Origin of the sequence: Streptomyces yerevanensis (genome assembly GCF_000716805.1) — a bacterium.
Lineage (GTDB): Bacteria > Actinomycetota > Actinomycetes > Streptomycetales > Streptomycetaceae > Streptomyces > Streptomyces flaveus.
The window spans coordinates 113,420-228,762 of the sequence record NZ_JNWJ01000004.1; the positions used below are offsets into that span (position 1 = coordinate 113,420).

General features: G+C 69.7%; 99 protein-coding genes, 4 pseudogenes and 1 riboswitch (2 of these 104 running past the window's edge). Of the genes and pseudogenes, 41 read left to right on the plus strand and 62 right to left on the minus strand.

Features of this window, described 5'->3' with window-relative positions:
- Together OP79_RS05495 and OP79_RS05500 are read right to left on the minus strand one after the other, a co-directional pair.
- Positions 1–285: the beginning of a class I SAM-dependent RNA methyltransferase gene (locus tag OP79_RS05495; RefSeq protein ID WP_033318824.1), read on the minus strand. Its footprint begins 1,056 nt before the window's first position; the window shows 285 of its 1,341 coding nt (coding positions 1–285); its start codon is at positions 283–285; its stop codon lies off the left edge, out of view.
- Between the two features lie 92 nt (positions 286–377).
- The gene (locus OP79_RS05500; protein ID WP_033318825.1) at positions 378–2,429 is read right to left on the minus strand and encodes an APC family permease; all 2,052 of its coding nucleotides are present in this window, start codon (positions 2,427–2,429) and stop codon (positions 378–380) included.
- A gap of 412 nt (positions 2,430–2,841) precedes the next feature.
- Here OP79_RS05500 and OP79_RS05505 point away from each other — a divergent pair, with 412 nt between their 5' ends.
- Positions 2,842–3,513 carry a potassium channel family protein gene (locus tag OP79_RS05505; protein ID WP_033318826.1) on the plus strand — a complete coding sequence of 224 codons (672 nt, stop codon included), beginning with the start codon at positions 2,842–2,844 and terminating at the stop codon, positions 3,511–3,513.
- A complete protein-coding gene (locus tag OP79_RS05510; RefSeq protein WP_033318827.1) occupies positions 3,513–4,190 on the plus strand; it encodes a potassium channel family protein in 678 nt (225 codons plus the stop codon). The genes OP79_RS05505 and OP79_RS05510 overlap by 1 nt, the downstream gene beginning before the upstream one ends.
- Before the next feature lie 143 nt (positions 4,191–4,333).
- On the opposite strand, the gene OP79_RS05515 is transcribed toward OP79_RS05510, so the two are convergent.
- The 7 genes from OP79_RS05515 to OP79_RS05545 form a co-directional block, all read right to left on the minus strand.
- Positions 4,334–5,053: a DUF3159 domain-containing protein gene (locus OP79_RS05515; protein WP_033318828.1), complete on the minus strand. Its 720-nt coding sequence runs from the start codon at positions 5,051–5,053 to the stop codon at positions 4,334–4,336.
- 3 nt (positions 5,054–5,056) lie between these two features.
- The gene (locus tag OP79_RS05520) at positions 5,057–5,455 is read right to left on the minus strand and encodes an OB-fold nucleic acid binding domain-containing protein (RefSeq protein WP_078491623.1); all 399 of its coding nucleotides are present in this window, start codon (positions 5,453–5,455) and stop codon (positions 5,057–5,059) included.
- A 168-nt stretch (positions 5,456–5,623) separates the two neighbouring features.
- On the minus strand, positions 5,624–6,307 hold the full coding sequence (locus tag OP79_RS05525; RefSeq protein ID WP_033318830.1) for a response regulator: 684 nt from the start codon (positions 6,305–6,307) through the stop codon (positions 5,624–5,626).
- Positions 6,304–8,853 (minus strand): sensor histidine kinase, encoded by a 2,550-nt coding sequence (locus OP79_RS05530; RefSeq protein ID WP_033318831.1) that lies wholly within the window; start codon positions 8,851–8,853, stop codon positions 6,304–6,306. The genes OP79_RS05525 and OP79_RS05530 overlap by 4 nt, the downstream gene beginning before the upstream one ends.
- A 247-nt stretch (positions 8,854–9,100) precedes the next feature.
- A complete protein-coding gene (locus OP79_RS05535; protein WP_033318832.1) occupies positions 9,101–9,871 on the minus strand; it encodes a DUF3710 domain-containing protein in 771 nt (256 codons plus the stop codon).
- 1 nt (position 9,872) lies between these two features.
- Complete coding sequence (gene dut / locus OP79_RS05540; RefSeq protein WP_033318833.1) at positions 9,873–10,367, minus strand: dUTP diphosphatase; 495 nt, start codon at positions 10,365–10,367, stop codon at positions 9,873–9,875.
- A gap of 29 nt (positions 10,368–10,396) precedes the next feature.
- The gene (locus tag OP79_RS05545) at positions 10,397–10,981 is read right to left on the minus strand and encodes a PaaI family thioesterase (RefSeq protein ID WP_033318834.1); all 585 of its coding nucleotides are present in this window, start codon (positions 10,979–10,981) and stop codon (positions 10,397–10,399) included.
- Between the two features lie 58 nt (positions 10,982–11,039).
- Between OP79_RS05545 and OP79_RS05550 the strand changes: the two genes are divergently transcribed.
- Entirely contained in the window at positions 11,040–11,498 is a 459-nt protein-coding gene (locus OP79_RS05550) for a DUF3093 domain-containing protein (protein WP_033318835.1), read from the plus strand.
- A gap of 54 nt (positions 11,499–11,552) precedes the next feature.
- Here OP79_RS05550 and OP79_RS05555 read toward each other — a convergent pair whose 3' ends face one another.
- The 4 genes from OP79_RS05555 to OP79_RS05570 form a co-directional block, all read right to left on the minus strand.
- Positions 11,553–12,449 (minus strand): hypothetical protein, encoded by an 897-nt coding sequence (locus OP79_RS05555; protein ID WP_033318836.1) that lies wholly within the window; start codon positions 12,447–12,449, stop codon positions 11,553–11,555.
- Positions 12,450–12,462: 13 nt separating this feature from the next.
- Complete coding sequence (locus OP79_RS05560) at positions 12,463–12,759, minus strand: DUF4193 domain-containing protein (protein ID WP_005481602.1); 297 nt, start codon at positions 12,757–12,759, stop codon at positions 12,463–12,465.
- Between the two features lie 391 nt (positions 12,760–13,150).
- Positions 13,151–14,395 carry a sensor histidine kinase gene (locus OP79_RS05565; RefSeq protein WP_106972302.1) on the minus strand — a complete coding sequence of 415 codons (1,245 nt, stop codon included), beginning with the start codon at positions 14,393–14,395 and terminating at the stop codon, positions 13,151–13,153.
- Between the two features lie 6 nt (positions 14,396–14,401).
- Positions 14,402–15,055 carry a response regulator transcription factor gene (locus OP79_RS05570; RefSeq protein ID WP_010983842.1) on the minus strand — a complete coding sequence of 218 codons (654 nt, stop codon included), beginning with the start codon at positions 15,053–15,055 and terminating at the stop codon, positions 14,402–14,404.
- A gap of 403 nt (positions 15,056–15,458) precedes the next feature.
- On the opposite strand from OP79_RS05570, the gene OP79_RS55910 reads away from it, so the two are divergent.
- Positions 15,459–15,629: a hypothetical protein gene (locus OP79_RS55910; RefSeq protein ID WP_169786180.1), complete on the plus strand. Its 171-nt coding sequence runs from the start codon at positions 15,459–15,461 to the stop codon at positions 15,627–15,629.
- A 236-nt stretch (positions 15,630–15,865) separates the two neighbouring features.
- Here the strand turns inward: OP79_RS55910 and OP79_RS05575 are convergent, their stop codons facing one another.
- A complete protein-coding gene (locus OP79_RS05575; protein WP_033318950.1) occupies positions 15,866–16,678 on the minus strand; it encodes an inositol monophosphatase family protein in 813 nt (270 codons plus the stop codon).
- Positions 16,679–16,686: 8 nt separating this feature from the next.
- Complete coding sequence (locus tag OP79_RS05580) at positions 16,687–17,814, minus strand: ferrochelatase (RefSeq protein ID WP_033318838.1); 1,128 nt, start codon at positions 17,812–17,814, stop codon at positions 16,687–16,689.
- A gap of 137 nt (positions 17,815–17,951) precedes the next feature.
- Between OP79_RS05580 and OP79_RS05585 the strand changes: the two genes are divergently transcribed.
- From OP79_RS05585 to sepH, 3 genes are all read left to right on the plus strand, one after another.
- The gene (locus OP79_RS05585; protein WP_033318839.1) at positions 17,952–19,190 is read left to right on the plus strand and encodes an MFS transporter; all 1,239 of its coding nucleotides are present in this window, start codon (positions 17,952–17,954) and stop codon (positions 19,188–19,190) included.
- Positions 19,150–20,469: a D-arabinono-1,4-lactone oxidase gene (locus OP79_RS05590; protein WP_033318840.1), complete on the plus strand. Its 1,320-nt coding sequence runs from the start codon at positions 19,150–19,152 to the stop codon at positions 20,467–20,469. Before OP79_RS05585 ends, OP79_RS05590 begins: the two co-directional genes overlap by 41 nt.
- A 483-nt stretch (positions 20,470–20,952) precedes the next feature.
- Positions 20,953–22,017, plus strand: a complete 1,065-nt coding sequence (gene sepH, locus OP79_RS05595) for a septation protein SepH (RefSeq protein ID WP_033318841.1) — start codon at positions 20,953–20,955, stop codon at positions 22,015–22,017.
- A gap of 88 nt (positions 22,018–22,105) precedes the next feature.
- Here sepH and OP79_RS05600 read toward each other — a convergent pair whose 3' ends face one another.
- The gene (locus OP79_RS05600) at positions 22,106–22,933 is read right to left on the minus strand and encodes a sulfurtransferase (RefSeq protein ID WP_033318842.1); all 828 of its coding nucleotides are present in this window, start codon (positions 22,931–22,933) and stop codon (positions 22,106–22,108) included.
- 315 nt (positions 22,934–23,248) lie between these two features.
- On the opposite strand from OP79_RS05600, the gene OP79_RS05605 reads away from it, so the two are divergent.
- The gene (locus tag OP79_RS05605) at positions 23,249–24,043 is read left to right on the plus strand and encodes a VOC family protein (protein ID WP_033318843.1); all 795 of its coding nucleotides are present in this window, start codon (positions 23,249–23,251) and stop codon (positions 24,041–24,043) included.
- 69 nt (positions 24,044–24,112) lie between these two features.
- Here the strand turns inward: OP79_RS05605 and OP79_RS05610 are convergent, their stop codons facing one another.
- Together OP79_RS05610 and OP79_RS05615 are read right to left on the minus strand one after the other, a co-directional pair.
- Positions 24,113–24,772: an NAD(P)H-binding protein gene (locus OP79_RS05610; RefSeq protein WP_033318844.1), complete on the minus strand. Its 660-nt coding sequence runs from the start codon at positions 24,770–24,772 to the stop codon at positions 24,113–24,115.
- A 52-nt stretch (positions 24,773–24,824) separates the two neighbouring features.
- Complete coding sequence (locus OP79_RS05615; protein ID WP_033318845.1) at positions 24,825–25,256, minus strand: VOC family protein; 432 nt, start codon at positions 25,254–25,256, stop codon at positions 24,825–24,827.
- Positions 25,257–25,378: 122 nt separating this feature from the next.
- On the opposite strand from OP79_RS05615, the gene OP79_RS05620 reads away from it, so the two are divergent.
- Positions 25,379–26,047: a GntR family transcriptional regulator gene (locus OP79_RS05620; protein ID WP_033318846.1), complete on the plus strand. Its 669-nt coding sequence runs from the start codon at positions 25,379–25,381 to the stop codon at positions 26,045–26,047.
- A 161-nt stretch (positions 26,048–26,208) separates the two neighbouring features.
- Here the strand turns inward: OP79_RS05620 and OP79_RS05625 are convergent, their stop codons facing one another.
- From OP79_RS05625 to OP79_RS05640, 4 genes are all read right to left on the minus strand, one after another.
- Positions 26,209–26,859 (minus strand): thymidine kinase, encoded by a 651-nt coding sequence (locus OP79_RS05625; protein ID WP_033318847.1) that lies wholly within the window; start codon positions 26,857–26,859, stop codon positions 26,209–26,211.
- Positions 26,860–26,930: 71 nt separating this feature from the next.
- Positions 26,931–28,124 carry an alkaline phosphatase family protein gene (locus OP79_RS05630; protein ID WP_033318848.1) on the minus strand — a complete coding sequence of 398 codons (1,194 nt, stop codon included), beginning with the start codon at positions 28,122–28,124 and terminating at the stop codon, positions 26,931–26,933.
- Positions 28,124–28,720, minus strand: coding sequence for a DUF5998 family protein (locus OP79_RS05635; RefSeq protein WP_033318849.1), 597 nt, complete (start codon positions 28,718–28,720; stop codon positions 28,124–28,126). Before OP79_RS05635 ends, OP79_RS05630 begins: the two co-directional genes overlap by 1 nt.
- 32 nt (positions 28,721–28,752) lie before the next feature.
- Positions 28,753–31,557, minus strand: coding sequence for a bifunctional acetate--CoA ligase family protein/GNAT family N-acetyltransferase (locus tag OP79_RS05640; RefSeq protein ID WP_033318850.1), 2,805 nt, complete (start codon positions 31,555–31,557; stop codon positions 28,753–28,755).
- A 171-nt stretch (positions 31,558–31,728) separates the two neighbouring features.
- Here OP79_RS05640 and OP79_RS05645 point away from each other — a divergent pair, with 171 nt between their 5' ends.
- Positions 31,729–32,010 carry an HPr family phosphocarrier protein gene (locus tag OP79_RS05645; RefSeq protein ID WP_033318851.1) on the plus strand — a complete coding sequence of 94 codons (282 nt, stop codon included), beginning with the start codon at positions 31,729–31,731 and terminating at the stop codon, positions 32,008–32,010.
- 213 nt (positions 32,011–32,223) lie between these two features.
- Here OP79_RS05645 and OP79_RS05650 read toward each other — a convergent pair whose 3' ends face one another.
- From OP79_RS05650 to OP79_RS05665, 4 genes are all read right to left on the minus strand, one after another.
- Positions 32,224–32,919, minus strand: a complete 696-nt coding sequence (locus OP79_RS05650) for a GntR family transcriptional regulator (protein WP_033318852.1) — start codon at positions 32,917–32,919, stop codon at positions 32,224–32,226.
- Between the two features lie 234 nt (positions 32,920–33,153).
- Complete coding sequence (locus tag OP79_RS05655; RefSeq protein ID WP_033318853.1) at positions 33,154–33,945, minus strand: M23 family metallopeptidase; 792 nt, start codon at positions 33,943–33,945, stop codon at positions 33,154–33,156.
- 13 nt (positions 33,946–33,958) lie between these two features.
- Positions 33,959–34,116: riboswitch (cyclic di-AMP (ydaO/yuaA leader) on the minus strand.
- Positions 34,117–34,329: 213 nt separating this feature from the next.
- Positions 34,330–35,721, minus strand: a complete 1,392-nt coding sequence (locus OP79_RS05660) for a M16 family metallopeptidase (RefSeq protein ID WP_033318854.1) — start codon at positions 35,719–35,721, stop codon at positions 34,330–34,332.
- Positions 35,718–37,061, minus strand: a complete 1,344-nt coding sequence (locus OP79_RS05665; RefSeq protein WP_078491624.1) for a M16 family metallopeptidase — start codon at positions 37,059–37,061, stop codon at positions 35,718–35,720. The genes OP79_RS05660 and OP79_RS05665 overlap by 4 nt, the downstream gene beginning before the upstream one ends.
- Before the next feature lie 236 nt (positions 37,062–37,297).
- Here OP79_RS05665 and OP79_RS05670 point away from each other — a divergent pair, with 236 nt between their 5' ends.
- Positions 37,298–39,748, plus strand: coding sequence for a DNA gyrase/topoisomerase IV subunit A (locus tag OP79_RS05670; protein WP_033318855.1), 2,451 nt, complete (start codon positions 37,298–37,300; stop codon positions 39,746–39,748).
- On the opposite strand, the gene OP79_RS05675 is transcribed toward OP79_RS05670, so the two are convergent.
- On the minus strand, positions 39,749–40,888 hold the full coding sequence (locus OP79_RS05675; protein WP_033318856.1) for a CobW family GTP-binding protein: 1,140 nt from the start codon (positions 40,886–40,888) through the stop codon (positions 39,749–39,751). It lies immediately after the preceding gene.
- 324 nt (positions 40,889–41,212) lie between these two features.
- On the opposite strand from OP79_RS05675, the gene OP79_RS05680 reads away from it, so the two are divergent.
- Positions 41,213–41,716, plus strand: a complete 504-nt coding sequence (locus OP79_RS05680; protein ID WP_033318857.1) for a DUF6082 family protein — start codon at positions 41,213–41,215, stop codon at positions 41,714–41,716.
- 198 nt (positions 41,717–41,914) lie between these two features.
- Here the strand turns inward: OP79_RS05680 and OP79_RS56785 are convergent, their stop codons facing one another.
- Positions 41,915–42,151, minus strand: a complete 237-nt coding sequence (locus tag OP79_RS56785) for a hypothetical protein (protein WP_033318858.1) — start codon at positions 42,149–42,151, stop codon at positions 41,915–41,917.
- A gap of 529 nt (positions 42,152–42,680) precedes the next feature.
- Here OP79_RS56785 and OP79_RS05690 point away from each other — a divergent pair.
- The 4 genes from OP79_RS05690 (at position 42,681) to OP79_RS05705 (ending at position 47,079) form a co-directional block, all read left to right on the plus strand.
- On the plus strand, positions 42,681–43,631 hold the full coding sequence (locus OP79_RS05690; RefSeq protein ID WP_033318859.1) for a ferredoxin family protein: 951 nt from the start codon (positions 42,681–42,683) through the stop codon (positions 43,629–43,631).
- A 71-nt stretch (positions 43,632–43,702) separates the two neighbouring features.
- The gene (locus OP79_RS05695) at positions 43,703–45,427 is read left to right on the plus strand and encodes an ATP-binding protein (protein WP_051744427.1); all 1,725 of its coding nucleotides are present in this window, start codon (positions 43,703–43,705) and stop codon (positions 45,425–45,427) included.
- Entirely contained in the window at positions 45,424–46,104 is a 681-nt protein-coding gene (locus OP79_RS05700; RefSeq protein ID WP_033318860.1) for a response regulator, read from the plus strand. Before OP79_RS05695 ends, OP79_RS05700 begins: the two co-directional genes overlap by 4 nt.
- A 282-nt stretch (positions 46,105–46,386) precedes the next feature.
- Entirely contained in the window at positions 46,387–47,079 is a 693-nt protein-coding gene (locus tag OP79_RS05705) for a response regulator (protein WP_033318861.1), read from the plus strand.
- A 156-nt stretch (positions 47,080–47,235) separates the two neighbouring features.
- Here the strand turns inward: OP79_RS05705 and OP79_RS05710 are convergent, their stop codons facing one another.
- Positions 47,236–49,359: a DNA gyrase/topoisomerase IV subunit B gene (locus tag OP79_RS05710; protein WP_033318862.1), complete on the minus strand. Its 2,124-nt coding sequence runs from the start codon at positions 49,357–49,359 to the stop codon at positions 47,236–47,238.
- Between the two features lie 444 nt (positions 49,360–49,803).
- Here OP79_RS05710 and OP79_RS05715 point away from each other — a divergent pair, with 444 nt between their 5' ends.
- Positions 49,804–50,034: a DUF7455 domain-containing protein gene (locus OP79_RS05715; protein WP_033318863.1), complete on the plus strand. Its 231-nt coding sequence runs from the start codon at positions 49,804–49,806 to the stop codon at positions 50,032–50,034.
- Positions 50,035–50,198: 164 nt separating this feature from the next.
- Here OP79_RS05715 and OP79_RS05720 read toward each other — a convergent pair whose 3' ends face one another.
- The 6 genes from OP79_RS05720 to OP79_RS05745 form a co-directional block, all read right to left on the minus strand.
- Positions 50,199–51,017, minus strand: coding sequence for a serine protease (locus OP79_RS05720; RefSeq protein ID WP_033318864.1), 819 nt, complete (start codon positions 51,015–51,017; stop codon positions 50,199–50,201).
- A gap of 155 nt (positions 51,018–51,172) precedes the next feature.
- The gene (locus OP79_RS05725) at positions 51,173–52,714 is read right to left on the minus strand and encodes an RNA polymerase sigma factor (RefSeq protein ID WP_033318865.1); all 1,542 of its coding nucleotides are present in this window, start codon (positions 52,712–52,714) and stop codon (positions 51,173–51,175) included.
- Between the two features lie 401 nt (positions 52,715–53,115).
- Positions 53,116–53,997: a FadR/GntR family transcriptional regulator gene (locus OP79_RS05730; RefSeq protein WP_078491626.1), complete on the minus strand. Its 882-nt coding sequence runs from the start codon at positions 53,995–53,997 to the stop codon at positions 53,116–53,118.
- A gap of 163 nt (positions 53,998–54,160) precedes the next feature.
- Complete coding sequence (locus OP79_RS05735; RefSeq protein WP_033318867.1) at positions 54,161–55,924, minus strand: ABC transporter ATP-binding protein; 1,764 nt, start codon at positions 55,922–55,924, stop codon at positions 54,161–54,163.
- Positions 55,925–56,014: 90 nt separating this feature from the next.
- Positions 56,015–56,773, minus strand: coding sequence for an NUDIX hydrolase (locus tag OP79_RS05740; RefSeq protein WP_033318868.1), 759 nt, complete (start codon positions 56,771–56,773; stop codon positions 56,015–56,017).
- A 222-nt stretch (positions 56,774–56,995) separates the two neighbouring features.
- Positions 56,996–58,561, minus strand: coding sequence for a DUF4192 domain-containing protein (locus OP79_RS05745; RefSeq protein ID WP_033318869.1), 1,566 nt, complete (start codon positions 58,559–58,561; stop codon positions 56,996–56,998).
- A gap of 164 nt (positions 58,562–58,725) precedes the next feature.
- Here OP79_RS05745 and OP79_RS56790 point away from each other — a divergent pair.
- Together OP79_RS56790 and OP79_RS05750 are read left to right on the plus strand one after the other, a co-directional pair.
- A pseudogene (locus tag OP79_RS56790) lies at positions 58,726–59,118 on the plus strand (DEAD/DEAH box helicase); the annotation flags it as partial.
- Positions 59,118–59,345: pseudogene (locus OP79_RS05750) on the plus strand (fructosamine kinase family protein); the annotation flags it as partial. The pseudogenes OP79_RS56790 and OP79_RS05750, both read left to right, overlap by 1 nt.
- Before the next feature lie 309 nt (positions 59,346–59,654).
- On the opposite strand, the gene OP79_RS05755 reads toward OP79_RS05750, so the two are convergent.
- Positions 59,655–61,826, minus strand: coding sequence for a TerD family protein (locus OP79_RS05755; protein WP_033318870.1), 2,172 nt, complete (start codon positions 61,824–61,826; stop codon positions 59,655–59,657).
- A gap of 237 nt (positions 61,827–62,063) precedes the next feature.
- Here OP79_RS05755 and OP79_RS05760 point away from each other — a divergent pair, with 237 nt between their 5' ends.
- The 5 genes and pseudogenes from OP79_RS05760 (at position 62,064) to OP79_RS05775 (ending at position 64,010) form a co-directional block, all read left to right on the plus strand.
- Positions 62,064–62,261: a hypothetical protein gene (locus tag OP79_RS05760; RefSeq protein WP_033318871.1), complete on the plus strand. Its 198-nt coding sequence runs from the start codon at positions 62,064–62,066 to the stop codon at positions 62,259–62,261.
- A 19-nt stretch (positions 62,262–62,280) separates the two neighbouring features.
- Positions 62,281–62,591: pseudogene (locus tag OP79_RS49625) on the plus strand (GTP-binding protein); the annotation flags it as partial.
- Positions 62,588–63,007, plus strand: coding sequence for an urease accessory protein UreD (locus tag OP79_RS56795; protein WP_051744428.1), 420 nt, complete (start codon positions 62,588–62,590; stop codon positions 63,005–63,007). The pseudogene OP79_RS49625 and the gene OP79_RS56795, both read left to right, overlap by 4 nt.
- Positions 62,953–63,282 (plus strand): urease accessory protein UreD, encoded by a 330-nt coding sequence (locus OP79_RS56800; RefSeq protein ID WP_051744429.1) that lies wholly within the window; start codon positions 62,953–62,955, stop codon positions 63,280–63,282. The genes OP79_RS56795 and OP79_RS56800 overlap by 55 nt, the downstream gene beginning before the upstream one ends.
- A 197-nt stretch (positions 63,283–63,479) precedes the next feature.
- A complete protein-coding gene (locus OP79_RS05775) occupies positions 63,480–64,010 on the plus strand; it encodes a peptidoglycan-binding domain-containing protein (RefSeq protein WP_033318872.1) in 531 nt (176 codons plus the stop codon).
- A gap of 357 nt (positions 64,011–64,367) precedes the next feature.
- Here OP79_RS05775 and OP79_RS05785 read toward each other — a convergent pair whose 3' ends face one another.
- Positions 64,368–66,527: a RecQ family ATP-dependent DNA helicase gene (locus tag OP79_RS05785; RefSeq protein WP_033318874.1), complete on the minus strand. Its 2,160-nt coding sequence runs from the start codon at positions 66,525–66,527 to the stop codon at positions 64,368–64,370.
- Positions 66,528–67,005: 478 nt separating this feature from the next.
- Between OP79_RS05785 and OP79_RS05790 the strand changes: the two genes are divergently transcribed.
- Positions 67,006–67,632: a hypothetical protein gene (locus OP79_RS05790; protein ID WP_033318875.1), complete on the plus strand. Its 627-nt coding sequence runs from the start codon at positions 67,006–67,008 to the stop codon at positions 67,630–67,632.
- Between the two features lie 234 nt (positions 67,633–67,866).
- Here OP79_RS05790 and OP79_RS05795 read toward each other — a convergent pair whose 3' ends face one another.
- The 3 genes from OP79_RS05795 to OP79_RS05805 form a co-directional block, all read right to left on the minus strand.
- Positions 67,867–68,493: a hypothetical protein gene (locus OP79_RS05795; protein ID WP_078491627.1), complete on the minus strand. Its 627-nt coding sequence runs from the start codon at positions 68,491–68,493 to the stop codon at positions 67,867–67,869.
- Positions 68,494–68,561: 68 nt separating this feature from the next.
- The gene (locus OP79_RS05800) at positions 68,562–69,263 is read right to left on the minus strand and encodes a ribonuclease HII (protein ID WP_033318877.1); all 702 of its coding nucleotides are present in this window, start codon (positions 69,261–69,263) and stop codon (positions 68,562–68,564) included.
- A 105-nt stretch (positions 69,264–69,368) separates the two neighbouring features.
- Positions 69,369–69,992: a TetR/AcrR family transcriptional regulator gene (locus OP79_RS05805; protein ID WP_033318878.1), complete on the minus strand. Its 624-nt coding sequence runs from the start codon at positions 69,990–69,992 to the stop codon at positions 69,369–69,371.
- A 172-nt stretch (positions 69,993–70,164) separates the two neighbouring features.
- On the opposite strand from OP79_RS05805, the gene OP79_RS05810 reads away from it, so the two are divergent.
- Complete coding sequence (locus tag OP79_RS05810) at positions 70,165–71,712, plus strand: MFS transporter (protein WP_033318879.1); 1,548 nt, start codon at positions 70,165–70,167, stop codon at positions 71,710–71,712.
- A gap of 68 nt (positions 71,713–71,780) precedes the next feature.
- On the opposite strand, the gene OP79_RS05815 is transcribed toward OP79_RS05810, so the two are convergent.
- The 4 genes from OP79_RS05815 to OP79_RS05830 all read right to left on the minus strand — a co-directional run bounded on the left by OP79_RS05815 (position 71,781) and on the right by OP79_RS05830 (position 76,015).
- Positions 71,781–73,559, minus strand: a complete 1,779-nt coding sequence (locus OP79_RS05815) for a DUF4153 domain-containing protein (protein ID WP_033318880.1) — start codon at positions 73,557–73,559, stop codon at positions 71,781–71,783.
- A gap of 184 nt (positions 73,560–73,743) precedes the next feature.
- The gene (locus OP79_RS05820; RefSeq protein ID WP_033318881.1) at positions 73,744–74,655 is read right to left on the minus strand and encodes an ADP-ribosylglycohydrolase family protein; all 912 of its coding nucleotides are present in this window, start codon (positions 74,653–74,655) and stop codon (positions 73,744–73,746) included.
- A 13-nt stretch (positions 74,656–74,668) separates the two neighbouring features.
- Positions 74,669–75,328 (minus strand): histidine phosphatase family protein, encoded by a 660-nt coding sequence (locus tag OP79_RS05825; RefSeq protein ID WP_078491628.1) that lies wholly within the window; start codon positions 75,326–75,328, stop codon positions 74,669–74,671.
- An 81-nt stretch (positions 75,329–75,409) separates the two neighbouring features.
- On the minus strand, positions 75,410–76,015 hold the full coding sequence (locus OP79_RS05830) for a YdbC family protein (RefSeq protein WP_033318883.1): 606 nt from the start codon (positions 76,013–76,015) through the stop codon (positions 75,410–75,412).
- Positions 76,016–76,168: 153 nt separating this feature from the next.
- On the opposite strand from OP79_RS05830, the gene OP79_RS05835 reads away from it, so the two are divergent.
- Positions 76,169–76,702, plus strand: a complete 534-nt coding sequence (locus tag OP79_RS05835; protein ID WP_033318884.1) for a TerD family protein — start codon at positions 76,169–76,171, stop codon at positions 76,700–76,702.
- A 60-nt stretch (positions 76,703–76,762) separates the two neighbouring features.
- Here OP79_RS05835 and OP79_RS05840 read toward each other — a convergent pair whose 3' ends face one another.
- Complete coding sequence (locus tag OP79_RS05840) at positions 76,763–79,666, minus strand: vitamin B12-dependent ribonucleotide reductase (protein WP_033318885.1); 2,904 nt, start codon at positions 79,664–79,666, stop codon at positions 76,763–76,765.
- 150 nt (positions 79,667–79,816) lie between these two features.
- The gene (nrdR, locus tag OP79_RS05845; protein WP_033318886.1) at positions 79,817–80,368 is read right to left on the minus strand and encodes a transcriptional regulator NrdR; all 552 of its coding nucleotides are present in this window, start codon (positions 80,366–80,368) and stop codon (positions 79,817–79,819) included.
- Positions 80,369–80,899: 531 nt separating this feature from the next.
- Here nrdR and lexA point away from each other — a divergent pair.
- Complete coding sequence (gene lexA, locus OP79_RS05850) at positions 80,900–81,682, plus strand: transcriptional repressor LexA (RefSeq protein WP_033318887.1); 783 nt, start codon at positions 80,900–80,902, stop codon at positions 81,680–81,682.
- A gap of 110 nt (positions 81,683–81,792) precedes the next feature.
- On the opposite strand, the gene OP79_RS05855 is transcribed toward lexA, so the two are convergent.
- The 7 genes from OP79_RS05855 to OP79_RS55195 form a co-directional block, all read right to left on the minus strand.
- Positions 81,793–83,769 (minus strand): ATP-dependent DNA helicase, encoded by a 1,977-nt coding sequence (locus OP79_RS05855; protein ID WP_033318888.1) that lies wholly within the window; start codon positions 83,767–83,769, stop codon positions 81,793–81,795.
- Between the two features lie 138 nt (positions 83,770–83,907).
- A complete protein-coding gene (locus OP79_RS05860) occupies positions 83,908–84,708 on the minus strand; it encodes a GNAT family N-acetyltransferase (RefSeq protein WP_033318889.1) in 801 nt (266 codons plus the stop codon).
- A gap of 39 nt (positions 84,709–84,747) precedes the next feature.
- Positions 84,748–86,682 (minus strand): IucA/IucC family protein, encoded by a 1,935-nt coding sequence (locus OP79_RS05865; protein ID WP_033318890.1) that lies wholly within the window; start codon positions 86,680–86,682, stop codon positions 84,748–84,750.
- A 161-nt stretch (positions 86,683–86,843) separates the two neighbouring features.
- The gene (locus OP79_RS05870) at positions 86,844–88,319 is read right to left on the minus strand and encodes a diaminobutyrate--2-oxoglutarate transaminase family protein (RefSeq protein WP_078491635.1); all 1,476 of its coding nucleotides are present in this window, start codon (positions 88,317–88,319) and stop codon (positions 86,844–86,846) included.
- 336 nt (positions 88,320–88,655) lie between these two features.
- Entirely contained in the window at positions 88,656–90,338 is a 1,683-nt protein-coding gene (locus OP79_RS05875) for an NHL repeat protein (protein ID WP_033318891.1), read from the minus strand.
- A complete protein-coding gene (locus tag OP79_RS05880) occupies positions 90,335–92,167 on the minus strand; it encodes a flavin-containing monooxygenase (RefSeq protein WP_033318892.1) in 1,833 nt (610 codons plus the stop codon). The genes OP79_RS05875 and OP79_RS05880 overlap by 4 nt, the downstream gene beginning before the upstream one ends.
- 112 nt (positions 92,168–92,279) lie before the next feature.
- Positions 92,280–92,621, minus strand: a complete 342-nt coding sequence (locus OP79_RS55195) for a hypothetical protein (protein WP_157857283.1) — start codon at positions 92,619–92,621, stop codon at positions 92,280–92,282.
- 214 nt (positions 92,622–92,835) lie between these two features.
- Between OP79_RS55195 and OP79_RS05885 the strand changes: the two genes are divergently transcribed.
- The 10 genes and pseudogenes from OP79_RS05885 (at position 92,836) to OP79_RS05925 (ending at position 102,257) form a co-directional block, all read left to right on the plus strand.
- Positions 92,836–95,139, plus strand: coding sequence for an ATP-binding protein (locus OP79_RS05885; protein WP_051744430.1), 2,304 nt, complete (start codon positions 92,836–92,838; stop codon positions 95,137–95,139).
- 45 nt (positions 95,140–95,184) lie between these two features.
- On the plus strand, positions 95,185–95,379 hold the full coding sequence (locus OP79_RS05890) for a ferredoxin (protein WP_189324802.1): 195 nt from the start codon (positions 95,185–95,187) through the stop codon (positions 95,377–95,379).
- Positions 95,376–96,479: an NAD(P)/FAD-dependent oxidoreductase gene (locus OP79_RS05895; protein WP_033318893.1), complete on the plus strand. Its 1,104-nt coding sequence runs from the start codon at positions 95,376–95,378 to the stop codon at positions 96,477–96,479. Before OP79_RS05890 ends, OP79_RS05895 begins: the two co-directional genes overlap by 4 nt.
- Positions 96,480–96,524: 45 nt before the next feature.
- A complete protein-coding gene (locus tag OP79_RS05900) occupies positions 96,525–97,706 on the plus strand; it encodes a cytochrome P450 (RefSeq protein ID WP_033318894.1) in 1,182 nt (393 codons plus the stop codon).
- Between the two features lie 34 nt (positions 97,707–97,740).
- Positions 97,741–98,112, plus strand: a pseudogene (locus OP79_RS56805) (CocE/NonD family hydrolase C-terminal non-catalytic domain-containing protein); the annotation flags it as partial.
- Positions 98,016–98,459, plus strand: a complete 444-nt coding sequence (locus tag OP79_RS05905; RefSeq protein WP_245685230.1) for a MarR family winged helix-turn-helix transcriptional regulator — start codon at positions 98,016–98,018, stop codon at positions 98,457–98,459. The pseudogene OP79_RS56805 and the gene OP79_RS05905, both read left to right, overlap by 97 nt.
- A 175-nt stretch (positions 98,460–98,634) precedes the next feature.
- Entirely contained in the window at positions 98,635–99,258 is a 624-nt protein-coding gene (locus tag OP79_RS05910; RefSeq protein ID WP_033318896.1) for a DsbA family protein, read from the plus strand.
- A 57-nt stretch (positions 99,259–99,315) separates the two neighbouring features.
- Positions 99,316–100,122, plus strand: coding sequence for an MBL fold metallo-hydrolase (locus OP79_RS05915; RefSeq protein ID WP_033318897.1), 807 nt, complete (start codon positions 99,316–99,318; stop codon positions 100,120–100,122).
- 141 nt (positions 100,123–100,263) lie between these two features.
- On the plus strand, positions 100,264–100,683 hold the full coding sequence (locus OP79_RS05920; RefSeq protein ID WP_033318898.1) for a nuclear transport factor 2 family protein: 420 nt from the start codon (positions 100,264–100,266) through the stop codon (positions 100,681–100,683).
- A gap of 329 nt (positions 100,684–101,012) precedes the next feature.
- Positions 101,013–102,257: a trypsin-like serine peptidase gene (locus OP79_RS05925; RefSeq protein WP_106972297.1), complete on the plus strand. Its 1,245-nt coding sequence runs from the start codon at positions 101,013–101,015 to the stop codon at positions 102,255–102,257.
- A gap of 98 nt (positions 102,258–102,355) precedes the next feature.
- Here the strand turns inward: OP79_RS05925 and hflX are convergent, their stop codons facing one another.
- From hflX to miaA, 6 genes are all read right to left on the minus strand, one after another.
- Complete coding sequence (gene hflX, locus OP79_RS05930) at positions 102,356–103,849, minus strand: GTPase HflX (protein WP_033318899.1); 1,494 nt, start codon at positions 103,847–103,849, stop codon at positions 102,356–102,358.
- 223 nt (positions 103,850–104,072) lie between these two features.
- Positions 104,073–105,614, minus strand: coding sequence for a M1 family metallopeptidase (locus OP79_RS05935; protein WP_051744431.1), 1,542 nt, complete (start codon positions 105,612–105,614; stop codon positions 104,073–104,075).
- A gap of 102 nt (positions 105,615–105,716) precedes the next feature.
- On the minus strand, positions 105,717–107,873 hold the full coding sequence (locus tag OP79_RS05940) for a RelA/SpoT family protein (protein ID WP_033318900.1): 2,157 nt from the start codon (positions 107,871–107,873) through the stop codon (positions 105,717–105,719).
- Between the two features lie 168 nt (positions 107,874–108,041).
- Complete coding sequence (gene dapF / locus OP79_RS05945; RefSeq protein ID WP_033318901.1) at positions 108,042–108,911, minus strand: diaminopimelate epimerase; 870 nt, start codon at positions 108,909–108,911, stop codon at positions 108,042–108,044.
- Positions 108,912–108,963: 52 nt separating this feature from the next.
- Entirely contained in the window at positions 108,964–109,461 is a 498-nt protein-coding gene (locus tag OP79_RS05950; RefSeq protein WP_033318902.1) for a hypothetical protein, read from the minus strand.
- A 108-nt stretch (positions 109,462–109,569) separates the two neighbouring features.
- Positions 109,570–110,508, minus strand: a complete 939-nt coding sequence (miaA, locus tag OP79_RS05955) for a tRNA (adenosine(37)-N6)-dimethylallyltransferase MiaA (protein WP_033318903.1) — start codon at positions 110,506–110,508, stop codon at positions 109,570–109,572.
- A gap of 299 nt (positions 110,509–110,807) precedes the next feature.
- Between miaA and OP79_RS56810 the strand changes: the two genes are divergently transcribed.
- Both OP79_RS56810 and OP79_RS05965 read left to right on the plus strand, forming a co-directional pair.
- Positions 110,808–110,999, plus strand: coding sequence for a gliding motility protein (locus tag OP79_RS56810; RefSeq protein WP_157857284.1), 192 nt, complete (start codon positions 110,808–110,810; stop codon positions 110,997–110,999).
- A gap of 24 nt (positions 111,000–111,023) precedes the next feature.
- Positions 111,024–111,299 (plus strand): antitoxin, encoded by a 276-nt coding sequence (locus OP79_RS05965; protein WP_033318905.1) that lies wholly within the window; start codon positions 111,024–111,026, stop codon positions 111,297–111,299.
- Positions 111,300–111,602: 303 nt separating this feature from the next.
- Here the strand turns inward: OP79_RS05965 and OP79_RS05970 are convergent, their stop codons facing one another.
- Positions 111,603–112,346 carry a class III extradiol dioxygenase subunit B-like domain-containing protein gene (locus tag OP79_RS05970; RefSeq protein WP_033318906.1) on the minus strand — a complete coding sequence of 248 codons (744 nt, stop codon included), beginning with the start codon at positions 112,344–112,346 and terminating at the stop codon, positions 111,603–111,605.
- 218 nt (positions 112,347–112,564) lie between these two features.
- On the minus strand, positions 112,565–114,046 hold the full coding sequence (miaB, locus tag OP79_RS05975) for a tRNA (N6-isopentenyl adenosine(37)-C2)-methylthiotransferase MiaB (RefSeq protein WP_033318959.1): 1,482 nt from the start codon (positions 114,044–114,046) through the stop codon (positions 112,565–112,567).
- A gap of 136 nt (positions 114,047–114,182) precedes the next feature.
- Here miaB and OP79_RS05980 point away from each other — a divergent pair, with 136 nt between their 5' ends.
- Positions 114,183–115,181, plus strand: coding sequence for a TAXI family TRAP transporter solute-binding subunit (locus tag OP79_RS05980; RefSeq protein WP_033318907.1), 999 nt, complete (start codon positions 114,183–114,185; stop codon positions 115,179–115,181).
- 48 nt (positions 115,182–115,229) lie between these two features.
- On the opposite strand, the gene OP79_RS05985 is transcribed toward OP79_RS05980, so the two are convergent.
- Positions 115,230–115,343 carry the 3' end of a sensor histidine kinase gene (locus OP79_RS05985; RefSeq protein ID WP_033318908.1) on the minus strand. 1,299 nt of this gene lie beyond the right edge of the window, so the window shows 114 of its 1,413 coding nt (coding positions 1,300–1,413); its start codon lies off the right edge, out of view; the stop codon is at positions 115,230–115,232.

Consider the following 115,343-nt stretch of genomic DNA (forward strand, 5'->3'; position numbering starts at 1 on the left):
GCCGCCGCAGCGGCCGGGGCCCGCGTACGGGCAGGGCGCCTCGACTCGGTCCTTGGACGCGTCCAGGATGGTGACCGCGTCCGCGCGCAGGAACCGCGAGTCCTCCTCGCCCTCCGTCACGCGCGCGACGACCCGCTCACCGGGCAGCGCGTGCCGGACGAAGAGGACCTGCCCCTCGGCGGTACGGGCGACGCAGTGGCCCCCGTGGGCGACAGGCCCGATCTCGACCTCGTACTCCTGCCCCACGAGCGACCCCGCCGGCGATTTCTTCGGTTCTGCCTGCATGGCGGGGTGACTCCAGTTGCGAAAAGGGGGAACGGCCGGACAACAGCCCACCAGTCTACGTGGACGCCGCCCGGCCGTTCGACACGAGTCCGTCAGCCCTTGGGAGTGCTGGGCTCCTTGGGCCGCTCCTCCGCGGGACCGCGCCGCACGGCACCCGGCGCGTTCCACTCCTGCCGCTTGCGGGCCCGCTTCTTGGCCACCTCGGAGGACTCCAGCTGGTACGGCACTGACGTCACCATCACCCCCGGTGTGAACAGCAGCCGCCCCTTGAGCCTGAGCGCGCTCTGGTTGTGCAGCAGCTGCTCGTACCAGTGGCCGACCACGTACTCGGGGATGATCACGCTGACCGCGTCGCGCGGGGACTCCTTGCGCAGGTTCTTCACGTACTCGATGACCGGTCGCGTGATCTCGCGGTACGGGGAGTCGAGGACCTTCAGCGGTACGTCGATGCCGCGCCGCTCCCACTCCTCCCTCAGTGCCTTGGTCTCGGCCGGGTCGACATTGACGCTGAGCGCCTCCAGGGTGTGCGAGCGCATCAGCTTGGCGTAGGCGAGGGCGCGCAGCGTCGGCCGGTGGATCTTCGAGATCAGGACGACGGAGTGGACCCGCGAGGGGCGCACGACGTCGTCGCTCGGTCCTTCCGGCGCGGCGATCTCCTCGGAGACGCGGTCGTAGTGCCTACGGATCGCCGACATGATCGCGTAGAAGATCACCATGCCGAGCAGCGCGACCCAGGCCCCGTGCGTGAACTTGGTGACCAGGACCACGATCAGCACGAGCCCGGTGAAGAAGGCACCGAAGGTGTTGATCGCCCGGGAGCGGTACATGCGGCGGCGCGCGGCCTGGTCGCGCTCGGTGGCCAGGTGGCGGTTCCAGTGCCGGACCATGCCGGTCTGGCTGAGTGTGAAGGAGACGAAGACGCCGACGATGTAGAGCTGGATCAGCCGGGTCGAGTCGGCTCCGTAGATCCACACCAGCAGTCCGGCGGCGCCCGCGAGCAGCACAATGCCGTTCGAGAAGGCGAGGCGGTCGCCGCGGGTGTGCAGCTGACGCGGCAGATAGCGATCCTGCGCGAGGATCGAGCCGAGCAGCGGGAAGCCGTTGTACGCGGTGTTGGCCGCCAGGAAGAGGACCAGCGCGGTGGCCGCGGCGAGCAGCACGAACATGAAGCTGCCGTTCCCGAAGACGGCCTCGGCGACCTGCGAGATCACCGGGTTCTGGACGTAGTCGGCGCCGACCGCGACACCGTTCTCCAGCAGGTCGGTCGCCGGGTGCTCGGCCATGCGTACGTTCGTCGCCATGGCCAGGCCGATGATGCCGCAGAACATGGTGACCGCGAGCAGGCCCATCATCGCCAGCGTGGTCCCGGCGTTCTTGGACTTGGGCTTGCGGAAGGCCGGGACGCCGTTGCTGATCGCCTCGACACCGGTGAGTGCGGCACAGCCGGAGGAGAAGGCCCGCAGGAGAAGGAAGAGGAGCGCGAAGCCCGCGAGACCCTGCTGCTCGGCCTCGATGTGGAAGTCGGCGGTCGGCGCCTTCATCGTGTCGTCGAGGACCAGGCCGCGGAACGCACCCCAGGCGATCATCGCGAACACGCCCACCACGAAGACGTACGTCGGAATCGCGAAGAGTTTCCCGGACTCCCTGACCCCGCGCAGGTTCATCAGCGTGAGCAGCACGATGACGGCGATCGCGCACGGCACCTTGTTCTCGACCACGAAGGGGATCGCGGAGCCGAGGTTCTCGATGCCGGAGGAGATCGACACAGCGACGGTGAGGATGTAGTCGACGAGCAGCGCACTGGCGACGGTGAGGCCGGACTTGGGGCCGAGGTTGGTGTTGGCCACCTCGTAGTCGCCGCCGCCGCTCGGGTACGCGTGCACGTTCTGCCGGTACGAGGCCACCACCGTGAACATCAGCACCACGACCGCGACCGCGATCCAGGGGCTGAAGTGGTAGGCCGACACGCCCGCGATGGACAGGACCAGCAGCACCTCGCCCGGCGCGTACGCCACGGAGGACAGCGGGTCGGAGGCGAACACGGGTAGGGCGATGCGCTTCGGCAGGAGCGTTTCCCCCAGCCGGTCACTGCGCAGTGCGCGCCCGATGAGGATGCGTTTGGGCACGTCGGTCAGTTTGGACACGCTGAGGATCGTAAGCGGTCAGGGTATGGGGTGCCCACCCGCCACCCGACCTCTGCTCTACGAGTGAATTGAGCGACCGGTGATGCTGCGGGTTCCGGCACCGACAGCTTCCCCATGCCTATATGACAAAACCTCGCCTCCCACCCCTCCTGGAGACCTCATGACGCAAGCCGCCGCGGAACTCATCGGCGCCGCCGCCGCACTCATCGGGCTCGGTGTCCTGACCCTCGTCAGCGTCCGCAGCATCAGCCGCCGCTGATCGCGACAAGGAGAGTGGGCGAGCGTGCAAGGGGGTGCCCGCCGTGGACCGTGCGTGTGTAGCTTGGGCATCGGTCTGAGACCCTGTTCGAGACCTTGTTCAGCCTGAGCAGTAACTCCATGAGCAGTAAGAATTGATACCGGAAGGACGGTCGTGCACATCGTCATCATGGGCTGCGGGAGAGTGGGTTCCGCTCTCGCCCAGACCCTGGAGCAACAGGGGCACACGGTCGCCGTGGTCGACCAGGACCCCACCGCCTTCCGACGACTGGGCTCCGGGTTCGGCGGCCGTCGTGTCACCGGAGTCGGCTTCGACCAGGACACCCTGCGCGAGGCGGGCATCGAGGAGGCGGGCGCCTTCGCCGCCGTCTCCAGCGGCGACAACTCGAACATCATCGCCGCCCGGGTGGCCCGCGAGATGTTCGGCATCGAGAACGTCGCGGCGCGCATCTACGACCCGCGCCGCGCCGAGGTCTACCAGCGGCTCGGTATCCCGACCGTCGCCACCGTCCGCTGGACCGCCGACCAGATGCTGCGCCGGCTGCTCCCGTCGGGCTCCGAGCCGCTGTGGCGCGACCCCACGGGCGGGGTACAGCTCGCCGAGGTGCACGCGTCGACGGCGTGGGTGGGCCAGCGGATCAGCCGGCTCCAGGACGAGACCGGCGTACGCGTCGCTTTCGTCACCCGCCTTGGCGAGGCGATCCTGCCGAGCTCGCAGACGGTGCTGCAGGAGGGCGATCTGGTGCACGTGATGATGCGTACGGACGACGTGGACAAGGTCGAGGCGGCGTTCGCCAAGGGCCCTGACGAGGAGGGCGGTCACTGATGAGGGTCGCCATTGCCGGTGCCGGTGCGGTGGGCCGCTCGATCGCGGGCGAACTGCTGGAGAACGGGCACGAGATCCTGCTGATCGACAAGGCACCGACCGCGATCTCGGTCGAGCGCGTGCCGCAGGCGGAGTGGCTGCTGGCCGACGCCTGCGAGATCACTTCGCTGGACGAGGCGGCGCTGCAGCGCTGCAACGTGGTGATCGCCGCGACGGGCGACGACAAGGTCAACCTCGTCGTCTCGCTGCTCGCGAAGACGGAGTACGGCGTCCCGCGCGTCGTCGCCCGCGTCAACAACCCCAAGAACGAGTGGCTGTTCAACGAGTCCTGGGGCGTGGACGTCGCCGTCTCGACCCCCCGCCTGATGTCGGCCCTGGTCGAGGAGGCGGTGAGCGTCGGCGACCTGGTCCGCCTGCTCCGCTTCAGCCACGGCGATGCCAACCTCGTCGAGCTGACGCTCCCCCCGGAGTCGGCCCTGGCAGGCACCCGGGTCGGCGACGTGGAATGGCCCGAGGACACGTCCCTGGTCACCATCATCCGCGGCACCCGCGTCCTGACCCCCACCCGGGAGGACTCCCTGGAGGCGGGCGACGAGCTGCTGTTCGTTGCGGCTCAGGCTCGGGAGGAGCAGCTGGAGGATCTGTTGTCGGTGCGGCGGGAGGATGCGGTCGGCTGATTTCCGGCGATACGAGAATGGGGCCGCCCGGAAACTTCCGGGCGGCCCCATCCAGCCCGTCCGGCGTTTGAGGACGAGGCCGTTCAGGCCGATAAGCGGGGGCCTGGGGGCGCAGCCCCCAGGCCCACACCGCCACCGCGTACCTACTCGGCGGACCGAGCGGCAGCATGCCGCTCCTTCTCCGCACGCTCCTCCGCTTCCATCTCCGCGAACACGTCGATCGGCGCGGGCGCCTTCGCCAGGAACACCCAGGTCAGCCACACCGCAAGCAGGAACGGCGGAATCTTCAACGCGACCAGGACCCACCCGAGCTGCGTGGTGTCCGCCCACCAGTACAGCGGGAAAAGAATCGCGCACTTGGCGAGCAGGATCGCACCCCAGGCGTAACTGGCCTTCGCGTACGCCTTCTTGCGCCCCGGGTTACGCGTCCGCCAGGAGAGGTTCTCCTTGAAGACCGGGCCGAGGACCAGGCCGATCAGCGGGACGCCCGCGAGGGTCGTGATGATGTACGCGAGGCCCAGGCCCAGCGTGTAGAGCATGCCCGGCAGATAGAAGTCCTTGGCGTTCCCGGTCATCATCGCGAAGACCACGCCGAAGGCCACCCCGAAGACACCGCTGAAGGCGTGCTTGACGGTGTCCTTCATGACCAGGCGCACCACGACGAGCAGCACGGAGACAGCGAGGGCCGCGATGGCCGCGGAGTGCAGGTCCTTGTTGATCGTGTAGATCGTGACGAAGAGCAGGCCGGGCAGGACCGTTTCGATCATGCCTCGCAGACCGCCGAACGCCTCGAAGAGCGCGGCCTCCGTCACCGCCCGCGAATCATGGGCGTCGTCTTCGGTCGGCTTGTCGAGCGACGTCACCGGCTACTCCCGTCCGAGGGGTCTGAGTTCGTATTTCGGATTGAACAGCACCTTGCGGCCCCGGCTCATCGAGACCCGGCCCGATGCGATCAGCTTGCGCCCCGGTTCGATCCCGACGATGGAGCGCCTGCCGAGCCACACCACGTCCAGGGCGGCCGAACCGTCGAACAGTTCGGCCTCCAGGGCCGGGACACCGGCCCTCGGGCGCAGCGTGACCGTGCGCAAGGTACCAGTAACGGTCACTATCTGTCGGTCATGTGCGTCACCGATACGCGTACATCCGGTGGTCTCGGTGTCCTCGCGCAGCTCCTCCGACTCCAGGTCCTCCTGCGACGAAGAGAGCCGGTCGATCATCCGCCGGAACCGGCCCGGCGGCCTTTCGGAACGAGGAACAGCACTCATGTCTGAAGCCTACCGGGGGCCGCCGACAGCTTCGTACCCCTTGAACTTACCCATAGAACTAACGCTCGAATCGATAATCCATCCCGGGCTCCGTGATACTGCATCCCCCGGGGGCGCTGTGCCTGATTGCCGCTGCGCGGCGGGCCGGACCCCCGGCCGACACTCGGCTCACCTCTCGAACCGGTAGCCCATCCCCGGCTCCGTGATGAAGTGCCGCGGATGCGAAGGATCCCCCTCCAGTTTGCGCCGCAGCTGGGCCATGTAGACGCGCAGGTAGTTGGTCTCGGTGCCGTACGAGGGTCCCCAGACCTCCTGGAGCAGCTGCTTCTGGCTGACCAGGCGGCCTGTGTTGCGCACCAGCACCTCCAGGAGGTGCCACTCGGTGGGGGTCAGGCGTATGTCGCGCCCTGCCCGGTTGACCTTCTTGGCGGACAGGTCGACGGTGAAGTCCTCGGTCTCCACGATCACTTCGTCCTCGCCGCCCCCGTTGGGCTCCGCGCGGCGGACGGCGGCCCGCAGCCGGGCGAGCAGCTCGTCCATGCCGAAGGGCTTGGTGACGTAGTCGTCGGCGCCCGCGTCCAGGGCCTCGACCTTCTCGTCCGAGGAGTGCCGGGCGGACAGCACCAGGATCGGTACGCGGGTCCAGCCACGCAGTCCCTTGATCACCTCGACGCCGTCCATGTCGGGCAGGCCCAGGTCGAGCACGATCACGTCGGGGTGGCGGGCGGCCGCGAGCTGGAGCGCCGTGGCGCCGTCGGCAGCCGCGTCGACCTCGTACTTGCGTGCCTTGAGGTTGATCACGAGGGCTCGGGTGATCTGCGGCTCGTCGTCGACCACGAGGACGCGGGTCATGAAGCCTGCCTTTCCGGTTGTACGAGTTCTGCGAGTCGTCCGGCACGGGACGGGCCTGCCTGGACGGTGAGCACCATGGTGAGTCCGCCACCGGGAGTGTCCTCGGCGTCGAGGGTGCCGCCCATGGCCTCGGCGAAGCCGCGGGCGACCGCGAGCCCGAGGCCCACACCGGTGCCACGCGGGGCGTCCCCGTAGCGCTGGAAGGGCGCGAAGATACGGTCCTTGGCCTCGTCCGGGACGCCGGGCCCGCGGTCCACCACCCGCACCTCGACCCGGTCGCCGAGCGTGCTGGCGGCCACCAGCACCCGCTCCCCGTCGGGGCTGTACTTCACCGCGTTCTCGACGATGTTGGCGACCGAGCGCTCCAGCAGCCCCGGGTCGACGGCGACCATGGGCAGGGTCTCGGGGATGTCGAGGTCCACGCTGTCCTCGGGGACGCCGCCCAGCGCCATCGGGACCACCTCGTCCAGGTCGATCTCGCGGATCAGCGGGGTGACGGTGCCGGTCTGCAGCCGGGACATGTCCAGGAGATTGCCCACCAGGTGGTCGAGGCGGTCGGCGCCCGCCTCGATCCCCTCCAGGAGCTCGGCCTCGTCCTCCTGAGACCAGGCCACGTCGTCGGACCGCAGGGACGACACGGCGGCCTTGATCGCGGCCAGCGGGGTGCGCAGATCATGGCTCACGGCGGCCAGCAGCGCCGTACGGATGCTGTTGCCCTCGGCGAGGGTGCGGGCCTGCTCGGCCTCCTGCTGAAGGCGCTGGCGGTCCAGTACGACGACGGACTGGGCGGCGAAGGCGGCCAGTACCCGGCGGTCCTCCGCGGGCAGCACCCGGCCGGACAGCGCCAGCGCCATGTGGTCGCCGACCGGCATGTCCACGTCCGCGTCCTCCGGGAGGGCCGGCGGATCCGGGCCCACGCTGGCCGCGCAGGTCCACGGATCGACGTCGCTCGTACGCTCCAGCAGGGCGACCGACTCCATGCCGAAGGTCTCGCGGACCCGCTCCAGAAGGGCGTCCACACTGGTCTCGCCGCGCAGCACGCTGCCCGCCAGGAAGGAGAGGATCTCCGACTCGGCGCGCAGCCTGGCCGCCTGATGCGTACGCCGGGCCGCCAGGTCCACCACCGAAGCCACCGACACGGCCACGCCCACGAAGATCACCAGGGCGACGATGTTCTTGGGATCGGCGATCGTGAGCCGGTGCAGGGGCTGGGTGAAGAAGTAGTTCAGCAGCAGGGAGCCGAACGCCGCCGAGGCGAGGGCCGGGAGGAGTCCGCCGAGCAGTGCCGCCGCCACGGTCAGCGTCAGGAACAGCAGCATGTCGTTGGCGAGGCCGAGGTCCGCGTCGATGTGCGTCAGCAGCAGGGCCAGCAGCACAGGGCCCGCCACGCCCGTCAGCCAGCCCCAGATGATCCGGGACCGCCCGAGCCGCGCACCCCGGGCGACCGGAAGGCCGCGCCCCTTGCCGACCTCGTCGTGCGTGATGAGGTGGACGTCCAGGTCGGGCCCGGATTCCCGGGCCACCGTGGCGCCGACGCCGGGCCCGAAGACGTACTGCCATCCCTTGCGACGGGAGACGCCCAGCACGATCTGGGAAGCGTTGACCCCGCGCGCGAACTCCAGCAGCGCCGAGGGGATGTCGTCCCCGATGACGTGGTGGAAGGTGCCGCCGAGATCCTCGACGAGGGTGCGCTGGACGGCCAGTTCCTTGGGCGAGGCGGACGTCAGTCCGTCGCTGCGGGCGATGTAGACGGCGAGCACCTCGCCGCCCGCGCCCTTCTCGGCGAGCCGGGCGGCCCGGCGGATCAGCGTCCGCCCCTCCGGACCGCCGGTCAGCCCGACCACGATGCGTTCGCGGGCCTGCCAGGTGGAGCGGATGCCGTGCTCGCCCCGGTACTGCTGGAGGTACTCGTCGACGCGGTCGGCCACCCAGAGCAGGGCCAGCTCGCGCAACGCCGTGAGGTTGCCGGGGCGGAAGTAGTTGGAGAGGGCCGCGTCGACCTTGTCCGGCTTGTAGATGTTGCCGTGCGCCATCCGCCGCCGCAACGCCTGGGGCGACATGTCGACCAGCTCTATCTGGTCGGCCCGGCGCACCACCTCGTCGGGGACGGTCTCCTTCTGCCGTACGCCCGTTATCGACTCGACGACGTCACCGAGCGACTCCAGATGCTGGATGTTGACCGTCGAGACCACGTCGATACCGGCCGCGAGCAGCTCCTCGACGTCCTGCCACCGCTTGCCGTTGCGTGAGCCGGGTACGTTCGTGTGGGCCAGCTCGTCGACAAGGGCCACCCGGGGCCTGCGGGCCAGCACCGCGTCCACGTCCATCTCGGTGAACACTCCGCCGCGGTATGCCAGTTCAGTGCGCGGGATCTCCTCCAGGCCGTGCAGCATCACCTCGGTCCGCGGCCGGGCGTGATGCTCCACGAAGGCCACCACACAGTCCGTGCCCCGCTCGACGCGACGATGCGCCTCGGACAGCATCGCGTACGTCTTGCCGACGCCCGGCGCCGCGCCGAGATAGATCCGAAGCCTGCCGCGTCCCATGGTCCCATTGTCTTCCTGTAACAGCCGCACACGCTGCGTCGACCTTACGGCCAATCACCACTGCCCAGGGCGCTGAAGGCGGGCCCGGAGAGGTCTTTGACGCAACCCTGATGCGCGCTCGCGCGGATGGGCCCGGCAACGGTGCGGCCCGGCTCGCACGCCGGCCGCACCGACGGCCCGGAGGCCGCATACGACGACGGGCCGCACCCGGCGAAGGTGCGGCCCATGGTCGTGAATCGGTGTGTGCCTACCGGACCTCGGTGATCTCCGGCCCGCGCTGCAACTGCCCCATGCCTCCGGAGAAGCGGGAACCCTCCTGCTCCTCCTGCTGGACACCCTCGGCGACCATCTGCGCGTCGTCCGGCAGCTTCAGCACGATCGGGTCGCGCGGGGCCATCGGGCCCTCACCACGGACGACGACCGTGTCCCGGAAGATCTGCTCGAGCAGCCCGGCGGCCTGCGGCTGCACCGCGCCCTGCCCGGAGATCACGCCTCGCAGGAACCAGCGGGGACCGTCCACGCCGATGAACCGTACGACCTGGAAACCGCCGGTCCCGTCCGGCAGCTGCACCGGTACCTGGGCGCGCAGCTCCCAGCCCAGCGGGCCCTCGACCTCGTCGATGACACCGCCCTGCTGGGTGATGCCGGTGGCGATCTCCTCGCGCACCTCGCCCCAGATGCCCTCGCGCTTGGGGGCGGCGAAGGCCTGCAGCTGTACGGCGCTGTCCTTCAGCACCACGGTCGCCGCGACGATGGCGTCGCCCGCGACCTCCACGCGCAGTTCCATGCCGTCGACCCCGGGCACGAAGAGGCCGCCCAGATCGACCCGGCCCTCGGCCGGATCGCGGACCTCCGAACTGTCCCAGGGACCGTCGGGGCGCGGCTTGGGCTCGAGCCGTACGCGCTCCTGCTCTGCGTCGTCCGTCTCAGTGTCGACTTCCTCAACCACGCCGTCGACCTGCTCGGCCTCGCTCGCCGCGTCCTCGGCGGCACTGCCCTTCTTGCGACGTCCGAACACGTCACTGTCCTTCCCGGTCGGATACGACCGAAGCGTATCGATTCCCACCCGTTGTGCCGTCCACCGCGGCATGGCCGCCGGTGGACCCGAAGCCCCCTGCGGCCCGTGTCGAGTCGGGAAGCTCCGCAACCTCCTGGAAGCGCACCTTCTCGACCTGCTGGACGACCAGTTGGGCAATCCGGTCGAAGCGCTCGAACCGCACGGACTCGCGCGGGTCGAGATTCACCACGATCACCTTGATCTCCCCACGGTACCCGGCATCCACCGTCCCCGGGGCATTCACGAGGGCTACACCGCAGCGGGCGGCGAGCCCGGAACGCGGGTGCACGAAGGCCGCGTACCCCTCGGGCAGGGCGATGGACACCCCGGTCGGGAGAACGGCCCGTTCGCCGGGCGCGAGCTCATGGCTTTCGGTCGTCCGCAGATCCGCGCCGGCGTCGCCGGGATGCGCGTATTCCGGCAGCGGTACGTCCGGATCGACGCGCCTGATCAGCACATCAACGGGGCTCAGGGGCACAGCTCGGGTCACGGGTTCACCTCGAAGGCGCGGGCTCGCCGGACCTGGTCCGGATCGTTCATGGCCGCCTGGATCTCCTCCTGGCGGCCGTTGTCGACGAAGTGGTCGACCTTCACCTCGATGAACAGGGCGTCCGCGCGGACCGCGACCGGACCGTCGGGGCCGCCTATCCGACCGGTGGCCGTGGAGTAGATCTTCCGTCCGGCCACCGCAGTGACCTCGGCCTCCAGATGCAGCACCGTGTCCACGGGGACGGGCCGTACGAAGTCGGTCTCCAGGCGGCCGGTCACCGCGATCGTCCGCAGCAACCAGTTCAGCGAGCCGAGCGTCTCGTCGAGCGCGCTCGCGAGGACACCACCGTGGGCGAGGCCGGGCGCACCCTGGTGGGCGGTCTTGACGGTGAACTCGGCGGTGATCCTGACGCCTTCGCCCGCCCGGGCCGCGAGGTGCAGCCCGTGCTCCTGTCCGCCGCCACAGCCGAAGCACTGCTCGTAGTGCGCGCCGAGCAGTTCGCCGGGGGCGGGGGCGTCCGGGTGCCGCACCGGTGCCACGGCGTCGGCCGGGGGTCGCAGGGTCGAAGATGTACCACTCACAGGCGCAGACCTTACCTCCGCGTCAGCGGCCCGTAGGCACCGTGGCAGGCTTGGCTTCATGCAGCTCTCCGCCTCGCCCTACGAAGAACGTCTGACCGCGCCCCGCACCTGGTGGCTCGTCTGCTTTTTGGTCGGCGTCTCGATGGCGCTGATCCTGCTGCCGTTCGGCGTGCTGCCCCTGCTGGGCGGCCTGGCCGGCGGCACGGCGGTCGCGGCGGTGGTGACGAGTTCGTACGGCTCGGTCCGGATCCGTGTGGTGGGCGGCTCCCTGATCGCGGGCGACGCGAAGATCCCGGTGTCGGCCCTGGGCGAGGCCCATGTGCTCGACGCCGAGGAGGCGCGCGCCTGGCGCTCGGTCAAGGCGAACCCGCGCGCCTTCATGCTGCTGCGCGCCTATATCCCCACAGCCCTGCGGGTGGAGGTCACGGACCCCTCGGACCCGACGCCGTATCTGTACCTGTCGACGCGGGAGCCGGAGCGACTGGCGGCGGCACTGGACGCGGCGCGGGCGGCGTAGGTCCCTCGTCGAACTGCTTGCGGGGATCGGCTTCCGGCGGGCTGCCGTGCGGGCTCAGTACCCCAGCTCCTTGGGAGTGTTTCCCATGTCCAAGGGGTCGGCGGGCTTCTCCAGGGGCGGCAGCGCGGGCAGGGCGTCCCAGGGGACCTGCGTCTTGCGGAGGTCCGTTCGGACGCGGTCCGCGAGTCTTCTGGTCTCGCGGCGGTTCATCACCGCCCCGACGGCGGCGCCCACCAGGAACGGCGTCAGGGTCGGCATGTTCCTGATCATCCGCTTCATGATCCGCTGGCGCAGTTCGCGCCTCATCCGGCCCCCGAGGGCCGCGTTCAGCGTCGACGGCTTGGTCACGTCGATGCCTCGCTCCTCGGACCACGAGTTCAGATACGTGGTCGTGCGCTGTGTGAGATTGCCCGGCGGCCGCTGACCGTAGACCTCGTACAGCTCGGCGATCAGCTTCAGCTCGATGGTGGCAACGCCGGTGATCTCGGCGGCCAGCTCCGTGGGCATCGCCGGTGGCACGGGCATCATCGCGGCGGCGCCGACTCCCGCACCCACGGTCGCCGTCGCATTACACGCGCCCGCGACCAGCTTGTCCGCGAGCTGCTCGGGACCGAGGCCGGGGAACTGCCTCTGGAGCGTGGCGAGGTCCCGTACGGGGATCCGCGGGGCGTTCTCGATGATCCGGTCCGTGAGGTACGCCAAGCCCGCCCTGGCCCGGCCACTGCCCCAGCGAACGCTTTCTCTCACCCCATGTCCGACGGCGACCACCCGCCGCTTGGCGACAGGCGCCTTCTTGTCCGCCACCTCGAGGGCACCGGAGGCGCCTGTCACGTCCGCTGCTTCGAGCGAGGCCTCGCGGCCCCGCTCGTCGTCACGTACGCCGTCCGCAGACGGTCCGGCCGCTCCCTGGTCATGGGAACGGCGCTTCCAGGGCGGGGTCGAGCCATTCACGGCCGACCCTGCCTCAGTCGCAGTCGCGGCAGATCGGCTGGCCGTTCTTCTCGCGGGCCAACTGGCTGCGGTGGTGGACCAGGAAGCAGCTCATGCAGGTGAACTCGTCCTGCTGCTTCGGCAGGACCCGGACGGCCAGCTCTTCGTTCGAGAGGTCCGCACCGGGCAGTTCCAGGCCTTCCGCGGCCTCGAACTCGTCCACGTCTACGGCCGACGTCGACTTGTCGTTCCGGCGAGCCTTCAGTTCTTCAAGGCTGTCCGAGTCGACGTCGTCGTCGGTCTTGCGTGGGGTGTCGTAATCCGTTGCCATGTCGCTCTCCCCCTCTGGGTGTCTGTGGTGTCTCAGCGCACGTAACGCGTGAGAGGCCGGACTTGTGCCCGACCTGAGGCGGAGATTTTGCCTCACATCAAGGTCTGTTACTCAATCGACACCCAACCGAACTCAGCAGTAGTGATCGGCTTGGATGGCGAACGGGACCGTACACGGTCCCAACGCCGCACTTCAAAGGCGTCCCACCTGTACTTCCCGTGAATGAGACCATCGAAAACCCGGACTTTCCCGGCTTTCCGCCAGTCCCCTTGATCACGGAGAGTAGATGGCCAGAAATTCGTCTATGTGATCGATGACACATGAATCTCCTGGGCTGTTGCCCCGAAAATTCCGCGCAAAGCGAACATCGCCCTGTGTCGGCGACATGTTCTCAGATGGGCAGGGTTACTCGCATCACCAGCCCACCCCCTTCCCGCGGCTCGGCGGTGATGTGACCGCCGTGCGCACGGGCCACGGACCTGGCGATCGACAGGCCGAGACCCACACCCTTGTCACTGCCCGTCCGCTCGGTCCGCAGCCGCCGGAACGGCTCGAAGAGGTTGTCGATCTCGTACGCCGGCACCACGGGCCCCGTGTTGGACACCACGAAGATCGCCTGGCCGTGCTGGGCCTGTGTCGTCACCTCGACCCAGCCATCCTTCGGCACGTTGTACCGGACGGCGTTCTGGACGAGGTTCAGCGCGATCCGCTCCAGGAGTACGCCATTGCCCTGGACGACCACGGGAGCCCGCTCCCCGCGGATCTCCACGCCGTTCGTATCCGCCTCGGCGCGCACCTGGTCGACGGCCTGGGAGGCGACCTCGGCGAGATCGACCGCCTTGCGCTCGACGATCTGGTTGTCGCTGCGGGCGAGCAGCAAGAGGCCTTCGACGAGCTGCTCGCTGCGCTCATTGGTGGCGAGCAGGGTCTTGCCGAGCTGTTGCAGTTCCACGGGTGCCCCCGGATCGGAAAGGTGCACCTCCAGGAGCGTGCGGTTGATCGCCAGGGGCGTACGCAGCTCGTGCGAGGCGTTCCCGACGAAGCGCTGCTGGGCGGTGAACGCCCGCTGCAATCGCTCCAGCATGTCGTCGAAGGTGTCCGCCAGCTCCTTCAGCTCGTCGTCCGGACCGTCCAGCTCGATACGGCGCGAGAGGTCCGAGCCGGCCACCGCGCGCGCCGTGCGGGTGATCCGGCCGAGCGGCGCCAGGACCCGGCCCGCCATCGCGTAGCCGAAGGCGAAGGCGATCACGGCGAGGCCGAGGAGGGCCAGGAGCGAGCGGCTGAGGAGGTTGTCCAGGGCGACCCGGCGCTGGTGGTCGATGCAGGTGCTGATCGCCGCGTTGAACTCGTCGAGCGTCTGGTTGGCGTTGACCGCGGGACAGTTCTCGCTGGTGACCTTTATGTTGGTGCCGCCCGTGATCTTGAAGAGCGGATCACTGCCCGTGTTCAGCGCCTGCGCCGCCAGCAGATAGATGATCGACAGCAGCATGATGCCGGCGATCAGGAACATCCCGCCGTACAGCAGCGTGAGCCTTATCCGGATGGTCGGGCGCAGCCAAGGGAACGGGGGTTCCGGTCTCCGCGGGTCCCAGGAGGGCTTCGGAGGCGCTGTCGGAAGCGCGGGTTTCGTCACCACCATGGATCAGATCCGGTAACCCGAGCCCGGCACGGTCACGATGACCGGCGGCTCGCCGAGCTTGCGGCGCAAGGTCATCACCGTGACGCGCACAACATTCGTGAACGGGTCGGTGTTCTCGTCCCAGGCCTTCTCCAGGAGCTGCTCGGCGGAGACGACGGCGCCCTCGCTGCGCAGCAGCACCTCCAGGACGGCGAACTCCTTGGGGGCGAGCTGGACCTCCTTGCCGTCGCGGAAGACCTCGCGACGGTTGGGGTCCAGCTTTATCCCGGCACGCTCCAGGACGGGCGGCAGCGGCACGCTCGTACGCCGGCCGAGGGCACGCACGCGTGCCGTCAGTTCGCTGAACGCGAAGGGCTTGGGGAGATAGTCGTCGGCGCCGATCTCCAGGCCCTCGACACGGTCGCTGACGTCACCGGAGGCCGTGAGCATCAGCACGCGTGTGGGCATGCCGAGCTCGACGATCTTGCGGCAGACGTCGTCGCCGTGCACCAGTGGGAGGTCACGGTCGAGGACGACCACGTCGTAGTCGTTGACGCCGATGCGTTCCAGGGCGGCCGCACCGTCGTACACGACGTCGACGGCCATGGCCTCCCGGCGCAGTCCGGTGGCCACCGCATCGGCGAGCAGTTGCTCGTCCTCGACGACGAGTACGCGCACGTCGCTTGTCCTTCCTCTGTCCACCCGCGTAGCGCGCTTTCGGCGCACACGGGCAGGGTCTGTCGTGGGTGAGACCTCCATCCTGCCCTTTTCGGCCATAAGTCGGCTGTAAGACGGGTGAGAGGGGGGTGAGAGGCCCGGGAATGCGAGATTTTCTCTTCCGGTTGAGGTTTCCGCGGAAGGGAGTGCGGGGAGGACGGCTTTACACCCCGCGATCACGCTCTGCATGTGGCACACCACCATGTGGTACGCCACCGGCCGCTTCCGCAGAGCGGACGTGGGTGTCCGGCACCGTCGCCGCCCAGCACGGGCAGCGCTGGGCATCCACAGGAGACGTGATCGCCCCTTCCGAACGGCACACCCCCGTGCCACCGACCCACGACCCAGGACGAGGGGGCGCAGCATGGACGCATTCACCGCAGGACTTCTGCAGCGCATAAAGGCGACCGAGTCCGACCTGACGCGGGCTCGCGAGACCGGCGACGACTTCCTCGCGGAGGTCGAGGAGGCCGAGCTCGACGACCTCCGCCGCCTCGCCGCCGAGCACGGTGTGGAGGTCGGCTCACGCGTCTGATCAGCTCGTACGAGAGCGGGGCCCGGCAGATCCAGACCGGGCCCCACCTCTTTTTTTGGGCTCGGTTCGCCTCCGGGGCGCTACAGCCGGTGTCGAGAGTGCGACCGTGCTCGCCCCTCCTTCGTCGGGCACTCCGCGCGCTCACACTCTCGACACCGTCGCGCCCCTTCGGCTCACTCGCTGCCGCTGTTGTACGCGGTGTCAGTCGGCGGGAGCGGCGGCGGTGGTCCGTACCGTCAGTCGTGCCAGGCGCCCAGTTCCTCCAGGCGCCTCTGGAGCGGCTCGAAGAGGCCGGGCGGGGCCGCGACGGTCAGGTCGGGTGAGAGGGGCTCTCCGGGGCGGCCACCGGTGAGGGCGCCCGCTTCCCGGGCTATCAGGTCACCGGCCGCGTAGTCCCAGGGGTTCAGCCCGCGCTCGTAGTACGCGTCCAGGCGGCCCGTCGCCACATCGCACAGGTCGATCGCGGCCGAGCCGCCGCGGCGGATGTCCCGCACCTGTGGGATGAGCCGGCGGACCACCTCGGCCTGCCGGGACCGGCGCTCGGCGAGGTAGCCGAAGCCGGTGCCGACGAGGGCAAGGCCGAAGGCGGGGGCGGGCCGCACGCGCGCGGGGCGGTCGTTCACAAACGCGCCCTCGCCCAGGGCGGCCCGGTAGGTCTCGCCGCGCATCGGGGCGTGCACCACGCCGACGACCGTCTCGCCGTCCTTGCGGGCCGCGATCGAGACGGCCCAACTGGGCAGTCCGTACAGGTAGTTGACCGTTCCGTCGATGGGGTCGATGACCCACTGGATCCCGCTGCTGCCCTCGACGCTGGCGCCCTCCTCGCCGAGCACGCCGTCGTCCGGCCTGAGGTCGGCGAGCAGGCCGGTGATCAGCTTCTCGGAGGCGATGTCCATCTCGGTGACGACATCGGCGGCGCTGGACTTGGTCGCGGCCACGCCGAGATCGTCGGGGCGGCCGTCGCGCAGGAAGGCGCCCGCGTGGTGCGCCGCATCCAGCGCGATCTGCAGGAGTTCGGCCTTCAGGCGGTCGCTCGTTGTCGCGGTCACGGTGCTCCTCAGGCGTACGGGCTGTCGGCGCCCGCGGCGGCGGGCTTCGGGGCGCGGGCGGGGCAGCAGCCCACGGGGCACACGTCGTGGCTCGGCCCCAGGTCACCGAGGGCGCAGAGCTTCACGTCGCGGCCGCTCTCGGTGGCGGCCCGCTCCACGACGAGCTCGCGTATCGCGGCGGCGAACCGCGGGTCGGCGCCCACGGTGGCCGAGCGGCGCACCGGCAGCCCCAGCTCCTCGGCCTTGGCCTTCGCTTCCGTGTCGAGGTCGTACATGACCTCCATGTGGTCCGAGACGAACCCGATGGGCGCCATGACGACGGCCGGCACCCCGGCGCCGTGCAGCTCCTCCAGGTGATCGCAGATGTCCGGCTCCAGCCAGGGGATGTGCGGGGCACCGGAGCGGGACTGGTAGACGAGCTGCCAGGGGTGCTCGGTCCCGGTCTCCTCGCGCACCGCGTCGGCGATCAGCCGCGCGGCGTCCAGATGCTGCTTCACGTACGCACCCCCGTCGCCGTGGTCCTCGACGGGTCCGGAGGTGTCCGCGGAAGCGTTCGGGATCGAGTGGGTCGTGAAGGCCAGGTGCGCGCCCGCGCGGACGTCCTCGGGAAGGTCGGCGAGGGACTTCAGGACGCCGTCGATCATGGGCTGGATGAAGCCCGGGTGGTTGAAGTAGTGCCGCAGCTTGTCGACCCTCGGCAGCTCCAGCCCCTCGGCCTCAAGAGTGGCGAGCGATTCGGCGAGGTTCTCGCGGTACTGGCGGCAGCCCGAGTACGAGGCGTACGCGCTGGTGGCGAGGACCAGGATGCGTCGGCGGCCGTCGGCGACCATCTCGCGCAGGGTGTCCGTCAGATACGGCGCCCAGTTGCGGTTGCCCCAGTAGACCGGCAGGTCCAGGCCGTGTTCGGCGAAGTCCTTGCGGAGGGCGTCCAGCAGGGCGCGGTTCTGGTCGTTGATGGGGCTGACCCCGCCGAACAGGAAGTAGTGCTGCCCCACTTCCTTGAGGCGTTCCTTGGGGATGCCGCGTCCCCGCGTCACGTTCTCCAGGAACGGGACCACGTCGTCGGGGCCTTCGGGACCGCCGAACGAGAGCAGGAGCAGGGCGTCGTACGGATGGGCATCGAGCGCGTCGGGCATGTCTTTGATCCTGCCACTCGTCACTGACAGCCGGGAAACGGCGGTATGACGGGAGGGCGCCCGGCACACGCGGGGTTACCTGACCCGTAAGCTGTATCGGCTACATTCGCGCCTTACGGATCCTCACCGGAGACCCCGTGCCCAGCCCCTACCGCGCCCTGTTCGCCGCCCCAGGCTCCACAGGCTTCTCCGTCGCGGGTTTCCTCGGCCGGATGCCGCTGTCCATGATGGGCATCGGCGTGGTCACGATGATCTCCCAGCTCACCGGGCGGTACGGCCTCGCGGGCGCCCTCGCGGCGACCATCGCGCTGTCCGCGGCGGTGATCGGTCCGCAGATCTCGCGGCTTGTGGACCGGCACGGGCAGCGCCGGGTGCTGCGGCCCGCGACGCTGTTCGCCCTCGCCGCGGCGGCCGGGCTGCTGCTGGCCGCGCACTTCGACTGGCCGGACTGGATGCTGTTCCTGTGCTCGGCCGGCATCGGCTGCGTACCGAGCATCGGCGCGATGACCAGGGCACGCTGGGCCTACTTCTACCGGGACAAGCCCGAGTTGCACACCGCGTACGCCTTCGAGTCCGTCGTCGACGAGATCTGCTTCATCTTCGGCCCGATCATCTCCATCGGCCTGTCCACGGTGTGGTTCCCGGAGGCCGGGCCGCTCCTGGCGGGCTGTTTCCTGGCGACCGGTGTCTTCTGGCTGACGGCCCAGCGCGCCACCGAACCCCCGCCGCATCCCCGCGAGCACCACACCGGCGGCTCGGCCCTGCGCTCACCCGGGCTGCAGGTCCTGGTGGCCACCTTCGTGGCGACGGGAGCGATCTTCGGCGCGGTCGACGTGGTCACGGTCGCCTTCGCCGAGGAGCAGGGCCACAAGGCCGCCGCGAGCATCGTACTGGCCGTGTACGCGGCGGGCTCCTGCGCGGCCGGAGCCGTCTTCGGGCTGCTGCGCTTCGCGGGGGCGCCCGCCCGCAGGTGGGTGCTGGGCATCTGCACGATGGCCGTGAGTATGATCCCCCTCCTACTGGTCGGAAACTTGCCGTTCCTGGCCGTGGCGCTGTTTGTCGCGGGCCTGTCCATCGCGCCGACGATGATCACGACGATGGCCCTCGTCGAACGGCACGTACCTCGCGCGAAACTGACCGAGGGCATGACCTGGGTCAGCACCGGTCTTGCGGTCGGGGTCGCGCTCGGCTCCTCCGTCTCCGGCTGGGTGATCGACGCCGCCGGGGCGCGGGCCGGATACGGGGTTCCGGCGGTCGCCGGGGCCGTCGCGGTCGCGGTCGGTTTCCTGGGGTATCGCCGGCTCGGCAGGCCGGTTCCGCAGCGGGGAGGGACCCATGAGCAGCACAGCGAGCGGGAAGAGCGGCACGTGGCGTAACTGGGCGGGCAATGTCTCCGCCCGTCCCGTACGGGACGTCACGCCGGCTTCTGTCGAGGAGCTTTCCGCCGCCGTGCGCCAGGCCGCCGAGGACGGACTGAGGGTCAAGGCGGTCGGCGCCGGGCACTCCTTCACGGCCGTCGCCGCGACCGACGGTCTGCTGATACGGCCCGATCTGCTCACCGGCATCCGCAAGATCGACCGCGCGGCGGGCACCGTCACCGTGGAGGCGGGCACCACCTTGAAGCGGCTGAACGTGGCCCTGGCCCGCGAGGGCCTGTCGCTCACGAACATGGGCGACATCATGGAGCAGACGGTTTCCGGCGCGACCAGCACCGGCACTCACGGCACCGGCCGTGACTCGGCGTCGATCGCCGCCCAGATCACGGCACTTGAACTGGTCACCGCCGACGGCTCGGTTCTGGCCTGCTCCGAGAAGGAGAATCCGGATGTCTTCGCGGCCGCCCGCATCGGACTCGGCGCCCTGGGTGTCGTCACCGCGATCACCTTCTCCGTAGAGCCCCTTTTTCTGCTCACGGCACGCGAAGAGCCGATGACCTTCGACCAGGTCACCGCCACCTTCGACGAACTCCACGCGGAGAACGAACACTTCGAGTTCTACTGGTTCCCGCACACCGGCAACTGCAACACCAAGCGCAACAACCGCAGCGCGGGCCCGGAGAAGCCGGTCGGCAGGATCAGTGGCCTCTTCGAGGACGAGTTCCTCTCCAACGGCCTCTTCCAGGTGGCCAATTCGCTGGGTCGTGCCGTGCCCGCGACCATCCCGGCGATCGCGAAGATCTCCAGCCGGGCCCTTTCGGCCCGCACGTACACGGACATTCCCTACAAGGTCTTCACGTCCCCGCGCCGGGTGCGCTTCACAGAGATGGAGTACGCCGTCCCGCGCGCGGCCCTCGTCGAGACGCTGCGCGAACTGAAGGCCATGATCGACCGCTCTCCGCTGCGGATCAGCTTCCCCGTAGAGGTGCGCACCGCACCCGCGGACGACATCACGCTCTCCACGGCATCCGACCGGGACAGCGCGTACATCGCGGTCCACATGTACAAGGGCACCCCCCATCGGGCGTACTTCACGGCCGCCGAGCGGATCTTCCTCGCGCACGAAGGGCGCCCGCACTGGGGCAAGTTGCACACGCGCGAGGCGGAGTACTTCGCCGGGATCTATCCGCGCTTCGGCGAGTTCACCGCCCTCAGGGACCGGCTCGACCCGGACCGGCGCTTCGGAAACGACTACTTGCGGCGGGTGTTGGGGACGTAATCGCGACACATAGTCACGCCATCGCCAACTCCGCGAGAGCGAGAGGGCCTTGGAGGGGGCTCAAGAACTCAAAGCCGGAACGATCAACTTCAGTCGTGACGATCGCGTGAAGATCGCCACTCACCGTGGTCACCGGAACGACGTCCCCGGTGGCCAACTCCCGACCCCCGCGAGAAGTTGGGCGGCGTGCCGATCCACGCAGGTGGCCCGAATGGAGTACTGTTGCGAGCCCTGGGTCCGGACACCCGCCAGGGCGTCCGGGGCCTTCCAGGACCGCCGTGAGGGGGCTCGTTGCACAGGGTGACGGATTTTGTCACTTAGCGTTGCGAATAGGTAACCGTGCCATAACGGCGATCCAGGGCCAGCGCCCGACACGCCGGGCAAACAGGCAAGGTTGTGGCAGGCTGCACCCGGGCAGGCCACACTCGACTAGCGGAAGCAGCGACGCACGTGACGTCGGCAGGCACCACCCGGGAGGTCCCCATGCCCGAACTGCGTGTCGTGGCCGTCTCTAACGACGGCACACGGCTGGTGCTGAAGGCTGCGGACAGCACGGAGTACACGCTTCCGATTGACGAGCGTCTGCGCGCCGCCGTTCGCGGCGATCGTCCCCGCCTCGGCCAGATCGAGATCGAGGTGGAGAGCCATCTCCGCCCCCGAGACATCCAGGCGCGTATACGCGCAGGCGCCTCCGCCGAAGAGGTCGCCCAACTCGCAGGCATCCCCGTCGATCGCGTACGCCGCTTCGAGGGCCCCGTGCTCGCGGAGCGCGCCTTCATGGCGGAGCGGGCCCGCAAGACCCCGGTCCGTCGGCCCGGCGAGACCGCCGGACCCCAGCTCGGCGAGGCGGTGCAGGAGCGGCTGCTGCTGCGCGGCGCCGACAAGGAGACCGTGCAGTGGGACTCGTGGCGCCGTGACGACGGCACCTGGGAGGTCCTGCTCGTCTACCGGGTCGCGGGTGAGCCTCATTCGGCGAGTTGGACATACGACCCGCCGCGGCGGCTCGTACAGGCTGTGGACGAGGAGGCGCGCTCGCTGATCGGCGAGTCCGACGACGACCTCGCCTCGCCCGAGCCCAGCTTCCCGTTCGTGCCGCGTATCGCCCGGCTGCCGCGCGACCGCGAGCGCCCGATGGACCGCGCCCTGGAGCGCCAGACGGAACGTCCCGTCCTGCCGGCCCAGCCGCCGGAGCCCGAGGAGGAGAGCATCAACGGTGAGCGGGACTCGCTCACCAGCCTCCTGGAGGCGGTGCCCAGCTTCCGTGGCGACCTGGTGGTGCCCGAGCGCCCCGCCCCGACCACGGATATGCCGGCGGAGGAGGAGCCTGCTCCGGAGCCCGAGGAGGAGGAGCCCCCGGCTCCCGCGGCCTCGGCCGGTTCGGCGTACGCCGATGTCCTCATGCCGCGCTCGGTGGCCAGCCACCGCGAACGGCTCGTCGGCTCCACCGACCGGCAGGCCGAGGCGGACGGCGTCCGCCCGGGGCGAAGAGCTGCGGTGCCGAGCTGGGACGAGATCGTCTTCGGGACTCGTCGCAAGAAGCAGGAATAGGAAGCGGAAGATGTACGCGGCTGGGGCTCGCACCACTTCGGGGCGAGCCCTTTTCGCTGCCGTGCGACGACTGCGGGCCGGGGCCGGTCTACTGCGGGTCGGGCCCCGTCGCGACCGGGCGGCTCCCGTCCGCCGACCACTGCGACCACGAGCCCGCGTACAGCGCCGCCGGAATGCCCGCGACCTGAAGCGCGAGAATCTCATGAGCGGCGGAGACGCCCGAGCCGCAGTAGACGCCGACTTCACACGTGCCGGTCGCGCCCAGGGACTTGAAGCGCTCGGCGAGTTCGGCGGCGGGGCGGAAGTGGCCGGATTCCGTCACGTTCTCCGTCGTCGGTGCCGAGACCGCGCCGGGGATATGGCCGGCGATCCGGTCGATCGGCTCGACCTCGCCCCGGTAGCGCTCGGCGGCTCGTGCATCGAGGAGCAGGCCGGTGCGGGCCAGAGCGGCGGCTGCATCCGCGTCGAGCAACGGCAGCGCGCCGGGCGACGGCAGGAACGTACCGGCGACCGGAGACGGGACACCGGCCTCGACGGGGCCGTCCCAGGCCGCGAGTCCGCCGTCAAGGACACGCACCGAGGGGTGACCCGTCCAGCGCAGCAGCCACCAGGCGCGCGCGGCGGCCCAGCCGAGCCCGCCGTCGTACGTGACGACGTCCCGGTCCGCACTGACCCCGGCCGCCCGCATCGCCGCCCCGAAGACCTCCATGTCCGGCAGCGGATGCCGGCCGCCCTCCCCGGCCGGAGCTGCGAGTTCCGAGTCCAGGTCCACATAGACGGCACCCGGAATGTGCCCCTCCTCGTATGCGGAACGCAGGTTCGGGCCGCCCAGTTGATAGCGGATGTCGAGCACCACCGGAGGCTTCGGTCCGGCCAGGGCGCTCGCGAGTTCGGCTGCGGAGATGATGGCGTTCATGGCCACCATCCTTGCGCACGGGGTGGCCGCATCGTCCAGGTCCGGTTACTCTGCCCGCCGGACCGGCCCGAGCACACGGCGTACGGACCTGGACACAGGCTGTACAGCCGATGGACACCACCAGGCAACCGTGGGGATACGGATGGGATACAGCAAATCGGGCATCCTCCAGCCATGCGCCGCCGGCCCGGGGCACGCGGCATCCCTGGTGGTGCGAGCGTCGGCACCGGGCGGGGAATCGCGCGGGGGCAGTACGCGCTGTCGGAAGCGGAAGTGAAGCGGCAGGCGCCCCGGGGCGCCGAGGAAAGAGTGACGATGACCGAGTCACGGGGGTCGACCGGCCTGAACGGCACCGCGCACGCGCCCGGCACGCCCTGCTGGGTGAGTCTGATGGTGCACGGGATGGCCGCGACCCAGGAGTTCTACGGAGCACTGTTCGGCTGGAAGTTCCAGCCCGGCCCCCAGCAGCTCGGCCCGTACGTACGTGCCGTGCTCGACGGCCATGAGGTGGCCGGGATCGGGCAGCTGCCGCCCGACCGTCATCTGCCCATCGCCTGGACTCCCTATCTCGCCTCGGACGACGTGGATCTGACGGCGGAGACGGTACGGGCCTGCGGCGGCACGGTCGGCGTGGGCCCTCTGGACGCCGGGGACGCGGGCCGGATGGCCATCGCCTCCGATCCCTCGGGCGCCGTGTTCGGCATCTGGCAGACCGCGGCCCACCTCGGCACGGGCATCACCGAGGTGCCCGGCACGCCCGCCTGGAACGAGCTCGTCACACGCGACTCCGCCAGCGTCGCCAAGTTCTACCAGATGCTCTTCGGCTACGAGGAAGAGCCGCTCGTCTCCACGGACTTCGACTACATCACCCTGCACATCGAGGGCCGCCCGGTGGGCGGCATCCGCGGCGTGGGCCACGCCCTCCCCCGCGACCGGGGCCCGCACTGGATGACGTACTTCGAAGTCGCCGACGTGGACGCCTCCTTGACCGATGTCATCGACCTGGGCGGCCACGTCCTGAAAACGCCCCGCGACACCCCGCACGGCCGCATCGCCACGGTCACGGACCCCGAGGGGGCGGCGTTCTCCCTCGTACGCACGAGCCACTGAGCACCAGCCACTGCCCACGAGCCACGATGAACTGGTTCTCCGATGTGGTTTCGGCAGGGGAAGCCGGGTTCAGTGGGTCGTTGTCGCGAGGGCGGCGACGGCGTCGGCGGCGGGGGTGTCGCCGGAGGTGAGCTCGACGATCACGCGGCTCAGGCGCGGCTCGTGGAGGGCGGCGTCGATGAAGGCGGCGACGTCGTCGCGGTGCACATCGCCGTACTCGACCGCGGCACCGGCCGTCACGCGGCCGGTGCCGGGGGCGTCGAGGAGCGTGCCCGGGCGGACGATCAGCCAGTCCAGAGCGGTACGGGTCAGGTACACGTCGGCGGTCTTCTTGACCTTGATGTAGTGCTCGAAGCCCTCGTGGCGCTCGCCGTCGCGCAGTGCGTCGGGGAACACCGAGACGAGGACGAACCGCGGTACCCCGGCGTGTGCGGCCGCGTCGGCGGCCTTCTCCAGGCCCTTGCCGTCGATGAGTGTCGTCTTGTCCATGCCGGTGCCGTGGGCTCCGGCGGAGAACACGACCGCGTCGTGCCCGGCGAACTTCGCCGCGAGTTCCTCGGCGGAGTCGTTGATCAGGTCACCGGTGACCGGGGTGGCGCCCGATGCGCGGACAGTGTCGGCCTGCGCGGGGTTGCGGTGCATGCCGGTCACCTGGTCGCCGCGGGCGGTGAGCAGCTCGGCGAGCCGGCGCCCGACGCCTCCGGCGGCGCCGATCTGGAACACCTTCATGGTCTTCTCGTCTCTCTTCGAACGCGGAGGTGAGGGTGGCGGAGTGCCGGGGTCAGGCGGCGAAGACCTGGGAGTCGTCGGCGAACGCCTTGAACTCCAGTGCGTTGCCGGCCGGGTCGAGGAGGAACATCGTCCACTGCTCGCCCTTCTGTCCCTCGAAGCGGACGTAGGGCTCGATGACGAACTCCGTGCCCGCCGCACGCAGCCGCTCGGCGAGCTCCTGGAAGGCGGGGATCGTGAGGATCAGGCCGAAGTGCGGTACGGGGACGTCGTGGCCGTCGACGGGGTTGTGTATGCGCTGGGCACGCTCCGGTGCGAGGTGGGTGACCACCTGGTGGCCGTGCAGGTTCCAGTCCACCCAGGTGTCCGCGCTGCGGCCCTGCTCGAGGCCCAGTGTGTCGCCGTAGAAGCGGCGCGCGGCCGCGAGGTCGTCGACCGGCATGGCCAGATGGAACCGCGGGATCGGGGAGTCGAGAACGGTCAAGGCACTGCCTTTCTGAGGACGTGGGCCCGGATGGACCATCAACCAGTTGTCCTAATGTTGACATTGCGCCAATGTCTTAATGTTAACATTAGGACGTTGATTGAGAAGGTGCAGGTCAGATCATGAGTGATCAGGGCAAGGTCTCCCCGGCTCGCCGTCGCGGCCTGGCGGACGAGGTCGCGGACCGGATCCGGGAGGCCATCTTCAGCGGGGCTTACTCCCCCGGCGCCCAGCTGCGCGAGGTGGAGCTGTCGAGCGTGATGGACGTCAGCCGCGGCCCGGTGCGCGAAGCGCTGCGTGTGCTGGAGCGCGAGGGCCTGGTCCACTGCGCCTGGCACCGCGGGACGACGGTGACGACACTGTCCGCCGAGGACGTCGCGGAGCTCGACAGCCTGCGCGGCGCCCTGGAAGACCTTGCTGTCCAGCAGGTGATCGCTCGCGCCTCGGACGAGGATCTCGCGTCCATCGCGAAGGCGGCCGAGGTGATGGAGCGCGTTGCGGACACGCACGAGATGGTCCGCCTGGACATCGCCTTCCACGACACCGTCTTCGCCGCAGCCGGCCACCAGCGACTGGCCGATGCGTGGGAGGGCATACGGTGCCAGGTCCACCTGTTCCTGCTGACCCGGATCAACCTCAGCACCGAGGGGTACCTCGGCTGCATCCCGCATGAGCACCGCGAGCTCGTCACCGCGCTGCGCTCCCGCGACACCGACACCGCCCTCCAGCTCTTCGCCGCGCACCGCCGCCATGCCGTCGACGTGGTGACCGGGACCATCGGCCCGAACTGAGTGTCGCGCCGCCGCCCTCATACCTGGGCGACGGTCTGCTCCATCGCGCGGCCAGGTGGGCGCGGCTTCCTCCGTTCCGATGTTCTGGGTCCTCCGCCCAGGACTCGAATGCGAGGGGCACAATCAGCGAGAACGTCCGCCACCTCCCCTCCGACCGGAAGTCACGCGGAGGAGACCGGCAGCACGTCCGGCGACAGCGTCCCCGCCCTCGACGCGGAACTCGTCATCCGTCGCCGGTGATGGCGCCGACACAGCACCTCGTACCCCACCTCGGCCGCCGGCCGGTCCACATCCCCCACCACGACCTGCTCGCCCTCGACGACCATCTCCCCGCCCACGGTGCGGGCGTTGTGTGTCGCCCGTGCACCACACCAGCACATCGCCTCGACCTGCAGGGTCTCGACACGGTCGGCGAGCTCGACCAGCCGCTGGGAGCCGGGAAAGAGCCTGGTGCGAAAGTCAGTGGTGATACCGAAGGCGAAGACATCCAGGTTCAGCTCGTCCACGATCCGGGCCAGCTGGTCGATCTGCTCCGCCAGCAGGAACTGGGCCTCGTCGACGATCACGTAGTCGACCCTGCCGCCCCGCGACAACTGCTCCACCACGTACCCGTACAACTCCAGCCCCGGCCCCGCCTCCACCGCGTCGGTCACCAGCCCCAGACGCGACGAGAGCTTGCCCTCACCGGCACGGTCGTCACGCGTGAAGATCAACCCCTGCAGCCCACGCGCCGAACGGTTGTGCTCGATCTGGAGAGCCAGCGTCGACTTCCCGCAGTCCATGGTTCCGGAGAAGAACACCAGCTCGGGCATGGCGAGTTGAGCACCTTTCGGCGGAGGGGATTCGCGGAAGGGATTCCCGGGGCGATTCGGGCGGCCGACGATCAGGAGCGTACTTCGAGCAGCGGGACCAGCTGCTCCGCGGGGGTCATCGAGCCGTGGTTGCCGAGCATCGACGACTCCTTCGGCTCCCGCTGCGAGGCGATGAGCAGGACATCGTCGCGGGCCGCCGCGACCACGTCGCCGATACGGGCGTACACCCGCTCCTCGATCCCGTCGGGCGGCCCGAACCAGCCCGCCGCGATCGCCTCGTCCCGGGACGCCACCCAGAACTGCTCACCGAGCACCTCGCGCCAGCAGGTCAGGACGTCCGACGCGGCGCCCGGGACGGCGTACACATGCCGGGCGCGGCCCTCGCCGCCGAGCAGGGCGACCCCGGCGCGCAGCTCCCAGTCCTCGTCGAAGTCGATGCGGTGCGGCTCGCCGAAGGGGATGTCGATCATGCCGTGGTCGGCGGTGACGTACAAGGCCGTGCGGGACGGCAGTTGCTCGGCCAGGCGCTGGACCAGGCGGTCCACGTACATGAGTTGTCCGCGCCAGGGATCCGAATCGACGCCGAAGCGGTGGCCCTTGCCGTCCACCTCGGAGTAATACGTGTAGACCAAGGAGCGGTCCCCGGCGGCCAGTTGCTCGGCCGCGAGGTCCATGCGGTCCTCACCGGAGAGGCGCCCGTGGAACGTTCCGCCGCTCAGCGCGACCTTCGTCAGGGGCGTGTTCTGAAAGGTCGGCGAGGAGACCTGTGCGGTGTGCACGCCCGCCGCGTCGGCCAGCTGGAAGACCGTGGGGTACGGCTGCCAGACGTTCGGCGGTGTCCAGGGGTTCCAGCGGAGCTGGTTCATCAGCTCACCGGTCGCCGGATTGCGCACGGTGTAGCCGGGCAGGCCGTGGACGCCCGGCGGCAGCCCCGTACCGACCGTGGCGAGCGAGGTGGCGGTGGTCGCGGGGTAGGCGGCGGTGATCGGGCGGCCGGTGCCGCCGCGGGAGCTGCCCAGGAGGGAGCTCATGAAAGGGGCCTCTTCGGGGTGCGCCTTCAGCTGCTCCCAGCCGAGGCCATCGATCAGGAAGACGCAGTTCCGGTCGGCCGGGGTCAGGTCCGTGAGCGTGGCGTTCTGATGCGGTACGCCCATGCCCGCGGCGAGCGTGGGCAGCAGATCGGCGAGCGAACCGGAGCCGTACTCGGGCACGGGGGCGGATTCGACCGTGAGCGGTTCCGGATGGTCCCAGACAGGCTGCGCCATCAGCGGGTGACGTCCGCGGTCGCCTCGGAGAGCGACTGGGCGAAGGCAAGCGTCTGCCGCACGGCGTCCGGGCCGTCGCCGGCCTCGCTGACGCGCAGGCTCAGGTCGTCCGCCGTCGAGCTGCCCGTATAGCCGTGGTCCGCCTCGCAGTTGGGGTCGCCGCAGGCGGCCGGCTCCAGGTCGAGACGGGAGACCGCGCCCCAGCCGATGGTGAGGACGACCTCGCGGGGCAGTGTCCCGGGCACATACTTCTCCGGGTTGGCGACGACCCGGCTGAGGACGACCGACGAGATCCGGCCAAGCTTCACGGACTCGGTGGATGTCGTCGCGTACGGCGTCGGTGACGTACTGTCCGCGGCCTGCTCGTCGGTGTGGCTCACGATGAAGCGGTTGTCGGTGAGGACGAGCACCGTCACATGCCGACGCACCTCATTGGCGTCGAACGTCGTCTCCTGGTGGACCAGAAACGACCGGATGGCCTCGCCGCCGACAGCGGCCTCCACCGCCTCGGCCACGAGGGCCGGGTAGTAGCCGCTGCGCTCGATCGCCGATCGCAGCCCCTGGGTCGATGTACTGGTCTTGGCCATGCCGCCCATCCTACGGGGGCGCACTGACTGCGAGGCACCGCTCAGTACACAGGAAGCGTGCGCGGACCGAGGTCGTCTCGGGCGGGCGGGGGCGCGAGCCGCACGGAGGCGCCGAGCGCGGTCAGCCCGCGTGGGGCGACGACCACGGGCTCCAGGGTGACGGAGACGACCTCCGGGTGGTCGTCCACAAGGCGCGACAGGCGCAACAGCAGTTCCTCCAGCGCCGCCGTGTCCGCCGGTGCCGAGCCCCGCCAGCCGAAGAGGAGCGGTGCCGTCCGGATCGACCGGACCAGGGAGGCCGCATCCCGGTCGGTGACCGGAATCAGCCTGTGCGCGGTGTCTCCGAGCAGCTCCGAGGCGGCTCCTGCGAGCCCGAACGAGAGCACCGCTCCGGCTGCCGGGTCGATCACCGCGCGGACGACGGTGTCGACGCCGCGGGGCGCCATGCTCTGCACCACCGGGCGTAGCTCGGCGGGCTTCCCGAAGAGCTCGGTCAATTCGGCGTACGCCCGCCGCAGTTGCTCCTCGTCCGCCAGATCCAGTCGTACGCCGCCCAGGTCGGCGCGGTGCCGCAGGTGCGGGGCCGTGGCCTTCAGCGCCACAGGGTAGCCGGAGCGCTCCGCCGCCAGAGCGGCCTCGTCGGGCGTCGGCGCGGGCAGGGCACGGCGTACGTCGATGCCGTACCGGCCGAGCAGCGCGCAGGTGTCGCCGGGGCCGAGCGTGAGCCCGGCCGGGTCGCCCTTCGCCAGCAGAGCGTCGATCTGCTCGACGGCCCCCTTCTCGTCGATGTCCTCGAACTCGGGCACCCGACCGGGCTCGGCGGCGTCCCGGCGCCACTGCCCGTACCTGACGGCTTCGGCAAGGGCGCGGACGGCGCGTTCGGCCGCGGGGTAGGCGGGGATGAGACGGGATTCGTCCGCGGGGGCCTGCGCCGTAGGGCGTTCGGCGGGCGGGGGTACCTGGGGCTCGAAGGCGTGGGGCGCGGTGCTGGTGGCGGCGGAGAGGGCTTCGGCGAGCCCGCCGAGTTCCACGTGGACCACGAGGACCGGCTTGGCCGGGGACGCCGCCGCGGCCGAGCGAAGCGCCTCGGCGAGGGCGGCGTCGGCAGGCGATGTCTCACCGACCGCCGGTATGGCGGTGACCACGACGGCGTCACAGGCGTCATCGGCCAGTGCGTGCGAGAGGGCCGCATGGAAATCGTCCGCGGATGCCGCCGTGGTCAGATCCAGCGGCGGCAAGGGCCGAAGCCCTTCGGCGAGACAGGCGTCGTACGTGAGCAGCCCCAGCGACTCGGAGTTCCCGAGGATCGCCACACGGGGCCCGGCGGGGAGGGGCTGGCGTGCCAGCAGCAACCCGGCGTCGACGAGCTCGGTGATCGTGTCCACCCGGATGACCCCGGCCTGCCTCAGCAGCGCGGAGACGGTCGCGTGCGGCAGCCGCGTGGCCCGTACGGCATGTCCGGGAGGTGCGGCCCCGCCGTGCCGCGCGCCCTGCACGACGACGAGCGGCTTGGCCGCGGCGGTGCGCCGCGCGAGGCGCGTGAACTTCCGTGGGTTGCCGATGGATTCGAGGTACATCAGCGCGACATCGGTGTCGGGGTCGTCGTACCAGTACTGCAGTACGTCGTTGCCGGACACATCCGCGCGGTTGCCCGAGGAGATGAACGTCGACACCCCGGTCACGCCCGTGACGCCGCCGCCGCGCCGCTGCAGTCGGGACAGCAGCGCGATCCCGATGGCACCGGACTGCGCGAACAGACCGATGCGTCCGGCCCGTGGCATCTCGGGCGCGAGCGAGGCGTTGAGCCGTACATCCGGTGCGGTGTTGATGACCCCGAAGGCGTTGGGTCCGATGATGCGCATGCCGTACGCGCGCGCGTGGCGCACGAGTTCACGCTGACGCTCCCGCCCTTCGGAGCCGCTCTCGGCGTACCCCGCGGAGATCACGACGAGTCCTTGCACGCCGTGCTCACCGCAGTCGGCGACGGCCTGGGGGACGTGCTCGGTGGGAACGGCGACCACGGCGAGATCGACGGGGTCGGGGATGTCGCGGATCGAGCGGTACGCCGCGACTCCGCCGAGTTCCTTCTCCTGAAGGGCCTTGTTCACCGCGTACAGACGTCCACCGAACCCGGCGTCGCGGAGGTTGTCGAGGACGCTGCGTCCCACTCCCCCGGGCGCGCGGCCTGCTCCGATGACGGCGACCGAACCGGGCGCGAGGAGCCGCGCCACGGATCGACCCTCGGCCCGCTGCTCTCGGGCCCACTGCACCGCGCGTGAACGGTCGGTGGGCTCCAGGTCGAACTCCAGGCGTACGACGCCGTCTTCGAAGCTGCGCTTCTGCTGGTAGCCGGCGTCCGTGAACACCTTGATCATCTTGTTGTTGGCGGGCAGCACCTCGGCGGCGAACCGGCGGATGCCGCGCTCGCGGGCCACCGCGGCGATGTGCTCCAGCAGCGCGGAGGCCACACCGCGGCCCTGATGGGCGTCCTGCACGAGGAAGGCGACCTCGGCCTCGTCGGCGGGAGACGAGGCGGGCAGCCCCTCGGCGTCGATGCGGTCGTAGCGTACGGTGGCGATGAACTCGCCGCCGACCGTGGCCGCGAGTCCCACCCGGTCCACAAAGTCGTGGTGCGTGAAGCGGTGGACATCCTTGGCGGACAGGCGCGGGTACGGCGCGAAGAAGCGGTAGTACTTCGACTCGTCGGACACCTGCTCGTAGAAGCTGACCAGGCGGTCGGCGTCGTCGGCCGTGATCGGCCGGATGCGCGCGGTGCCGCCGTCGCGCAGCACGACGTCGGCCTCCCAGTGGGCGGGATACTCGTGCCGGTCCGACGAGGTCTGCATGGGCCCCAGAGTACGGCTCGTGTCCGACAATGGCGCGAGGCAGTCCGGGGACCCGACTCGGGCCCCCGCACGGGCTCCTGGCCTCCGACGGGCTCGACACCCGCTCGGGGGCGCTTCACGGTATGGAATAGTGGTCTAGACAACCCGAGAACACCTGAAGGGCAGCATCACATGGCTGAGCGCCGCGTCAACGTCGGCTGGGCCGAGGGCCTCCACGCCCGCCCCGCCTCCATCTTCGTCCGCGCGGCCACGGCCGCCGGCGTCCCCGTGACGATCGCCAAGGCGGACGGCAGCCCCGTCAACGCCGCGTCCATGCTCGCGGTGCTCGGCCTGGGCGCCAAGGGCGGCGAGGAGATCGTCCTGGCCTCCGACGCCGAGGGCGCGGACGCCGCGCTCGACCGCCTGGCCAAGCTGGTCGCGGAGGGCCTGGAGGAGCTGCCCGAGACTGTGTGATGCACCTAAACCGGCGCCGCTCTCGCGGACCTGGTTGATCGCCGTCGTGGTTCCTCAATTGATGGTTGCGGTAGTGGTCGTTCCAAAGACGCCATCCACACGCACACCAAAAGGGCTCGCCCGGAATGCCGGGCGGGCCCTTTTTAATTCCAGGTTGCGGGCAGCGAAAATAATCCCCCGCGAATTACTCCCCCTTTGTATACGGCGCCACTGTTAATGCCGCAGGCTCGCCGTGTTTACGGGATGTTGCGAAGTTCTCACGCGCTCCACGCGATCACCTCGTTCGGGGAAGCGCAGCCGGTGTGCGGTCGTCGCCCGCTCGGTGTGCAGCGCCGTGATCGCCCGGGCCCGCTCGCTGTCTCCGCGCGCGACGGCGTCCACGATGCCGCCGTGCTCCGACCAGGACTCGGCGGGGTTGGCAGGCGCCTCGACCGAGTACATCCAGGCGATCTTGTGCCGCAGCTGGGTGAGCATCGAGGTCAGCGCGGGGCTACCGGAGGCCTGTGCGAGCGTCTCGTGGAACCAGCCGCCCAGCGAGCGCAGATCCTCGCTCTGGCCCCTCCTGGACCGCTCCTGCCCCAGCCTGACCAGGCCTCGCAGCACCTTGAGGTGCGCCTCCGTACGCCTCTGCGCGGCGCGCGCGGCGCCCAGCGGCTCCAGGAGCATGCGCATCTCCAGCAGGTCGGCGGCCTCCTGTTCGGTGGGTTCCGCGACGCAGGCGCCCGCGTGCCGGCGGGTGACGACGAAACCTTCCGCCTCCAGCGTGCGCAGCGCCTCCCGCACGGGGACCCGCGAGACGCCGTAGCGACGCGCGAGCAGTTCCTCGGTGAGCCGGCTGCCGCGTTCGTAGACACCCGCGACGATGTCGTCACGGATCGCCGTGCATACCGAGTGCGCGGGAATACGCATGACCCGACCTCCGCCTTAATCCCCGCGAAACGCGGTTGATTGACGCCAGTTCAGTGACTCTATTGCAGAGAGCCGGAAATTCCGATGGCGGACCGGAATCCACAGCTATTTTTTGGACACATAGTGACGCAGAACAGGCAGTCGTCCCGTCGGCATGCGCGAAGGCCCCAGCTCGGTGAGCCGGGGCCTTCGGGAGCGGTGCGCCTTCGGAAGCGGTGTGGTGAGTCCGAGTCGTCAGACGTCCACGCCGTGCGAGCGGAGGTAGGCGAGGGGGTCCATGTCCGAGCCGTACTCCTGGGACGTACGCGCCTCGAAGTGGAGGTGTGCTCCGGTGACGTTGCCGGTCGCCCCGGAGAGGCCTATCTGCTGGCCCGGGGTGACGCTCTGGCCGACGGAGACGGAGAGGGACGACATGTGTGCGTACTGCGTGTACGTGCCGTCGTTCATCTTGATGACGACCTGGTTGCCGTACGAGCCCTCGAAGCCGGCCTCGACGACGGTGCCGGCACCCACGGCGCGGACGGTGGTACCGCTGGCGGCGTGGAAGTCGATGCCGGTGTGGCTGCCGGAGGACCAGACGGAGCCGCCGGCCTTGTAGCCGGTGGAGACGTACGAGTCGCTGATCGGCGAGACGTAGGCGTTGAGCAGGCGCTTGCGCTCGGCCTCGCGGGCGGCGCGCTCCTTGGCCTCGCGCTCCGCCTTGGCCTTCGCCTCGGCCCGGGCCTTCTCCTCGGCGGCGCGCTTCTGCGCGGCTTCCTCGGCAGCCTTGCGGGCGGCGGCCTCCTCGGCGGCCTGCTGCTGGGCGTGGGCCTGGGCGTCGATCTGGTCGGCGACCGAGTCGCCCATGGTGACGGCCTGCGTCAGCCCTGTCTGCTTGACCGAGGACGGGCCGGCGAACGCCGGGGCGGCCAGGGTGCCGATGACACCGGTGGTGGCGAGCGTCGCGACGCCCACGGCCCTTGAGGAGGACGTGCGCTTCGTACGGCTCGGGCGACGGTGCTTCCCGGTGGCGCGGGTGAACGCCATGAAGTGGCTGGTCCTTTCCTTCCTTCTCGCCTACCGGGTTAGCTGACGGGTTCGGAGCAGGAAGGTCTCCTACGGGCTCCCTCCAGGAGGGTGCCCGATTCACCCCAGGGACTGCGATGGGTCCCCGGCTCCCCTGGCTCGCGCCGTACGGGGACTCGGCGATGACTGTCCGGTGCCGCGGGTGCGGCGCAGTGCCTGACGAACAGCCGGACCGACGCTAAGCGTGCCGTCTCTCAAACAACAAACGGATGACGGTTTTTGTAGCGCACGCCACAGCGCAGACACACAACCTCCATATCAACTCCCAACCAAACCAATCAATATGGACAAAGAGGGACCCTGAAGGCTCATCAGCCTCCAGGGTCCCCAGGATGTGCAGCGGCTCTACTCGGCCGCGACCACGCTCACTTCACCGATCCCGAGGGCTTTGACGGGCTCCTCGATCTGGGCGGCGTCCCCGACGAGGACGGTCACCAGACGGTCCACCGGGAAGGCGCTCACGGCGGCCGCGGTGGCCTCCACGGTGCCCGTCGCTGCGAGTTGGCGGTACAGCGTCGCCTGGAAGTCGTCCGGCAGGTACTGCTCGACCTGGTCGGCGAGCGTGCCGGCGACGGCGGCCGCGGTCTCGTACTTGAGCGGCGCCACGCCCACCAGGTTCTGTACGGCGATGTCGCGCTCGGCGTCCGTCAGGCCCTCGGCCGCGAGCGTGCGCAGCACCTTCCAGAGGTCGTCGAGCGCCGGGCCGGTGTTCGGCGTGTCGATGGAGCCACTGATGGCGAGCATCGCGGCGCCGGTGCCGTCCGGGGCGGAGCGCAGTACCTGGCCGAACGCCCGCACACCGTAGGTGTAGCCCTTTTCCTCGCGCAGGACGCGGTCAAGGCGTGAGGTGAGGGTGCCGCCCAGGCAGTACGTGCCGAGCACCTGGGCGGGCCACACACGGTCGTGCCGGTCGGCTCCGACGCGGCCGATGAGCAGCTGTGTCTGGACGGCTCCGGGGCGGTCGACGATGACCACGCGGCCGGTGTCGTCGGCGGTCACCGGAGGCACCGGACGAGCCTCGGCCGGCGAGCCGGTCCAGGCGCCGAGCGTGTCGCCGAGCAGCGCGTCGAGGTCGACACCGGTGAGGTCGCCGACGACGACCGCGGTGGCCGTCGCGGGGCGTACGTGCTTCTCGTAGAAGGCGCGTACCGCCGCCGAGTCGATGGTCGCGACCGTCTCCTCGGTGCCCTGGCGCGGGCGCGACATGCGCGAGGTCGCCGGGAAGAGCTCCTTGGAGAGCTCCTTGGCGGCGCGGCGGGCCGGGTTGGCGGTCTCGTGCGGAATCTCGTCGAGCCGGTTGCGGACGAGCCGTTCGACCTCGCTGTCCTCGAAGGCGGGCGCCCTGAGGGCGTCGGCGAGGAGACCGAGCGCCTTCGGGAGCCGCGACACCGGGACCTCGAGGCTCAGTCGTACGCCCGGGTGGTCGGCGTGCGAGTCCAGCGTGGCGCCGCAGCGCTCCAGTTCGGCGGCGAACTCCTCGGCGGAGTGCTTGTCGGTGCCTTCGGAGAACGCGCGCGCCATGATCGTGGCGACACCGTCCAGGCCCTGCGGCTCGGCCTCCAGCGGTGCGTTCAGGAGGACTTCGACGGCGACGACCTGCTGGCCGGGGCGGTGGCAGCGCAGCACCGTCAGGCCGTTGCCGAGCGCACCGCGCTCGGGCGCCGGGAAGGCCCAGGGCCTGGCCTCGCCGGCCTGGGGCTGGGGGTGGAAGTCCATGGTCACGGTGGCCTCGGTCACTGGGCGCTCTCCTCGTCGGTGGCGGTCTCCTCGTCGGTGGTGATCGGCTCGTACACGAGCACCGCGCGGTTGTCGGGGCGCAGTCGGGACTTGGCGGCCTCCTGGACCTCCTCCGCCGTGACGTCGAGCACGCGCTGTACGGCGGTCAGGGCGAGCTGCGGGTCGCCGAACAGCACGGCGTACCGGCACAGTTCGTCGGCGCGGCCCGCGACCGTACCGAGCCGGTCCAGCCACTCGCGCTCCAACTGGGCCTGTGCGCGCTCCATTTCCTCGGCCGTGGGACCCTCCTCGGCGAACCGGGCGAGCTCCTCGTCGACGGCCGCCTCGATGACGGGGACCTCGACATCGCCGGAGGTCTTCACATCGAGCCAGCCCAGGGAGGGTGCTCCGGCCAGGCGCAGCAGACCGAAACCGGCCGCCACAGCCGTACGGTCCCGGCGTACGAGCCGGTTGTAGAGACGGGAGGACTCGCCGCCGCCGAGGACGGTCAGGGCGAGGTCGGCCGCGTCGCACGCGCGCGTGCCGTCCTCCGGGAGCCGGTAGGCGGCCATCAGCGCGCGCGCCGGGACCTCCTCCTCGACGACCTCGCGCAGTTGCTCACCGATGGTGTCAGGCAGTGCGCCGTCGCGCGGGGCGGGCTTGCCGTCGTGCCCCGGGATGGAGCCGAAATACTTTTCGACCCAAGCCAGCGTGGCCTCCGGGTCGATGTCGCCGACGATCGACAGGACGGCGTTGTTGGGCGCGTAGTAGGTGCGGAAGAACGCGCGTGCGTCCTCCAGGGTGGCCGCGTCCAGGTCGGCCATCGACCCGATCGGGGTGTGGTGGTAGGGGTGGCCCTCCGGGTACGCGAGAGCGGTCAGCTTCTCGAAGGCGGTGCCGTAGGGGACGTTGTCGTAGCGCTGGCGGCGCTCGTTCTTGACGACGTCGCGCTGGTTCTCCATCGACTCGTCGTCGAGCGCCGTGAGCAGCGAGCCCATGCGGTCGGCCTCCAGCCAGAGGGCGAGCTCCAGCTGGTGCGTGGGCATGGTCTCGAAGTAGTTGGTGCGCTCGAAACTGGTCGTGCCGTTGAGCGAACCTCCCGCACCCTGCACCAGCTCGAAGTGACCGTTGCCCTTCACCTGGGCCGAGCCCTGGAACATCAGGTGCTCGAAGAGGTGGGCAAGGCCGGTACGGCCCTTGACCTCGTGGCGCGAGCCGACGTCGTACCAGAGGCACACCGCCGCGACCGGGGTCAGATGATCTTCGGAGAGCACCACGCGCAGGCCGTTGGCCAGGCGGTGCTCGGTCGCTGTCAGCCCGCCGGAGCCGGCCTCGACGGTGGCCGTGTGACCCATGGGCATGTACGTCCCTTCGATCGCGGAAAACTGCTGAATTCCTGCTAGTCATGCCACTGTATGCAAGCGCGCCGACAGCTGGCGAAGTTCCCGGAACGGCTACGCCGAGAGCGAGCGGGCCGGTGGCCGCCAGGACCCCTGTGCATGGGGTGTGGTCCGGGTTGTCAGTGCGGCGGTCCACAATGGAGCTCGTCAGAACCCGTTCATGCCCCGGCAGACACTGTGAAGGAGTCGCAGCAGCGATGGCCCGCCGCAGCACGAAGACCCCGCCGCCCGACGACTTCGAGGAGCGCATCCTCGACATCGACGTCGTCGACGAGATGCAGGGCTCCTTCCTCGAGTACGCGTACTCGGTGATCTATTCCAGGGCTCTGCCGGACGCCCGTGACGGCCTCAAGCCCGTGCACCGCCGCATCGTCTACCAGATGAACGAGATGGGGCTGCGCCCCGACCGCGGCTATGTGAAGTGCGCCCGCGTCGTCGGCGAGGTCATGGGTAAGTTGCACCCCCACGGCGACGCGTCGATCTACGACGCCCTGGTGCGCCTGGCCCAGCCCTTCTCGATGCGCCTGCCCCTGGTCGACGGCCACGGCAACTTCGGCTCGCTGGGCAACGACGACCCACCGGCCGCCATGCGGTACACCGAGTGCCGGATGGCCGACGCGACCTCCCTGATGACGGAGTCGATCGACGAGAACACCGTCGACTTCGCGCCGAACTACGACGGCCAGGAGCAGGAGCCGGGCGTCCTCCCGGCCGCGTATCCGAACCTGCTGGTGAACGGCGCGTCGGGCATCGCGGTCGGTATGGCCACGAACATGGCGCCGCACAACCTCGGCGAGGTGATCGCCGCCGCCCGGCATCTGATCCGCTACCCGGGCGCCGATCTCGAGACGCTGATGAGGCACGTCCCGGGCCCCGACCTGCCCACGGGCGGGCGGATCGTCGGCCTCTCCGGGATCAGGGACGCGTACGAATCGGGCCGCGGCAGCTTCAAGATCCGCGCGACGGTCTCCGTGGAGCACGTGACGGCACGCAGGAAGGGCATCGTCGTCACGGAGCTGCCCTTCACCGTGGGCCCGGAGAAGGTGATCGCCAAGATCAAGGACCTGGTCGGCGCCAAGAAGCTGCTGGGCATCGCCGACGTCAAGGACCTCACCGACCGCTCGCACGGCCTGCGCCTGGTCATCGAGATCAAGAACGGCTTCGTACCGGAGGCCGTCCTGGAGCAGCTCTACAAGCTGACGCCCATGGAGGAGTCCTTCGGCATCAACAACGTCGCGCTGGTGGACGGCCAGCCCCTCACGCTGGGCCTCAAGGAGCTTCTGGAGGTCTACCTCGACCACCGCTTCGAGGTGGTGCGGCGGAGGTCGGAGTTCCGCCGCGGCAAGAAGCGGGACCGGCTGCATCTGGTCGAGGGTCTGCTGGTCGCCCTCCTGGACATCGACGAGGTCATCCGCCTCATCCGCTCCAGCGACAACTCCGCGCAGGCCAAGGAGCGCCTGATCGAGCACTTCTCGCTGAGCGAGGTCCAGACGCAGTACATCCTGGACACCCCGCTGCGCCGGCTCACCAGGTTCGACCGCATCGAGCTGGAGTCGGAGCGCGACCGGCTCAACGGCGAGATCGAGGAGCTGACCCGCATCCTGGAGTCGGACGCCGAACTGCGCAAGCTGGTCTCGGGCGAACTGGCCGCGGTGGCCAAGAAGTTCGGCACCCCGCGGCGTACGGTGCTGCTCGAGTCCTCCGGTGCCACCGCCGCGTCCGTACCACTGCAGGTGGCCGACGATCCGTGCCGGGTACTGCTGTCGTCGACGGAACTTCTCGCGCGTACGGCGAACGGTGACCCCTTCGGGGAGAGTGACGACAAGCGCGCCAAGCACGATCTGATCGTCTCGGCCGTCCCGGCGACGGCCCAGGGCGAGGTGGGCGCGGTCACGTCGGCCGGACGGCTGCTGCGCATCAACGTCATCGACCTTCCGCAGCTGCCCGAGACGACCGCGGCGCCCAACCTCGCCGGAGGAGCGCCGATTTCGGAGTTCCTCACCCTGGAGGGTGACGAGGAGGTCGTCTGCCTGACCACGCTCGACGAGTCCTCGCCGGGTCTGGCGCTCGGCACGCAGCAGGGTGTCGTCAAGCGTGTGGTGCCCGACTACCCGTCCAACAAGGAGGAGTTGGAGGTCATCACGCTCAAGGAGGGCGATCGGATCGTCGGCGCGGCCGAGCTGCGCACGGGCGAGGAGGACCTCGTCTTCATCACCGATGACGCCCAACTGCTGCGCTACCAGGCCTCCCAGGTCCGCCCGCAGGGCCGACCCGCGGGCGGCGTGGCGGGCATCAAGCTCACCGAAGGGGCCAAGGTGATCTCCTTCACGGCCATCGACCCGGCCGCGGACGCGGTGGTCTTCACGGTGGCGGGCTCGCGCGGCACGCTCGACGACTCGGTCCAGACGACCGCGAAGCTGACGCCCTTCGACCAGTACCCGCGCAAGGGCCGCGCCACGGGCGGTGTGCGCTGCCAGCGGTTCCTGAAGGGCGAGGACTGCCTCAGCCTGGCCTGGGCCGGCCCCGCTCCGGCCCGGGCCGCGCAGAAGAACGGCACGCCGGCCGAACTGCCGGAGACGGACCCGCGCCGCGACGGCTCGGGGGTCTCGCTGCCCAAGACGGTGTCGGTGGTGGCGGGGCCGGTGTGATCAGGCCTCGGGGCCCGGTTCCACGGGCTCCGAGCTCAGTTCCTGTACGACGTCCGGGTCCTCGCCGTCAGGGTCCTGTACGTAGCGGAGTACGCCCCACATGCTGTGCTCGTCGGCGTGCGGGGCGTACTCCTTGCACGCCTCCAACTCCTTGCCGAGAGCGGGGGCGTCGATGCCGGAGCCGATGAGGACGAGCTGGGTGAGGCGCTCGTCATCGGTCCCCCAGGGCTCCGGGTAGAACCGCAGGAACCGGCCCACGGCATGCACGGCGTACCGGTTGCGGGTGTCGGCCGCGCCGAAATCGACGTACCCCTTGATGCGATAGAGGCCCTCCGGCCTGCTGTCGAGGAAGTCCATCAACCGACGTGGGCCGAGGGGCACTTCGGAGGTGAAGGCGAGGGATTCGTAGGCGGAGTGCAGGTGTCCGGCGTGATGGCGCCCGTGCTCGTGACCGTCTTCGTGGCCCTGCTCGTCACCGTGCTCGTGGTCGTCCTCATGAAGGTCGTCGAAGGACAGCTGCCCGATCCGCTCCGTGGACGGCTTGCAGTCGAAGAGGAGTTCCGGGTCGATCCGCCCGTACGTGGCGGGGGCGACTGCGGCGCGGTCGGTCAGCGTCCGGACGAATCGAAGTACCCGCTCGGGGTCCTCGGCCCGGTCCGCCTTGTTGACGACGACGAGATCGGCGAGGCCGAGGTGCCGGTCGATCTCGGGATGCTTCTGCCTCGTGTCGTCGAACTCGGCGGCGTCCACGACCTCCACAAGCCCGCCGTAGACGACGCGCGGGTTCTCACTGGCGAGAAGCATCCGCACTAGCTCCTGCGGCTCGGCGAGGCCGCTCGCCTCGATGACGATGACGTCGATACCGGCGGAAGGCTGGGCGAGCCGCTCCAGATAGACATCGAGTTCGCTGGCGTCGACCGCGCAGCACAAGCACCCGTTCCCGAGGGAGACGGTCGAGTCCCCGAGCGCCCCCGCAACCGCCATCGCGTCGATCTCGATGGCCCCGAAGTCATTGACGACGGCCCCGATACGGCTGCCTCCGCTGCTGTGCAGGAGGTGGTTGAGCAGCGTGGTCTTGCCGGAGCCGAGGAAGCCCGCGAGGACGACGACCGGGATCTGTTGGGGACTCGCAGGACTCAACGCGCGACCTCTCTCACACCGATGCGTGCACCGGCTCGTGGACCGGCTCTTGTTACGAGGATTGAATGCCGACTCAGGATACGAGCCGGTGGAAACCCCGCGAAGTGAACGATTGTTAGCGGCGTTCAGGGGGCACACGTTGGACATGGCGCCAGGAACGCGCCCCGCGCTTCCCCCTGTGCGCCCTCTTAGCCGCCTCCCAGCCGATCAGAGCCGCTCGGCACCCTGGAAGACGGCAAGCGTGCCGCCCACCCGCTCGCCGGTCAGTTCCCTGTCGACCCGCACCCGACGACCGGCGGACGGTTGCCTGATTCGGGGGTTGACATGGCCACACAGAGTGCGTTGAAGGGGTGGCTCTCCGCCGCCCGGGGGAGGCTCGCGTCCGCGGCCGGGATGGCCATGGAGGTAGGGACGCGGCACCGCAGGCGTGCCGCACTCACCGAACAGCACCGACTGCATTTCGACCTGCTCTGCAAGGCCATGGTCGATCCCACCCTCGCCGCGGTCCTCAACACGTACGAGGTCGACATCGCTCCTGAGAAGCAGCGGCAGTACCTCTTCGCGAACGCGCTCTACATCAATGCTCTGTACTTTCACCGGATCGGCGCCCTGACCCGGCGAGAGCTCCACGGACACTTCCGCATCATGTGCCAGAACAGGATCTTCCGGGAGTACTGGGCGGCGACCCAGCACCATCGGGAGAGTCTGCCCGACTCGTCCGAAGAGGCCGAACTGGGCCAGATGATGGACGACTTGATGCAGGAGCAGGCCGATTCCGACACCGACGAATGGTGGGTCGTGGGGGCGCCGCCCGAAGAATCCCTTTGATCCCACGCGTCGCGGATTGCCCCACAGGCTGGAACACAGGGGCGCCCCGAAGTCACCGGTCCCTCCCCGGAGTCCGCCGAACACTTCTCGGCACAGGTCGCGGAAAACCAGGCATGCCCGGCCGGGCATACGAAAGGCCCGGCATTGCGTCGATGCCGGGCCGGAAGCGTCCCAACCGTGTGCGCAGGATTCCCGACCTCAAGCGTCCGGGATGTCCGCCTTCGCGCGTACGAGAGTCTCGCGTGTGATCACCACGATCCGCTCATAATCGGCCCGTGCGGCGTCGGGCGGAAGCTCGCTGTCGAGCGCAGCTGTGGCTTCGGTCCCAATGACGGCGAAACGGCCGTCACTGAGTTCGAAGATATCGGGACATGACTGACCGGTGGCGCTGCCTCGCTCGCGTGGTGTAGCCCCGACGCGTCGCACGATCTTCACGGATAGGTACCAGCCTTACTCGGAGTGGTGGACGTTCTCCGAACAGGGGTGGTCGCCGGAGGTATGGACCTCCGGTGTATGGGTGTGCGCCGGAGTATGCCCACAGAGTGGGTAGGTCACACATTATGTCGGCATCTTGTTGCTGGTGCGACTTGAAACAGCGTTGAGGCAGGTGAATTTTACCTGAGCCGCTTGACGGTGTGCGGTGTTTAGGTGATATGTGGCTTCGCGGGGATGTTGGTGGCCTGCGATGCGTAGGTGGCATCCGTAAGCCAAAAGGGAGCCGTACTGGGACATCACTCGGCCAGCGAGGAGTGGCCTTTCACCGAGCAGCTCAGAAGCCCAGCCGGCTGGGCTGTTCGACCAGGCCCTTGCTGACCTGCGCCGCCGCGCGCCTTCCTCCAGGCCATGAGTCAGGCAACGTTCGGTGTGGGAACCAAAGGCCCGCGGCCATCTCAGCCACTGCAGGAACTCTGACCCCAGATGGCCCCGAAAGCCACTTCCGGTAACTCAGGTTAGGCTTACCTCCGTGAGTACGTGCACGAAGGTCTCCCGGGACCTGGACGAGCCCCTCGCGGGGACCGCCGCCACCGCGAGGACGTGGCTGCTGCTGGAACAGCCCGGACCCTGGGGTGCCAGAGCGCTGACCTCGAGTCATCTGGATCCGGACCTCGGGCGCGCTCTGGGGAAGGCCACGGAGGGCACCGGCGTACGTATCGCACTGATCCGCCGCCCGGGGCGGCACGCCGACTGCCACACGGTTGCCGAGCGCAAGGTGTACGCGGCCCACACCGCTCCTGGAAACATATGGCTGCACAGCGCCACAACGTCAGACCCCGAGCAGCTGCTCAAACTTGACTTCGCCGCACTGGGCGGAGGCGCATCCAACACCTTCGACACGGTTCTCGACGGCCGCCCCCACACCGGCAACCCTCTCGCCCTCGTCTGCACCAACGGCAAGCGAGACCGCTGCTGCGCCCTCCTGGGCCGTCCCCTCGCTGCCGAGCTCGCCGCCTCCGGAGTGGACGGCGCATGGGAAGTCACCCACCTGGGAGGCCACCGCTTCTCGCCCACCCTGCTCGTGCTGCCGTTCGGCTACGCGTACGGGCGCGCGGAGGCCCATACCGTCAAGGAGGTCCTCCAGGGCGTACGGGAAGGGCGTGTGGTCACCGAAGGGTGCCGCGGGAGCTCTGCCTGGGAGCGCCCCGGCCAGGCGGCCGAGCTGGCCGTACGCACGGCGACAGGCGAAGAGGCCGCCGACACGCTGACGGTCGTCCACACGGACGGCACGGCACCTCGCTGGGAGGTGACCGTCGCCCACACCGACGGCCGCATCTGGCGCGTCACCGTCGCCCAAGGCGCCTCGCTGCCGCCCCGCCAGGAGAGCTGTGGCTCGGCCCTCGGCTCCCCGGCCCGTATGGACGTGCTGGCGGTGCGCGAGCTGACCCGTCCGGCTGTGGCGGCCCTCGTGGCCCGCTGATCACGCCCCGCTCAAGAGATCAACGCCACACCCCTACGGCACGGCGCGTCCACCCCCGTACCGTCATAGGCATGAGTCCCACTCCCCCTGCCCGACGACTCCGCCTCGGCATGCCGAAACGGATGTTCTCGCAGGTGCTGTTGATGCAGGTGGCGATCGCTGCCGGAGTCGCCGTGCTCGCGACCGGCCTGTTCCTCGCTCCGCTCAGCGACCAGCTCGACGACCAGGCGATGCGCCGTGCCCTCGCGATCGCGCAGACCACGGCCGCGCAGCCGCAGCTCGCCGAGGAGCTGACGTCGACGCCGCCCACGGTCGGCGGGCCCGTACAGGCCGAGGCGGAGCGGATCCGGAAGGCCAGCGGGGCCGAGTACGTCGTGGTGATGAACACGGTCGGCGTGCGCTGGTCGCACACCGACCCCGAACGGATCGGCGATGTCGTCTCGACCGACCCCGGGCAGGCCTTGGCCGGCCACGAGGTCATGGAGATCGACAGCGGGACGCTGGGCCGCTCGGCGCGCGGCAAGGTGCCGTTGCGCGACGCCGACGGCGACATCGTGGGAGCGGTCTCCGTCGGCATCGAGTACGACAGCGTGCGCGCCAGGCTCCTCAACGCGATCCCGGGCCTCTTCGCGTACGCGGGCGGGGCCATGGCCGTCGGCGCGCTGGCCGCGTATGTGATCTCCAGGCGAGTCCAGCGGCAGACCCGCGACCTGGCCTTCTCGGACATCGCCGCGCTCCTGGCGGAACGCGAGGCGATGCTGCACGGCATCAGGGAGGGCGTCGTCGCCCTGGACCGCGGCGGCAGGATCCGGCTCCTCAACGACGAGGCTCAGCGCCTGCTGGGCATCGGCGACGAGGTGGTCGGGCAGCCGCTCGACGAGGCCCTCGGCGGGGGACGTACGACCGATGTACTGGCCGGACGCGTCACCGGCACCGATCTGCTCACCGTCCGCGGTCAGCGCGTCCTGGTCGCCAACCGGATGCCCACCGACGACGGCGGCGCCGTCGCCACGCTGCGCGACCGCACCGAGCTGGAGCAGCTAGGCCGCGAACTCGACTCCACCCGCGGCCTGATCGACGCCCTGCGCGCCCAGGACCACGAGCACGCCAACCGTATGCACACGCTCCTCGGCCTGCTGGAGCTGGAGATGTACGAGGACGCCGTGGAGTTCGTCGGCGAGGTGGTCGGCGACCACAGGGCCACCGCGGAACAGGTCACGGAGAAGATCCACGACCCGCTGCTGGCCGCCCTGTTGGTCGGCAAGGCCACTGTCGCGGCGGAGCGCGGCGTGGCGCTGTGGATCTCGGACAGAACGCTGTTCCCCGACCAGCTGATCGATCCGCGGGGACTGGTCACGATCGTGGGCAACCTCGTCGACAACGCGCTCGACGCCATCGCCGGCAAGCAGCACGCGCGCGTGGAGGTCGAATTGCGCGCGGAGGGGCGTACGACAGTGCTCAGGGTGCGGGACACCGGGCCCGGAATCCCCGCCGAACAGCGCGAGTTGGTCTTCACCGACGGATGGTCCACCAAGAAGCCTCCGGCGCACGGCAAGCGCGGGATCGGCCTCTCCCTGGTGCGGCGGCTCGCCGAGCGGCAGGGCGGCAGCGCGCGGGTCGCGGAAGCGGACGGCGGGGGCGCGGAATTCATCATCGTGCTGCCGGAGACACTGGCGGAGCCGGGACTCGCACCGCAGCCCGGGCTCGCACGAGAGCCGCGTCTCGTACCCGACTCGGGCCCGCCCCACGAAGCCGCCGTGGCCGGCTCCACGACCACCAAGGAGGAGTCGCGATGATCGAGGTACTGGTCGTGGACGACGACATCCGGGTCGCTCGGGTCAACGCCGCCTACGTGGAGAAGGTCGCGGGCTTCCATGTCGCGGGCGAGGCGCACTCCGCAACGGAGGCGCTGCAACAGGTGGAGGCGTTGCCGCAGCTGGATCTGGTGCTCCTCGACCACTATCTGCCCGACGATACGGGCCTCGCGGTCGTCCAGGAGATGCGGCGGCGCGGCCACCAGACCGACGTGATCATGGTGACCGCGGCCCGTGACGTCTCCACGGTCCAGGCCGCGATGCGGCACGGCGCGCTCCAGTACCTGGTCAAACCGTTCGCCTTTGCCGGACTGCGCGCCAAGCTGGAGGCGTACGCGGCGCTGCGCCGGACCCTCGACGGCGGTGGCGAGGCCGAACAGGCCGAGGTCGACCGGATCTTCGGCGCCCTCTCCGCGGGCTCGGAACCGGGTCTGCCCAAGGGGCACTCCCCCACCACCGCGGAGGCCGTGCGCCGGGCGCTGCTGAGCGCCGAAGGCCCTCTGTCGGCCCAGGAGATCGCGGACCGGACGGGGCTCAGTCGGCAGACCGCCCAGCGCTATCTGAAGCTCCTGGAGCGCACCGGGAGGGCGACGCTGAGCCTCAGATACGGCGACGCGGGCCGCCCGGAGCACCGTTACGTCTGGGCGACCCGCGCCTGAGGGCACGGTCGAAGTACGGGAGTTGCAACCGCGCCCACCTCAGCACGGCTGTCAGGGGAGGCCAGCCGTGCGAGGAAACCCAAGCCCGCGGCCTGCGTCACCAACTCCGTGTCTGCGTACCTGCCTTGCGACCGTAGAGGTGCCGTGTGCAAGAGCAGCAGTCTTGTGAGCGCAAGGCCTTCTTCTGCTTGCAAAAGCGTGTTGTGCTCGTTTTGCTCACGCCACAACACTGGAGCCGGAGCACGGGCACGACGCAGGCCCGGGCTCGGGGAGAGAGACCCGATGATTGATGTCCTGGTCGTGGACGACGACTTCCGTGTCGCCGAGATCAATGCCCAGTACGTGGGCAAAGTGCCCGGCTTCCGGGTCGCCGCCCGCGCGCACACCGCGGCTCAGGCCCTGGCCACCGTGGCCCGCGAACCCGTCGACCTGGTGCTGCTCGACCACTACCTGCCCGACCGGACAGGGCTCGAACTCGTCCAGCGGATGCGGGAACTCGGCCACGCCAGCGACGTCATCATGATCACGGCGGCCGGCGACGTGGAGACCGTACGAGCCGCGATGCGCCTCGGCGCCCTGCACTATCTGGTCAAGCCGTTCACCTTCGCCGCGCTGCGCACCCGCCTCGACTCGTACGCCGCCCTGCACCGCACCGTCGAGCGGGTCGAGGGCCAGGGCGCGGCAGGCCAGGAGCAGGTCGACCGGATCTTCGGCGCGCTGCGTACGACGCCCACGGCCTCTTCGCCCGGCCTGCCCAGCGGACACTCGGAACCCACCATGGACCTGATCTGCAAGGTCCTGCACGAGGCCGACCATCCACTGTCGGCCCACGAGGTAGCCGCCGAGACCGGCCTCAGCCGCTCCACCGCCCAGCGCTATCTCCGCCACCTGGAACAGGCCGGACGGCTGCGGCTCACCCTCAAGTACGGCGACACGGGACGCCCCGAGCATCGCTACACGTGGGTGGCGCCCTGAGGGACTTGGCCGCTTGGGTGCCTGGGCAGCCTTGCCGAAGCCCGGTGCAGTTCCCCGCGTCCCTAAGAGGAGGCCGCAGGCCTCTTAGGGGCGCGGGGAACTGCGCGACCAGCCACAACGCACCCGCAGCTTCGAACTGCACTTCCAGCGGAGCGCTTACGCGTCGATGCGCGAACGGTCCAGTGTCGCCGCCGAGTTGGAGATGAACTCCTTGCGCGGGGCCACTTCGTTGCCCATGAGCAGGTCGAACACCTGCTCCGAAGCCTCCAGGTCAGAGATGTTGATACGGCGCAGGGTGCGGTGGCGCGGGTCCATCGTCGTCTCGGCCAGCTGATCGGCGTCCATCTCACCGAGGCCCTTGTAGCGCTGGATGGAGTCCTTGTACCGGATGCCCTTGCTCTGGAACTCCAGCAGCTTGTCGCGCAGTTCGCGGTCCGAGTACGTGTAGACGTACTTGTCCTGGCCCTTCTTCGGCTGGGTCAGCTCGATGCGGTGCAGCGGCGGAACCGCGGCGAAGACCCGGCCCGCCTCGACCATCGGCCGCATATAGCGCTGGAAGAGCGTGAGCAGCAGGATACGGATGTGCGCGCCGTCCACATCGGCGTCGACGAGAAGGATGATCTTGCCGTAGCGGGCCGCGTCGATGTCGAAGGTCCGGCCGGACCCGGCTCCTATGACCTGGATGATCGCGCCGCACTCGGCGTTCTTGAGCATGTCCGAGATGGACGCCTTCTGGACGTTGAGGATCTTGCCGCGGATTGGCAGCAGCGCCTGGAACTCGGAGTTCCGGGCGAGTTTGGCGGTGCCGAGCGCGGAGTCTCCCTCGACGATGAACAGCTCGCTGCGCTCGACGTCGTCGCTACGGCAGTCGGCCAGCTTGGCGGGCAGCGACGAGGACTCCAGGGCCGTCTTCCGGCGCTGCGCGTCCTTGTGCTGACGGGCCGCGATGCGCGTACGGGCGGCGGCGACGGCCTTCTCCAGGACGGCGCGGGCCTGCCCGGCCACGTCCCGCTTCGTGGAGGTCAGGAACGCCTTGAGTTCCTGGGAGACGACGTTCGTCACGATGCGACGGGCCGCGGAGGTGCCGAGCACCTCCTTGGTCTGGCCTTCGAACTGCGGCTCGGCGAGGCGCACCGTCACCACCGCGGTGAGGCCCTCCAGGGCGTCGTCCTTGACGATGTCGTCCTCGGCGACGCGCAGCAGCTTCTTCGTGCGCAGCACTTCGTTGACCGTCTTCGTGACGGCCTGCTCGAAGCCCGCGACATGGGTGCCGCCCTTGGGCGTGGCGATGATGTTGACGAACGACTTGAGCGTCGTGTCGTAGCCGGTGCCCCAGCGCAGCGCGACGTCCACGCCGAGTTCACGGGTGACCTCGGTGGGCGTCATCTGGCCGTGGTCGTCCAGGACCGGCACGGTCTCCTTGAAGGTGCCCTGGCCGGAGAGGCGGAGGACATCGCAGACCGGCTTGTCGCTCGCCAGGTACTCGCAGAACTCGCTGATGCCTCCGTCGAAACGGAAGGACTCCTCGCCCTTGCTGCCGCCCTCGCCGAGCCCGTACTCGTCGCGGACGACGATCGTCAGTCCGGGTACCAGGAAAGCGGTCTGGCGGGCGCGCTGGTGCAGCGTGTCCAGGGAGAGCTTGGCGTCCTTGAGGAAGATCTGGCGGTCGGCCCAGTAGCGCACGCGGGTGCCGGTGCGGGTCTTGGGGATCCTCTTGAGCTTGCGCAGACCGGCCGAGGCGTCGAAGGGCGCTTCCGGGCCGACCCCCTTGAAGGCACCGGGCGTACCTCGCCGGAAGCTGACGGCGTGCGTGTGCCCACTGCGGTCCACCTCGACGTCCAGCCGGGCCGACAGGGCGTTCACCACGGAGGCACCCACACCGTGCAGGCCGCCGGAAGCCGCGTACGAGCCGCCTCCGAACTTGCCGCCGGCGTGCAGCTTGGTCATCACGACTTCGACACCGGAGAGGCCGGTCTTGGGCTCCACGTCGACGGGGATGCCGCGGCCGTTGTCCCGCACCTCCACCGAGGCGTCGTCGTGCAGGATCACCTCGATGTGGTCGCAGTACCCGCCCAGGGCCTCGTCCACGGAGTTGTCGATGATCTCCCAGAGGCAGTGGAGCAGACCGCGGGTGTCGGTCGACCCGATGTACATGCCCGGGCGCTTCCGCACGGCCTCGAGCCCTTCGAGGACGAGCAGGTGCCGCGCGGTGTAGTTGGAACCGTCCCGGTCTGCTCCGGTCAGCAGCGCTGTGGACGGCACGGACGTCTCGGCGGTCACGCGGTTCGCTCCTCGCTGAATTTCAAGTGGGGCCCTTTAGGGTAAGGACCGGCTTCGGTCGCCGGTCCGAGGGTACCGAGGCCTGGTAGAGCCGTTGTAACGCCACCCTCGTCTGAGACTCAGGGTAGTCCAGGGTCGCATGCCTGTTCGATCCCTCGATGGAGTGAAGTACATATCACGTTCCCTTCCAGGCATGAACCATTTAGGCTCCGGGCACGTCCTCATGAACAACCGGCAATCCAGCCGGGAGGACTTGACCCTGACAGACAGCGCGAACCCGTAAAGATACAAAGACACGCAATACGGCTCATTCGCCGCCAACCGGCAGCAGACAGCCGACTCGGAGAGAGATTTTTTCGAGGCAGAGCCCCGAGCGGGAACGTTTTGGGCCTGGTTGGATGTTGACCCTGGTACGACAGCTCGTCGAGCTAGAGAAGAGGCGACGTGACTACTGTTCTGACCCCCGCGAGCCCACTGACGGCCGCTGACCGCTGCGACCGTTGCGGCGCCCAGGCATATCTGCGCGTCGTTCTCCTCAGCGGTGGTGAACTGCTCTTCTGCGCCCACCATGGACGCAAGTTCGAGCCGGAACTCAAGAAGATCGCCGCTGAGATACAGGACGAGACGGAGCGGCTGACATCCGTTCCGGAAAGCGCCAATGAAGAAGAGCGCTGACACTTCGCATCCACGACGAGCCAGCTACGGCACAGGCCGGTGACCGGGCGGCTGCCCCCCCGCATCGGGGGGGCAGCCGCCTTAAATCTGCCTATCGGCCTGGACATCCCAGCCGGCGACCATGCCTGTATGTCCCTGCCGTCGACCACGGCTGGACATCCTCGTCAGTGGCCCGCATCCAGCCCCCTGACAGCGCCTGAGGCCCGCGTATAGACCCCTGGGCTGTCGGCCAGTCCGCAGCCGCTTCCCCACGACACAAGGCCGATCAGCCGCCCCTGGGCGACCAGCGGACCACCGCTGTCCCCCTGGCAGGCGTCCCGGCCACCGTCCGGCTCCCCCGCGCAGAGCATGGAGTCGGCCAGATACGTCCCGTCCACACCGCCCGGATACGCCTCCTCACAGACCGCGTCGGACAGCACCCGCACCCGGGCGGCCCGCAGACCGTGTGCGAAGTCACCCTTGCCCGTCGTATCGCCCCAGCCGTAGACCACAGCGTCCGTACCGGGCCGGTAGGCCGCGTCACCGGAGCCCGCCACGCGAATCACCGAGCTCGCGGGCAGCGGCTCGGCGAGAGTGAGTACAGCGGCGTCACCGGCGTTCGTATAGCTGTCGTACGCCGGGTTGGCCCGGACCTTGCGCACCGGGATCTCCCTGCCCCCATCCCCCAGCAGGTCCCCGCGCCCGGAGATTACTTTCAGATCGCGGATCTTCCCCAAGGGTGCGCCCAGCGCCTCCTCGCCCAGACAGTGGGCCGCGGTCAGCACAGTCGACCGGCCGATCACCGCGCCCCCACAGAACTGCCCGGCACGCGTACCCCCGAACCGGTCGCGACTCGCCAGCGCCACCACCCAGGGGCTCTTGGAGATCTCGACGGAATAGCCACCTATGACGACGCTGTCGGCCGCCGCGGGTGTGGGGGATGCCAACGAGATCACGGCCGCCACGGCCGCGAGAGCCAGCGCTCGCACATAGGGCCGACGCATACACGCTCCTCACTCTGAGGTCATCATGGGAAACCCAGAGTGATTCACGCGACAGCGGCTCGCACTCCACACACGCCGAAGGCCCGGCTCCCTGTGCGGGAGACCGGGCCCTGGGTGACGTACGACCGGGATCTGAGCGGTCTCGGGGAGACCGCTCAGTCGAGGTAGTCGCGCAGGACCTGCGAGCGCGACGGGTGGCGCAGCTTCGACATCGTCTTGGACTCGATCTGGCGGATGCGCTCACGCGTGACGCCGTACACCTTGCCGATCTCGTCGAGGGTCTTCGGCTGACCGTCGGTGAGACCGAAGCGCATGGAGACGACGCCCGCCTCGCGCTCGGACAGGGTGTCGAGGACGGAGTGCAGCTGCTCCTGGAGGAGCGTGAAGCTGACCGCGTCGGCCGGCACGACGGCCTCGGAGTCTTCGATCAGGTCGCCGAACTCGCTGTCGCCGTCCTCACCCAGGGGGGTGTGGAGGGAGATCGGCTCGCGGCCGTACTTCTGGACCTCGATGACCTTCTCCGGGGTCATGTCGAGCTCCTTGGCCAGCTCCTCCGGGGTGGGCTCGCGGCCCAGGTCCTGGAGCATCTGGCGCTGCACGCGCGCGAGCTTGTTGATGACCTCGACCATGTGCACCGGGATACGGATGGTGCGGGCCTGGTCGGCCATCGCGCGGGTGATCGCCTGACGGATCCACCAGGTGGCATACGTCGAGAACTTGTAGCCCTTGGTGTAGTCGAACTTCTCCACCGCACGGATCAGACCGAGGTTGCCCTCCTGGATGAGGTCCAGGAAGAGCATGCCGCGGCCGGTGTAGCGCTTGGCCAGGGAGACCACCAGACGGAGGTTGGCCTCCAGGAGGTGGTTCTTGGCGCGGCGGCCGTCCTCGGCGATGATCTCCAGCTCGCGCTTGAGCTTGGGGGCGAGCTTGTCGGCGTTGGCCAGCTTGTCCTCGGCGAACAGACCGGCCTCGATGCGCTTGGCGAGCTCGACCTCCTGCTCGGCGTTGAGCAGCGGGACCTTGCCGATCTGCTTGAGGTAGTCCTTGACGGGGTCGGCGGTGGCACCGGCCGCGGCGACCTGCTGCGCGGGCGCGTCGTCCTCGTCCTCGTCCGACAGGACGAAGCCCTGGGCGCCGTCCTCGGCGGGCTCTTCGGCACCGGCCTTGCCGGTACCCGGAGTCTCCTCGGTCGCCTCTTCGTCGATGACCTCGGCGTCGTCCTTCTTGGCGGCGGTCTTCTTGGCCGTCGCCTTCTTGGCGACGGTTTTCTTCGCGACGGCCTTCTTGGCGGTCGCCTTCTTGGCAGCGGCCTTCTTGGCGGGAGCGTCCTCGGCGGGAGCGTCGACGGCAGGCATCGCCGGAGCGGCGGTGGCCTGCTCGACCGTCGCCGTCTTCGCCGCGACGGTCCTGGTGGCGGTGCGCTTGGCCGGACTCTTCGCTGCGACGCTCTTTCGGGTGCGCTTGGGCTCCGCGGCACTGACCATCAGCGTCACACCCTCTTCCTCGAGGATCTGGTTGAGGCTGCGCAGTACGTTCTTCCACTGAGTGGCCGGAATCTGGTCAGCTTCGAAGGCCCGACGCACGTCATCGCCGGCGATCTGCCCCTCAGCCTTTCCCCGCTCAATGAGCGCCATGACAGAGACGGACTCGGCGATCTCCGGCGGGAGCGTACGGGATGTGCTGGCCGACACGAACAACCTCTCGGAACGTTGGAAAACGGCTTCCGGCCCCGTCCAGTGTGGACCGGAGCCGACGACCGTCGACTGGGGGATGAGTCGACGACGCGGGCGGGGGCCGCGAAGATGCACAGCGCCATGAACGGCGTCCGTATTCCCTCGTCGGCAGTCACCTCTTAGGTCATCGCGCTGTTCCGAGGAGCGTTACGCCCAATCTGCGTGGCCCGAGTCACATCCCGTAAGTTTACAAATGCTGCTAGATACGGTCAAAGTTGGTCAACCGGCGGGCGCAAGATCTCAGCACACCGCCGGACTCTGCCGGATCCCAGAGGATCCGGCAGAGTCCGGCGGTGGATCGCTCGCCGACCGCGCGATGCCCCTCGAGAGGACACGCCTCCGACTGCGCCGCCCTCGGCGCGCGGTCAGTGCTCGCGAGGCGCGGGCACCACGCGGTCGGGGTGGACGGTGAGCAGTTGACGCATGGCCGCCTCGGCCGCCGCTCCATCACCGGCGGCGAGGGTGTCGACGATCCGGGCGTGGTGCGCGAGGGAGATCTCGTTCGGCCGGTCGCAGCCGGCGATCGGGCCGCCGGAGACCTGGAGTGCGGCCGACACGATCCCGGAGAGGTGCTCCAGCATGCGGTTGCCGGCGACCTGGATGAGGAGCGAGTGGAACTCCGCGTCGGCGCGCGAGAAGGTGAGCGCGTCGCCCTGCGCCATGGAATGCCCCATGATCTCGACCATGTCGGCGAGCCTCTGCTGCACCTCCTCGCGTCCGTGTCCGGCAGCGAGGCGGGCGGCCAACGGCTCAATCGTCCAGCGCAGCTCGCTCAGCTCGCGCCGCTGGTCGTCGCACTGCGGCCCATAGGCCCGCCACTCGATGATGTCCGGGTCGAGGAGGTTCCAGTCGCTGACGGGCCGTACCCGGGTGCCGACATTGGGGCGGGCGCTGACCAGACCCTTGGCCTCGAGGACGCGGAGTGACTCACGGACGACGGTGCGGGAGACCTCGAACCGCTGGCCGATCTCCTCGGGCACGAGCGGGCGGTCCGCTCCGAGGTCTCCGGAAACGATCATCTGGCCGAGCTGTTGGACGAGTTGGCCGTGCAGGCCGCGACCGCGGGAGCCTGTGGCCCGCCTGCTCACGCGGCCCAACTCCGGGTCCGTGCCCTCCCACGCGGGGGCGCCGACGCGATCGACGCCGGGGGCCTCCGCGTAGGGATAGCGGTCGAGTTCGCCCGGGCCGGCGAGGCCGGAGTCTGCGGAGCGGGCGGCGGTCATCATGGTGTGCGCAAGGGTACTCACGCATCCTTTGTCGGCGTCGCCCCCAACTGCCTTGAGGTCTTTGGTGAAAAGCACACGAAAGGGTGATCGCTCACCCCGTCGCAATTGACGCCTTATCGGAAAGAAATGGGCGCTCCCCGATGAGTTGTACGCATCGCGGGAACGCCTGTGCCGCTCATAGCGGTCATCGGATCCTGCTCCGCAGAGTCGTGAGCAGATACGTGCAGAGCAGGACAGCGAGCGACAACATCAGTGCACCGCCCACGGGTTGAGCGATCATCCGCGCCCCAGCTGCCAGATATCGCTCACCCCCGAAGGGCCACTGCACCGGCACGAACTCACGTAGCCGCGTCGAAAACCCGGTCGCGGTTCGCACGGACGGTCCTTCCAGGACCTTGTGCACGAGGGGTACGACGACGATCGGTACGGTGAGAACGGCCGCCAGTCCGGCGGTCGTCGACCGGAAGACGCCCGCGGCCAGCACGCCCGCCCAGGCGCAGCCCACCACGAGGCCGATCCAACCGGCGCTCAGCGAAAGCCAGTCGGCGGGAACCCCGACGACCTCCCGTCCGTAGACGATGTAGAGCAGTTCGGCGTCCACGCCCACCGTGAGGATGGCCAGGATCAGCGCGGTGGTGGCGGCGACGAGGAGTTTGGCGGCGAGCAGTCCCAGGCGGCGGGGGACGGTACCGCGGTCCGCGGCCAGGGCGGGATGGCGGAACTCGTCGCCGAAGGCGACAGCGCCGAGCAGCCCCGCGCCGAGCGCCGCGGGCGGCAGCGGAAATTGCTGCGGCCACGCGGCGAGCAGCCGCGGCTGCGGCGTGTGCCCCACCCGTGCCAGGAGTACGGAGGTGACGGCAGAGATGGCGAGCACCGCTGCCGCAGTGAGGTAACCGGTGCCGACTCCTGCCGCACGGCGCAGTTCATAGCGCAGGGGACGCAGCGGATTGCGGCCTTGGCGGACGGTGATGGGGGGCGGGAGGGAGGGCAGCGCGTCCACGTTCTCCGGCTCGGCGAGCCTCTCAGAGGCCTCGGCCTCCTGAGGGTCAGTCGCGGGCCGCTGCTCGATCGGGGGCCCCATGTCGCCGACTTCATCGGCCAGTTGATGTACGAGGATGCCGTGACGGTACGCGGTTTCGCCGACGTCGGCACAGGTGCTGCCGTACACCGAGAGGCGATTGCCGTCCTCCCGCACGACTTCGACGGAACGCCGTGTGGTGCGCGCCTCCTTGGCTAGAAGGGCGGCGAGCCGGGCGGCGTGTGGGCTGCGGACGGCGACGCGGGGCCGGAGCCGGGTGCGGGCGAAGTCCGCGACCTCCTGGTCGGCTACGAGCTTGCCCTCCTCGATCGTGACGACCCGGTCGGCGGTCCGCGCGGCCTCCTTCGGGTCGTCCGTGGTGAACAGCACGGTGCCGCCCCCGGCTGCGTACGCGCGCAGAACTCCGTGCAGCCAGCGGCTTTCACGGATCGAGAGACCGTCGGCGGGGGCATCGAGAACGAGCGTGTGCGGGTCCGCCAACAGCGCGCAGGCGAGACCCAGACGACGGTCCATACCGCGTGAGAGCGCGTCGAGGCGTTCATCGCGCAGGCTGACGAGACCCACCGCTTCGAGGACTTCGTCGGCGCGACGGACGGGCACGCCCACGGCGGCGCACAGCATGCGGAGTTGACCGCGGATCGTGCGTGCCGGATGGCCGGGCACCTCTCCGAGGAGCACGCCCACTTCGCGTGCGGGATGGGGGATGCGGTGCAGCGGACGACCTCTGAAGTGGGTGATTCCGCGGCCTTGTTGGAGTTCGAGCATGAGCCTCAGCACCGTTGTCTTGCCTGCGCCCGGCGCTCCGAGAAGCGCCGTGACGCGTCCCGCGTGCGCCTCGAAGGACACGTCGTCGACGGCGGGCGGAAGCTCCTTGCGGGGGTTGCTGGTCAGTCCGATGGCCTGGATCACCCAACGCAAGATAGCGCGATATGTACGGTTTTTCGGGCATTCCAACTTCGTTCCGGGACGCCCCTCGCACTGGGCGAGCCGAGTCCTGTGTCAGACCTCGGGGCGCAGCATCGGCGGATTGAGCAACGTGGCGCCGCCCGCACGGAAGAGCTGGGCGGGGCGGCCGCCCTGCCGGGTGGTCGTACCGCCGGTGGGGACGAGGAAGCCCGGGGTGCCGGTCACTTTGCGGTGGAAGTTACGGGGGTCGAGCACAACTCCCCACACCGCCTCGTAGACACGACGCAGCTCGCCGACGGTGAACTCGGTCGGGCAGAAGGCAGTGGCCAGCGATGAGTACTCGATCTTGGAGCGGGCGCGCTCCACCCCGTCGGCCAGGATCTGCGCGTGGTCGAAGGCGAGCGGTGCCGCCTGTTCGCCGTCGCGGCCGTATCCGCCCCGCTGGAGCAGTTCCTCGACGGGGGCCCAGCGCGCGCTGTTCGCGTCGCCGCCCGCCCTGGGCGCGGGCAGATCGGGGGCGAGCGCGAGATGAGCGACGCTGACGACCCTCATCCTCGGATCGCGCTTGGGGTCGCCGTAGGTGGCGAGCTGCTCCAGGTGCGCGCCGTTGTCCTGCGCGGGGGCGTCCGGGTCGTGGGCGCACAGCCCGGTCTCCTCGACCAGTTCCCGCGCGGCGGCCTGCGCCAGGTCCTCGTCGGGCCGCACGAAGCCGCCGGGCAGCGCCCACCGCCCCTGGAACGGGGGCTCGCCCCTCCGTACCGCCAACGCGCACAGGGCATCGCGACGCACGGTCAATACGACCAGGTCAACGGTGACGGCAAAGGGCGGGAAGGCTGACGGGTCGTAGGGCATGCCGCGATCATAGTCGTCTGCCTGACGATAAGCACTCCTTTCCCCGGCCACTGGGACAGCTGATCCAATCCGCCCCGATACGGACGCCAGGGGAGGCCGTCGGCCCTTGATCCCATCGGGTCCAACGGGCTCGCACCCCCGGCTGCAGCCCGCCGGCCGCCTCCTCGGCCATGGCGAGACCGAGCCTGCTGACGCGTACGGAGAAGTACCGTTGCCCCACCCTCATGTGTCGCTCCTTGTCTCACGACGTCCAGCCCCTCGCCGGGGCCGAGAAGCGCTGCTCGTGCTGTCGCCGACCCGGCCGCGTCCTTCCGCAGCGGTGGGGCTCTCGGCGGCAGGCCGGGGGCGGCGCGTGCCTCCCGGCCCGGTGGAGCGTCGGCTCGGATGGCTGCCGGAGCTGCCGGTGGACCGCGTCCTGCGTCGGCGGAACGCCGTCCGTGTCGACGGTGTCGGGGTGTGGCCGGGCGGCCCGTCGGCTCCGGCCCGCGGCGCCGAGGAAACGCTCGCCTGGGCCCCCGCCGTCGCGCCGCTGCGATCGGTGCGCTCCTTCCGAAGGCACCGGCGGATCGACTCGGGATCCAGCCCCTCGTTGCACGCCTGGTGCAGCAGGCGAGCGAAGAGATACCCGGGGTCCGCGCCGAGCGCCATGGCGAGGGCTTCGCGGGCCTCCAGCTCATCGCCGGAGGACCAGGCGACCCATCCCGCGAGGGTCAGCGGCGCAGCGGCGTGCTCTCCGTACGCTCCGACACAGCGGCGGGCCAGGGCACGCCACAGGCGCAACGCCGGACCCGCCTCGTCGCCCTCCATCCACTCCGCCGCGCTGTCGCGCGTCGTGCGGTCCTGGAGACCGAGGATCAGGGTGGCGGCCTCGTCATGGGCCAGTAGCTCATCGTCGCGGAGATCCGCCGGAAGCATGCCGGACAAGGGTGGGGCATCGGCGAACCGGCGCATGACCCGGTCGGCCAGCTCCAGGGTCTGGGCCGCCACGTCCGCGCGGCTCTCGTCGTCCAGGATCCTGGGGATGAGAGCCATGCTCACGGCGTTCAGCGCGGACTCCTGCTCCAGCGCCGCCGCGGTCTCCCAGGGGCTGAGCCTGGACCTCAACTCCCGCAAGGTGCCCCGGACTTGGAGACCGGCGTAAGTTGCCGCAGCGGCCAGGACCGAGGTGCCGGGCAGGCCCATGGGCGTACCGCCGGAAGGACAGCACTCCTCACTGGGACAGCAGTACGACCAGAAGCGGTTGTCCGTGATGCACAGTGCCTCGACCACGGGGACGTCGAGAACGCCGCACGCCGTGCGCAGCAACTGCGCCAGTGGGCGCAGCCGTTCCATGACCTCCCACCCGGACTCGTTGTCCTTGGGGTCCTGACAGAGGAAGGCGACCATGCTCTCGACCGGTGCGCCCCTGCGTTCGCTTCCCTTGATCAGGCCCTGCGCCAACTGCTCGGCGACGGCCGGCCAGTCGTCCGCGTTGCCGGGGATGCCGAGCCGTGCTCGCCCGCCGAACCGGCCCCGCCCGTCCCGGTCGTGCAGGGCGACGAGCACGATGCTGTCCTCGGGCCGGTACCCGAGCAAGTACGGCAATGCATCGGCCAGTTCGGCCGGAGTGCGGAGCGTGACCTGGTGCTCGGCGCACGGGACACCGTCCGCACCGCGCCCCGCACCGTCGGCACCTCCAACCGCGCGGTCTTCCCCATGACCATCGCGCCCGCTCCCTTCTCCATGCCCGTCGCGCCCGCTGATGTCGCCGTTGCCGGAAGTCCCGGCCGCTTCGCTGTGGTTCGTCATGTGGCGACCATCCCGCGGATTCCAGAGTTCCGCTTTGCCCTGTGGACAACCTTGATCATGACCGCGTCAGAAGTTGTCCACAGCGCGGCGGACGCATTCGTGCGATGTCCGACCCATCGGGTTGCATGGGGCCATGACCCACGAAGAACTGCGTACCGCGCACGGCCGATACCGTTCTCGCCCGCCTCGTCGGCGCCCGGGCGGGCGCGGCCCGACTGTGCGAGGACCAGTCGACTGTGCGAGGACCAGTGGCGAGCCATCGAAGCACTCTTCGCCGACAAGCGCAGAACCCTGGTCGTGCAGCACACCGGCTGGGGCAAGTCCGCGGTGCACTTCGTCGCGACCGCGCTGATGCGCGAGCAGGGCGCAGGCCCACGGTCATCGTCTCCCCGCTCCTCGCGCTCATGCACAACCAGGTCGAGGCGGCCGCACGCGCCGGAATCCAGGCGCGGACCATCAACTCGTCCAACACGGAGGAGTGGGACACGATCCAGCACGAGGTGGCCGCGGGTGAGGTCGATGTGCTCCTGGTGAGCCCGGAAGCACTGATTTCTCCACGCACGACGGCCACCGCGAGACCGACCTGGCGATGCCCGCCCTCTTCGGCTGCCCCTACTCGGACCAGGTCCTCGACGGCTACCGGTGGGCGGCACCCCTCGCCGACGGCTGGGCGGACCGCGCCGGAGTGCACCAGCTCTTCCCACTGCTGGTGCACGCCACGCTCGTCGGCCGCGGCTACGCGGAACGGACCCTGAAAACGGCTCGGGCGGCGCTCGCGCGGTGAGCGCGGGCACCGCGCGGAGCGACGTCGAGGCGAGGAAAGCGAAGGGACTCATCGCATGTAAGCCGCTTTCACGGCGGAGGAGAAGGAAGCCCTTTCATGGCCTCGCCGCAGGCAACGTTATCGGTCGGCCCGGGGCCAAGTCGTGTGGGTTTTCCGGGATGATGAGCCGTCTGCGCACACGAAAACTGGGAGGCGCCGCGCGGGCGCCTCCCAGTCGAAGTCGAGGGCGAGGAAAGCGAAGGAACTTGTTTCGGAAAAGGAATTGAGAAGGAAGCCCCTTCATGGCCTCGCCGTGGGCAACGCTAGCACTCAGCCCGGGATCAGGTCGCGCAGATTTTCGAGGGTGATGATCCGGGAGTCCGGGTGCAGCCCCTCGGCACGTTCGAGACCGATGTACATCACGGGCTCGTCCGGGACCGGCCCGCCGTCCCACAGGTCCACGGCCGTGGTGTCGCGGGACATCAGGTCGATCAGGTATCGCACCGTCAGCTGCTCGCGCTCCACGAGGGCGCGCACCACCTTGGACACCGATACCTGGTTCTCCTCGACCCGATTGGCCGATGAGATGCCCTTCAGGTACAGGTGCAGCCACTTCGCGCGCCACCGGCCGTCGTCCTCGCGGCGGAACACCAGCGGCAGCGCCACCCTGCCCACTCCGCGCAGCTCCGACTTCATCCGCACGGTGCGCGGCTCGAACGGCCGGCCCTTCTGCTCGCCGTCGCGCAGCATGAACCCGAAGAACGACTCCTCGACCTCCTCGAAGCCTTCGCCGGCGTAGATGTTGACCTGCGGCACGATGAATGCGCTGCGTACCCGGTCCAGGGACAGGTTGATGAATTCCGAGGCCCCGTCGGGCGCCTCGGTGACATCGCCCGAGTGCTCGCCCCCGACAGCCGTGAGGGAGGTGTAGGAGAGCCAGGAGTCGGTGCTGTAGTCGGCGTGGAGAAGCAGCGCCGAAAGGTCGTAGTCGGTCCGGTTCTCGGTCTCCTTCCAGTACACGAAGAAGCGCAGCTGTTCGCCGTCGACCGCCGAGACCGAACCTCGCGGCAGTACGCCGAGCCCGGCCGCGGTCGCCCTGCCGCTGAGCGGGAGCGCCACGTCCAGGATGTCGGGGTCGAGCAGCAGCCGGCCCGGCGCCGGGAGCCGACGGCGCATCTCGGCGTCGAGGGCGGCGATCAGCCGGTCGCGGTCGGCGGCGGGGACGGGCGGCCGGACGTCGGGGGTCACCCAGGCGCGGCCCCGGCGGTTGACGAAGATGCGGAGTTCGTCGGTCTCCCGCTCCCGGTTGTGGAGGTGCTCGCGGACCGAGAGCACGACCCGGCCGGAGACCTCGGGAGCGACCTCCACCACAGCGGCCACCACCGCGTCCCGCTCCTCCTGGTCGGCGGCGATGCGCAGCAGGAGGTCCAGGGCGCGAAACAGCTTGCCGGGAGCGGACTTCAGCAGCTGCACCGCACCGAGGACGTCGAACGCGTCGAGCAGCTTCTCGACCCGGCTGTCGAAGGACCGCGCCTCCTTCTCGCCCCGCGCGACGGCGAACACATCGGCGGCGTGCGGCCAGCGCGGGTACTCGTGCGGGTGGAGACGCTCACCCAGCCGCTTGAAAGGCTCGCGGTGCGCGTGCACATCGGCCAGCTTGGCGGGGTTCGCCGCGACCACGGCGTCGAGGCCCGCGAGCAGCCCGCGGCGCACCGGCCGCGACATCGCCCGGAACCGGGTCGGCTCCTGCAGCGTCACGTCGCCGCCCGACAGTGCGCAGGCCAGCCGCAGCACATCGGTGACGGTGTCCAGGAGGAGGTCCGCCCCGACGCCGAGACGGGCCTCGTTGACGATCGCCCGGTTCTCCCGGACCGGGATCGACTCCGGCTGGGGGCCCAGCGCGCACCGCTCGGCGAGGGTCTTGAGGTCGCGCAGGTGGTCCTCGCCCAGCGGGGTCGTGCTGCCCGCCAGAGCCAGGTACAGGTCGGTGAGTTCGTCGTCCAGGTCCCGGCCGAGGTACAGGACGGTCACCCGGTCGCCCGCCGAAGCGATCAGCTCGTCCTGCACCGCGAGCATCTCCTCGTAGGTGTGCTGGTAGCGGCCGTACGTGGGGAGGCTGAGCAGGTCCAGCACTCCGTGTGCCAGCTGCGTCAGCACGTTCTCGCGCGACTTGTCGTCGCCGAGCGCCTGCGTCACGCACCGCATCCAGAACTCTTCGGTGTCCGGCACGTTCGCCGGGAAGTCGATGAAGTACGAGTTGTGCCGGACGTGGTCGCCCACCATCTCGCTCACGGTGCGCAGCGTCCGCTTGGCGGTGTGCACGACCGCGGCCTCGGACAGCCCCGACAGCCGCGCCAGCAGTTCCGCCGAGAGCTTGAAGCCCACGGACGTCAGCGCCGCGTCGAACTGCCGCGCGGCGGCGGCTCCTTCCCCGGCGGAGCCCTTGGGGGAGGAGAGGCGGTGGGTGTGCCGGATGACCAGCGATTCGAGACTGTGCGCCATTCGGGGATGATCGCAGAGGTGTGCGAGCCGGCGCACAGGAGTTTTTTTGTACGCGCTCCGACGCCGTGGTCACACCCGCCACAGCAAGATCATCTCTGAGTTGTCCGATAACGCCACAGTGGCGTCACCGCGCACCGCAGGTCGGCCCGTGCTGAGGCCAACAGCGCACCGTCACCGACGAATCCCCCAAGGCGATCGCCGCCTTCCTGCGCCCGCCCGGTCCGGGAGTTGCCCGGCGTGGGCGCGAAAATCGCCGCGACGCTCGACGAGTACGGTCTGCACACCGTCGGCGACGTCGCCGATCGCGCCCGCGCCCGCTACGGGCACCGGGTGCTCTACCCCGCCGCCCTCGCCATCAGCTTCCATCCCCCGTCAACCCGGCAGTGGGACCCAAGGTGGTCGCCCGGAGGACGCGCGTGGCGTCGTGCGGCATAAGCGCGACAGCGGCAGGCGCCTGCCGCGCGAAGCCGTCCTGCCGCCCGAGCGCATCACCGCCGTCGAGACCGGCGCCTGCCCGCACACCGCGATCCGCGACGACATCTCCGCCAGCCTGGAAGCCGTCGAGCACCTGGAAGAGACCTCCACCCCCTCGACCTGGTGCACGTCGAGTCCGGTGGTGACAACCTGACCGCCATCTTCTCCAAGGGCCTCGTCGACGTGCAGATCTTCGTCATCGACGTGGCCGGCGGCGACGACGGCACCCGCGAAGTCGCCGACTGGGTCACCGGCCACCTCACCCAGTGGCGAGCCGGGGCAACTGCATGAACCCCTCCTCCCAACTCGCCCCCGCCCGCGCCACGTCCGACGTCGACATTCCCTCAACCGGCGGCCAGGAGCCCGCCGGACACCCCTACGGCGTACGTGCCACGACCAGGGTCCGCGCCGCACACAACGGACGCGCCACCGCCCTCCCGCAGTTGCGCAGCGACGGCCCCTTCCACCTGCGGCGCATGCGCACTGCCGGCAAAGCCGCCACGGTGGGGATCATCGGCGCGACGAGCGCCCCGCTCGGTGGCGACCGGCTCACCCTCGACATCACCGCCGAGGACCGGGCCGAGCTGAAGGTCGCCACAGCTGCCGCCACGCTCGCCCTGCGCGGCCCCACCACCGAAGCGGCCACCTCGATGTGCGCCTCACCGCCGGAGAACACGCCCATCTGCGCCGGCTACCGCAGCCCCTGATCAGCGCCGTCGGCAGCGATCTGAGGCAGACGTACACCGTCGAACTCGCCGCCACCTCACGGTTCGTGCTGCGAGAAGAGCAGCTCCTGGTCGTGGACCCACTCCTCGACGTCCGACGAGACGCCGTACTCCTCGGCGAAGGCACCAAGAACGGGTGCGCCGTCCTCGCACCGCTGGCAGGCGGCCCGGCACTGCTCGCCACCACCATCGCACCAACCACCTCGACGCTGCGGGAACTGCTCGACGAGGCACACGCACGCGCCCTCACCCGCTGACGTCGACGAGCCGGCGCCCCGGCGGGCCGACTGTCCCACGCCGTCCTGACATCCCCGGGTGGGCGGATGTCAAGCCCCGGAACTACGTGACTACCTCCCCAGGCTCTCTTCACGGATGGTCGAGTCAGTCGATTCGGCAACCCGCTCGGTCTCGTGAGGATCAACGGGACGAGCGGTCCAAGGGAAAGAAGAAGAACATGAACAAGCACTTCCGCAAGGCAGCGATGGCGACCGTGCTGGCCGTGGGCACCGCTCTCGGGGGATTCGCGGCGACGGGCATTGCCCAGGCGGACGAGGACGCCGGCGTCATCGACGGCAGCGGCAACACCCGCGACGACTGGGGCGACGAGGGAACGCTCAAGAAAGGTGCCGAGAGCAACGCGGTCGCCCTGTGGCAGACCGTCCTGGTGGCTGACGGCACCTTCTTCAAGGACAGCGGCACCCTGCGCCCGTTCACCGAGGACGACATCAGCGGCGAGTTCGACTCGCGTACGGTGTCGGCGACCAAGAACTGGCAGAAGGACAGGGGTCTGAATCAGAGCGGCAAGGCGAGCCCCGCGTCCTTCGAGGTCGCGGACAACAACCTCAGTGCCGTGAACGGTAATGGCACTGTCGTCTATGCCGGCAGCGTCGACAACGCGACCTTCAAGCGGAAGACGGTGGCCGGTTTCGAGAAGCAGGTCTACTCCGTAAAGTTCGACGGTTCGTCGGTCCCGACCACTTACTGAGTAGCCGTATCTCAGCCGATCGTGGAACGTGCGGGTCGGACAGGTTTCCCGCGGGGTGATCTTCCCGTTGTACGCGTATGAAGACAGGGCCTCTCGGCAGCTCGGGGATGCGAATCCGACCGAGCAGTGCCGAGAGGCCCTGGTGTCGTTGTTGTACGCGTCCGAGCCCGTTCAGTTCAATTCGGCTGCTCCATTGTGTGATTGTCTCGCGCATGCGTACGGCAACGTGGCCGGTCATCCGGACCGGGAACGCCGGTATCCCTCGGAGAGGACGGACGCGGAGTGGGCGGCCATCCGGCCTTTGCTGCCGGTGCCGACCTGGCTCCAGGGCCGGGGCGGGCAGCCCGCAGAGTTCACCTATCCGGCCAGGGCGAGGACGAGCGGGAGCACCTGGTCGGCACCGGCCTGACGCAGGAGGCGTGCGCCTACAGCGAGGGTCCAGCCGGAGTCGGTGTAGTCGTCCACGAGCAGAACCGGGCCGGGAGTGGCGGCCAAGGCGGCGGCGAGTTCGTCGGACACGGTGAACGAGGCGGCCAGGGCGCGCAGCCGCTGGGCGGAGTTGCTGCGGTGCCCTGCATGTTCGCCGGCCTGCGGGGTGTAGGCCAGGCTGCCCAGCAGCGGGAGCCGGCCCACCCGGGCCAGACCCCCGGCCAGGGAGGCCACCAGCTGTGGGCGGGTACGGGAGGGCATGGCGACGATCCCCACCGGCCGCGCCGCCGCGTCAGGGGCACCACTGGCCCAGCCGCCCGGCGAGCGCGCCCAGTCGGCCACCACGGTCACAACCGCGGCCAGCACGTCGTCCGGGACCGGCCCGTCCGCGGCCTGTGCCGACAGGAGCGGGCGCAGGCGGTTGCCCCAGCCGATGTCCGACAGCCTGCCCAGCGCGCGCCCGGTGACCGCTTGCTGGCCCGCGGGGATACGGCCCTTGAGGTCGACCCCGACCGCGGCGAGCCCGGTCGGCCACATCTTGCGAGGTTCGACCTCGACTCCCGGGCGGTCCAGCTCACCGGTCGCTGCCGCGAGGGCCCCGGGCGAGACGGCGGGATCGAGCCAGGGCCCGGCGCAGGAGTCGCAGCGACCGCACGGGGCCGCCTCCTCGTCATCGAGCTGCCGCTGCAAGAACTCCATCCGGCACCCCGTGGTCGCCACGTAGTCCCGCATGGCCTGCTGCTCCGCTTCCCGCTGCTTCGCCACCCACGCATACCGCTGCGCGTCGTACGCCCACGGCTCGCCGGTGGCGGTCCAGCCCCCCTTCACGCGCTTGACCGCCCCGTCCACGTCCAGGACCTTCAGCATCGTCTCCAGCCGCGAACGTCGCAGATCCACCAACGGCTCCAGCGCCGGCAGCGACAACGGACGGCCCGCCTCCTCCAGAACCGCCAGCGTGCGCCGCACCTGCTCCTCGGGCGGGAAACCAACAGACGCGAAGTACGCCCAGATCGCTTCGTCCTCCCGCCCCGGCAGAAGCAGCACATCCGCATGGTCCACGCCACGCCCTGCCCGCCCCACCTGCTGGTAATAGGCGATCGGAGACGAGGGCGACCCCAGGTGCACCACAAATCCCAGGTCCGGCTTGTCGAAGCCCATCCCCAGCGCCGAGGTCGCCACCAGCGCCTTCACCCGGTTCGCCAGCAGGTCCTCCTCCGCCTGCAGCCTGTCGGCGTTCTCCGTCTTCCCCGTGTAGGAGGCCACCGGGTACCCGTGCTGCCGCAGGAACGCCGCGACCTCCTCCGCCGCCGCCACCGTCAGCGTGTAGATGATCCCCGAACCCGGCAGATCCCCCAGCCGCTCCCCCAGCCACGCCAGCCGATGCGCCGCATCCGGCAACTCCAGCACCCCCAACCGCAGGCTCTCCCGGTCCAGCGGCCCCCGCAGAACCAGAGCATCCCCGCCCCCCGTGCCCAATTGCTCGGCCACGTCCGCAGTCACTCGCGCGTTCGCGGTCGCAGTGGTGGCCAGCACGGGTACACCTACTGGCAACTCCGTCAGCATCGTGCGCAACCGTCGGTAGTCGGGCCGGAAGTCATGACCCCAGTCGGAAATGCAGTGCGCCTCGTCGACCACCAGCAGACCGGTCGTAGCCGCCAGCTTGGGCAGCACCTGATCCCGGAAATCCACAGAATTAAGGCGTTCCGGACTCACGAGGAGAACGTCGGTCTCGCCGCGCTCCACCTCCCCGTAGATGGTGTCCCACTCCTCCGGGTTGGCCGAGTTGATGGTCCGCGCCTGGATACCGGCCCGCGCCGCCGACTCGACCTGGTTACGCATCAGCGCCAACAGCGGCGAGATGATCACCGTCGGTCCGGAGCCACGCCGGCGCAGCAGAGCGGTGGCGACGAAGTACACCGCCGACTTGCCCCAGCCGGTGCGCTGCACCACCAGGGCACGCCGGCGCTCCTCCACCAGAGCCGCCACCGCCTGCCACTGATCCTCCCGCAGCCGCGCCGAACCCTCCGGATCACCGACCAGCTCAGCGAGGATGGCATCGGCTTCAGTGCGGAGCTCCAGATCGTCCATGCCCCCATGCAACCCGACGGCACTGACAATCGACGAATCCACCAAGCGCGACCAAGAGCTCACGAAGGGCGCACCTGTCACGCCCGGCCCCGGCTCGAGGACGGCCAGGGCCGAGCGCTCAGCCACCGCCGCGACGGCCAACGCGCGCGTGACGGCCGATGTGGCCAAGACCGGCTGGACTCTCGCGGTCGCCGCGCGCATGCTCCGGAGAACCGGTGCGCAGGAAATGGTGCCGCTGGTGCTCATCGTGCAGACGTGCCTCACGCGTCGCCAGGGAGAGCACTGTGCGGGTATATATAAGACGCATCACCAGATAACAGTCAGTGAGCCTGATTGCTCGTTGCCGCAATCAAGTTCGACAGGAAGAATTGGGGTCGCGCCCCGCATGGCCTGCCCGAAGCCCGCTAGGGCTGTGCCGCGGTGCGCTCCCCCGCCCGACCCCCGCCCGCAATATGGGCGCGTAGCCGAAGGGAGGACCGTGACCTTCGGATTCGCTCCGTCCCCGGCGGCATCGATGCCGACGTCCGCCGCGTCCGCCAACTCACTGGCCCGGATGCTCGAACCCGCTGAGTGGGCCGCCGCGGGGATTCCGCTGCTGCGCGATCCCCGGGAGGTCGTCAATGGGCTGCACTCCCGGCATCGACCCCGGCCCACGACTGCCATAGTGGCCGTCCTCGATCCGGAGGAACGGCTGCAGGCGAGCGCCTCGTTCACCCGTCGCCCGGCTCCGGCGGACGGCTGGATGTTCCGTAACGCGCTGCTCGCGCAGCTGCGCCGGGTCATCCCGCACGACCTGCGGCGTCGTACCCCGGTGCGTACGGCCGTGCTGCTCTACTGCCGTGAGGGCGACGCTCGCTGGACGGAGGAGGACGGGGCGTGGATGTGGGGGCTGCGGGACGCGTGCACGCTGCACGGGCTGCGCTGCGGGGCGTACATCACGCTGACGGGTGAGGGCTGGCAGGTCCTGGGCGAGGGGCGCGGCGGCCGTCATCCCAACGCGGACTCAGTGCCGGAGTCCTTCGAGTCCTTCGCCGCGGCAGAGGTGTCCCAGCCGCGCACCGGTGGCGCCGCCTCGGACATACTGCGCCGCGCGGCGGCCCGCTGAGCCGAGGAACCGAAGCCGGCCTGATCGCCGCCAGCGGTCATGGGCGCCCACGCGCGCGTGGAGCCCGGCCCGGTGACGTACCGACGCACGGCAAACCTCGACGGCAACCCACATGGAGTCGGGCATGGCGACGATGGCCACGCCGGTACGTCCCCCCGTACCGGCACACGTCGAACCGTCCACCGTGCACATGCCGCCGCGGCGGCACCCGCCCCCTTCAGGGGAGGCGGGTTCTCAGACCCTCGCCCCCAGCACCGAGTTGATCTTCTGCGGGTCGCCGCAGACGATCAGCAGGGTGCCGGCTCGACCGAGGGCCAGCGGCAGGGCCGTGGCGGCAGCGTCGGCACCGCCGTTGACGGCGACGACGACCACGGGACGGGACGCGACACGACCGGCGACGGAGGCGTCGGCGTAGAAGACGTCGTCGCCCGCGTCGTGCTGGGCCCAGTACGCGGCCTCGCCGAAGGACAGCTCGTGCGCGGCCCACGGATGCGGCTCGCCGGTGGTGATCACCAGCACCTCACCGGGGGCACGGCCCGTGTCGAGAAGCAGGTCGACCGCTTCCTCGGCGGCATCCAGCGCCCCCTCGGCCGAGGCCGGGATCAGCTGGATCTGCGGAGTGGAGGAAGCGGCGGGGGCGGCCGGAGCGGACGGCTCCGGCTTGGCCACAGGCGTGTCGCGCGGCGCACGTTGCGCCGACGGCATCGGCCGGACGGCACCCGGACGACCGGGACGCGGCGGGGCCGCGGGACGGGGGCCGGGTACGGGACGGGGGGTCGGCGCGGTGCGGCCGTTGGCCGGAGTGGCGCGGGGACCCTGGGCACTCTCGTGAATCTGAGGCTCCTCGGGAATGAGAGGCATGAGCTGATTTTTATCAAACGCCGGTGCGACTCGCCTCGGCGGGTGGCACATGAGTGCGAGCGGAAGTGTCAGAAATCGAGGCCGAGCTGACCTTCGATCTCCGGAACGCTTCCGTCCGCCCAGCTGCGGACCTTCTTGAGGTGCCGCCACTGGGGCAGCGCATCAAGATACGCCCACGACAACCGGTGGTACGGGGTGGGGCCCCGCAACTCCAGCGCGGCCTTGTGCACGGGTGACGGATACCCGGCGTTGGTCGCAAAACCGAAGTCTGCATGTTCGATGCCCAGTTCGGCCATCATTTTGTCACGCTCGACCTTGGCGATCACCGAGGCCGCCGCGACGGCCACGCACGTCTGGTCGCCCTTGATGACCGGACGGACCCGCCATGGAGTGCCGAGATAGTCGTGCTTTCCGTCAAGGATGATCGCGTCGGGGCGAACCGGCAGGACATCCAAGGCGCGTACGGCGGCCAGCCGCAGCGCGGCCGTCATCCCCAGGTCGTCGATCTCCTCCGGAGAGGCATGTCCCAGGGCGTACGACGTCACCCACTTCGTCAACTCCTCGGCCATCTCGGTACGTCGCTTGATGGTGAGGAGCTTGGAATCGGTGAGGCCTTCGGGCGGGCGGCGCAGCCCCGTGACCGCCGCGCAGACGGTGACCGGACCGGCCCACGCGCCGCGCCCCACCTCGTCGACACCGGCAATGATCTTCGCTCCGGTGGTGGCACGCAAGGAGCGCTCGACGGTGTGAGTAGGTGCTTCGTACGCCATGGCGGCACCAGAATACGCCGCCCGAAAGCCCATACGACACCCAGGTTTCTCCGGGCAACCGGACAGGGGTTTCAGGCACCGCTCGAAAGCGGCGCCCGCATCACGTCATGCCCCGCTCGGCCGCAGCAGCGGAACCATCAACTGGTCGACCATCGTTTCCAGTTCCCGCTCGTTCCATTCACAGGCGCACACCTTCGAGCGGTACAGCATCATCGCGGGCATGGCGTCGAAGACGCACCCGTTCGCGGCATCGGGTCGCACCTCTCCTCGCGCGATCCCACGACGAATGATCTCCTCTACGAGCCGCGCGCCCGGCTCCACGACGCGTTCGAGGATCACGGTGTGGAAGCGCTCGGCAGTACCGAAGTCGCACTCGTAAAGCACCGAGCGCAGCGCATATCCAGGGCGGGAGAACATCGCCTCACGCACCCGGCGGCAGAGAACCAGGAGTTCTTCACGCACGCTGCCGAGGTCGGGCGCGTTCTCCAGCTCCGGCAGCCCGGACCGGAGCGCGTCCACGACGAGATCCTCCTTGGACGGCCAGCGACGGTAGACGGCGGCCTTGCCGGTCTGGGCACCCGCGGCGACGCCCTCCATCGTTAGGCCGTTCCAGCCGACCGTACTGAGCTGATCGAGCGCGGCCTCGAGGATCGCGCGTTCGAGTACGGCGCCGCGCCGACGCAGGGAGGCCGGCTGAGCGGGGGCGGCCGTCAAGCGCGAAGTAGCCATCTGAGTGTCTCCGTTGTGCAGGGGGAGCGGGGATCTTCGGGAAAAGCGAGCGGACCGGCGACACGCCACGAAAGCGATTCAGTGAACGCTTGCGTTCACTGACGGGGACTCACTAACGTTGACGCGACAGTGAACGCGAGCGTTCACTAACGTACTTGTGGGGGACCCAATAGTGACAACCTCTCAACTGACAAAGGACCAGAAGCCGGGGGCAGCCCGCCGGGAGGGGCATCCCGGCATCGCGCTCACCGTCATCGCGGCCTGCCAACTCATGGTGGTACTCGATGCCACGATTGTGAACATCGCACTCCCGCACATTCAAGACGCGCTCAAGTTCTCCACGACCGACCTCACGTGGGTCGTCAGCGCGTACACGCTCACCTTCGGCGGTCTGCTGCTGCTCGGTGGCCGGGCCGGCGACATCCTCGGCCGGCGCCGGGTCTTCATGACCGGCATCCTGCTCTTCACGCTCGCCTCGTTGCTGGGCGGTCTCGCCCAGGAGCCCTGGCAGTTGCTGGCCGCACGCGCCCTCCAGGGCGTCGGTGGCGCGATCGCGTCGCCCACCTCGCTGGCGCTCATCACCACGACCTTCCCCGAAGGTCCCGAACGCAACAGGGCGTTCGGTGTCTTCGCCGCGGTCTCGGCCGGCGGCGGCGCGATCGGTCTGCTGGCGGGCGGCATGCTCACCGAGTGGCTCGACTGGCGCTGGGTGCTCTTCGTCAACGTGCCCATCGGCCTGCTGATCGCGTTCCTCGCACCGCTCTACATCAGCGAGTCCGAGCGGCATCCGGGACGCTTCGACATCGCGGGCGCACTGACCTCGACGGTCGGCATGGCCTCCCTCGTCTACGGCTTCATCCGGGCCTCGGAAGAGGGCTGGCGGGACAACCTCACCATCGGCTCCTTCGGAGCGGCGGCGGTCCTGCTGCTGGCCTTCGGGCTGATCGAGTCCAGGGCCAAGGAACCGATCACCCCACTGCGCATGTTCGCCGACCGCAACCGCTCGGGCACGTATGTGATCATGCTGAGCCTGGCCGCGGCGATGTTCGGCATGTTCTTCTTCATCGTGCTGTTCGTGCAGAACGTGCTGGACTACACGCCCATCGAGGCGGGCCTGGCCTTCCTCCCGGTCACGGTCGCGATCGCGTTCGGCGCGGGCCTGTCGCAGCGGTTCCTGCCCGTGCTCGGCCCCAAGCCGTTCATGGTCGTCGGCTCGGTGCTCGCCGTGCTCGGACTCGGCTGGCAGACCTTCATCAGCCCCGACAGCTCGTACGCCGGCGGAGTGCTCGGCCCGATGCTGGTGTTCGGCTTCGGCATGGGCCTGAACTTCGTGACGCTGACGCTCACCGCGGTCTCCGGTGTCGCCCAGCACGAAGCGGGCGCGGCGTCCGGTCTGCTCAACGCCACGCAGCAGGTGGGCGGTTCGCTCGGTCTGTCCATTCTGACCACGGTCTTCGGTACGGCGAGCCGCGACGAGGCGGAGAAACAGCTGCCCGCGTTCATGGCGAACGCATCGCCCGAGCAGAAGGCGGAGTTCGCGCAGACGCAGCAACTGCCCGCTCCCTGGGGCAATGAAGTGCTCGCCCAGGGCATATCCACCGCCTTCATCCCGGCCGCTGCGATGGCCGTACTGGCCCTGGCCGTCGCCGCGTTGGTGATCCGGGTCCGCAAGAGCGACCTCGACGCCCTGTCGGGCACCGCAGGACCCGCCGGGGGCTGACGCCGTCGAGTGGGCCGGGCCCGCGTCCACGGGACGCGGGCCCGGCCCACTCGATACGTTCCCGTGCCTCAGCGGTACTGGAACTCGTCACGGAGCCGAAGGCACTCCTCCCAGTCCTCCTCGGCCGACAGCGGCCGGTCCTCGAGGATGTCGCGGGCCCGGGCCTCGCCCCAACTGGTGGCGTACCAGGGCTTGTTCTCCTTCTTCAGTTCCCTCGCGATGGGCTCGAGCGCGCAGGAGCGCAGCGGCTCCTCCAGCTTGTCGAGGGCCGGTACGGCGTCCGCGGACAGGCCGCGCGCGTAGTCGACGTCGAACTTGCCCTCCTCGCCGTCCTTGCTCGTGGCCTCGTACCGCTCGACGTTGCGCTCGGCGACCAGGCCGTCCGGCGAGGCGAGACCGAAGGCGAGCACACCCGCGGCGGCACTGGCCATCACGGCACGCGGCAGCCAGCGGGCTCCCCATACGCCGGCCGCCATGATGAGCACGATGACCAGGCCGAGCCAGAGCTCCACGGCCACCACCGAGATCCTCAGTCGCGTCAGTCCATACGCCTCCACGTACATGTCCATACGTCGCACCGCCGATGCCACGACAACGAGCGTGAGGACACAGAGAGTTCCCAGCACGACACGTACCAGCGTCCGGTCACGCGCACCGTCACGCGGGGCCCAGCGCAGGGCGAAGACGATGACGAGCAGGGTGAGCAGCGTGACCAGGAGCAGCTGCCAGAAGCCCTGGCGCGCGTACTCTGCGTAACTCTGGTCGGTCTTCTCCAGCACGGTGTCGTATCCGCCGAACAGGACGGCGAGTTGGACGGCGTTGAAGGACGCGAAGAGCACGACGAGCACGATCAGGGGCAGCGCCCACTCGAGACGGCCACGCTCCCGGCCCGGGGGCACCTCGACGCGGTCCCACTGAACGGGCGCTGCGGCCGTGTGTGCCGCCGCCAGCGCGCCGACCAGGCCGAGCACCAGCAGAACGAGGTGCCAGGGGCCCCCGGAGACGGAGGCGTCCGGCATGAGGCCGCCGAGCAGATCCGCGAAGGCCGCGTCGGCCCCCGCGAACAGTGCCCCGAAGACCAGCAGCAGCACCGCGGCCACCGCGAGCGCGCGCAGCACCGGGCCCAGGTTGCCCCGAGCGCCGCCGAACCGTTCCCGCAGGCCTCGCCAGCCCCAGACGGGTCCGGTGAGAACCGAGGTGTACAGGCCGATCGGGCCGAACAGCACTCCGGTCCAGGTACGGCCGCCGTGCAGCGCGAGCGAGCCCGCGGCCACGGCGGTCACCACGGCCAGGAACGTCGGCCAGTCGGCGTCGCGCAGCGCCGGCACGGTCAGCAGGGCGAGGCCGCCGACTCCCCACACCAGCGTCCAGCGCCGCAGGCCACGGCCGGCCGCCTGAGCGGCGTAGTACGCGGCGAGCGCGGCCGGAATGGCCACCAACAGGAGGTTGAGGGCCAGTCCGTCGCCGAGCAGGAGCATGCTCAGTACGCCGGTGGCCAGGGCGGCCCAGAGGGTGGCGGGGCGGACGGGTGCCGGGGACTTCGCCTGAAGGTCCGCGAACCACCAGGCGGACTCGGCGACCGGGTAGCCCCAGTCGACGTCCCCTCGGTCCGGGTCGTCCCCGTCGGCATCGCCCTCCGAGGAGGCGTCGCCGGAGTACAAGGCGGGGACGGCGTCCTCGGGCTCATCGGCATCGGCATCGGCGGCAGGCTTCTTGGTCAGGGCGACGGTACGCCCACGGACCGCGCCTCCCCCTCCTTCGGAGCCCTCACCTGCGCTCCCCTTGGCACCCCCTCCATCCTCTGCTCCCGGCCTTCTCGGCTCGGCCTCGGACGGCGTGTCTGACACGGGACCCCCTCCCGACCGGTCCACGGGCGGCTCACAGCACGTGCTGCGGCGGAAGCCCAGGGGACCGGTGTCTCGTCGGTGCACGCCCGGGATGATCAACGAGCGGCGTGGCGGACAGGGTATCCGCGGGTAAGCCGACGCAGCGGGGAGCGGGGTCTCTGTGTCAGGTCTGTGACAGTTGGGGCTACGCCCCGCCCTCCACCGGGATCCAGCCCGGCAGGGCCTCGGTCCGTTCCACCCACTCCGCGGGCGGCGCGCCCGCCTTCCCGGCGGCCAGCACACCACCCACGATGGCGCAGTTCGTGTCCACGTCCCCGCCCACCTGGGCAGTCGTCCAGAAAGCCCGCTCGTAGTCGCTGAGCGAACGTGCCGCCGACCAGAGCGCGAACGGCACCGTGTCGTGCGCGCTCGTACGCCGCCCGCAGCCGAGCACCGCGGCGACCGTCGACGCGTCGTCGTAGTCGAGCATGTCCCGGGCGCGCCGCAGCCCGGCCTCCACAGCGCTGCGCGGTACGAGGGCTATGACGCCGTCGAGCAGTGCCCCGGCGCTGGGCGGACCGCCCGGGGCGGCGGCCAGTGCGGCCGCAGCAGCCACGGCCATGGCGCCGGCCACGGCCTCGCGGTGCTGATGCGTGGGGTACGCCGAAATCTCGGCCTGGTGCGTCGCCTGCTCCGGATCGTCCGCGTACCAGGCGCCCAGGGGTGCGATGCGCATCGCGGCGCCGTTCCCCCACGAACCCTGTCCGTTGAAGAGGGCGGAGGCCAGCTCGCGCCAGTCGCCGCCCTCCCGGATCAGCCGCAGCAGACGGTTGACCGCGGGCCCATAGCCCCGGTCGAAGTCGTGGTGCTCCGCGAAGGAGCGGGCCAGCCCGTCCTGGTCGACACGGCGGTGGGCGGCCAGAACGGCCACTACGGAGCAGGCCATTTCGGTGTCGTCGGTCCACTGCCAGGGGCCGGAGGGCAGGGCACGGCGCTTGAGCAGCGGGTAGTTCTCGGGCACGAAGAACTGTGAGCCCAGCGCGTCCCCCACCGCGAGTCCGCGCAGGCCGGCCAGGGTGCGGGCCAAGCGCCCGTCGGGAGAGGAGTCAGCGGTCATCGCCCTGCCACTTCTATCCGGTGACTCCGTACGGTTTCGGATCACGCCAGCGGTCAAATGGCCGGTCAAGTGTGTACTTGCCGTCCTCCCCGAGAACGAGCATCCGCGTCTCCCCGTTCCCGGGGTTCACCAGGCACTCGAACTCCGCGACCGACCAGTGGAACCAGCGCATGCAGAACAGTCTCATGGCCAGCCCGTGGGTCACTATGAGCACGTTCGGCGGATGGTCGGGCGCCTCGAAGCTGCGGAACAGGCTTTCCAGGAAGCCGCCGACCCGGTCGTACACGTCGGCGCCGGACTCTCCTTGCGCGAAGCGGTAGAAGAAGTGCCCGTACGCGTCGCGATACGCCTTTTGTTGGCGTACGTCCTCCCGGTCCTGCCAGTTGCCCCAGTCCTGCTCGCGCAGTCGCGGCTCCTCGCGTACACGCACCAGTTCGGGGTCGAGATGGAAGGCGCGGAATGTCTCGTGCGTACGGCGATAAGGGGAGACGTAAACGCTTACGCGCTCATGGCCGAACACCTCCCGCAGCCGCTTGCCCGTCTCTTCCGCCTGCCGCCATCCCGTCTCGGTGAGGGCCAGTGCGTGGTCGGGTTCGCGTTCGTACACAGTGTCATCGGCATTGCCCACCGACTCGCCGTGCCGGACAAGAACGATGCGCCGTGGTCGTGCCATGCCAAAACCCTAGATCGGATCGCGGCTGATCGAGCACTCGTACGGGCCCCATACGACGGAGGTCACACAACTGTGACCGCTTCAGACCGTCCAGCCCGGTTCCAGTTCCACGATGGCGCCCGCGAGGGCCGCGACGTCCGCTTCGATCTGGGCCCGCAGGGCGAGCCGTTCGACGCGCTCGGCACGGTACTTGCCGTGCTCGGCGGCCGACTTCCACATCGACAGCACCAGGAACTCATGGCCGGGTGCCTCACCGAACAGCCCGCGCACCATGCCGGGAGATCCGGCCATCGCCGGGTTCCACACCTTCTCCTGCATCAACGCGAAGTGCTCGGCCCTCTCTTCGTGGACACGGCAGTGCGCCACCCGTACAAGGTCGGCGTCCGTGAAGCGCGGCTCGAAGCCGGTCTTCACGTCAAATCGATGATCGAAGAGTTTGACATGTGGATCCTTGAAGGTGCCGGACTGCGTCGCGGCCAGCCGGTCATGGGAGCGAGCCATGAAGGAGTCGTAGAACGCACGGCTCTCCCAGAAGGCGAAGACATGGGCAACTCCGGGTCGCCCACGGCTCCAGCCCCCGCCCTGCCCCCGGAACCCCGGCTCCCCCAGAAGCCCCGCCCATTTCCGCTGCCCCCGTTCAAAACCGCGGCGGTCCACCACGGTGCAGCGAATCCACTTGACCAGCACCGCGCCATCGTAAGGCCACAGAACGTGGCCTCGGTCACGCTCTGGCGGAGTACATCCGCGCGAGCGCCCCCAGGTGCGTGACACGATGGACAACACGCTTCAGCTGCCCGCCAGTTGGAGCGACTGTCACAGGGGACCAGGAGGGGAGATCTGGTGAACGGCCTCAGCAAGGGCATCAGCAAGGTCGAGGTCGCAGTGAAGTGGGACCCGAGTCCCGCCGGTGAGCCACCAACCGATCTCGACCTCGTCGCCGCGACCTACTTGGCGACGAACACACACGAAAACCCCGACTACGTAGTGCACTTCGACAGCCGATCCCCGGACGGCACCATCACCCTCAACCGGGACAGCAAGGACGGCAAGGGCTTCGGCTGGGACGAGGTGATGACCCTGGAGCTCACCCGTCTCGACAAGCGGTACGCGCGCGTTGTCGTCGGCGTCTGCATCCAGCAGCGCTCCGGGCCGAGGACCTTCGTCGGGGTGCACCACCCCTCGCTGCGCATCAGCGAGGGCTATACCGTCCTGTTCGAGGACGACTTCGGCGGCGTACTGGGAGCGACGTCCGCGACAGTCGCCGAGTTCGTACGCGACGACTCCGGAGAGTGGGATTTCTACCCCGGCGTCCGAGGCTTCGACACGGACCCGGCCTCCTTCGCCAGGACCATGGGCAGCCGCCACGAATCCTGACCCGCTCAAACCGAAGGGGCGGTACGGCCGGTGGCCGTACCGCCCCTCACGGTGTGTGGATCAGCTGCAGCCGCTGGTGGAGCCACAGCCCTCGCAGATGTAGCAGGAACCGGCCCGCTGCATCTTCGTACCGCAGGAGAAGCACAGCGGGGCGTCCGCCTGGATGCCCAGCTGCATCTCCACCAACTCCGCGCTGGTGTGCGCCTGCTGCGGGGCGGGCTTGGCCGCCTCGACCTCCGCCCTCGGGGATGCGACGGCCTTCAGTTCCTGCGCGCGGGGCGCGGACTGGGCGAGGCCCTCGACGTCGAGCTCGTCGTCGGTCGGCTCGTACGAACCGGTCTCCAGGTGACGCTGACGCTCCGGGGCGGAGTGGATGCCGAGCGCGGAACGTGTCTCGAAGGGCAGGAAGTCGAGCGCCAGGCGGCGGAAGATGTAGTCGACGATCGACTGCGCCATCCGCACGTCCGGGTCGTCCGTCATGCCCGCCGGCTCGAAGCGCATGTTGGTGAACTTCGAAACGTACGTCTCCAGGGGCACGCCGTACTGCAGGCCTACGGAGACGGCGATCGAGAAGGCGTCCATCATGCCCGCGAGGGTGGAGCCCTGCTTGGACATCTTCAGGAAGACCTCGCCGAGACCGTCGTCCGGGTAGGAGTTCGCGGTCATGTAACCTTCGGCGCCGCCCACCGTGAAGGAGGTGGTGATGCCGGGACGGCCCTTGGGGAGGCGCTTGCGGACCGGGCGGTACTCGACGATCTTCTCGACCGTCTCCCGGATGGTCTCCTCCGCCCGCTCGGCGGCCGCGGTGGCCTCAGGGCTCTGGTTGCCCTTGTTCTTGGCGGAGAGGGGCTGGCCGACCTTGCAGTTGTCGCGGTAGATCGCGAGCGCCTTGACGCCCATCTTCCACGCCTCGAAGTAGACCTCCTCGACGTCCTCGACGGTCGCCGACTCCGGCAGATTGACCGTCTTGGAGAGCGCGCCGGAGATCCAGGGCTGGATCGCGGCCATCATGCGGACGTGGCCCATCGCGGAGATGGAGCGCTCGCCCATGGCGCAGTCGAAGACCTCGTAGTGCTCGTGCCTGAGGCCGGGGGCGTCGATCACATTGCCGTGCTCGGCGATGTGGTCGACGATCGCCTCGACCTGCTCCTCCTGATAGCCGAGGCGGCGCAGGGCCTGCGGCACGGTGCCGTTGACGATCTGCATCGAGCCGCCGCCGACCAGCTTCTTGAACTTGACCAGCGCGAGGTCGGGCTCGAGGCCGGTGGTGTCGCAGGACATCGCCAGACCGATCGTGCCGGTCGGGGCGATGACGGACGCCTGGGCGTTGCGGAAGCCGTTCTTCGCACCGAGACGGACCACGTCCTGCCAGGCTTCCGTGGCGGCGGCCCAGATCGGGGTGTCCAGGTCGTCCACTCGGAGGGCCACGGCGTTGGCGTCGGAGTGCTGCTTCATGACGCGCTGGTGCGGCTGTGCATTGCGGGCGTAACCGTCGTACGGGCCGACGACCGCGGCGAGTTCCGCGGAGCGCTTGTACGACGTGCCCGTCATCAGGGAGGTGATGGCGCCGGCGAGAGAGCGGCCGCCGTCGGAGTCGTACGCGTGGCCCGTGGCCATCAGGAGGGCGCCGAGGTTGGCGTATCCGATGCCCAGCTGGCGGTAGGCGCGGGTGTTCTCGGCGATCTTCTGGGTCGGGAAGTCCGCGAAGCAGATGGAGATGTCCATCGCCGTGATGACGAGCTCGACGACCTTGGAGAAGCGCTCGACGTCGAAGGCCTGGTTGCCCAAGCCGTCGTCCTTCAGGAACTTCATCAGGTTCAGCGAGGCGAGGTTGCAGGACGTGTTGTCCAGGTGCATGTACTCGCTGCACGGGTTCGAGCCGTTGATACGGCCGGACTCCGGGCACGTGTGCCAGTGGTTGATGGTGTCGTCGTACTGGATGCCCGGATCGGCGCAGGCCCAGGCGGCCTCGGCCATCTTGCGGAAGAGCTCCTTGGCGTCGACCTCCTCGATGACCTCGCCGGTCATCCGCGCGCGCAGGCCGAACTTCTCGCCGTTCTCGACCGCCTTCATGAACGCGTCGTTCACGCGGACCGAGTTGTTGGCGTTCTGGTACTGGACGGACGTGATGTCGTCGCCGCCCAGGTCCATGTCGAAGCCCGCGTCACGCAGGGCGCGGATCTTCTCTTCTTCCTTGACCTTCGTCTGGATGAAGTCCTCGATGTCGGGGTGGTCGACGTCCAGGATGACCATCTTGGCGGCGCGGCGGGTGGCGCCACCGGACTTGATCGTTCCTGCCGAGGCGTCGGCACCGCGCATGAAGGAGACCGGACCGGAGGCGTTGCCCCCGGAGGACAGCAGTTCCTTGGACGAACGGATCCGGGAGAGGTTCAGGCCGGCCCCCGAGCCGCCCTTGAAGATCATGCCCTCTTCCTTGTACCAGTCGAGGATCGAGTCCATGGAGTCGTCGACGGCCAGGATGAAGCAGGCGGAGACCTGCTGGGGCTGCGGTGTGCCGACGTTGAACCACACCGGCGAGTTGAAGCTGAAGATCTGGTGCAGGAGGGCGTACGCCAGCTCGTGCTCGAAGATCTCGGCGTCGGCGGGCGAGGCGAAGTACTTGTAGTCCTCACCGGCCTTCCGGTACGTCTTCACGATGCGGTCGATGAGCTGCTTGAGGCTCACCTCGCGCTGCGGGGTGCCCACAGCACCGCGGAAGTACTTGCTGGTGACGATGTTGACCGCGTTCACCGACCAGAACTCGGGGAACTCGACGCCACGCTGCTCGAAGTTGACCGAGCCGTCGCGCCAGTTGGTCATGACGACGTCACGACGCGCCCACTCGACCTCGTCGTACGGATGCACGCCCGGGGTGGTGTGGATGCGCTCGATCCGCAGCCCCTTGTTCGCCTTGGTGCCCTTGGCTCGGGAACTCCGTGCCGGACCGCTCGCCGTCTCTGTCATGCCGCCTCCCTGTATCGGGCCAAAACGCCCTGAAGTGCCTCGTTCTTCCCGGGGCACGTGTGTGTCTGGTGTTGCGCGCAGCGCATACGCGACCGCTCGCAACAGGTCTCTGAATCGCCGCCGACCGGCCGACGCGGGTCGGCCTGCTCGTCAGTCGCCGGCGCCTGCGGGCACGGGGGCTTCGGCAGTCCCTCCGGACCCGCGGTCGCTTCCCTGGCGCCCCTCGCCCGCGTCATCGTCGTCCGCGGCGGGGCGCTGCGTCTGTTCCCTGAGTTCCGCGATGGCGGCCTCGAAGTCCTCCGGCGAGTCGAACGCCCGGTAGACGGACGCGAACCGCAGATAGGCCACGAGGTCCAGCTCCTGCAGCGGGCCGAGAATGGCCAGCCCCACGTCGTGGGTGGTCAGTTCGGCGCTTCCGGTGGCCCGCACCGCCTCCTCGACCCGCTGGCCGAGCTGGGCGAGTGCGTCCTCGGTGACAGGCCGTCCCTGGCACGCCTTGCGGACGCCATTGATGACCTTGGTACGACTGAAGGGTTCGGTGACTCCGGACCGCTTGACCACCATGAGCGAGCACGTCTCCACCGTCGTGAATCGACGGGAGCAGTCCGGACACTGGCGGCGCCTGCGGATCGACGTACCGTCATCGGTCGTACGACTGTCGACGACACGGCTGTCGGGGTGCCTGCAGAAGGGGCAGTGCATCGAACTCCAACCCTCCTTCACAGCACGACTCAATAGCCTCGACAGGCCACTTGGGCCCCTCGAAGCAGTCCCCAGCATAGGCGATGATCAGACCCCGGAGGACCCGGGGGACCACAACTTCTGGGCTGCTATTGCCATCCAACCACTAGATCTGGGGTTTGGTCGTAAATTTTCCTCGCGCGTGCGTGTCGCTTCCCCCGAGCGCGCATGGCGCATCGATCTCGACATGTGCCGCACACCCATACCGGCGCCGGGGCCTGCGGGGATAACGTGGGCGCCGCACAACAGAGGCCGGTACCCGGTTGACGGGACACCGGGTGGCAGACTGGGCGCCGACCCACGAGGTCATCGCCCCGGCGGCGAAGAGTACAGCAATCAGCCGTTTTGTCCGCCAGATGCAGTGTTGGTCATACACCCAAACACATGATCACGCCAGGCGATTCGCAATCTTTCACTCGAACGTGTGTTTGGCGCAACCTTTCGAAAGCAACTACCGTTGTCCAGCAGGGAGACGAACGAGAGGGGCCAACCGTGACCACCACCGCAGACAGCGCCACCATCACTGCCCAGGACCGCTCCCAGGGCCGACTCGAGCCGGTGCATGCCATGAATGAAGCGTTGAATCAGGAGGGACCCAAGCCCACGCGCTCCCTGCCGGGCCGACCTCCGGGAATCCGGGCGGACAGCTCCGGACTCACCGACCGGCAGCGCCGGGTGATCGAGGTCATCAGGGACTCCGTGCAGCGGCGCGGGTACCCGCCGTCGATGCGGGAGATCGGGCAGGCCGTGGGCCTCTCCAGCACCTCCTCGGTCGCACACCAGCTGATGGCACTCGAACGCAAGGGTTTCCTGCGGCGCGACCCGCACCGGCCCCGTGCCTACGAGGTCCGAGGGTCCGACCAGTCCACCGTCCAGCCCACCGACACGGCAGGCAAGCCGGCCGCGTCGTATGTCCCGCTGGTCGGCCGGATCGCCGCCGGTGGCCCGATCCTCGCCGAGGAGTCGGTCGAGGACGTGTTCCCGCTGCCCCGGCAGCTGGTCGGAGACGGCGAGCTGTTCGTCCTGAAGGTCGTCGGTGACTCGATGATCGAGGCCGCGATCTGCGACGGGGACTGGGTGACGGTCCGCCGCCAGCCGGTCGCCGAGAACGGCGACATCGTGGCCGCGATGCTGGACGGCGAGGCCACGGTCAAGCGCTTCAAGCGCGAGAACGGCCATGTGTGGCTGCTGCCCCACAACTCCGCGTACCAGCCGATTCCCGGCGACGAGGCGACCATCCTCGGCAAGGTCGTGGCGGTGCTGCGGCGGGTGTGAGTACCCGCGGGCGGAACACCCTCCGCCCCCTGATCCGGGCCCCGGAACCACCTGCGCCGGTTTCGGGGCCCTGTGCTGTGCCCGGCCGATGCCGGGGACAGCACAGTCGTCTACTCGCTCTCTGCCTTCCGTGCCGCCTCGTCGATCGTGGCCAGCGACCGCCGTACCTGGTTACGGTCCGTCGTGTACCAGAAGTCGGGCAGTGACGCCTTCAGATAGCTGCCGTAACGGGCCGTGGCCAGGCGCTGGTCCAGTACGGCTACTACGCCGCGATCCCCCATCGCTCGTACGAGGCGGCCGGCGCCCTGGGCCATGAGCAGTGCCGCGTGCGTGGCGGCGACGGCCATGAAGCCGTTGCCCCCGGCGTCCTCGACGGCCTTCTGGCGGGCGCTCATCAGCGGGTCGTCCGGGCGTGGGAAGGGGATCTTGTCCATGACGACCAACTGGCAGCTGGCGCCGGGGACATCGACGCCCTGCCAGAGCGAGAGAGTGCCGAAGAGGCAGGTTTTCGGGTCGGCCGCGAAGTTCTTGATCAGCTCGCCCAGGGTCTCCTCGCCCTGGAGGAGGATCGGGAACTCGGGGATGCGGGAGCGCAGTTCCTCGGCCGCCAGCTGAGCGGCCCGCATCGACGAGAAGAGCCCGAGCGTCCGGCCACCCGCCGCCTGGATCAGCTCCGTCAGCTCGTTCAGCATGTCCGTGCGGTCGCCGTCGCGTGCGGGACGCGACAGATGCTTGGCGACGTACAGGATGCCCTGCTTCGGGTAGTCGAAAGGCGAGCCGACGTCGACGCCCTTCCACTGCGGGACGTCCTCGCCCTCCGTGCCCTCGGGAGCCAGCCCCAGCGAGGCCCCGATTCCGTTGAAGTCGCCGCCGAGCTTCAGTGTCGCCGAGGTGAGGACCACGGAACGGTCCGCGAAGAGCTTCTCCCTGAGGAGGCCCGACACGGACATCGGCGCTACGCGCAGGGAGGCTCCGAAGCGGTCATGGCGCTCGTACCAGACGACGTCCCACTCGGAGCCGTTCGTGATCCGCTCGGCCACGTCGTGGATCGACTCCACGGAGGCGAGTGCCTGTTTGCGTACCGCGTCCTCGTCGCCGACGGACTTGTCGCGTGTCGCCCCCATCGCCGAGATCACCGTACGGGCGGCGTCGCGCAGTGCCATCAGCGCGTACCCGAGGTCCTCCGGGATCTCCTCCAAGCGGCCCGGCAGGGCCAGCTCCATCAGACGCTCGAAGCCCTCGGCGGCGGTCTGGAGCTGGTCGGCGGCCTTCTCGTTGACGAGCTTCGCGGCGCGGCGCACGGCTCGGTTGACCTGGCCGGGAGTGAGCTCGCCGGTCGCGACTCCGGTGACGCGGGAGACCAGCTCATGAGCCTCGTCGACGATCAGCACCTCGTGCTGCGGCAGGATCGGGGCGTCGTCGATGGCGTCGATCGCGAGAAGCGCGTGGTTGGTGACGACGACCTCGGCGAGTTTGGCGCGCTCGCGGGCCATCTCGGCGAAGCACTCCGCGCCGTACGCACACTTCGAGGCACCCAGGCATTCCCTGGACGACACGGAGATCTGCGACCAGGCCCGGTCGGAGACTCCGGGGGTGAGGTCGTCACGGTCGCCGGTCTCGGTGTCGTCCGCCCAGTCCCGCAGCCGCAGCAGGTCCTGGCCCAGCTTGCTGGTGGGCGCGGCCGCCTCGAACTGATCGAAGAGGCCCTCCTCCTCGTCCTGCGGCATGCCCTCATGGAGGCGGTGCAGGCACATGTAGTTCGACCGGCCCTTGAGCATCGCGAACTCGGGGCGGCGGCGCAGCAGCGGATGCAGCGCGTCGACCGTGCGCGGAAGGTCCCGCTCCACGAGCTGCCGCTGGAGCGCCAGGGTGGCCGTCGCCACGACGACTCTCTCCCCGTGTGCGAGCGCGGGCACCAGGTAGCCGAGCGACTTGCCGGTGCCCGTGCCCGCCTGGACCAGCAGATGGGAGCCGGCGTCGATGGCCTCCGCGACGGCTTCGGCCATGGTCACCTGGCCAGGGCGCTCCGTACCGCCGACGGCTGTGACGGCGGCATGCAGGAGTTCAGGGAGTGAGTGCTCTGTCATAGCGCGTCCACCCTACGGCGCCGCACTGACACCCGGGCGATCAATGCCGGGGTCGGGCGTGCGATCAAGCGGCCGAGAACCGGATCGGGTTCGACTGGGAACCGGATCGGGTCGAGCGGTGTACCAGAAGTGATGGCGCTACAGCACATCGCGCAGGGTCCGGTCTCGGACCATGAGGGCGGCCCGTTTGTCGGGCAGGTCGACCTCGGCGGAGAACCGGAAGCCGGCGCTCAGGAAGGCGGACACAGAGGGGGTGTTGCGAAGATCGGGTTCCGCGACGACGCGTGCGCACGAGGGGCGCCGGTCGAGTACGAGGTCGGAGACGGCTCTGAGCAGTGCTGAGCCAAGTCCCCGACCGCGGTTGGCGACAGCACCGATGAGGAGGTGGATTCCGGTGTCATGGAGACGAGCGGGATAGTGGCGGGCCAGTGGGTCGAGGTCCGCGCGGTAGATCTCCCAGTAGCTCATCGGCGTGCCGTCCAGCACGCCGAGACAGGGAACGCTGCGGCCGTCCCCGTCGAGCTGGGCGCTCAGGTGATCCGCGGTGACCGTCTCGGGTCCGGCCAGCTCCCAGAACGCCGCGACGGCGGGGTCGTTCATCCAGCGGCTGATGAGCATCAGGTCACGGTCGATGCGTACGGGGACGAGGTGGAGCAGGCCGACGGGGCTGGCGATGGGACCCCATCCGCCGATGCCGTCGAGCAGGTCGTCACCGGTCGGGGTGACGGGGCCGGGCTTCGCCGTGCTCTTCCCTCCGCCCTGTTCCGCTGCACGCTCGGCTGCCCTGGCTGCTTCGGCCTCCTCGGCGAAGAGCGCGACGAGTTCGTCGGGCAGACGCAGGTCGAGTGTGTCCTGGCTGTCCGCGTCCGGGCCCGTGTCGCTGCCGAGGGAGGTGATGGGGGCGGAACCGGCGTCGGTGCTCGCATCGGTGGGAGGCACGGCGACGCTCCTCTCAGGAGATGGGGTGGGTCATGTTCCTCAGGAATGAAGGGGGTTGGCGATGGTGACGTAGACGGACTGGGTGTCGACCGGGCCGATGAGTTCGTCGAGCCCGTGCAGCCGGGTCAGCAGGTTGGCCTTGCAGCGCAGTACGGGTGAGTCGAGCAGACAGACGGGCAGGGGTGTACGCAGTCGTGCGGGGCCGGAGGCGACGTCGGCGAGGAAGTGGCGGAAGGCAGCGAGCAACAACCGCTCGTCAGCGAGGTGTTGGGAGCCGAAAGCGCCGATGAGGCCGAGCACGTTGTTGATGGCGAGGTAGTAGGCGAAGCGTTCGTCGGTGACCTCGTCGGAGACGAAGGTGTCACTGTGCTCGCCGATGCCGGAGAGCCGTTTGTCCAGCTCCGCGCGCCGGGACTCGCGGAAGTAGTAGCCCTGGTTGTCGCGGTAGCGGCCGCCGACGGGCCAGCCCTGCGGGTCCAGCAGGACCAGGGTGTTCTGCTGGTGGGCCTCCAGCGCGATGCCCGCCTCGCTGTCCAGCCAGAGGACGGGGCGGATCACCTGTTCCAGGTAGCGGAGGAACCACTCGGTGGTGACAGCGCCGCGCGAGCGTCCGGTGTGCCCGGCGAGACGGGTGACGATCTCGGTGAGCCGTGATCGCATCGTGGGCCTGCCCTGCCCGGAGCCGGACGGTTCGCCGGGCGGGTCCTGAGGCCTGACCGAGACGAGTCCGGCGATACAGGAGACGGAGTCCGTCGGCGTGAACGGGTTGTGGCGGATCATCACGTCGAGCCCGGGCACGGGGTTGCCGTCCGGGTCGTCGACGGCGAGCCAGGCCGGGTCGCGGACGATGTCGAAGCCCGGGTGTGCCGCCCGCCACTGTTCGGCGAGGCCTGCACGCAGCAGGCGGTGGACTTCGACACCGCGGTGGAGTTCCTTGCGGAGGTTCTCCCGGCGGGAGTTGGTGATGCCCAGGCCCAGCGAAAGCTTCAGCATCGCGGGGGCGCCGGGGCGGTAGAGGGTGCGTACGGAGGAGGTGGGGTGCCAGGCGTCGCCATGGGGGCCGAGGTCCTGGAGCAGACCGGCGTCCAGCAGTTGCGCCGTTGCGGAGCGGTGGCGGACCTCGCGGATCTGCCAGGGGTGCATCGGGAGCGCGGCGTACCCGTCGGGCAGCGGCAGTCCGGGGCCGGCGAGCCGGGCGGTGAGTTGCTGAGCGGGTACGGGGCGGCCACGCTCGGTCCAGGCCGAGTCGGTGGCGAGTACGGAGGGAGTGACAGCCATCCAGTGCAGGGGGAAGGAGCCGCGTGACTCGGGTGAGTAGAGCCGGGTTTCGGCCTCGGAGAGTCCCTCGCGGCTCTTCGGGGTGGGGTGCAGCGGGTGACCGAGCATGAGCGACTGTTCGGCGGAGAGGAAGAGGTCCGGGCCGTCGGCGGGGTGCTCCCTGCGGTCGCTGATGAACAGGACGGTGCGCTGAGCGGAGTCGGCCACGCGGCGCACCAGATCACCGCTGTCGCCGGCCCCGGCCTCCGCCCTGCCCTCCGTACCGTCCGCCTGGGTCTCTCGTCCGAGGAGCGCCGCCAGCGTGGCCGCGTCTGTGGGGGGTGCCTGATGGGGGGCGTCGGAAAGGTGGGGGAGGCCGAGGCGGTGCCAGCCTGTCGGGGACCAGTAGTGCACCGGGACGACCAGGGCAGTGCCGCTGGCCGGGAGTTGGATGCGGAGGATGCCGTCCTTCGGAGCGGCGAGGTCGTTCTCCCGTACCCAGCAGCGGAGCAGGTTCTCCATGGCTGCCGCCTGGGCCGCGGTGTGCGGATCGGGGTGGTCCAGCGGATCCAGACCTGCTGCGACACCGCGCAGCCGTGCGGAGTCTCCGGGCGCGGGCCCGGGCCGTCCCTGCTGACTGGGGATGGATTCTGCACCCGGGCCCGGCTCGACGGTACGGGTGTCGGTGTGGCTGTGGGGTGCAGGGATGGCGTTCAAGTGAGTTCCTTGGGAGGTGGTTCAGGGTCGTGCCGCGACGAACTGGGGTTGTTCCGGGCTTCGTTGGACTTGGGCGTTTCGTGGTTGCTTCGGGTGGTGTGATGTCGGCGTCCGAGTGGCGCCTGCGTGGAGGTCGGGCCGCTCGGCGACGCCCTGCGGTATCACCGTGCGGCGGCCTGTCCGGCCCACTCGGCCCGTTCCGCACGCCCGGCCGACCCGCCGTACTCGGCATGCCCGCCATGCTCAACGCCGCGTGCCCACAGGTCAGTTGGTGCCGCCGCGACCGAGGCGACCGCGTCCGACAAGCGGTCGAGCACCGCGTTCGCCTGCTCGTCGGTGATGGTCAGGGGCGGGAGCAGCCGTACCACGCTGGAGTGTCGTCCGCCGAGTTCCACGATCAGCCCGCGGCGCAGGCACTCCCGCTGGACGGCGACCGCCAGATCGGGGGCGGCGGGACGCGGCCCGCCGACGGTGCTCCCGGCCTGGGCGTCGACCTCGGCGACGGGCTCGGGTGGTTGCTCCGGGTCCACGAGTTCGACGCCGATCATCAGTCCTCGTCCGCGTACGTCACCAATGCAGGGGAAGTCGGCTGCCAGGCCGCGCAGTTGGGCCAGCATGCGTGCGCCGAGGAGGGCGGCGCGCTCGGCGAGACGGTTCTCACGGACGTACGCGAGGGTCGCCGCGCCGGCGGCCATGGCGAGCTGATTGCCGCGGAACGTACCGGCGTGGGCGCCGGGTTCCCATACGTCGAGGTCATCGCGATAGACCACGACGGCCAGCGGCAGGCTGCCGCCAATGGCCTTGGAGAGGACCATCACGTCGGGTGTGATGCCACTGTGTTCCACCGCCCAGAAGGCGCCGGTCCTGCCGACGCCCGTCTGGATCTCGTCGGCGATCAGGGGGATGGAGCGGGCGGACGTGATGTCCCGCATCCGCCGCATCCAGTCGTCGGGCGCCGGAATCACGCCGCCCTCGCCCTGCACCGGCTCCAAGATCATCCCGGCGGGTCCGGGCACCCCGGACTTGGGGTCGTCGAGGAGGGACTCCGTCCAGCGCGCGGCGAGTTCGGCTCCTCGCCCGCCGCCGACGCCGAACGGGCAGCGGTAGTCCTGCGGATAGGGCAGGCGCGCGACCCGTACATCCGACGCGCCCCCGGATGCTTCGAGCGCCCCCGCGGTCATCCCGTGGTAGGCGCCGGAGAAGGCGACCACCCCGGTGCGCCCGGTCGCGGCGCGCGCCAGCTTGAGGGCGGCTTCGACCGCGTCTGTGCCGGCGGGCCCGCAGAACTGCACGCGCGCGTGGTCGGCGAAACCGGGCGGCAGCGTACGGAACAGCTCGGTGGTGAACGTGTCCTTGACAGGTGTGGCCAGATCGAGGACGTGCAGCGGCGCCCCCGAGTCGAGGACCTTTCTGATCGCTTCCAGCACGACGGGGTGGTTGTGCCCGAGGGCCAAGGTCCCCGCGCCCGAAAGGCAGTCCAGGTAGCGCGATCCGTCGGCTCCCTCGATCGTCAGCCCACGCGCCCGGACGGGCACGATCGGCAGGGCGCGCGCATAGGTGCGCGCCGCGGACTCGCGCGCCGACTGCCGTCGCAGAATCCCCTCGTGCGCCAAGGGCGCGAGCTCGGCCTCGCGCATCGCGGGCGCCACGTCGGGCGCAGACTCGGTCACGGCCACGTTGTCGGTCCTCCCGCTGTCCAGAGGCGAGTTGCTCGGCCACCCGAGCGGGCGGCAGGGGATGCACGCAGGCGGAACGCCACCCGTACGTACCAACGACATGGACCCCGAGGGGCAACGGCGGGGCGAAGATCCTTGCCGCGGCGAGACTGCCGAGTGTCAGTGCTTCCGAGGAGAGCGGCAAGGAGCAGGGCAGCGAGAGCGGTGACGGATGTGTAGCGATCGGTGAGCCGGGACCGGATGCGCGACCCTGGCCTGGGAGTGCACGTCCGACTCAATGAGTTCAGGTCAGGCCGCTCACCGTGGTCCTTCCGGGGACGTCAGCCGCAGCACGGTGCCCTCCCCGTTGGCCGAGAGGAGCAGTGTGTCGTCCGGGGCGACGGCGAGTCCGGCGAAGCGGCGGGCCAGGCCGGGCATGCCGCCCGCGAACAGGGCGGGTTCGGCGCGGGGCACGACGCCCGGCGGTGGGCCGACCGGCAGATCCTCGGCGTCGATCCGGGACTCCCCCGTCGTCAGCGAGATCGCCCGCAGCCTGCGCTGCCCGGTCTCCACCGTGAACAGCTCGTCGCCCAGGACCACCAGCCCTTGCGGTGCGCCGAGCCCCTCCGCGACGACCGTCGGTTTCCCGTCCTCCTCGATCCTCAGTACGGCACCCCGCCGCTCGTCGCTGACATAGCAGCGCCCCTCCGCGTCGAAGGCCACGTCCACGGGCTGCTCGAAGCCCTCGGCAAGCACGGTGACGGCATCGCTCGCGTCCACGGCCACGACCCGCCCGGCGCCCGCCTCCGCGACGACGAGCGAACCGTCCGGCCCGACCGTGATGCCCAGGGGCCGGTTCAGTCCGGTGGCCCGTGTCCGGGTGGTCTTCTGCGCCGGGTCGTACGTCTGCACCTGCCCGAACTGCGAGGTGAGGTGCAGGAGTTCACCGTCGGTGGTGATGCCGTGGGAGAAGTGCAGCAGGGCCTCGGTGGTCACGCCACCGGGCTCGCCCCCGGCAGAGCCCGTGCGGTGTGGTTCGCCCTCGTGGGACAGTGCCGGGCTCGCCACCCGGTAGTGGTCGGCGGCGTACACCGTGCCGCCCAGATCGATCGTGACTCCGTACGGCCCGTCGAAACCGCGCGGCACGAGCTCACGCGTCCGCCCGTCGGGATGCATCTCGGTGACCCCGCCGCTGGCGTAGCTGGAGACGAACATACGGTTCTCGGCGTCGAACGCCGCGTTGTCCAGGCCGACCACCCCACTGGTGACCAGCGCCCGCGACCCGCTGCCGTGCAGGTCGATGCGGGTGACGATGCCCTCAGGGCCCCGGGACAGGACGTGCAGGACCCCACCTTGGTCGAACCGCACGGCGACCGGCTGGTGGACGTCGTCCGCGACCACCTCGGGCGCGCCCCCGTCCGGCGGGATCCGCCAGACCTGGCCGGTGAGCAGGGGGTTCGGGCCGCTCATCATGTGCGGGTAGTAGAGGTGGCCGTCCGGGCCGAGCTGCATCGCGTTGCCGAGGGCCAGCCCTTCGGTGAGGACCACGGGGTCGCGGCCGTCCGGGAAGAGCTCCATCAGACGGCCGTCGGGCTTCATCTCGTTCACGAACAGCCGGTCGCCGACACAGGTGATGCCGTTCGGGTTCGTCACGTCGTCGGAGACGAGCGTGTACTCGCCCCGCGGGCTGCGGCGCCACACCCGCCCCGGAACCAGGTCGGCGATGTACATCGAGCCGTCCGCCCCGAAGGCGAGGTCGTCCGGCGACTGTACGGGGCTGTCCATCGGCACGATCACGTCGACGTCCCCGGTGGCGGGGTCGACGGCGCTGATCTGGCCGGCCAGGAACTGAGCGACGTACAGCCGCCCGTCGGGCCCGAAGGCGACGCCGTTGGAACCCCACAGCCGGTTGGGCAAGTTGAGCCGCTCGGCCTGCCAACGAGCGCTGGTGACCTGCCGGTTGCCGGTGTCGTCGAACCGGCTGGAAGACACGTTGTTCATGCCGGCTGCTCCGTCTCTCCGAGGACCTCGTCCATGCCGCCGTCCTCGCGCCAGCGGCGGAGCAGCTCGTGGAAGGCGACCGGCCCGTCGCCGTACGACTCGCTGCGCTGCCGCGGCTTGCCTTCGTTGTTGTAGTAGCCGGGGGTGCACTCGGCCTGGAACTTGTGCAGGTCCGCGGCCTTCTCATGGATCGTGGCCGCCCAGGCGTCCTGGGCCTCGGCGGTCGGCTCGACGTACCGGGCCTGCCGCTTGCGCGCCTCGGTGACGATCTCGGCGACGTGGGTCGCCTGCTCGTCGAGGATGTGCACGTAGTTCACGGCGGAGGCGTTCTGCAGCGGGCCGAGTGAGAAGAGGTTGGGGAAGCCGCCCATGGTGAACCCGTGCAGCGTCTTCACGCCGCCGGTCCTCCAGGATTCCAGCAGATTGATGCCGCCCCGGCCGTACACCGGCAGCTGCCCGGACAGGATCCCCGACACCCCGACCTGGAAGCCGGTCGCGAAGACGACGCAGTCGACCTCGTACTCGGTGTCGCCGACCACGACGGCGTCCTCGGTGATCCGCTCCACTCCGTGGGTGTCGGCTGTGTCCACCAGCGTCACATCGGGCCGGTTGAACGTGTCGAGGTAGGTGTCGCTGAACGTGGGCCGCTTGCACATGTAGCGGTACCACGGCTTGAGTTTCTCCGCTGTCTCCGGATCCTCGACGATGGAGTCCACCCGGGCGCGCAGCTCATTCATCTTCATGAAGTCGGCGATCTCGTAGGCGTGTTCCCGCTCCTCGGCCGGCACGTCCGCGTACGCGTTGGTCGGGACGAGCTTCTCCTGCAACCGGGCGCTGCTGGTCCAGGCGTCGTTCACCAGGTCCTCGTCCACCCGGATGCCGGTGACGATCTTCAGGAAGTTCTCCATCCGCCGCTTCTGCCAGCCCGGCTCCAGCGACCTGGCCCACTCCGGGTCCGTGGGGCGCTGGCCGCGCACGTCCACCGTGGAGGGCGTGCGCTGGAACACGTACAGGTGTCCGGCGTCACGGCCCAGGTGCGGGACGACCTGGATCGCGGTCGCGCCGGTGCCGATGACGGCGACATGCTTGCCGGCCAGCTTGTCCAGGCCGCCGTTCGCGTCGCCGCCCGTGTAGTCGTAGTCCCAGCGGCTGGTGTGGAAGACGTGTCCCTTGTACGTCTCGATGCCAGGGACGGCGGGGAGTTTGGGCATGCTGAGCGTTCCGCTGGAGATCACCACATAGCGGGCCCGCATCCGGTCCCCGCGGTCCGTGCTGACGATCCACTCCAAGTCGGTGTCGTCCCAGCGCAGTTCGTTCACCTGGGTCTGGAAGCAGGCGTCGTCGTAGAGGTCGAAGTGCCGCCCGATCGCCATCGCGTGCTGCCGGATCTCCTCCCCCGGCGCGTACTTCCACTTCGGGACATAGCCGAGTTCCTCCAGCAGCGGCATATAGATGTACGACTCGATGTCGCAGTGGATGCCCGGATACCGGTTCCAGTACCAGGTCCCGCCGAAGTCGCCGGCCTGCTCGATCACCCGGATCGACTCCACGCCCGCCTGCCGCAGCCGCGCCCCGGCGAGCAGCCCGCCGAACCCGCCGCCGATCACCACCGCCTCGACCCGGTCGTGCAACGGCTCCCGGGCGACGAACTCGGTGTACGGGTCATCGGCGTACGAGCCCAGGCCGGTGAGGCGCCGGTACTGCTGGTTGCCGTCGGGACGGATCCTGCGGTCGCGCTCGGCGCGGTACTTCGCACGCAGGGCGTCGGGGTCGAAGCCCAGCTCCTCGGGAGTCGAGGAGTGTCCGGCGGACTGTGGGGAGGTGGACATGCATGTGCCCTTTCTGCTGTCCGAGGTGACGCACAGGTGATGTGCTCGGGTGGGGGGAACTGCTGATCGGAGTGGAACGCCGGGGTGAACTGCGGCACATATGCAAGCAGGGCTAGCTGACAGCCTTCGGTCGCTTTCCGGACAGAAACCTGACATGGCGGAGATCACAGCCCGCTGAGACACGAGCGGACTCGATACGTGTCAGACCCAGCGAACTGTCGGCGACGACGCACTCGGGCAGCCGAGCCAGTAGCCGAAGCCCCGCCGGGTGTGGATCAGGGCCGGCCCCTCCTGGTCCGCCCTGCCTCGCTGCCTCGACCTGGCAGCCCGCCGGCTTCAGCGCACTGGTGAGGGCTTCGGACACGTCGGGACCCTCGGCGCCGGCGACCAGGGCGTGCTGACCTTCGCGGGGCGCGGGCGAGGATTTCTCGCGGGTGCCAGGTGGTGTGGTCATGGATCTACCGTACGAGCGCTTGCCTAAGTCAAGCAGCAGCTTATCGGAAATTGCTTGACGCAAGTAAAGCGCGTCGTCAGTCGCGCCCGCTACTGGCCGGAGTGGGTCGACTGGCCGTAGGTACAAGGGAGTTGGTCGAGGCGAAGGTGCGTTGCCGACCGTGTTGCCTGCTCAGGGCTTGCCGTCGATCGACAGGTTTCCTTAGCGTTGGCGTGTGAGCAGCACCAAGCAGGGCCCGGGAAACCTGCCGGCGGCCTTCACGACGTTCGTGGGCAGACGGCAGGACATCGCCGAGATCCGCCGCCGCCTCGGCGCGGCGAGGCTGCTGACGCTGACCGGAGTGGGCGGGGTGGGCAAGACGCGGCTGGCGCTGGAGGTGGCCGCGGCCGTGCGGAAGGGCTTCGCGGACGGGGTGTGGCTGGTGGATCTCGCCCCGGTGCAGAACCCTGCGACGGTGCCGGGGGTCGCCGCCACCGCTCTCGGCGTGCCCGATCTGTCGGCCAGGCCCGTGATCGAGCAGCTCGCGGGGTTCCTGGCCACGCGCCAGTGCCTGATCGTGCTGGACAACTGCGAGCATCTGGTCGACGCCTGTGCCGAGTTGGTCGACACGCTGCTGTCGGCCGCCCCCGGCCTGCGCATCCTCACCACGAGCAGGCAGACTCTCGGCATCGTCGGGGAGCACGTCTTCACTGTCGCGCCACTGTCCGTGCCGGACGAGGCGGTGGAGCTGCTGCGCGACCGGGCCGCGGCCTGCCGACCGGAGTTCGAGGTCACCGACGCCAACCGGGCCGCCGTCACCCGGCTGTGCGCCCACCTGGACGGGCTGCCGCTGGCCATCGAGCTGGCCGCCTCCCGGCTGCGTACCCTCTCCGTCGATCAGGTGGCGGATCGGTTGGAGGACCGCTTCGCCCTGCTCACCGGCGGCAGCCGGACCGCCCGCCCCCGCCAGCGGACCCTGCGCGCACTCATCGACTGGAGCTACGAGCTGTGCGCGCCCGACGAGCGGCTGCTGTGGAACCGGCTGTCCGTCTTCGCCGGCGGCTTCGGCCTGGACGCCGCCGAAGCCGTGTGCGCGGGGGACGGCATCGCGCCCCGGGACGTGCTGGATCTGCTCGACCGGCTGGTCGCCCAGTCCGTCGTCCTCATCACCGAGCGGGAGGGCCAGCCGCGCTACTGGCTGCTGGAGACCATCCGCCAGTACGGCGGACAGCGGCTCACCGAGTCCGGCGAGGAGGAGCGGATACGGGCCCGGCACCGCGACTTCTATCGTCGACTCGCCGAGCGCATCGCCGAGGGCTGGTACGGCGCCGGGCAGGAGGAAGGCCTGGCCCGGCTGCGCGCCGAACACGGCAATCTCCGTACGGCGCTGGAGCACAGCGATCCACAGACGGCCCTGGCGCTGGTCGCCGCGCTGCGGTTCCACTGGTGCGCCGACGGGTTCCTCGGCGAGGGACGGCGCTGGCTGGACCGGGCGCTTCAGGCGGCCCCCGAGCCGACCCCCGCCCGGGCCAGAGCGCTGTGGGTGGCCGCCTGGGCCGCCCTGCTCCAGGGCGACCACCCTGCCGCGGACCGGGCGCTGGCGGAGGCCGGGGAGTTGGGCGCCCGGCTGGAGGACCCGGTGGTGGGGGCGTACGTCCAGGGCTTCAGGGGCACGTCGGCGCTGTTCCGGGGGCATCTGGCGGAGGCCGTGTCCTCGTACGAGCGGGCGGTGGCCGCGCACGAGGCGGTGGGCGACGGTCCGGGAGCCCTGTTCTCCTTGTTCCAACTCGCCGTGGCACAGGCCCACATGGCCGACCCGCAGGCCGAGCGAACCGGGCGGCGCGCGGTGGCCGCCGCCGAGGCGCACGGCGAGCGGTGGTGCCGCTCCTACGCGCTGTGGGCGCTCGGCCACGACGCCTGGGTGCGCGGCGACCCGGAGTCGGGTACGGCCCTGACGCGGGCCGGTCTTAACATCCAACGGGGCTTCAACGACTACGCCGGTACGGCGCTGATGATGGAGCTGCTGGCCTGGATCACCGCCTCCGGGGGCGACCACGAGCGGGCGGCGCGACTGCTGGGAGCTGTTCGGCCCCTGTGGCGGGACATCGGCACGACCATCGCGGCGTTCGGCCCGCACCTGGCGGATCGGCACGAGCAGTGCGAACGGATGGTCGTAGTGGCCCTGGGCCCAGAGGCGTACGAGAAGGCCCTCGCCGAGGGCGGCCGGCACGACCGGCCCGCGCGAGCCATCGCCTACGCCCTCGACAGTCGGCCGGACCCCGGTACCGGCGCCGAGTCGCAGCCCGGGCCCGGTCCGCTGACCCGCCGGGAGCGCGAGGTGGCCGCACTGGTGGCCCAGGGGATGAGCAACCGCCGTATCGCCGCCGCCCTGGTGCTGTCGCCGCGCACGGTCGACGGCCACGTGGAGCACATCCTGGCCAAGCTCGGCTTCGGCTCTCGTACGCAGATCGCGGCGTGGGTGGCGCAGAAGCAGCAGCGGGGGAATCCGGAGCAGGTGAATCAGGTACCCACCCCGTAGTTCCACCTGTATCCCCGGGCGTGCCCCGCGCCGATGGTGGTCGGCATGGTGCACATCGAGGTGGACGGGAGCCGCTGTGACGGCTTCGGATTCTGTGAGCAGGCCGCGCCCGAGGTCTTCGGGCTCGACGACGACGGCGTGGTCACCGTCCTGGTGGCCGAGGTCCCCGACGAGCTGTCGGAGAAGGCCGAGGCGGCCACTCGGGCTTGTCCCGTGGCGGCGCTGAGGATCGGCCGATGAGGGCGGTGGTGGTAGGCGGCTCGCTCGCCGGAGTGACTGCCGTCGACGAACTGAGGGCGCGGGGCTGGGACGGGGCGATCACCCTCATCGGCGAGGAGGCGCAGGCCGCGTACACCCGGCCGCCGCTGTCCAAGGGCGTGCTGAAGGGTACGGAGGACGCCGGCGATGTCCTGCTCCCGCAGCTCGGCGGCAACGTCGAGGTCCTGACCGGCACGCGCGCCACGGGCCTGGACCCGGACACCCGGCGGGTGCGGATGGCGGACGGTGAGGAGATCCCGTACGACAAGCTCGTGATCGCCACCGGGGCGCGGGCCCGCACCCTGGGAGAGCACGGGCTCGTTCTGCGCACGCTGGACGACGCCTTGCGCCTGCGCACCGAACTCGCCAAGGCCGCAAGCCTGTTGGTGGTCGGCGGCGGCTTCCTGGGCATGGAGATCGCCTCTGCTGCCGCCGACCTCGGTCTGGACGTCACCGTCGTCGACGTCCGGGAGCCCTTCCTGACCACGCTGGGGCCCTTCCTCGCCGGGCTGTTCGGCCGGGCCACGCGAGAGCGGGGCGTGCGTACGGTCGTGGCCCCGGACGGCGTGGCTCCGCTGCCGTACGGTGCTCAACTCGCCGACGGCAGGCGGCTGGAGGCCGATCTCGTCGTGACCGCCGTGGGCTGCCGCCCCAACACCGAATGGCTGGCGGGCTCCGGAGTGACCCTGCTCGGCGGGGTCGTGGTCGACGAGCACTGCCGGACCGCCGTCCCGGACGTCATCGCCGTCGGCGACGTCGCCACCTTCCCCACCGGCGACGGCCGCTTCCGGCGTACCCCGCACTGGGACAGCGCGATCGGCCAGGCACGGGCGGGCGTCGCCGCCCTGCTGCACGGGGACGCGGCAGCGCCGTACACCCCGCAGCCGTACTTCTGGACCGAGGCGTTCGGCCTGGCCGTCAAGCTCGCCGGAACCCTGCCCGCCGCCGGGGAGCCGACCGTGCTCAAGGGCTCGGTGGCCGAGCTCTCCGCCCTGCTGCGCTGGGATCACCCGGCCCACCCGGTGGCCGCCGCCCTCAACCACCGCATTCCGGTGGGCCGTTTGCGCGCGCTGGCCGCGTGACACCTGCGTCCTTTCCCACGATTCCCACGATCAAAGGAGATCGCCATGACCACCACCACGCCCCTGACCTCCGACCTCGACCTCTTCAGCGACGAGGCGCTCACCGACCCGTACCCCCACTACAAAGCGCTGCGCGATCTGGGCCCGGCCGTCCACCTGACCCGCCACGGCCTGTGGTTCATCTCCCGCTACGAGCAGGTGCGTTCGGCCCTCGGCGACTGGGAGACCTTCTCCTCCGGTCAGGGCATCGGCCTCAACGACGGCTTCAACGACGCCTGGGGCAGCGCCCTGATCAACATGGACCCGCCCGCACAGACCGAGCAGCGCAAGCTGTTCACCGACCGGCTCTCCCCGCGCGCGCTGCGCCCGGTCGCCGCGGACATCGACCGCCGGGCCGACCAGCTGGCCGCGGATCTGGTGGCGCGGGGTTCCTTCGACGCCGTCACGGACCTGGCCCAGGACCTCCCCGTCCACGTGATCATGGACCTGATCGGCTGGCCGGCGGAAGGCCGCGACCAGCTGCTCGACATGGCCGCGGGCTGGTTCGACTCCGCCGGACCGGCCTGTCCGCGCACGGCCGCTTCGGTACCGAAGGTCGAGGCCCTCATGGGCTACCTCGCCGAGGTCGTCGCCAAGGAGAACCTCGTACCCGGCGGCTTCGGCTGGACCCTGCTGGAGGCCCACAAGGCGGGCCAGATCCCCGTCGAAGGAGCGATCGGCCTGCTCGCGGGCTATGTGGTGGCCGCCTTCGACACCACCATCAGCACGATCTCCAGCGGCATGTGGCTGTTCGCCCGCCACCCCGAGCAGTGGGACCTGCTGCGCTCCGAACCTTCGCTGGTGCCCGCCGCGTTCAACGAGATCGTACGGATCGAAAGCCCCATCCAGGTCTTCTCCCGGACCACCACCCGCGAGGTGGATCTCGGCGAAGGTGTGGTGATCCCGGCGGGTGCCCGCGTCCTGCACAGCTACGGCGCGGCCAACCGCGACGAGCGGCACTTCCCCGACCCCGACCGCTTCGACATCCGCCGCAACCCCGTCGACCACCTCGGCTTCGGCTACGGCAACCACGCCTGCGCCGGTCAGGGCCTCGCCCGCCTCGAAACGCACGCCGTCCTCAAGGCTCTGGCCGCCCGCGTACAACGGATCGAACTGACCGGCGAACCGGTCCGCGCCCTGAACAACATCACCCGCGGCTTCCAGAGTCTGCCCGTACGCATCCACTGAGCCACGTACACCCTCAAGGCGGCCGGGGCGGTCGGCGCCGAGATCTGTACGGCTGTGGCCCACAGCGTGCCGCTTCGAGCGCGGCCACCGCATCCGCGTCCAGGTCTCCAGCGGCGACTTCCCCGTGGCAGGCCGGCGCCGAGGCATGATCGCGAGGGTTCCACCACGTACCAGCAGGGCCCCGCTCATCTCGCGTGCGCGGGATGATGGTCAACGGCGCGTCTGCGTCACGACTAACAGGTGGGAAAGGGTGGGTCGGTGGCACGGGACTCGCAGATCACGACGGCCGAGCAGGCGGCGAACGACAAGCTGGTACTGGCCTTCGGCTGGCTGCAGGGAGCCGCGAACCGGCTGGAGTACATCCTGGGACGGGCCATCGAGAAGGAGTGCGGGATCAGCCACCTGATGTTCGAGGTGCTGCTGATTCTGGGCCGGGCCGGAGAGCCGGGAATGTCGATGCGGGCCATCGCGCAGGAGCGGGTCCTCACCACGGGCGGCGTGACACGGCTGGTGGACCGGATGGAGGCAGCGGGCCTGGTGGCCCGCGACGAGAATCCGGGAGACCGCCGGGGACGGCTGGTCAGACTGACCCGGCTCGGAGAGGAGACCGCGGTGCGGGCGGCCCGCCTGCATGCCGAGAACGTGCAGCGGCTCTTCCTCGACCAGTTGCCCCCGGAGCACCGAGAGCAGTTCACGCGCGATCTGCGGACGCTGAGCTTCTCGGCGCGCGACGCGCTGCCCCGCCTGCGCTGAGCCGAGTAGACCACCAGCCCCAGCCCGGGCACCGGTGCCCGGGCTGGGGCTGGGGCTGGTAATGCCGAGGTGGATCGATGAGTTTCACCGTGAGGAAATACCTGACACGTCAGATACTGTTGTCTCAGTCGAAGGTCCGCGGAAGGCGGATCCGGTAACCGAGAGGCCCATCCTCATGAAGCTCGTCTACGTCTTCGACGCCTACTGCGGCTGGTCGCACGGTTTCGCGTCGACCTTGGCCGAGGTGGTGCGACGGCGCCCCGACCTGGAGGTGGACGTGGTGTCCGGTGGCCTGTTCACGGGTTCGCGCCGGGTGCCGATCCGCGAGTTCGGATACGTCCAGGGCGCCAACGCCAAGATCAGCGAGCTGACCGGGGCGGAGTTCGGGGCCGCCTACGAGCGGCTGATCGCGGACGGCTCGTTCGTGATGGACTCCGAGGCCGCCGCGCGGGGTGTGGCCGCGTTGCGGCAGGCCGCGCCCGACCGCACCGTGGAACTGGCCGCCGCTCTGCAGCACGCGTTCTACGTGGACGGCCTGAGCCTGTCCGACCCGGCCACCTATCGGGCGCTCGCCGAAGCGGCCGGCCTGGAGGCGGAGAGCGTCGTCGCCGCGTTCACCGCGCCGGAGTCGGCCGCCGCCGCGCAGGACGACTTCGTACGAGCGGCCGGCCTGGGCGTGGACAGCTTCCCCACCCTGCTGGCCGTCACAGGCGACCGCAGCACCACGGTCCTGGCCGTCGGCCATGCCACCGCCGAGGAGATCAACCGGCGCCTGGACGCACTCACCTCCGTGTCCTGACCGCTTGTTCCCCGCCCCCTTTTCGTCGCTCCCCCCTCTCCCATGGAAGGAATCACCATGAGCACTCTCGATTTCAAGGTCATCGACCTGGACTTCCCCGTCGGCTCGAAGAACAAGACCGCCACTCTGATCACCGGCGAGGAGGAGGCCTTCCTGATCGACGCCGGGTTCACCCGCGCGGACGGCCACCGCCTGGTCGCCGAGGTCCTCGACTCCGGCAAGACGCTGACCAAGGTCTTCATCAGCCACGCCGACCCCGACTTCTACTGGGGTGCCGAGGTCGTCGCCGACGCCTTCCCCCAGGCCGAACTCTTCGCCACCCCGCTGGTCATCGAGCACATCCGGGACGCGTACGAGGGCAAGCTCAAGGCCTGGGAGCCCGTCGGCGTCAACCGCCCCACCCGGCTGGTCGAGCCGGCCGAACTGACCGGCGACATCACCTTCGAGGGCCACGTCTTCCAGCTCAAGGGCGGCCTCCCCGGCCTGCCCGACCGCCACTACCTGTGGCAGGCCGAGCACCGGGCGATCGTCGCCGGCGTGCTCCTCTTCCAGAACGAGCACGTCTGGGTCGCCGACACCGCCACGCCTGAGTCCCGCGCCGTATGGACCGAGCTGCTGGATGAGATGACGGCCCTGGACCCGGCCTTCGCCGTCCCCGGCCACCGGCTGCCCACCACCACCCTCGACGCGAGCCCGATCGCCTACACCCGTGACTACCTCACCGTGTTCGAGACCGAACTGGCCAAGGCCGACAGCGGTGAGGCCCTCACCAAGGCGCTGATCGCCCGTTACCCGGACGCCGGCATGCTCATCGCGGCCCAGCTCGGCGCCAAGGTCGCCAAGGGCGAGATGACCTGGGGCTGATCCCGCCCCTTCCCGGCGGTCCGGTGCCGGGCGCCCCCACCCGGCACCGGACCGCCCCACCCCGCAGCCACCTACGCCGCCGACCCAGCTCCTCACCGGCGCCGTTTCCTCCTGGCCCACACCACCAGAAAGGCCACCACTGTGACCGAGACGACCGGCTTCCACACCTCCACCGCCCCCGCCGACGTGGTGCGGCGCCAGTATCTCGCCTCCGCCCACGGCGACCTCGAGGCACTGCGGGCCACCCTGGCCGACGACGTGGAGTGGACCGAGATGGCAGGCTTCCCGCTGGCCGGCACCTACCGCACCCCCGAGGGCGTCACCTCCGCCGTCATGGAACAGCTGGCCAAGGACTGGGACGACTGGACCGCCCACGACGACACCTACGTAGTCGACGGCGAGAACGTCGTGGTGCTGGCCCGCTACACCGCCACCAACAAGGCCACCGGCAAGGACATCAACGTCCGCGTCGCCCATCACTTCATCGTCCGCGGCGGCCTCATCGTCCGCTTCGAGCAGTTCGTGGACACCGCCAAAGTCCGCGACGCCATGTCCGCCTGACATACCTTCACCTGGAGGTCGGCATCGCAGCGGATGACGTCCACCGCTGTACGCGGCTCCGCCGCTGCTGAGTATCGGTCAAAGGAGGGGTCCGCCCGCACTTCGTCCTGGACAAGATCGCCGGAGGATCGCCGGATCAGAAGGCCCCGTAGCGAAACCGTTGCCGTTCCATCGGAAGTCCCCCACAGCGACGGCATAGTCTTTGGTGCCGTTCAGCGATCCCAGTTGAACGCCCGAACCGGTCCGCTCCAGGCAAGTCCGGGGCGGCAGTTCCGTACGAAGCTGCATATGGCAGCCAGCGTTCTCTTACGTCCAGGGGGAGTTACACCATGCGATCCATACGCCCGCTCTTCGCCGCCCGTCGAGGGAGGAGCACGCGCCGCGGGCCCTCCCCCATGCTGGCGGCGGTCGGACTGGCCACCGCACTGGCCCTGACGGCCACCGCTTGCGACTCGGGCGGCGACACGAACGCGGGCGGCGACGCGTCCGCCCCCGCGGCCACCGGCGGCGACGACAAGATCCAGATCCCGGACGACATCCCGGACGACATCCAGGACAGGCTCAAGGAGCACGGGATCGACCTGGACCAGTGGAAGGGCGGCGCCTGGAAGAACTGGGACAAGGACGACTGGCTGCGCGAGGCCGGCGATTTCGTCAACCCGATCATCGAGGACCTGTGGGACCCGGACCGTATGCGCGAGGCCGAGGACCCGGACCAGGGCAAGGGCGTCGACGAGAGCGACCTCGCCGGTGACCAGGGCGTCACCGACCCGGAGCCGGCACCCGTGGACGCGCAGCCCGTGCAGGCGGCGTACCACGACAACGCCCCCGAGGCGGGCAAGGTGTTCTTCGACTCCCCCGAGGGCACGATGGTCTGCTCGGCGACCGTCGTCGAGGACCCGGCCAACCCGGGCAAGTCCAACCTTGTGTGGACCGCGGGCCACTGCGTACACGCCGGCAAGGCGGGCGGCTGGTACCGCAACATCGCCTTCGTGCCCTCGTACAACAACGACGCCAAGTCGGCGGCGGAACTCACGAACGCCACCCAGGAGGAGGTCGCTCCGTACGGCGTCTGGTGGGGCAACTGGGCCCAGACCTCCGACCAGTGGATCGAGCAGGGCGGCGCGACGGGCGGCCAGGGCGCCTCGTACGACTTCGCCGTCATTCATGTGACGCCGGAGGAGGGCAGTGGCGGCAAGTCCCTGGAGGAGACGGTCGGTTCGGCACTTCCGGTGGAATTCGACGCCCCGGCCGTGGCCGAGGTCGGCACGATCACGGCGACGGGCTATCCGGCCGCGAAGCCGTTCGACGGCGAGACGATGCACCAGTGCGAGGACGAGCCGGGCCGGCTCTCACTCGCCAAGTCCGACCCGACGATGTACCGCATCGGCTGCACGATGACCGGCGGTTCATCCGGCGGCGGCTGGGTGGCGAAGGGCTCCGACGGCAAGCCCGCGCTGGTGTCCAACACTTCGATCGGCCCGGTGACCGCGGGCTGGCTGGCGGGCCCGCACCTGGGCACGGAGGCCAAGGGGATCTACGACGCGGTGAGCGAGAAGTTCGCGGGGCAGTGACCGCACGCTGACGTGTGAAGGCCCGCCCCCTACGAGAGGGGGCGGGCCTTCATCATATGAAGCTCTCCGGATCAGCGGAGCTCCGTGTGACTCCGTGTTCAGACGGCGGGCGCCGGAACGTACGGTGCCAGCTCAGCCGCCAGTTCCTCGTGCACCCGTACCTTCAGCAGCGTGCCCTCCGGGGTGTGTTCCTCGGAGATCACCTCGCCGTCGGTGTAGGCGCGGGCGACGAGTCGGCCGTGCGTGTAAGGCACAAGCGCCTCCAACTCGACTGCGGGGTGCGGCAGTTCGACGTCGATCAGCGCGAGCAGCTCATCAATGCCCTGGCCCGTACGGGCCGAGACCGCGATGGAGCGCTTCTCGATCCGCAGCAGCCGCTGAAGCACCAGCGGATCGGCCGCGTCCGCCTTGTTGATCACCACGATCTCGGGTACGTCCGTCGCGCCCACGTCACGGATGACCTCGCGCACGGCGGCCAGCTGCTCCTCCGGCGCCGGGTGGGCGCCGTCGACCACGTGCAGGATCAGGTCGGAATCGCCGACCTCCTCCATCGTGGAGCGGAACGCCTCGACGAGGTGGTGCGGCAGGTGTCGTACGAATCCGACGGTGTCCGCCAGCGTGTAGAGCCGCCCGGTGGGTGTCTCGGCCCGACGCACGGTCGGGTCGAGGGTCGCGAACAGCGCGTTCTCGACCAGGACGCCCGCGCCCGTCAGCCGGTTCAGCAGCGAGGACTTACCCGCGTTGGTGTAGCCGGCGATGGCGACCGATGGCACCTTCTTGCGACGGCGCTCCCGGCGCTGGATGTCGCGGCCGGCCTTCATGCCCGCGATCTCCCGGCGCATCTTCGCCATCTTCTCGCGGATACGGCGCCGGTCCGTCTCGATCTTGGTCTCACCGGGACCACGGGTGGCGAGGCCGCCGCCCTTACCGCCGCCCATCTGACGGGACAGCGACTGACCCCAGCCTCGCAGCCGCGGCAGCATGTACTGCATCTGCGCGAGCGCGACCTGTGCCTTGCCCTCTCGGGACTTGGCGTGCTGGGCGAAGATGTCGAGGATCAGGGCGGTCCGGTCGATCACCTTGACCTTGACGACGTCTTCGAGGTGGATCAGCTGGCCCGGCGAGAGCTCACCGTCACAGATGACGGTGTCCGCGCCGGTCTCGAGCACGATGTCACGCAGCTCGTTGGCCTTGCCGGAGCCGATGTACGTGGCCGGGTCCGCCTTGTCGCGGCGCTGGATCACGCCGTCGAGCACCAGAGCGCCCGCGGTCTCCGCGAGTGCGGCCAGCTCCGCGAGGGAGTTGTCCGCGTCGGCCGCGGTCCCCGAGGTCCACACCCCGACGAGCACGACTCGCTCAAGACGCAGCTGGCGGTACTCGACCTCGGTGACGTCCTCGAGCTCGGTGGAGAGGCCTGCGACTCGGCGCAGTGCCGCGCGGTCGGAGCGGTCGAACTGGTCGCCGTCCCACTCGCCGTCGATCGCATGGCTCCAGGCGACGTCCTCTTCCATCAGGGCATCGGCCCGAAGGCGTTCGGGGCTGTTCTGCACGAGGCTCTGCTTGTCCTGGGAAGGGGAAGAAGAGGAGGTCATTGGGTCCTTACGTCGATGGGGATCTATGGGGCGACGAACTGCGGTCCGTCACTTGATACAACGTGCGGGGCCGCCGGGAGATTCCCGGCTCTGGAGTCCGTCCGGCGGATCATGCCGGAGACCCGGGGTGCCGCGTCGTCGACCTGATGATGGTTGCACGGCACGCCCGTCTCGTCATCTGGGTTATCGACGGCTCTGTTGTCGACGGCTCTCGATTTCTGAGTCATCGGTGGCTCTCGATCTGAGGCGTCGAGGGTTGTGGCGCGTGCTTCGCGCCCTTCTCGGCGGGTGCGACGCTGCGCCAGTCCGGGTGTCCCGGCATGGGCGGGGTCTTCTTGCCGTACAGCCAGGCCTTGAAGAACGCGCTCAGATCGCGCTCCGCGACGGCCGAGGCGAGGCGCTCGAAGTCCGCGGTCGTCGCGGTGCCGTCACGGTGGATCCGCACCCAGGTCCGCTCCAGCCGCTCGAAGGCCGGGCGGCCGATCTCCTGGCGCAGCGCGTACAGGACCAGGGCGCTGCCGCCGTAGAGGTTCGGCCTGAAGATGCTCATCTTCCGGCCGGGCTCGGGGGCCTTGGGCGCCGCGGGCGGGCCTCCGGCGGCCCGCCAGGTGTCGGACGCCCCGTAGGCCTCACGCATCCGTGTCTCGAGGGGCTCGTCCGCCGTCTCTTCCGCGTACAGGGCCTCGTACCAGGTGGCGTGTCCTTCGCTCAGCCACAGGTCGGACCAGGTGCGCGGGGTGACGCTGTTGCCGAACCACTGGTGTGCCAGCTCATGCACCATGATCGACTCGACGTACCCCTTCGAGAACTCAGGACGTGTGAAGAGCTCTCTCTCGAAGAGAGAGAGCGTTTGTGTCTCGAGTTCGAAGCCGGTCCGCGCCTCGGCGATCAGCAGCCCGTACGTCTCGAAGGGGTAGCGGCCGATCTTCCGCTCCATCCAGGCGATCTGCCCGGGCGTCTTCTTGAGCCAGGGCTCCAGCTTCTTGCGGTCCTCGGAGGGCACTACATCGCGTACGGGGAGACCGGCAGGGCCGCCCCTGTGCACCACGGAGGAGCGGCCGATGGACACCTGGGTGAGTTCGGTGGCCATGGGGTGCTCGGTTCGGTACGCCCAGGTGGTGGCCCTCGCACGGCGGACCGCGCCCAGCGGCAGTCCGTTCGCCACGGCCGTGTAGCCGTTGGGCGCGGTGACACGGATCGTGAAGATCGCCTTGTCGGAGGGGTGGTCGTTGCCCGGGAAGACCCGGTGCGCGGCGTCGATCTGGTTGGCCATGGCGAGCCCGTCCTCGGTCCGCACCCAGCCGCTCTTCACGTCCTTCCTGGGCGTCGGGTCGCTGTCGTGGCCCACAGTGATCCGCATCCGGCTGCCGGGCGCCAGCCGCTTCGCGGGCGTGACCACCAGGTCCTCCCCCGCGCCGCGGAACTCCGCGGGCACACCGTTGACCTCGACGGATCGCACTGTTCCGTGCGAGTAGTCAAGATTGACCTGCTTCAACCAGTCTGTCGCCCGTGCGTCGATCGTGGTGACGGTCGGCAGCGGCTCGCTGTTGTTTCCGGAGTAGGTGAAGGCGAGGTCGTACGCCATGACGTCGTACCCGGGGTTGCCCAGGTGCGGGAAGAGGCGGTCGCCGATGCCGAGCGGCTCCGCCGGCGCGGGACCGCTCGCGGCGATGAGGCAGAGCGAGGAGGAGGCGGCCAGCAACGCCGTACGGAGCGGCCTGTGGGCCTTCGGGCGCGGAGCCGGGGTCCTGGAGGTGAGCGGCATGGACCACGGCTATCAGCGCCCGTTCGAGTGTGCGGTGACGACTCGCGCCGCGCACACTCGAACGGGTGGCCGATGGCCTGCTGATGGCCTGCTGATGGCCTGCTACGGAGTCGCCGCCTGGTGCTGGGCCCGGCCCACGTCGTACACACCCGGCACGTTGCGCATCGCCCGCATAAGTGCGGGAAGGTGTGCGGCGTCCGGGAGTTGGAGCGTGTAGGTGTGGCGTACGCGCTGCTGGCTGGGGGGTTCGACGGTCGCCGAGACGATGGCGACACCCTCCAGGGCGATGGCTTCGGTCAGGTCAGCGAGCAGATGCGGCCGCCCGAAGGACTCGGCGACCAGCGTGACACGGCACTCCGTGGTGTCACCCCAGCGCACGTCGACCTCCTTGCGCCCCGCGTCCTTCATGCGCGCCACCACAGCGCACTCCACGCGATGCACCGTCACCACTCCCCCGCGCACGACGAAGCCGGTGACCGCGTCGGGCGGTACGGGCGTACAGCAGCCCGCGAGCCGTACGGTCGCACCGGGCTCGTCCACGACTGCGTTCGCGCCGGAGGGCGGCGCGGCAGAGCTGTCGACGGGCGGCCTGAGGGGCGCGACGGAGATCTCCGCGTCCGATGTGGCGTCGGGCGAGGGATGCGTGGCGAGCCAACGCTGGATGGCGATGCGCGCGGCGGGCGTACGCGCATGCTCCAGCCACTCCCTGGAGGGCTCCGAGGACGCGTCCTGGCCCATGAGCAGTTGCACGGTGTCGCCGTCCCTCAGGACCGTACTCAGCGTCGCCAGGCGGCCGTTGACGCGCGCACCCATGCAGGCGTGCGCGTCCTCGCCGTACTGCGCGTACGCGGCGTCCACGCAGCTCGCGCCCGCGGGCAGCCCGATCGTGCCGCCGTCGGGACGTAAAACGGTGATCTCCCGGTCCTGGGCGAGGTCTTCGCGCAGCGTGGACCAGAACGTGTCAGGATCCGGCGCGGCCTCCTGCCAGTCAAGGAGGCGGGAGAGCCAGCCGGGGCGGGTGGGGTCGACGCGCTCGCCGTCACTGTCCAGTTGCTCCTCCGTAGGAGGAGCATAGGGATTGCCGAGTGCAATGACGCCGGCCTCGGCAACTTTGTGCATCTGGTGCGTACGGATGAGGACTTCGGCGACCTGGCCGACCATGGGGGTACCCCCGGGCGAGTCTGCTCGAGCCTGGGGTAGGGCGACGGCCGTGTGCAGCGACTGATACAGGTTGAACTTGGGGACGGCGATGAAGTCCTTGAACTCCGAGACCACCGGCGTGAGGCAGGTGTGCAGTTCGCCGAGCACTCCGTAGCAGTCGGCGTCCTCGTTCACGAGCACCAGGAGGCGTCCGAAGTCGACGCCGCGCAGTCGGCCGCGCTTGCGGGAGGTGCGGTGCAGGGAGACCAAGTGCCGTGGCCGGATGAGGACTTCGGCCTGCAGCCCGGCCTCGCGCAGGATTTTGCGCACCTCTTCCGCGATCTCCGCGAGGGGATCGTCGGCGCGCGCCGCGTTGTCGACGATGAGCCCCCTGGTGCGCTCGTACTCTTCGGGGTGCAGGATCGCGAAGACGAGGTCCTCGAGCTCGGTCTTGAGCGCCTGGACGCCGAGCCGCTCGGCGAGCGGGATCAGCACGTCCCTGGTCACCTTGGCGATACGGGCCTGCTTCTCGGGGCGCATGACGCCCAGAGTGCGCATGTTGTGCAGCCGGTCGGCGAGTTTGATCGACATCACGCGTACGTCGTTGCCGGTGGCGACGAGCATCTTGCGGAACGTTTCCGGCTCGGCGGCCGCTCCGTAGTCGACCTTCTCCAGTTTCGTGACGCCGTCGACGAGATAGCGGACCTCCTCTCCGAACTCCTCCCGCACCTGGTCGAGCGTCACCTCTGTGTCCTCGACGGTGTCGTGGAGCAGAGAAGCCGTCAACGTCGTGGTCTCCGCGCCGAGTTCGGCGAGGATCAGGGTCACGGCGAGCGGGTGCGTGATGTAGGGCTCGCCGCTCTTGCGCATCTGGCCGCGGTGCGAGGACTCGGCGAGGACGTACGCCCGGCGCAGTGGCTCCAGGTCGGCGTCGGGGTGGTGGGCGCGATGGGCCTCGACCACGTGGCTGATCGCATCGGGCAGCCTGCCGCGGCCCGCGGACCCCAGGAGCGCGGCTCGGCCGAGGCGGCGCAGATCGATGCGCGGGCGACTCCTCCTGCGATGCGCCTCGGGCGCGATCGGGCCGGGCGTCGCGGGGTTCGTGGCCTCCGCACTCATGGGCACCTCCGGCTGCTGGACCGACGGACGGGGCGCCCCATGGCGTACACGGCTCTGGGGATGATGTCGTTCCCCCGTCCGGGCCGGTGCTTGATGCTACCGAGCCCAACACGCTCGGCTGACCGCCTCACGCCGAGCGTGAAACGGATCACCCATTCGAGCGATGGTTCAGGGGTTTACGGTTTTGAGCCACTCGGCGTCGATCTCGCCCTCGGCAACGATCACCGCGGGTCCGGTCATCTCGATCTCGCCGTCGGGCCGCTCGGTGATCACCAGGCGTCCGCCGGGCACATCGACGGTGTACGTGGCCGGGGTGCGGGTCACGGCGGGATCTGCGCCGTCCCGTCTCGCCGCCGCCACCGCGACGGCACACGCGCCCGTACCGCACGAGCGGGTCTCGCCGGCGCCGCGCTCGTGCACGCGCAGGGCGACGTGCTGGGGGCCGCGGTCGACGACGAACTCGACGTTCACCCCGTCCGGGTACGCGGATGCCGGGCTGAACGGCGGGGGTGCGAACAAGTCTCCGGCGTGGCCGAGGTCGTCCACGAAGGCGACCGCGTGCGGATTGCCCATGTTCACGTTGCGCGCGGGCCAGCTGCGCTCACCGACGCTCACGGTGATGGCCCCTTCGGGGAGGAGCGCCTTGCCCATGCCGACGGTGATGTCGCCCTCCTTGGCGATGTGCACCCTCTTCACGCCCCCGCGCGTGGCGACCGCGATGTCCCCTTCGGTCACCTGTCCGGCGCGCTGGAGGTAGCGCGCGAACACCCGCACTCCGTTGCCGCACATCTCCGCGATCGAGCCGTCGCCGTTGCGGTAGTCCATGAACCACTCCGTCTCGGCGGCCATCTCCTTGGCTTCGGGGTGCACGGCGGACCGTACGACATGCAGCAGACCGTCTCCGCCGATGCCCGCGCGGCGGTCGCAGAGGGCGGCGACGGCGGCCGGGGGCAGGTCGATGGCGTTCTCGGGGTCGGGGACGATCACGAAGTCGTTCTCGGTCCCGTGCCCCTTGAGGAAGGCGATCCGCGTGCTCATTCCTCGATCGTACGGGGTGGGTACGACACCGCGGCCCGGGTGGGGCGGGGCCTCAGCGCAGGCGGGCCACCCGCCACACGGCGAGGACGACGACGAGGGCGACGATCACGGCGTACGCGATCACGACCCGCCAGTCCGGTCGGCGGCCGGAGCCGCGCTGCGGCAGGCCGGGCCAGGTGTAGCCGACGCGACGGGCGGCCATCATGCCCCAGCCCGCAGCGCAGGAGGAGATCAGCAGGCCGAGCATGGCGATCATGGCCCCGCTGTCGCCGAAGTCGAACGCCAGCGGGAAGGCGAACATCAGGGAGCCGAGCGCGGCCAGGCCCACGATGGGCGCGAGCTGCCAGATCCGCAGTCGGCGCTGCGGACGCAGCTCGACCTCGACCTCGGGCTCCGCGAACATCTCGTCGGGCCCGGGTCCGTCGGCGGTCACGCCGCCCGGGGTTTCGTCGGGCCCGTCGGGGCTCAGTCGGTCCCCGTCCGGATCCTGCTGATCCCTTACGGTGTCGTGCTCCGTGCCTTGTGCGGTGTCGCGAGGGCCGGCCTCCATCGCCACGCGCCCTCCCAACTCGGACTCCACTTGGTCGATCGAAGCTCGATGATGGCACGGTGTCAGAGGCCGGGATGTCGGGCGGAGCGTCCCGATGCCATGACGTGATCAGGCTGTAACCGGTCGTTCGACCAATCTCAGAGCGTGCCGGGGAAGTTCCGTGAGATCCGCCGCGGCCCCACTGAGCCAGTGCACCCGCGGATCGCGCCTGAACCAGGAATCCTGACGGCGCGCGAAGCGCTTGGTGGCGCGTACGGTTTCGGCCCGCGCCTCGTCGTCGGTGCACTCTCCGGACAGGGACGCCAGAACCTGCTGGTAGCCGAGCGCCCGCGATGCCGTACGCCCCTCACGCAAGCCTCGCGCCTCCAGCGCGCGTACCTCGTCGACGAGTCCTTCGTCCCACATGCGGTCCACCCGGCGGGTGATGCGGTCGTCGAGTTCGGGGCGCGCCACGTCGACGCCGATCTGCACGGTGTCGTAGATGGAGTCGTGGCCGGGCAGGTTGGCGGTGAAGGGCTTGCCGGTGATCTCGATGACTTCGAGGGCGCGGACGATCCGTCGTCCGTTGCTGGGCAGAATCGCGTGGGCCGCCTCGGGATCGGCGGCGGCCAGCCGGGCGTGCAGGGCACCCGAGCCGCGCAGAGTCAGCTCCTCCTCCAGGCGGGCCCGCACTTCGGGATCCGTACCCGGAAACTCCAGGTTGTCGACGGCCCCCCGGACATACAGGCCGGAGCCGCCCACGAGGATCGGCCAGCGCCCCTCGGCAAGGAGGGCGTCGATGCGGGCGCGCGCGAGCCGCTGGTACTCGGCCACGCTCGCGGTCACCGTCACGTCCCAGATGTCCAGGAGGTGGTGCGGGATGCCTCGACGCTCCTCGGGCGTCAGCTTGGCGGTACCGATGTCCATCCCCCGGTAGAGCTGCATGGAATCGGCGTTGACGATCTCGCCGCCGAGTTGCTGGGCCAGCTGAACTCCCAGATCGGACTTTCCGGCCGCGGTGGGACCGACGACGGCGATGACCCGCGGGGCGGGAGCTGCACTACTCACCGCAACAGTCTCGCAAACCTCGGGGCCTCTCCTCGAACGAGTTACGTGACGCCACGGATCCGGGGTCGTTGCCTGTTGCGAGGTTCCGGCCGCCGGTTTTGAGGACCGGCGACCCGGGCGACGCAATGGGACGCACCGGGCGGCACGGAATTTCGCCCACACGAGTAGGGTATGGAGACGATATGGGTGTTTTGGCACGGCTTCTTCGGAAAGATAAGCCTAAGTCCAAGAGGTCGGAGGGGTCGGAGGAGGCGTCAACCACCGAGGCGCAGGCCGACACCCAGACGGTCGAACCCGACGTGAAGGCTGACACGGAGGAAGCGGCGGAAGCGACGGAGGAAGCCGAGGAGTCGGCCGAGAGCGAATCCGAGGCCGCGGAGAAGTCGGCGGAGTCCACCGAGAGCGAGGCGTCGGACGGCGTCGAGATCCCCAAGCAGCAGTCCGCCGAGGAGGCGGCCGACAGCGAGGCCGACGAGAGCGCCCGCAAGTAACTGTCCCGCGAGGGAAGGTGCACCATGGGTCTCCTCGAGAGTCTGAATACCAAACTCACACCCGCCAAGGGAAAGGTCTCGCACCTCGCGCAGCAGCACTGGGGCAAGATCGAGCAGGGTCTCGACAAGGCCGCGAAGCTGGCCGACGAGAAGACCAAGGGCAAGTACAGCAACAAGATCCAGACGGGCACGGGCAAGGCCAAGGGTGCCCTGGACCGGCTCGCGCACAAGGAGGGTGACGGGAGAGAGGGCGGCGCGACACCTCCACCACCCGCGCCGCCACCGCCCTCGGCATCCTGAAAGACGGCACTTCGGCGGACGGCCAGGGAGCACTTGGGGCTCCGGGCCGTCCGCCGTGTTGTTGGCCGTGCAGTTGGCCGACGCCCGGTAAACGACATAGGGAGCCGCATGTGGAGCGAGCCCACCGGGAGAGCCCGGGGTGGCACTCCGCGCGTTCGCCGGCTCCGACGCGCCGAGATCAGCGCCGTCCCGGGGCTCAGCGCCCGCTTGCGGCTCAGCGCCGGGCTCGGCTCCGGCCCGGGACGCCCTCGGCCTACGCCGGCCGTAGCCGCGCCCGCTACGGCCGCGCCCGTCACCTCGCGCCTACGACCAGGCCGCCACCAAGTACCCCACGCCATAAGGCGCGTCCTCGTACAGCAGGGCGCCGCTGAGCCCCGCGCCCTCGGCCGCGCCCGCCAGCACCTGCCAGGGCGCCCGGCCGGAGGCCATCAGTTCGTGGGCCAGCTCAGCGTCCAGCGCCTTGAGTGCCGCCACATCCGCCGCCGCCAGCGCATGCGCGACCTCCGCGTCGAACCCCGCCGCCCGTTCGTCCAGATACCCCGGCGCCTTGAGCGACCGGCACGCGCTGGCGTCGCCCATCACCAGCAGTGCCACCCTCTCGGCCCGCGCGACGATTTCCCTTCCACTCTGGATACACCGCTCGGCCGCGAGAGGTTCCCCCACACCGAGACCTTCCACGGGAGCGTGTGACCAGTCCGTTAGTCGCAGCAGCCAGGCGGCGACGGCGAGCGAGGCCGGAAGCTCACGCTCCGGCGCGGCCGAATCCGGCCTGCCTCCGCCCGGACCGACACCGGGGTCAATGCCCAGACGCACCTCGATGTCCACGCCGAACCCGCGGAACGACCCCCGCGCGCCCTCCGGATACGGCCCCTGCCCGCTCCGCTCGGCAGGGCCGACGACCACGAGCCGGTCGGGGTGGGCGGCGGCCAGTACTCCCAGGGCGTCCGCGCATGCCGCGCGCGCGGTGTCCAGCTCGGGCGCCGCGCCCGCGGCGACCTCGGGTACGAGCAGCGGCGGGCAGGGGCAGACAGCGGCGGCGACCAGCATGATCGCCAGCCTACTGCCGCGGTTCCCCGTCGGAGTTCCAGATCAGCTCGGCGGCTCGGAGCACCATCTCGTGCGTGAACACAGCGCCCTGGACGTACACGTAGTAGGCGTCACCACCGAGGTAGCGGAGGTAGCGATGGACACGCCTGCGCCGCTCGAGCCGTCCCGACTTGTAGGTACGGTCGGTCTCCGCGAGCCTGCGCCCGCCTGGGCCTCCATCAGTGTGCGGAGCAGCCCCCTGTGGGGGCCGGCAGCGGCGCCGGGACGCCCACGGCCGGCAGCCCGAGCATCACGCCCGCGGGCTTCGCGGTCGCGTTGCGCTTCTCCCAGGCATCCCCCGCGCGCGTGCGGCGCACATCGAGGACGGCGCCCTCGGCGAGCAGGTGGTGCGGGGCGGCGTAGGTGATCTCCACGGTGACCACGTCGCCGGGACGGACCTCGGCGTCGGGCTTGGTGAAGTGCACCAGGCGGTTGTCGGGGGCGCGGCCTGAGAGGCGATGCGTGGCGCCGTCCTTGCGGCCCTCGCCCTCGGCGACCATCAGCTCCAGGGTGCGGCCGACCTGCTTCTTGTTCTCCTCCCAGGAGATCTCCTCCTGGAGGGCGACAAGACGCTCGTACCGCGCCTGCACAACCTTCTTGGGGATCTGGTTCTCCATGGTGGCCGCCGGGGTTCCGGGGCGCTTGGAGTACTGGAACGTAAACGCTTGCGCGAAGCGGGCCTCACGGACCACGTGCAGGGTCTGCTCGAAGTCCTCCTCGGTCTCTCCGGGGAAGCCCACGATGATGTCGGTGGTGATCGCGGCGTGTGGGATCGCGGCCCGGACCTTCTCGATGATCCCGAGGTACCGCTCCTGCCGGTACGAGCGGCGCATCGCCTTCAGGACGGGGTCGGAGCCGGACTGCAGCGGCATGTGGAGCTGCGGCATGACGTTCGGCGTCTCGGCCATCGCGGCGATCACGTCGTCGGTGAAGTCGCGCGGATGCGGCGAGGTGAAGCGGACGCGCTCCAGGCCCTCGATCTTCCCGCAGGCCCGCAGCAGTTTGCTGAAGGCCTCTCGGTCGCCGATGTCGGAGCCGTAAGCGTTTACGTTCTGCCCCAGCAGCGTGATCTCGGAGACGCCTTCGCCGACCAGCGCCTCGATCTCGGCGAGGATGTCGCCGGTCCTGCGGTCCTTCTCCTTGCCGCGCAGCGCCGGGACGATGCAGAACGTGCAGGTGTTGTTGCATCCGACGGAGATGGAGACCCACGCGGCGTACGCGCTCTCGCGGCGGGTCGGCAGCGTCGACGGGAACGCCTCGAGCGACTCGGCGATCTCGACCTGCGCCTCTTCCTGTACGCGAGCACGCTCCAGGAGGACGGGCAGCTTGCCGATGTTGTGCGTCCCGAAGACGACGTCCACCCAGGGCGCCTTCTTCACGATGGTGTCGCGGTCCTTCTGCGCGAGACAGCCGCCGACAGCGATCTGCATCCCGGGCCGCTTCGACTTCATCGGCGCGAGGCGGCCGAGATTGCCGTACAGGCGGTTGTCGGCGTTCTCCCGCACGGCGCACGTGTTGAAGACGACGACATCCGCGTCCCCGTCCGCCCCCTCGGGCGCACGTACGTAGCCGGCGTCCTCCAGCAGCCCGGAAAGCCGCTCGGAGTCGTGGACGTTCATCTGGCACCCGTAGGTGCGCACCTCGTAAGTCTTCGCGCTCATCTCGTACACCAGAGTACGGGGTCCCCACGCGCGCGTTGCCGAGTATTCCGGGCCGTACATCCTGCACGCGCGCGTGCAGGATGCTCCATGAGCCCGGCCCTGGTCATCGCCGTCGGTGAGCTGGCAGGATCGCGGCATGTCCCAGGCGCTCCCCCATATCGGCCGTGCCCGCGCCCTGCAGGGTTCGGCAGCCGCCTTCGTGGTCTTCGGGCTGCTGCTGTGGTGGCTGCTGCCCCTGGGCGAGAGCTCGCCGGGCGGGACGGTGTCCTTCAGCACGGGAGCGCGGAACGGGGTCTACCAGCGCTACGGGGAGCTGCTGCAGAAGGAACTGGCGGATGACATGCCCCGCCTGAACGTGAAACTGGAAAGCAGCGAGGGGTCGCAGCAGAACGTGGAGTGGGTCGCCACCGGACAGGCCCAGTTCACGATCGCGGCGGCCGACGCGGTGGAGAAGTACAAGTTGGCGAACGGGCCGGGCGCGGACCAGTTGCGCGGCTGCGCGCGGCTGTACGACGACTATGTGCACGTGGTCGTCCCGCGCACGTCCTCCGTGGACTCCATCAAGGGACTGCGGGGCAAGAAGGTGGCCGTGGGGCCGCCCGGCTCCGGAGTGCGGCTGATCGCGGAACATGTGCTCGACGCTGCCGGCATCGACCTGGAGAAGGGCATCACGCCGGTGCCCGACGGCATAGGGACCGCGCCGGAGCTGCTCGAGGAGGGCAAGATCGATGCCTTCTTCTGGTCGGGCGGACTCCCGACGAGTGCCGTGACCGACCTCTCGACCGACTTCGACATCAGACTGGTCCCGATCGGTGAAGACATCGTCGAGGAGCTGCACAAGCAGGGCAGGGAGTCGCGCTACTACCGGGCTGCCCTGATGCCCGCGGACGCCTACCCCAGGGCCCAGGCGGGCCGTGCCGTGCCCACGGTGGCGGTGGCGAACCTGCTCATGACGCGGGCCGACACCGACGCGAAGCTGACCGAGGGGCTGACCCGTACGGTGATCGACAGCCGCGACCACATCGGCGGCGAGGTACACGCGGCGCAACTCGTGGACCTCCGGACGGCGATCTACACCGACCCCTTGGACCTGCACGAGGGCGCGCAGCGCTATTACCGCTCGGTGAAGCCGTAGCGGCGCCTGAGGGACCTGAGGGACTCTCACAAGCCCTACGCGGCTCAGTCAGGCCATGGGCCCCGTGCGCGGCACCGTCACCGTCACCCGCAGACCGTGCGGCTCGTGACGGGCGTACGCGATCGACCCGCCGCCCGCCGCGAGCAGAGCCCGCGAGATGGA

Excerpts from the sequence above, each read along its gene's own strand:
- OP79_RS05630 (WP_033318848.1), bottom strand. The coding sequence starts at position 28,124 with ATGGCGCAGCCTGTCTGGGACCATCCGGAACCGCTCACGGTCGAATCC.
- OP79_RS56795 (WP_051744428.1), top strand. The coding sequence starts at position 62,588 with ATGAACCCCTCCTCCCAACTCGCCCCCGCCCGCGCCACGTCCGACGTC.
- OP79_RS05755 (WP_033318870.1), bottom strand. The coding sequence starts at position 61,826 with ATGGCGCACAGTCTCGAATCGCTGGTCATCCGGCACACCCACCGCCTC.
- OP79_RS05645 (WP_033318851.1), top strand. The coding sequence starts at position 31,729 with ATGGCTGAGCGCCGCGTCAACGTCGGCTGGGCCGAGGGCCTCCACGCC.
- OP79_RS05980 (WP_033318907.1), top strand. The coding sequence starts at position 114,183 with ATGTCCCAGGCGCTCCCCCATATCGGCCGTGCCCGCGCCCTGCAGGGT.
- OP79_RS05910 (WP_033318896.1), top strand. The coding sequence starts at position 98,635 with ATGAAGCTCGTCTACGTCTTCGACGCCTACTGCGGCTGGTCGCACGGT.
- OP79_RS05695 (WP_051744427.1), top strand. The coding sequence starts at position 43,703 with ATGAGTCCCACTCCCCCTGCCCGACGACTCCGCCTCGGCATGCCGAAA.
- OP79_RS05600 (WP_033318842.1), bottom strand. The coding sequence starts at position 22,933 with ATGAACGCCATCATCTCCGCAGCCGAACTCGCGAGCGCCCTGGCCGGA.
- OP79_RS05895 (WP_033318893.1), top strand. The coding sequence starts at position 95,376 with ATGAGGGCGGTGGTGGTAGGCGGCTCGCTCGCCGGAGTGACTGCCGTC.
- OP79_RS05795 (WP_078491627.1), bottom strand. The coding sequence starts at position 68,493 with ATGCCTCTCATTCCCGAGGAGCCTCAGATTCACGAGAGTGCCCAGGGT.
- OP79_RS05700 (WP_033318860.1), top strand. The coding sequence starts at position 45,424 with ATGATCGAGGTACTGGTCGTGGACGACGACATCCGGGTCGCTCGGGTC.
- OP79_RS05880 (WP_033318892.1), bottom strand. The coding sequence starts at position 92,167 with ATGTCCACCTCCCCACAGTCCGCCGGACACTCCTCGACTCCCGAGGAG.
- OP79_RS05965 (WP_033318905.1), top strand. The coding sequence starts at position 111,024 with ATGGGTCTCCTCGAGAGTCTGAATACCAAACTCACACCCGCCAAGGGA.
- OP79_RS55910 (WP_169786180.1), top strand. The coding sequence starts at position 15,459 with ATGGACGCATTCACCGCAGGACTTCTGCAGCGCATAAAGGCGACCGAG.
- OP79_RS05550 (WP_033318835.1), top strand. The coding sequence starts at position 11,040 with ATGCAGCTCTCCGCCTCGCCCTACGAAGAACGTCTGACCGCGCCCCGC.
- nrdR (WP_033318886.1), bottom strand. The coding sequence starts at position 80,368 with ATGCACTGCCCCTTCTGCAGGCACCCCGACAGCCGTGTCGTCGACAGT.
- OP79_RS05940 (WP_033318900.1), bottom strand. The coding sequence starts at position 107,873 with ATGAGTGCGGAGGCCACGAACCCCGCGACGCCCGGCCCGATCGCGCCC.
- OP79_RS05900 (WP_033318894.1), top strand. The coding sequence starts at position 96,525 with ATGACCACCACCACGCCCCTGACCTCCGACCTCGACCTCTTCAGCGAC.
- OP79_RS05560 (WP_005481602.1), bottom strand. The coding sequence starts at position 12,759 with ATGGCAACGGATTACGACACCCCACGCAAGACCGACGACGACGTCGAC.
- OP79_RS05740 (WP_033318868.1), bottom strand. The coding sequence starts at position 56,773 with ATGCCCTACGACCCGTCAGCCTTCCCGCCCTTTGCCGTCACCGTTGAC.
- OP79_RS05855 (WP_033318888.1), bottom strand. The coding sequence starts at position 83,769 with ATGACAGAGCACTCACTCCCTGAACTCCTGCATGCCGCCGTCACAGCC.
- OP79_RS05870 (WP_078491635.1), bottom strand. The coding sequence starts at position 88,319 with ATGCGCGAGGCCGAGCTCGCGCCCTTGGCGCACGAGGGGATTCTGCGA.
- OP79_RS05720 (WP_033318864.1), bottom strand. The coding sequence starts at position 51,017 with ATGCGTCGGCCCTATGTGCGAGCGCTGGCTCTCGCGGCCGTGGCGGCC.
- hflX (WP_033318899.1), bottom strand. The coding sequence starts at position 103,849 with ATGACCTCCTCTTCTTCCCCTTCCCAGGACAAGCAGAGCCTCGTGCAG.
- OP79_RS05525 (WP_033318830.1), bottom strand. The coding sequence starts at position 6,307 with ATGACCCGCGTCCTCGTGGTCGACGACGAGCCGCAGATCACCCGAGCC.
- OP79_RS05805 (WP_033318878.1), bottom strand. The coding sequence starts at position 69,992 with ATGGCTACTTCGCGCTTGACGGCCGCCCCCGCTCAGCCGGCCTCCCTG.
- OP79_RS05825 (WP_078491628.1), bottom strand. The coding sequence starts at position 75,328 with ATGGCACGACCACGGCGCATCGTTCTTGTCCGGCACGGCGAGTCGGTG.
- OP79_RS05970 (WP_033318906.1), bottom strand. The coding sequence starts at position 112,346 with ATGCTGGTCGCCGCCGCTGTCTGCCCCTGCCCGCCGCTGCTCGTACCC.
- miaB (WP_033318959.1), bottom strand. The coding sequence starts at position 114,046 with ATGAGCGCGAAGACTTACGAGGTGCGCACCTACGGGTGCCAGATGAAC.
- OP79_RS05640 (WP_033318850.1), bottom strand. The coding sequence starts at position 31,557 with ATGCAGACCTCGTCGGACCGGCACGAGTATCCCGCCCACTGGGAGGCC.
- OP79_RS05785 (WP_033318874.1), bottom strand. The coding sequence starts at position 66,527 with ATGGACGATCTGGAGCTCCGCACTGAAGCCGATGCCATCCTCGCTGAG.
- OP79_RS05655 (WP_033318853.1), bottom strand. The coding sequence starts at position 33,945 with ATGGCGTTCACCCGCGCCACCGGGAAGCACCGTCGCCCGAGCCGTACG.
- OP79_RS05915 (WP_033318897.1), top strand. The coding sequence starts at position 99,316 with ATGAGCACTCTCGATTTCAAGGTCATCGACCTGGACTTCCCCGTCGGC.
- OP79_RS05510 (WP_033318827.1), top strand. The coding sequence starts at position 3,513 with ATGAGGGTCGCCATTGCCGGTGCCGGTGCGGTGGGCCGCTCGATCGCG.
- OP79_RS05620 (WP_033318846.1), top strand. The coding sequence starts at position 25,379 with ATGAGTGATCAGGGCAAGGTCTCCCCGGCTCGCCGTCGCGGCCTGGCG.
- OP79_RS05665 (WP_078491624.1), bottom strand. The coding sequence starts at position 37,061 with ATGCCCATGGGTCACACGGCCACCGTCGAGGCCGGCTCCGGCGGGCTG.
- OP79_RS05890 (WP_189324802.1), top strand. The coding sequence starts at position 95,185 with ATGGTGCACATCGAGGTGGACGGGAGCCGCTGTGACGGCTTCGGATTC.
- OP79_RS05950 (WP_033318902.1), bottom strand. The coding sequence starts at position 109,461 with ATGGAGGCCGGCCCTCGCGACACCGCACAAGGCACGGAGCACGACACC.
- OP79_RS05820 (WP_033318881.1), bottom strand. The coding sequence starts at position 74,655 with ATGACCGCTGACTCCTCTCCCGACGGGCGCTTGGCCCGCACCCTGGCC.
- OP79_RS05610 (WP_033318844.1), bottom strand. The coding sequence starts at position 24,772 with ATGAAGGTGTTCCAGATCGGCGCCGCCGGAGGCGTCGGGCGCCGGCTC.
- OP79_RS05705 (WP_033318861.1), top strand. The coding sequence starts at position 46,387 with ATGATTGATGTCCTGGTCGTGGACGACGACTTCCGTGTCGCCGAGATC.
- OP79_RS05935 (WP_051744431.1), bottom strand. The coding sequence starts at position 105,614 with ATGCCGCTCACCTCCAGGACCCCGGCTCCGCGCCCGAAGGCCCACAGG.
- OP79_RS05650 (WP_033318852.1), bottom strand. The coding sequence starts at position 32,919 with ATGCGTATTCCCGCGCACTCGGTATGCACGGCGATCCGTGACGACATC.
- OP79_RS05530 (WP_033318831.1), bottom strand. The coding sequence starts at position 8,853 with ATGGGACGCGGCAGGCTTCGGATCTATCTCGGCGCGGCGCCGGGCGTC.
- OP79_RS05800 (WP_033318877.1), bottom strand. The coding sequence starts at position 69,263 with ATGGCGTACGAAGCACCTACTCACACCGTCGAGCGCTCCTTGCGTGCC.
- OP79_RS05520 (WP_078491623.1), bottom strand. The coding sequence starts at position 5,455 with ATGAGTGCTGTTCCTCGTTCCGAAAGGCCGCCGGGCCGGTTCCGGCGG.
- OP79_RS05670 (WP_033318855.1), top strand. The coding sequence starts at position 37,298 with ATGGCCCGCCGCAGCACGAAGACCCCGCCGCCCGACGACTTCGAGGAG.
- OP79_RS05590 (WP_033318840.1), top strand. The coding sequence starts at position 19,150 with ATGAGCAGCACAGCGAGCGGGAAGAGCGGCACGTGGCGTAACTGGGCG.
- OP79_RS05925 (WP_106972297.1), top strand. The coding sequence starts at position 101,013 with ATGCGATCCATACGCCCGCTCTTCGCCGCCCGTCGAGGGAGGAGCACG.
- OP79_RS05635 (WP_033318849.1), bottom strand. The coding sequence starts at position 28,720 with ATGGGCGGCATGGCCAAGACCAGTACATCGACCCAGGGGCTGCGATCG.
- OP79_RS05875 (WP_033318891.1), bottom strand. The coding sequence starts at position 90,338 with ATGAACAACGTGTCTTCCAGCCGGTTCGACGACACCGGCAACCGGCAG.
- dapF (WP_033318901.1), bottom strand. The coding sequence starts at position 108,911 with ATGAGCACGCGGATCGCCTTCCTCAAGGGGCACGGGACCGAGAACGAC.
- OP79_RS05680 (WP_033318857.1), top strand. The coding sequence starts at position 41,213 with ATGGCCACACAGAGTGCGTTGAAGGGGTGGCTCTCCGCCGCCCGGGGG.
- OP79_RS05625 (WP_033318847.1), bottom strand. The coding sequence starts at position 26,859 with ATGCCCGAGCTGGTGTTCTTCTCCGGAACCATGGACTGCGGGAAGTCG.
- OP79_RS05775 (WP_033318872.1), top strand. The coding sequence starts at position 63,480 with ATGAACAAGCACTTCCGCAAGGCAGCGATGGCGACCGTGCTGGCCGTG.
- sepH (WP_033318841.1), top strand. The coding sequence starts at position 20,953 with ATGCCCGAACTGCGTGTCGTGGCCGTCTCTAACGACGGCACACGGCTG.
- OP79_RS55195 (WP_157857283.1), bottom strand. The coding sequence starts at position 92,621 with ATGACCACACCACCTGGCACCCGCGAGAAATCCTCGCCCGCGCCCCGC.
- OP79_RS05605 (WP_033318843.1), top strand. The coding sequence starts at position 23,249 with ATGACCGAGTCACGGGGGTCGACCGGCCTGAACGGCACCGCGCACGCG.
- OP79_RS05840 (WP_033318885.1), bottom strand. The coding sequence starts at position 79,666 with ATGACAGAGACGGCGAGCGGTCCGGCACGGAGTTCCCGAGCCAAGGGC.
- OP79_RS05580 (WP_033318838.1), bottom strand. The coding sequence starts at position 17,814 with ATGCCCGACGCGCTCGATGCCCATCCGTACGACGCCCTGCTCCTGCTC.
- OP79_RS05745 (WP_033318869.1), bottom strand. The coding sequence starts at position 58,561 with ATGACGAACCACAGCGAAGCGGCCGGGACTTCCGGCAACGGCGACATC.